Origin of the sequence: Williamsia muralis, from assembly GCF_051487485.1 — a bacterium.
Lineage (GTDB): Bacteria > Actinomycetota > Actinomycetes > Mycobacteriales > Mycobacteriaceae > Williamsia > Williamsia muralis_B.
Genome location: NZ_JAHVCV010000009.1, coordinates 1 through 112568 on the forward strand (window position 1 = coordinate 1; position 112568 = coordinate 112568).

Here is a 112568-nt window from a genome sequence, read left to right on the forward strand (position 1 = left end):
TCGCACAATGACAATTCATTGGCCGACCCCTCGAGTTTTGTTCACACCAATCTCGTCGGCACATTCTCGATACTCGAAGCGGTACGTGCGCATGACGTGCGCTACCACCACATCAGCACCGACGAGGTGTACGGCGATCTCGAACTCGACGATCCCGGACGCTTCACCGAGCAGACCCCCTACAACCCGTCGAGCCCCTACTCGTCGACCAAAGCAGGCAGCGACCTTCTGGTCCGGGCCTGGGTGCGCTCGTTCGGAGTGCAGGCCACCATCTCCAACTGTTCCAACAACTATGGCCCGTATCAGCACATCGAGAAGTTCATTCCCCGTCAGATCACCAACGTGCTCAGCGGGATTCGTCCCAAGCTCTACGGGCAGGGCGCCAACGTGCGGGACTGGATCCACGTCAACGACCACAACGACGCGGTGTGGACCATCATCGACAAGGGGCAGATCGGCGAGACCTACCTCATCGGCGCCGACGGTGAAGCCGACAACCGCACGGTCATCGAGACGATCCTCGAACTGCTCGACCAGCCCAAGGACGCATTCGACTTCGTGACCGACCGGCCCGGCCACGACATGCGTTACGCCATCGACTCCACCCGTCTGCGCACCGAACTGGGCTGGCAGCCCAGGTTCACCGACTTCCGGTCCGGGCTCGCCGACACCGTGGCGTGGTACCGCGACAACACCGATTGGTGGCAGCCCCTCAAAGAGGCCACCGAGAGCAAGTACGCCACCACCGAACGCGTGGTGGGTTGACCTCGCCCACCGGCGACCCAGGGGACCGACCGGGGAGCTAGACGGCGCGGAAGTACTCGACGGTGCGCCGAACTCCTTCGGCCAGCGACACTTGCGGGTACCAGCCGAGTACGGCGCCGGCGAGTGAACCGTCGATGGATGAGTCCCTGACGTCACCGAGCCGGGCCGGTTCGTACACCGGTTCGTCGGGAGCGTGCGCGGCCTCGGCGACCAGGGTGTGTAGTGCCCGGTCGGATGTGGCCTCCCCCGTGCCGACGTTGAAGCGCTGTCCGCCACCGAGTTCGCCGCCGGCCAGCACAAAGGCCTGCACGACGTCGTCGACGAAGACGTAGTCGCGGGTATTGCCACCGTCACCGAACAGTTTGGTGGTGCTGCCCGACAACAGGTTCCGCGCGAAGATGGCCACCACGCCGGCTTCGCCGTGTGGATCCTGCCGCGGCCCGTACACGTTGGCGGGCGCGATGTGGGTGCAGTCCAAGCCGTACAGCGAGCGGTACATGTTCAGGTACACCTCACCGCTCACCTTGGCGGCCGCATAGGGACTCATCGGCGCAACCGGTGCTGATTCCGCCACCGGTAGGTGCTCCGGCGACCCGTAGATGGATCCTCCGGACGAGGTGAACACGATCTTGCGAACTCCCGCTCGTCGGGCGGCCTCGGCGAGCCGTACGGTCCCGACGACATTGACCTGGGCATCGGCAACCGGATCGCTCACCGAGGCGCGCACGTCGATCTGGGCAGCGAGATGAAAGATCACCTCGGGCTGCGCCTGCGCCACAACCGTTTCCAGGTCCGCAACGGTGAGATCGCCCTCGACGATCCGACATCCGCGTTCGACGGCGCCGGTCAGGTTGGACCGGGTACCCCGCGAGAAGTCGTCCAGAGCGACAACATCGTGGCCGTCGGCCAACAGCCGATCCACGAGTGTCGAACCGATAAACCCGGCGCCGCCGGTGACCAAGGTGCGCATCACTTCTCGCCTTTCCGTATCGCGTCCGCGACCTCATAGATCGTCACGTTGCCCTGCCGATAGACCTCGCGCAGACCGGGCGCACCGTTCTCGCGCAACGGAAGGAAGGGGTCACCGAACCGGCCTTCCGCGAGGTTGGGTGCGCCGTTCTGGAACCACCAATAGCTCGGTGGTGCATCGATCACGTACCTGATGTCCAGGTCCCGGACTATCTGGTCGATACGCGGATCCGCGCCGATCCGGGCGACGTTCCAGTACACATCCGACTGACGCTGGCTGAAGTCGTTTGCCCGGTAGAACGGGAACAGCGGGGTCAGATCCGCCACCGGGTACATCCATCCACTGCCCTGATCAAGGTTGTTGAGGATGACGGTGCTGCGCGCCTCCGGCTGCTGCGCCAGCCACCTGTAGGCCTCGACGTCCTCGACACCCACATACGCGCCGCTTCGGTACTGGACGGCGATCTTCCCGTTGTCGGCGTATCGTACGGCGCCCGCGCCGGCGACGATGAGCAGGCCGACCACTGTCAGTGCAGGCAGCGCTAGCCGGTTTCGCTGCCAGACCGATTTCTGGGCCAGCAACCGCGCGACACCGAGAACCAGTACTCCGAGCCCGATTCCCGCAGCGACCGCGGTGAACATCGACACCACAAAGGTCAGTCGATGTGGCGAGTTGTAGAAGTATCCACCCAAGGCGCCGAACAACTTCGACGGCAACCCGCCGAGGTCGTAGACCGCGTTCGCCGTGGTGACGATGAACGCCAACCAGGCGGCGACCACAGCCCAGTTGCGTGACCACACAAGCCAGCCCAGCCCGATGGCGGCCGGGATCAGCAGGTACAGCAACGGGTATTGATGGCCGAGCAGATCGGTCCCGTTGAACGCGGCGCGCACAAACGCCTTTGCGACGCCGGCATTTTCATCGCGGAAGTCGTAGCCGGAGAGTTCGTTGTTCTCCGAGATCTTCAGGGTGCCGATGATCACGGGGCTGATCAGCACCAGTGCGCCCGCACCGATCGCTGCGAGCGTCGCGACATCACCGCCCCGACCACGTACCGGCTTCCACAATGCCTGCAGCAGCCACCAGGATCCGACGATCACCGCCATCACCACCAGCCCCGACGGATGGGTGGCTGCGGTACCGGCGATCGCGAGCACAGCCGCGAGCACCCGGCGACGATCGCCGACCGCACTGATCACGAGCACCGCGGTGACCGGCGCCAAGGAGACGCCGACCGCGTTGGGGACTGCCGTGAACGCGAGTTCCACGTAGGGCAACGATGGGAAAACGGCCGTGACCGCGGCGGCAAGAGCTGCAAAGACCGCGCTGCGGTCGGGATCGAATCGCTTGCGGCCCAGCCAATATGCAAGCGACCCGATACTGATCGGCAAGGTGAACGCCAGCGATGCCGGGGAGTAGATGTTGTACAGCTCCACGGTGTTGGCACCGGTCAACGGGTAGAGCAGAGCGCCCAGGTCGTGCCATGTGTTCGGGTAGTAATTGAATCCGTGCGTGTCGTAATTCATCAGCTCGCCCATGTGGAGCGACGACCCGTCGCCGGTCTCACGGATCCACTGCAGAGCATCGGCATGCCACAGGGCGTCCCACACCTGCGAGATGTTGTTCAGGCCGAAGAACGTGGTGCCGATCAGTCGCCGGATCGACGTCAGGACGATGATCAGGGCACCCAGCAACACACCGGCGGCAACGGTCAACAGAGCCGGGCGGCTGATCGGGGGCACCTCGGCGGCAACCTCCGGGGCCGGTGACCCGAATCGGCGGGTTGCGAGGTCCCACCCCCACGCCACCAGCCAGGACACCCCCACCATCACGGCAGCCGTCCCGACGTTCCAGGGGATGGACAGCGCCCCGTAGAGCACGGTGAAGATGCCGATCATGCCGAACGTGAGCGGCGCACCCGCGGCGACCGCCACCGGCCACGGCAATGACATCCGCCGTCCGACCAGGGCCCCGGGCACGATCAGGATCACCGCGGTGACGACCGTGATCCACGCGGCCAAAAGCATGCATTCCCTTTTCGTTGGCTGGGGCGGCCGGCAAGGCGGCCGGGGACGTTGCTTCTGCACCTTAGTGGAGGTGTGTGAGACGCCGCGCCTCCGCCACTCGCCACTACCGTGGAACACATGGACTGGCCTCGGCACATCCCCACACTGACCGATCAGGTGATCACCCTCCGACCCTTCGTGCACGACGACATCGGTGCCGTACTCGCGGCCAGTCAGGACCACGCGACCGCCGAGTTCACCGTGGTTCCGAGTCCGTACACCGAGGCCGACGCCCGCGACTTCGTCGAGGATCGGTCGGTCAAGGTGTGGCCGGGGTTCGACGTCGCGATCGTCGATCCCGACGACGCGTTCCTCGGGGTGTGCGGTCTGCGTGCCAAGGACGACGACGCGGTGACCGAGATCGGGTACGCAGTGGCTCCCTGGGCACGCGGCGCCGGTGTCGCCACCCGGGCGACCCGGCTGCTCATCGAGTTCTCCTGGCAGCTCGGTGCCGTTCGGGTGGAACTGGACGCCTACACGGAGAACAAGGCGTCACGCGCCGTTGCCCGCAAGTGCGGGTTCACCCAGGAGGGTGTGCTCCGATCGGCAGCACCCGGCAAGAACGGTCGCAGGCACGACCTCGTCGTCTTCGGTCTCCTGAAGACCGACGAGGTGCCCTGAACCCCGGAACCCCGGGCTCGATACTCGAACTCACAAGCAGGCGGACTAGACGCTTGCGTGCTCGCGATCGGCGAGGATCTCCAGGATCTGCCGCACCAATTCGTCGGCATCGGCGCCCGTCGTATCGATCACCAGGTCCGGGTTCTCCGGCGCCTCGTAAGGCGTGTCGATCCCGGTGAGTCCCTTGAGTTCGCCTGCGCGTGCCTTCGCATAGAGCCCCTTCGGGTCGCGACGCTCGCACTCGGCCAGCGGCGTGGCCACATGGACTTCGATGAACGGAAGGTCGGCGGCGGCGGTCAGTGCCCGGGGAATCTCCCGGTCACTGCGCAGCGGCGACACCAGCGATGCGATCGCCACCACCCCGGCATCGGCGAAGAGCCTGGTCAGATGCCCGACACGGCGAATGTTCTCGGCCCTGTCCCCGGCCGAGAACCCGAGGTCGTCCGACAGCCCGTGGCGCACGTTGTCGCCGTCGAGCAGATAGGCCACCCGGCCCGACTCGACCAGAGCACGCTCGAGTGCCACCGCGACGGTCGACTTGCCCGACGCCGGGAGGCCGGTGAGCCAGATGACCGCTCCCCGCTGACCGACCGCACTCCACCGATGGGTGCGTTCGAGGGAGGATGGATGCCACTTGATGTCGCTGCGTGTCCGGGCGCCCGGCTTGACCTCTCGAGGCTCGGTGATGGTACCGGCGCCCACCGTGTCGTTGGAGTTCTCGTCGATGAGGATGAACGCGCCGACATCGCGGTTGTCCGCGTACGGATCGGCCACCACGATGGAGCTGGTGCGCAACGTCACCGTGCCGACGTCGTTCAGCGCGAGTTCCACGGGATGCGGATCCTCGCCGAGTGTCTCGGGATCCAGTCGACTGTGCAGCTCCTGGACCGTGGCGCGCACCGTGCGCGTCGCCTGCTTGAGCGCGATCCGGTCCCCCGCACGAAGCGGCGTCTCCGAGAACCAGCAGACCGTGACGTCGAGTTCACGGGCGGCGACCGGTAGGTGCGCATCCGGTGTCCCACTGACGATCATGTCGCCGCGGCCCACGTCGATCTCGTCGGCCAGTTCCACCGACACCGACAACGGAGCGACGGCTACGCTGCGGTCATCGTCGAGGGTGTCGAGCGCGGTGACGCGACTCTTGGAACCCGACGGCAGCACCACGATCGGATCACCGACCTGCAGGGTTCCCGCAGACAACCGGCCCGTGTAGCGACGACGCTCGCCGGCGGCCGGCCGCGACACCCACTGCACCGCAAGACGTACCTCGGTCGGTTCGGCGGCGGGCGCCTTCAACTCGACGGCCTCGAGGAACTCCAGCAACGTCGGACCGGTGTACCAGGGGGTGTTGGTCGAACGGCTCACGACGTTGTCGCCGATCTTGGCGGCCAACGGAACAACGGTGAGGTTCTGGACACCCAAACGTTGTGCGAGCACGTGCAATTCGGCTTCGACCTCGGCGAAACGCTCTTCGCTGTAGCCGACAAGGTCGATCTTGTTGACCGCCGCGACCAGGTGGGGCACCCGGAGCAACGTGGCGATCCGGGCGTGGCGGCGGGTCTGGCGTACCACGCCCGCACGGGCGTCCACCAGTAGCACCGCCACGTGTGCGTTGGACGCACCGGTGAACATGTTGCGGGTGTACGCCTCGTGACCGGGGGTGTCGGCGAGGATGAAATTGCGTGTGGCCGTAGAGAAAAAGCGGTAGGCCACGTCGATGGTGATGCCCTGCTCGCGTTCGGCCCGCAGACCGTCGGACAAGGCGGCGAGGTCGGCAATACCTTCGGTGTCGGTGACCGATTCGAGGTGATCGAGCGGCAGACTGTCGGTGTCGTGGAGCAACCGGCCGATCAATGTGCTCTTACCGTCGTCCACCGAACCGGCGGTGGCGAGCCGGAGCAGTTGGCGTGTCATCAGAAGTACCCCTCCCGTTTGCGGTCTTCCATGGCCGCGGCGGACGTGCGGTCGTCTGCGCGGGTCTCGCCACGCTCGGACACGGTGGATGCGGAGATCTCGGTGACCACGTCGGCGATCGTGGTGGCCCGTGACCGGACCGCTCCGGTGATGGTCAGATCGCCGACAGTGCGATAGCGCACCCATTCGACAGAGGCCGACTCCCCCTCGGCCGGACTGGTGAATTCCGAAGTGGCCAGCAGGATTCCGTCACGCTCGAACACCTCGCGCTCATGGGCGAAGTAGATCGGCGGCAACTCGAGGCCTTCGAGCTCGATGTACCGCCAGATGTCGAGTTCGGTCCAGTTGCTCAGCGGGAAGACGCGGACCTGTTCGCCCCTTCGGATGCGCCCGTTGTAGAGCGACCACGGTTCGGGTCGCTGCGCTCGTGGGTCCCATTGACCGAACTCGTCGCGGAAGCTGAGCACCCGCTCCTTCGCCCGAGCGCGTTCTTCGTCGCGCCGCGCGCCGCCGAACGCCGCATCGAACTTCCCGGCCTCCAGTGCGTCGAGCAGGGTCCTCGTCTGCAGACGATTGCGCGAGCCTGCCGGTCCGCCGACCTCCTGCACCCGTCCGGAATCGATCGAGTCCTGCACCGAACCGACGATCAGCTTGTGCCCGCCCTCGGCGAGGCGCCGGTCGCGGAAGTCGATGACCTCGGGGAAATTGTGCCCGGTGTCGACGTGCAGCACCGGAAATGGCAGAGGCGACGGCCGAAAGGCCTTCTCTGCCAACCGGAGAAGCACGATCGAGTCCTTACCCGCAGAGAAGAGCAAGACCGGTCGCTCAAGTTCGGCCACCACCTCACGGATGATGTGCACCGCCTCGGCTTCGAGAACTCGCAGCTCATCGACGTGGGTCACGTCGGCCGTGATCTGCGTTGTCATACTGGCAACCCCCTCTGTTGGGCCTCGGCTCGGTATCGCTCTACCCATTCACCGGACCGGTTGTTCGCTTGACGTTCCAGCACCGGCGGCGGCGCTGCGGCAGGGTCGAGATCGAGGGCGGCGAGGATCCGCGATGTGACTCCGGTGGAGTCCTCCGCCAGCTCGCCGTAGTCGACCTCGAACGGCGCGATCGACTCCTGCTCGAACCAGGTGCGCCACCCGCGCTCCTGCTCGCGGAGGATCGTGACCAGGTGCGCGATACCGTCTGCGTTGTACTGCGCCGCCGCATCGACCTCTGGTTCTGCGTGTCCCCGCCACACCTGCGTCTGCACCGCACGCCAGAACGACACTGCCTGCGCCACGACGTCTGGCCGGTTCACCTTGATGTACAGCGGTTCCTCGCCGATCACGTCGGCGATGGCGGACCGGAGGTCGCCACCGGATCGGCCCGTGAGGCCCTCGGCCCGGTCGATCACCAGCGGAACCTGATTCCACATCAGCTTGCCGCCCCATACTCCGTTGGGGGTGCGCGCCTCGCGCGCGATGCGCTCACGCCATTGGTCGCTTGTCTCGGTGCTCGGCGTCCCCGTCCGCAGCGGGGCCAGCAGGGCGAGCACGGCAGGATCGGTGACGTCGGCGAACCACTGGCGCGGTTGCGGCGGCAGTGACGTCGATGGCAGGTATTGGAAGAATTCTTCGGGTTCTCCGGCAATCTTGCTGGCCCGCAACGATTCGACGAGGAGGGTGCTACCGCTGCGTTGCGATGCGCATACGAGGTAGGAGCTCGGAGCGGAAGCCATGGATTCGAATATAGAGATCACACCGTGTGGGTTCCCCAGCCGCGGCGGCTGATATTCACCACGATTCCAACCGTTGACAGCTTTCGGCGATTGTGTCGGTCAGAATCGGTCCCGGTGGCGTTCCTGTTCGAGGACGGCGTCGAGATCGGAAAGTCGTTCCATCGACGCCACGGCCCGCCGCGTTCGCATGTTCTTGGCGAGCCGATCACGGTGACGATGGGTGAAAGCCCAGTAGCCGGCGGTGAACGGGCAGGCGTCCGCGCCTATCCGCTTGCGCGGATCGAACTCGCAGTCCTTGCAGAAGTCCGACATCTTGTTGATGTAGGCGCCGCCCGAGCTGTACGGCTTGGTCGCCATCTTGCCGCCGTCGGCGTGCTGACTCATGCCCACCACGTTGACCGGCATCACCCATTCGTATCCGTCCACGAAGTTGGCGGTGTACCAGCGGGTGAGCTCGTCCGGGTCGTAACCCTGTTGCAGCGCATGGTTTCCCAGCACCATCAACCGCGGGATGTGGTGGACCCATCCTCGGTCGTGGACGCCGCCCAGAGCGTCGGAGAGGCACTTGGCCGTCACCGCGCCGGCGTCGAGATCGCGGAACCAGTCGGGCAGCGGCCGATGCGCGTTCAATTCGTTGTTCCCGGTGCGATAGTCGCGACCGAAATGCCAGTACAGATGCCAGACGAACTCACGCCACCCCAGGATCTGCCGGATGAACCCCTCGGCGGAGGCCAACGGGACCGATCCTTCACGTGCGGCGGCTTCGGCGGCATGAACCGCGTCCAGCGGGTGCAGCAGCGACAGATTCAGCGGCACCGACAACAGCGAGTGGGACATCGACCAGTCCCCGCCCATCATCGCGTCCTCATATGGTCCGAAGTCTGCGAGTCGATGATCGATGAAGGTCTCGAGGGCAGACTGTGCCTCCGTCGCCGTCACCGCGAACAGCCGCGGCCCGTCGACACCCGACCACGGTGCGTCGAGTGCGTCGAGGTCGGCGCGCACCTGCTCGTCGATCCCGTCCTCTTCGGGCCACCAGGGATCGGGCACTCCCAGCGTCGGCGTCTTGGGCGGCGACTTCCGGTTGTCGTGGTCGTAGTTCCACGCCCCACCCGTCGGTTGATCGCCGTCCATCAGGATGTCGAAACGCGTGCGCTGATCGCGGTAGAACATCTCGAGGCGAAACCGTGAACTGTTCCCCGCCCACTGTTCGAAGTCACTTCTGGGCAGCGCGAACGACGGGTTGGGCAGTACCTCTTCGACGAGTCCCTCCGCCTGGAGGCGATGCACGAAGTCGTGAGCGGCCCACGAGGTCGGCTCGTGCACCACCACCGGCCGGCCGAACTCGATGAGGGCGTCGCGGTACCCGTTTGCTTTCAGATAATGCGCTCGATCGCCGAGGTCGTCGGCCAGGTGCCGCATCCCCGACAACAACAGATGCGCCTTCTGCCGATGGCCTGCCCGTCTCCGCAAGGCCGCGGTGGACTCGATGAGGACCACCTCACGACCGAGATGACCCTCGGCGGAGTGGATATGGGAACCGAGTTGGTCGGCAAACAACCACAGCGGCGCCGAAGAATCGCTCATTTCGTCCAGCGTACGGTTTGCTCAGCGGCGGGCCACGGAATCGACGATCTGGTCGATGAAACCGGGCGTCACGTCAAGACGCTGCATCGCGGTTCGATAGATGATCGGCCCCAGTGTTCTTGCCACCACGTCCGTCCGATCGAGTTGTCGATCCAGTTCGCCACGCTCGACGGCCTGGTCGATCATCCCTTCCATCACCCGGTACGTCCGCTCGATGAGTTCGGCACCGAGGTCTGCGATCACCGTGTGGTTGTCGGCCTCGGCGATCATCAAGGCGATGAATTGCCGACTGGTCGGCAGAGCCAATTCCGCAGCGGCGTGCGTGAGCTGATTCCGCAGCCACTCGTCGAATGGTTCGTCGCCGGGCTGCATGATCGTCTGATCGATGTCGCGCAGGGTGTCGACGAGCAGGTCCAGTGTGGTCGGCCAGTGCCGGTAGATCGTCGCCCGCCCCACCCCCGCCTTGAGCGCGACACGCTGATGCGTGAGCCCCGAGGCGCCTTCTTCCTCGAAGATGCGGTGCATCGCCTCGATGACCACTTGTCGCGTGCGGGTGATCCGCGCATCGACGGCCGGTTGTTCAGTCACGTATCGAGCATATGCGAGTGGCTGTGTCCGATCCTTACGCAAACGAATGTTCGTGAAGCCGGCAACTATATTTCACTTTCTTTTTGTCGGCCCCATCGAGAAATGTTTGCGGACTCCCCGTACTCTCATCTAAACGCGTTCGACCAGCGACAACAAAGAACGCCCTGCCGAAAAGAAGAGAATTGTGCGAGACGATCAACACGAACGGAATGTGATTGCAACCGTTCTCACATATGCATTTGTTCTCTTGATACTGGGCGGCGGAACCGCCGTTACTCTTGCACTCATTCAGGTGACACCGGAGAACCGTTCGCCCACGGTCGCCGACAGCAAGTCAATTGCATCGCTCATCGCCGGGGCGCCACAGACCCACCAACTGGGTGACGCCGTGGTGGTCGACACCGGCGGCGCCGAACTCCGGATCACACTGGACAACGTGCGCGCGGGCGCCGAGGGGGCAGACTGCTCGGGCGGCTCGCTCCACGTTGTCGATGCCACGGTCCAGTTGGTGCGCGGCACCGCACTTCTCGAGCCCGCAGAGCTCACTGCGCGCACGTCGGGCGGAAGCCAATTGACAACCGTCGCAACAGCACTCGAGCACCCACTGGAAGCGACAACCCTCACCCGGAACGACGTGGCCACGGGTTCAGTCGCGTTTGTGCTGCCCGCCGGCGAGACAATCGTCGCCCTGTCGTTCGCGGGCGGTTCAGAAGTGGCGACCTGGACGGTGCCCGATGACACCTCCGGTCCGCTCGAGCCCTGAGGTCAACTCGAAAGACACTCTGGTCTGCCGGACTACAACGGCAGAGACAGCTCTTTCGCGCCACCCGGTTGTGAGCCGACCCGCCGGAACCACTCGGTTCCGAACGCAGCTTTCAATTCCTCGTCCGCCATTTTCAGCACGGGGCCGAAGTCGCCGATCTGGGTCTCGTGCACCTGCATCGCCGCGCGCTTGGCCGCAATGGCCGCAGCTACGTCCACCCTTGTGGTGATCTCCGCTTCCGGGGTGCCGAACGATTCGAAATCGATCGGCGAGTCGTCGTTGTTCCATTCCGGGTTCGACATCATCATCTCGCGCATCTGATCTCGATTGATCACGCTCTCGTACACGTTCTCCACGCCGGCGATTTCCGCGGCGCGCATTCCGACGCGGTGTACCTGGATGTGGTCGGGGTGCCCGTAACCGCCATTGCTGTCGTACAGCGTGATGACATCCGCCTTCTCCTCGCTGAGCACAGCGGCCAGGCGTTCGGCCGCCTGCTCGACGGGGACGTTGGCGAAGGCGTCCGGGCTGTTGTTCTCCGGCGTGCCGGCCATCCCAGAATCGGCGTAGCCCAGCATGACCAGGCGGTGCGCGCCCAGGATGCGGGCAGACTTCTCGAGTTCGGTTCGCCGGCGTTCGGCAAGCGATTCGCCCGGGCCCAGCAGTCCGTCGGGGACCTCACCCGCGGCACCGTCGGTGGCCGTGACGAGGACCACCCGGTGGCCGGCATCGGCGGAGAGGCGGATGATCCCGCCGGTTCCGAACACCTCGTCGTCGGGATGAGCGTGGAAGCAGACGAGGACACCCATGAATCAACCGCCACCTAGTGTTTGCCGAATGCACCAACCGGCACCGATCGGTGCCGGTTCTGACGTGGAGCCGCCTGCGAGAATCGAACTCGCGACCTTTTCATTACGAGTGAAGCGCTCTACCGACTGAGCTAAGGCGGCGTGCTGCCAAGGCAGCGCAGACGAGTCTATCGACCGGAGCCGACAGCAACCAAACCGGCTCAGTCAGTGGACTCTCGAAGCGGCAAAAGGCCCAGCTCCACGGCTTTGTCGATGAGATACCGCGTGGTCGCGATCCGGTCCGGCAAATCGTCTCCGGGCGTGAGGACATCGAAGCCGTTGCGGATCAGCGCCGACCCGACAAACCCCGTCCACACATCCGCGGCGGCCGTCGGCAGGCCACCATCGGCCAGCCCTTGGACGAACTGGTCCACAACGTCCTCGATGAAGCGTTTGCCCATCACGATCGCCGGACTGCCCCGGCCGAACAGGAGTTGCCCGAGGTCGTACCCGACCGCATGACGGGGAAATTGCGCGGTGTCGATCAGGACAATCGTGTGAGGATCACACGGATCCAGCCGCAGGTTCTCCGGCGCGGCGTCTCCGTGTACGGGCGTCTGGGGCAATGCGTGGACCACGCCGAGTACATCCTCAAGATGTCCACCGACCCAGAGCAGGTCGCTGACGAGTTCTTCGGAGACAAGGCCACGTGCGGCATCCCCCATCGGTCCTGCGAGAAGCGGGAGCAGACCGGACATGACGCGGCCCCTCGCGATCATCGTGAGGGCGAAGCCGTCGTCGAAAGCCTCGGACATCGCCGATCCGGCCAAGGTGCGACGGCCGGCAAGTTCACCGAGCAAGCGCGCCGTGCCTGCGATCTGTTCGGCGGTGAACGGCGCAGATGCCTCGCCCAGGTCCTCCATCCACATCGTCCGGAGGTGGTCGCCGTGCCACTGCGACTCCAGGAGACCGACCGCGCGCATGCCCTCCGGGCACACCGCCGTGAGTTCGGTCAGCACCTCGGGCTCACCCGACCACGGGAACGTCGCAAGAAACATCTGCCGGTCTGCTTCGGAGAGCTGAGCAAGCATCGGCCAGCCGCTCGGATGCCGCAGCGCCTTGACCACCGAGGTCGACGAACCGTTGGACCCGGCGATACGCACACGCCAGAGGCCACCTGTGCCTGGCGCGGCGACCTCGAAGTCGAGCGGCCGGGCCGAGTAGGTGAAGGGCGCGGTCACGCCGAGTGCACAAGCGACGGTGGACAACGTGTTGCCGGAAGGAAGCGGCATCTCGATCATGGTGGACACCCGCCAGAGTAGTAAACTAGCTTGATCAACTCGCTTTATACTAAAGGAACTTTACTAAATGGCGCAACGGTCTCCTACGAACCATCTGGCGGCCCTGATGGACGACGCGTTCACCCGATTCCGCCACGACCTGCTCACACAGCTCGGCGATGCGGGGCCGCTGCGCCCGTCGCATCTGCGGATCCTCGACTCCATCGACAAGGACGGAACCCGGCCCAGCACTCTCGCCGAGCGCACCGCGATCACGAGGCAAGGCATCTCGCAATTGATCGGTCACCTCGAAGAGCACGGCTACGTCGAATCCATAGGCGACCCGACCGATCGCCGCGCCACGATGATCACGCCGACTCCCCGTGGGATGGCCGCGGTGAAGCGAACGCGCGAAGCGATCGGTGAGGTCGAACGAGTCTGGGCCCATCGACTCGGCGCAGATCGTTTTGAGGTCTTCCGCACCTGCCTCGAGGAACTCGGAACCGCAGAATCGTCGGCGACATGAACGCCCGCCGCATTCAGTGGCGCAGAGCCAAGCCGATCTTGGCGACCATCGAATCGACCGCGAACTTCGGTTTGACGTTGAAGCTCAACGACTCCCGGCACTCTAGAACCGCCTCGACACAGGCCAGCAGCTCCTCGCGGCGGGCGTAGCCGGCCATCGCGACGGTCTGCTCGGACATGTCGGGGTGCATCGCGGTCACCGACGATCCGTACGACGCGGCCAGCGCATCACGAAACAGGGCAGCCAGGTCGACGAGAGCCCGGTCGAGGAGGTCGCGCCCGGTGCGCGTCTCCCGGGACTTCTGCCGACGTTCGAGGTCCTTGAGGATTCCGGCCGAACCCCGCATGGCCCCGACCGCACCTTTACCCGTGCCGCCGGCGCCGAGCGCCGTACGCATCTCTTCGGTCTCGGCCTCGTCGAGTCTGGCGCTGATGGCCTTGGCCGCGGCGTCGGCCGACTTCACAAGAGCCTCGGCCGCCGAGTACGCCGTCGCGTCCCTGGTGGCCGCCCGTGCGACTGCCAGTGCCTGCTTGCGCTGCTCACGAGCTTCGTCATCGGTGGCCAGCCGTCGCGCCCGGCCGACATGGCCGCCACACACCGACGCGGCCCACTTCGCCATCTCCGGATCGATGCCGTCGGACTCGATGAGCACCTCGGCGATCGAGGCCACCGACGGCATGGTCAGCGCCACGTGTCGGCACCGCGACCGGAGTGTCACCGAGATGTCCTCGGGATCGATGCTGGGGGCGCACAGCAAGAACACCGTGCGAGGTGGCGGCTCCTCGACCGCTTTCAGCAGCGCGTTGGCCGCTCCTTCGGTGAGCCGGTCGGCATCCTCGATCACCACAACCTGCCAGCGACCCACGCTGGGACGGCGCGCAGCGGTCTGAACGATGGCTCGCATGTCCTTCACCGGAATCGACAGTCCCTGCGGGACTATCCTCCGAACATCCGAATGTGTGCCCGCCATCACAGTTGTGCACGCGTGACATCGCCCACATCCGGGCGAATCGGTCACCTCACATTGCAGCGAAGCTGCAAAACACTGAGCCGCCACAGACCGCCCCGAACCGGGCGGGCCGGTGAACAGCCACGCGTGTGTCATCGCCGATGAGCCGGAGTCCGGGTCCCCGGCAAGCAGTGGTAACGGGTCATTTCCGTGCGCTTGAAGGTCGCGCGAGGCGGCGAGCCGAACTGCGGCAACCGCCGCCGATGTGAGTTCACCCACCACCGCGTGCTGGCCGACAAGTCGATCGAACACAGTTGTCACAGGTCAAGCCTATCGGGCGGCTCCGACTGTCGTGTTTAACTCTTGCAAGCAGCCAGCTACCGTGGTCACGTGGTCGAGAGACAGTCACGCGTACAACGGGGATGGCACCTGTTGCGCTGGCTGGTGCGCACACCGTGGCCGGTGCTGGCTCTGGACATGCTCCGGGCCAATGTCGTCGGTGCCCTTTTCACTTTCGCATTCCTCCGGTTCGGTCTCCCTCAGCAGACGTCGGTCCAGTTGTCCGAGATCAGCGGCCTGAGCCAGCTGGTGTTCGTTGTCTACCTCTTCATCGCCGGCCTGGTGAGTGCGTACGCCACCATCGCCCTGTCACTTCCGGTTCTCGTCTGGACCCGCCGACGATCGCGACTCGACAACGAGAGCGCACGCCGACGCGCCCTCCGCCTCCCGGTACTGCTGGTGCAGGTGCATGGCGCCCTGTGGTTGCTCGGCGGCGCGATCTTCGCCCTGCTCAGTCTGTCGCAGTCAGCGAAGACGGCCATCGTCGTGGCACTCGGTTCGTTCGTCGGCGCCCTCATCACCTGCGTGCTCGGCTACATGCAGTCGGAGAAGGTACTCCGGCCCATCACCGTTGCCGCGATGGCCAACAACCCCGAGAGCGCCACGGCCCCCAGCGTCACCCAGCGCATCATCCTGTTCTGGATCATCAGCGTGGCCGCTCCCCTCTGCGTGATCATCGCGCTGGTGATCGGTCAGCAGATCGGCGTGATCGACACCGACGCCGCCGGTCTGCAACGCCCTGTCCTGTGGATGGCGATCGCCGCACTCGCGTTCGGTTCGATCGGTCTCGTGCGCGTGGTGTCCGCCATCGCCGACCCCATCAAACAACTCCGGTTCGCGCAGGCCGAGGTGCGTGAAGGAAACCTCGACACCTCCGTGCGCATCTACGACGGCAGCGACCTCGGCCTCCTGCAAGCGGGGTTCAACGAGATGGTCGCCGATGTGCGCGAGCGCCAACAGCTCCGCAACCTGTTCGGCCGCTACGTCGGCGAGGACGTCGCGCGCCGCGCCATCGAGATCGGCACCGAACTCGGTGGCGAAGAACGCTACGTCGGCGTGCTGTTCGTCGACATCGTCGGATCGACCCGACTGGCCGTGAACCGGCCGCCCCGCGACGTCGTCAACCTGCTCAACGAGTTCTTCCGGGTGATCGTCGACGTCGTCGGGCGCCACGGGGGCTTCGTCAACAAGTTCCAGGGCGACGCCGCCCTCGCGATCTTCGGCGCACCGTTGGATCAAGAAGACTTCGCCGGCCACGCGCTGGCCGCGGCCAGGACGCTGCGTCAGGAACTGGACACCGCGCTGGGCGACACCGATGTGGGCATCGGCGTATCAGCGGGTAAGGCGATCGCCGGACACATCGGCTCGCAACAACGACTCGAGTACACCGTCATCGGCGACCCGGTCAACGAGGCGGCCCGGCTGACCGATCTGGCCAAGTTCGAGCCGAGTCGCGTACTCGGTTCGGCCCGCGCCGTCTACCTGGCGTCGTCAGAGGAAGCCGAGCACTGGGACATCGGCGAAGGTGTCGAACTACGTGGTCGGGGCATTGAGACACGTTTGGCGAGGCCGAAATACGAGGTCGAGGTCTAGTTTCACCAATATCGTCCCCGTCGGCCGGGGCGGAGGGACATATGCCCTCAGCCGTTGCTGACGGGGACGATCGTGGTGGCTAGTCCGCCTTCTTCTTGGCAGCAGCCTTCTTAGCCGGAGCTTTCTTCGCAGCTGTTTTCTTGGCTGTTGTCTTCTTGGCAGCGGCCTTCTTTGCCGGAGCCTTCTTTGCCGGAGCCTTCTTGGACGCCTTCTTGGCCGACTTCTTCGCCGGTCCGCGAGCACGCCTGTCCGCCAACAACTCCGACGCACGCTCGTCGGTGATCGACGCGACGTCATCGTCTTTTCGCAGGCTCGCGTTGGTCTCGCCATCGGTGACGTATGGACCGAAACGGCCGTCCTTGATCACCATCGGCTGCTCGGACACCGGGTCCTTGCCCAGCTCACGCAGCGGAGGAGCAGCTGCTGCCCGACCGCGGCGCTTGGGTTCGGAGTAGATCTTCAACGCCTCATCCAAGGTGATGTCGAAGATCTGGTCCTCAGACGTCAACGAACGAGAATCGGTGCCGCGCTTCAGATATGGCCCATAGCGACCGTTCTGTGCGGTGATCTCCTGGCCTTCGGCATCCTGCCCGACAACCCGTGGCAACGACAGCAACTTCAACGCGTCGTCGAGTGTGACCGAGCCGATCTCCATCGACTTGAACAGCGATCCGGTGCGCGGTTTGGGGCCGGCCTTCTTGGCTGCCTTCTTCGCGGTCTTCTTGGCGGTCGCCTTCTTCGTGGCGGTTGCTGTGCCACCGCCACCCGTCGGGGCGTCGAGTGGGGTTGCGCCGTCGTCGAGCGGGGTCGGAGCCGGGGGTGGAGTCAACGCCGGGACCGAACTGCCGTCGTCGCCTTCGTCTTCCGGATCCGGGAGGATCTCGGTCACGTACGGACCGAAACGTCCTTCCTTGGCGACGATCTCGTGCCCGGTGAGCGGATCGACACCGAGGGTGCGGCCCTCTTGCGGTGTGCTGAAAAGCTTTTCGGCCAATTCCAGCGTGAGCTCGTCGGGTGTGATGTCGTCGGGCAGGTTGGCGCGCTGCGACTCCGGTTCGCCACCACCTTCTGGGGTGACGGTGCGCTCGAGGTACGGACCGAACCGGCCGACCCGCACGTACACCGGGCGACCTTGTTCGTCGTCGAACAACCTGATCGAGTTGACCTCACGGGCATCGATCTCTTCTAGGTTCACGCCGACGAGTTTCTTGAGCCCGGTGCCGGCCTGTCCTTCTGCTCCCTCTTGCCCGTAATAGAAGCGGGTCAGCCAGGCGGTGCGATTCTCTGCGCCTTGCGCGATCTGGTCGAGATCGTCTTCGAGGGTGGCCGTGAAGTCGTAGTCGACAAGGCGTTTGAAATACGCCTCGAGCAAACCCACCACCGCGAACGCGATCCAGGACGGCACAAGAGCCGAACCCTTCTTGTGCACGTACCCGCGGTCCTGGATGGTGCCGATGATCGACGCGTACGTCGACGGGCGTCCGATCCCCAACTCCTCCAACGTCTTCACCAAAGAGGCTTCGGTGTATCGGGCGGGTGGGTTGGTGGTGTGCCCGTCGGGACGCAGCTCGGTTGCGGTCAGAGACTGACCTTCGACGAGATTCGGGAGGCGACTCTCGGCGTCGTCGGCGGTGCCGCCGGCCTGCTCGTCCACCGTCTCCACATAGGCCGACAAGAAGCCCGGGAAGGTGATGGTGCGACCGGACGCGGCGAACGTGCAGGTCTCGCCGGTTTGAGCCTTACCGCTGATCCGCAGACTCATCGTGGTGCCGCGCGCGTCGGCCATCTGCGAAGCGACCGTGCGCTGCCAGATCAGCTCGTACAACCGGAACTCGTCGGTCTGCAGCGCCGAAGCGACCTGACCAGGCGTCCGGAAGGACTCACCCGCCGGCCGGATGGCCTCGTGCGCCTCCTGCGCGTTCTTCACCTTGCGGGTGTACTGCCGCGGCGTCGGATGGACGAAGTTGGCCCCATAGAGATCACGGGCCTGGTTACGGGCGGCCGTGATGGCCGACTCGGACAGCGTGGTCGAGTCGGTACGCATGTAGGTGATGTAGCCGTTCTCGTACAGCCGTTGTGCCACGCGCATGGTGCGGTCGGAGGTGAACCGGAGTTTGCGGCCGGCCTCCTGCTGCAGCGTCGAGGTCATGAACGGCGCATACGGGCGGCGCGTGTAGGGCTTCTCCTCGACCGAGGAGACCGTCATCGCGGCGCCTTGGAGCCCTGACGCGAGCGACACGGCACGCGACTCGTCGAGCACCGTCACGCCGTCGGACTTCTTCAGCGCACCGGCGGAGTCGAAGTCGCGGCCACTGGCCACGCGGTCGCCGTCGACACTGACCAGCCTGGCGCCGAAGCTGCGCGGTGTCGCTTCCGCGCCGGCGTCGAGCGTGGCAGCGATGTCCCAGTAGGTTGCCGACCGGAACGCCATCCGCTCGCGTTCACGCTCGACGATGATGCGGGTGGCCACCGACTGCACACGGCCTGCCGAGAGCTTCGGCATGACCTTCTTCCACAGCACCGGCGACACCTCGTAGCCGTACAGGCGGTCGAGGATGCGTCGGGTCTCCTGGGCGTCGACCAGGTCTTCGTCGAGGTCACGGGGGTTCTCGGCGGCAGCCCTGATGGCCGATTCGGTGATCTCGTGGAAGACCATCCGCTTGACCGGGACCTTGGGCTTGAGGGTCTCCAGGAGGTGCCAGGCGATGGCCTCACCCTCCCGGTCACCGTCTGTCGCGAGATAGAGCTCGTCGACGTCCTTGAGCAGCGACTTGAGCTCGGTGACGGTGGACTTCTTGTCCGGCGAGACCACGTAGAGCGGCTCGAAGTCGTGCTCGACGTCGACACCGAGTCGCGCCCAGGGCTGGCCCTTGTACTTGGCGGGCACGTCCGCAGCGCCGCGTGGGAGGTCCCGGATGTGTCCGCGGGATGACTCCACCACGTAGTTGTTGCCGAGATAAGAAGAGATCTTGCGGGCCTTGGTCGGAGACTCGACGATCACGAGCCGGCGCACGACACCGCCAGTCCCGCGGGCTGTTGTACCTGAATCCGCCACCGTCTTTGCCTGCACCTTTCCCTGGGCCTTCTGGCCCGTTTGTACCTTATGTATAGCGCTACTGACACACCTCTACCTGATCTGCCACCCGCGAAACCGGTCGGGGCCCGGTGTTCGGACCCCCCTCGGACAGGGTGTCGTCGCAGCTCAGCGATCGATCGACGCGCCCGTCAAATGAATGGCCAGCATGCGGCCGCCCCGGGGATGTCCGGAGCCTCACCCACTGATTCGATCAGACGCGTCAAGCGGCGTTTGCCCGCGATCCGCAGGGCGGGGGCGGCGCCCCGCGTGCCCACCAGCGTCGGCGCCACCCCTGCGCGCATCACAGCGGTGGCCAGAGCCCCATGAGACTCAGGGGTGTGCGGGTCGAGTCCCAACAGGTAGCGGTCGACGTCACGCTGCCCGGCAGCGATCACCCACAGACGCAACGCCCGGGGGCTCGGCACCCACGTCGCGGGCATGGTCTTGATCGCGCCCTTTGTCCAAGCGCGATGGAGCGGCTCGAGAGCCCAGGTGGTGGCCGTACCCACGAGCGGCGAACCCTCCGACGACACCGAGACCTCAGGAGTCAGTCCGCACCGTTCCATCTCGTCTGCCAGCGCTTGGGCCCGCCAGTCGTCGGCCACGACCACCGAGACGCGTGCGCCGCGAGATCCGATCGTGGTTTGTCCTGCCGACGCCAACAGACCGGCGAGATCGTCCACAGACGGTTCGTCGGTCTCCGCGGAGAACATGGACAGCTGACCCACGATAGAACCGTACGGTATGCGAGCCGGAAAACGGCTCACCCCCGGACACCGGAATGCGGCGACCGGGGGTGAGATCGTCGAGCACCGAAAGAATGCCCGAATCAAACGGAGGTTCCTCGCGTGGTGCGAAGGTCCTCGGGGAGTGACCTACAGCGCGCGAACGCCGGTGGCCTGTGGGCCCTTGGTGCCCTGACCGACCTCGAACTCGACCCGCTGGTTCTCCTCGAGGGTGCGGAATCCGTTCCCCTGGATCTCGGAGTAGTGGACAAACACGTCGTCCGGTCCATCATCAGGCGCGATGAAGCCGAAGCCCTTCTCCGCGTTGAACCACTTCACAGTCCCCTGTGCCATCTTGCTTTCCTTTTCTTTCACCCGGGTGCGGCGGGGAGTTACCCCGCCGGGCCGGTTCCGACCGCCATACCTACTGGCGCCGCTCGCGAGACGAACCCGCGCACCAACCTTCAGTACCACGCTCGCAACACGATCCCGAGAGATCGGCCAAATGCTTGAACCGCCCCCCAGAAGCTGCGACCGAGATCAGTGAATCATGTTCCGGGCGTGCACAACAGTCGAGAGTTCAATCTGATTCCAAACGTGGCCACAACCGTGATTGTCGGCAGCACTCGGTACGATTACGACGTGGTGAACTGGCTTTATGAGTAGTGATGATTTCGGCTCCGCGCTACTGGCGCGGACTTTGGCCGGAATCTCCCCTGATGAATCGCCACTCACGCACAAGTCGGTAATTCCGAGCCGGACAGCATCTTTCGCCGAGTGGCCGAACTGGGTCGCTGGTCCGGTTAGGGATGCGCTTGTGGAGGCGGGTGTTCGCAGGCCGTGGTCGCACCAGGTGGCGGCCGCCGAACACGCCTGGGCCGGTCGGCATGTGGTGCTTTCCACGGGCACCGCGTCCGGTAAATCGCTCGCCTACCAAGTGCCCATCTTGAGCAGGATGCTCGCCGACCCGCGGGCCACTGCGCTCTACCTCGCGCCCACCAAAGCCCTCGGCGCAGACCAGCTCCGCTCCGTCAGCTCGCTCCTGGCCGGGCGAAAGGAGTTCCTGCACCTCCAACCCTGCGCGTACGACGGAGACACCGAACCCGCGGTCCGGCAATGGGCGCGCGAACATTCGAGGTGGATCTTCACCAACCCTGACATGCTCCACATCGGAATACTCGGCTCCCACGGGCGATGGCGGCATTTCTTGCGCGGCCTGCAATTCATCGTCGTCGACGAATGTCACCACTATCGCGGCGTATTCGGGTCACATACCGCCCTGGTGTTGCGGCGCTTGCTGCGATTGGCACGCGCAGTCGGTGCAGATCCGGTCGTGATCGGGGCCAGCGCCACCTCGGGAACGCCGGGTGCGGCTCTGAGCAGACTCGTCGGCGCCCCCTGCGAGGAGATCACCGACGACGGGTCGCCCCACGGTGCTCGCACCGTCGCCTTGTGGGAACCCGGTTTTGTACCCGAGATGACCGGCGAGAACGGTGCGCCGGTGCGTAAGCAGGCCGGCGCCGAAGCCGCCCGCATCCTCGCCGACCTGGTACTCGAAGGCGCCCGGACGCTCTGTTTTGTACGCAGCCGCCGAGGAGTGGAGCTGGCCGCACTCTCGGCCAAACGCATTCTCGACGAGGTCGACCCCGAGTTGTCGTCGCGGGTCGCCGCTTACCGCGCCGGTTACCTCGCCGACGACCGCAGAGTGCTCGAACGCGACCTCGCCGACGGTCGACTACTGGGAGTCGCGACCACCAACGCGCTGGAACTCGGCGTCGACATCAGTGGTCTCGATGCCATTGTGGTGGCGGGTTTTCCGGGTACTGTCGCCTCGTTCTGGCAGCAGGCCGGCCGCGCCGGCCGCCGCGGTGAGGGTTCCCTGGTGGTGCTCGTCGCCCGCGACGACCCACTCGACACCTACCTCGTGAACCATCCGGAAGCGTTGCTGGACAAGCCCGTCGAGGCGACGGTCACCGACCCCACCAACCCGTACGTGCTCGGCCCCCAATTGCTCTGCGCGGCAGCGGAGATGCCGTTGAAAGAGGCCGAGGTCGACGCGTTCGGCGCGCGGGAGCTGCTCGAGGACCTCGCTCGGCAGGGGCTCATCCGTCACCGGAAGGCAGGCTGGTACGTCGCGGCGGGCGTCGATCCTCATGGCGCCGTGGACATCCGGGGCGGTATCGGCGGCCAGGTGATGATCGTCGACGAGACCAGCGCCCAACTGCTGGGCACCGTGGACACCGGCCGGGCCATGTCCACCGTCCACCCCGGTGCAGTCCACATCCATCAGGGTGAGAGCTACGTCGTCGACGAACTCGACCTCGAGGACGGGCTTGCTCTGGTGCACCCAGAAGAACCGGACTGGACCACCAGCGCCCGCGAGACGACAGTCGTGGAGATCACCGAGGTGATGCAGGAACAGCGGCACGGGCCGTTGAAGGTCTCCCTGGTCCGCGTCGACGTCACCCACCAGGTGATCGGTTACCTGCGTAAGTTGCTCACCGGCGAGGTCCTGGACTCGGTGGAATTGGACATGCCGCCGCAGACGCTGTCGACGCGGGCGGTGATGTACACGATCGAGCCCGAGGCACTCGAGGCGATCGGGATCGACGAGGTCGACTTCCCCGGCGCGTTACACGCCGCCGAGCATGCAGCGATCGGCCTTCTCCCACTGGTGGCCACCTGCGATCGATGGGACATAGGCGGGCTGTCGACCAACCTGCACCCCGACACGGGATTGCCCACCGTGTTCGTCTACGACGGATATCCCGGCGGCGCCGGGTTCGCCGACCGCGGACATGAGGCGTTCGGGATCTGGATCAAGGCGACCCGGGATGCGGTGTCGGGCTGCGGTTGCGAGGCGGGCTGCCCCTCATGTGTCCAGTCACCCAAGTGCGGAAACGGCAACGACCCGCTCGACAAGGCGGCCTCCATTCGCGTTCTCGATCTGATCCTGCGTGAGTTGCCGGACAGCTGAGGCCTCGTTTGGCGGTTCCGCGTTGTCGGTGTCGCGGTGTCGGTGTCGCGGACCTCGCGGCTCCCCCGCCAGGCTGTGTCGACCATCTGACTGAAATAGCTTTGATTTGCCGGGGTGAGACAGGAATTCGGGTTCTTTACGCCTTGTTTGGGCTTACCGTTGGATAACCAAACTCGTTGAAGGATTCGGCAGAAGGATTGACGATGTCTCAGAGCCCCGGGCAGCCCGACCCGTACGAACAGACGCGGTTCAGTCCGACGTCCACACCACCGCCCAGTGGTCCACCGCAGGGGTATTCGCAGCCGGGCGGCCAGCAGAGTGGTCAGCCGGGTGGCCAGTCCCAGGGACAGTATGGCCAGCAGCCGCAGTACGGACAACCGCAATACGGGCAGCCACAGGGCCAGCAGCCGCAGTACGGGCAGCAGCCCCCGCAGCAGTACGGGCAGCAACCGCAATACCCGCAGGCTGGGCAGACCCCGTACCAGGCCGGCCAGAATCCCTATGGCGGTAGCCCTTACGGCGCGGGACCGTACGACGCGGCGGCCACCGGACCGACCACGCTGTCGAAAGCGGTCAAGATCATCGGCGGCGTGATCGCGGCACTCGGCTTGCTGACCGTGATCGCGGCGTTCTTGCCCTGGGTCACCGGCATCGTGGAGGTCAATGGCCTCGGCGACTCCGACTACGGTGTCAAAGACGGCATGATCACACTGGTCCTGGGACTGGTCGCGGCCATCTTCGGCGTGGTCTCCGCGCTGATCGCCAAGCGATCACCGCTGCATCTGGTCGCAGGCATCATCGCGCTGATCGCCGGTCTGCTGATCGTGCTCACCTCGACGATCGACATCGCCGACATCAGCGACTACAGCCCGCTGCTCGAAGTCGGTTTCGGGTTGTGGCTCACTCTCATCGCTGGCATCGGTCTGGTGATCGCCGGGATCGCGGGCATCGTCAAACGCAAGTAACCACCCCTATTCGGCCGGGCCCGCGCGGGCAACCGCGCGGGCCTGCCGCTGTCCGAAGACACCCACCTCCACCCCCACGGTCACCGTCAGCACCACATCACTGCCGTCGACCGTGCACGACACCACACCCGCCGACATTCGACGAGTGATCACCTCAGCCCGGCCACATGGGTCGGCACCACCGAGCACCAATGCCTGCGCCGCGGCGAGCGCGCCGAGATCAGCAGCCGATTGCGCCTGATGCCGGGCCGAAACCGCCGCCCCCACATACACAACCAACACGACCAATCCCGCCAGCGCCGCCACCACACACGCCCCGACCACCGTCGCCGACCCACGCTCATCGGCAACAACCCTCACGGGTCCGCACCCTCCGGCTCCACCGCCGCGACCGCATCAGCACCCACATCGAGCATCGGGAACAGCGGCACAGACGCACTCACCCGCGCCACCACCACATCACCTTCAGTGCGAATCCGGACCTCAGCACCCCGCGGACCGACCTGCGCGGCAACCTCTTCGGCCCGACCCGAATCACCCTGCGCCGCAATCCGCGCCGCCTCACGTGCGGCATCGATACACCGCACGTGAGCCGCCACCGCAACGATCCCCACCACCCCCATCACCACCGCAGCAACAATCGAGGCGATCGCAATAGCCGCCTCCACCGTCACCATCCCCCGCTCGTCAGACACCAGACGAGCCCGACCACGACGAATCATCCGACCGACGTCTGCAACGCCTTGTCGATGATCCCCGTCAACGCCGACACGATGTTGTCGCCAGTGACAACGGTGTACAGAATGGCCCCGAACGCCGCGGCAGCGATCGTCCCGATGGCATACTCGGCGGTCGACATCCCGTCCTCGTCTGTCATGAGCAGCGCCGCGCGTGCCTGCGCTTCTCGAAACACTTTGTTCATCATGGTTTCTCCCCTTTTTCGTGCCGCGGTGATTCCGCGGCAAGTCTTCACAGCAGTCCCCCGCCGAACACCGGTCCGGCCAATCCGATGACCACCGGCACGATGCCCAGACAGACAAAGGCCGGCAGGAAACACAGGCCCAACGGACCGCTGATGGCGACGCCGGCGCGCTCGGCTGCCGCGGCCGCGCGGTCTTGCGCTTCGGCCCGCTGACCCTCGGCCAACTCCCCGAGGCCACGCACCGGTGACGATCCGGCACGGGCCGAACGTCTCGCCATGGCGGCCAGAGCGTGGGCGGCCGGGTCGGCGTCGTCGGGAACCGCCCACGCACGCAACGGGTCCGCGCCCAGCGAGAGGAGATCGGCGGCCTCGGCGAGGGTTCTCCCCAGGGCCGGTGGCGCCGAGTCCGCCACCACGCGGGCCGCCGTACCAACCGGGAGTCCCGACCGCAGGCACACCGCAAACAGTTCATAACTCGCCGCCGCAGCGAAGGGCTCATCGCCGCCCATCGGCTTTCCCAGCCAACGCGGCTCCCGACTACGGGGTGTGCGAGCAGGCGGACCGACAACACGGTAGGTGTGCCACACCGGACCTGGCACCAGCCACAATCCACCCGCCCCGGCCACGGCGGCGATCACCCACGGGGTCACAGTGCGGTCACCTTGCCCACGATCCTGCGCGACCACAGCAGGCCGCAACACACCAGAGCCACCCCCACCACCAGCAGCACGCCACCGAGGCCACCGCCGAGCAGCACCGACAGCGGGGCCGCCCCGATGGCCTGCCCCAGCACGATCCCGAGGACCGGAAGCAATGCGAGTACCAGTGCGGTGGCCTTCGCGCCGGCGAGCGCCGCTCGGGTTCGCTCCCGAAACCGGTTGCGGGCCATCAGGTCCGATCGCACGGACGTCAGCAGTTCGGCCATCGGCAGTCCATACTGTTCCGCGGTGCGCCACGCCACCGCGACCCTGCGCCACGACTCGCGCTGATTGCTCTCGACCTGCTCGATGCCATCGGCTACGTCACCCCCGAGAGCGGCCCGACCGGCCATCATCTGCAACATCTCGAAGGTCGCCGCACGATCGACACAGTCTTGTGCGGCCTGCCGGCACGCATGAGCGGGGTGAGCACCGACCCGAAGCTCGGCGATCATGACCTCGAGCGCTGCCAAAGGCCGGGCCATCTCGGCCGCCGCGTCGTCCTCTCGTCGTCGCGCCACCACGGCCAGGTAGGTCATCGCCGACGCCATGGCGGCTGCGAGTGCGGCTGCCGGGCCGAAGACCGCCAACGCGACCACCGGTGCCGCACCGGTGAAACACGCTGCAGGATCACCGATTCGCCGACGGGGAGGGCGGGCCGTACCGGCCAGCCCGGCTGCGCGCAGATGCTGCGGCGTTCGAGGCCACATCAGCAGTGCGACCGCAACAGCGGCGACGACGGCGCTCACCACCGCAGCCTCGAGCTCAAAAGGTCGGCGAGATCCGTTGCCGCTTCGGAGAATCCGCCATCTCGATCCCAGACCGGCTCGATCTTGACGAGGCCGTCGTCGCCGCGGCGGACCATGCCGATCTCGGCGACGCCCCGGGCTCCCGAGGCGTCGCGGAAGACGCCGATCACGACGGAGATGGCTGCGGCCAGCTGACTGTGCAAGGCCGGGCGGTCCATGCCACCGAGCGCGGCAAGCGCCTCCATCCGTGCGGGTACCTCCGCCGTGGAGTTCGCGTGCAGCGTTCCCGCGCCACCGTCGTGTCCTGTGTTCATCGCCGTGAGGAGGTCGACCACCTCGGCGCCGCGGACCTCACCGACAACAATGCGATCGGGGCGCATGCGCAGCGCCTGGCGAACCAGCGCGCGGACCGGAACCTCCCCCGCGCCTTCGACATTGGGCGTGCGGGCCACCAGCCGCACCACATGAGGATGGCGGGGGGCGAGTTCGACCGCGTCCTCGACACACAGAATGCGTTCGGCCGGATCAACGCGGCCGAGCAGGGCCGACAACAAGGTTGTCTTTCCCGCACCGGTCCCCCCGACAACCAGGAAGGCCAACCGGGCGTCGATGATCGCCTCCAGAAGGGTCGCCGCCTCCGCGACGATCGCACCCGACGCGTCGAGGTTCTGCGTGGCCGGCCGGAGAACTCGCAGCGACAGACACGTGCCGTCGACGGCGATGGGCGGGATGACCGCGTGCAGGCGCACGTTGTAACCCCGCCTGCCGACATCGGTGAGTTGACCGTCCACCCAAGGCTGCGCGTCGTCGAGCCGTTTGCCCGCGGCGAGTGCCAGCCGCATGGCCAGTCGCCTGACGGCATCGTCATCCTCGAACTCGATCGTCGACGGCTGCAGCCCGTGGCCCTGGTCGACCCACACCTGCTTCGGGCCGACCACGAGGATGTCGTTGACCGTCGGTCCCGCCAGCAACGTCTCGAGCCTTCCGGCGCCCACCAATTCGGTTTGCAGGAACCGCAGCGCGTCGAGGAGATCGGTGTCGCCGAGGACACCACCGGCTTCTTCCCGGACCACCGCGGCCATCACCTCGGGGGTCGGGTCTTGTGCGGTCGCGGCCAGCCGTTCCCGAACACGGGTCAGCAGGGCCGCCCGACTGGTGCCGGCGACATCGGTCCGAGTGGTCATCTCCGCCCCCTGCGTGAGTCGACGCCACGCTGAAGCACGGCTTCCGCGGTCCGCCGCAGCGGGGATCGTCGGCCGAGTACAAGGCCGCCGGACTCGAGCTGCCAGGGAGCCTTTGGGTCCGACCGCGTCGCACCGAGCAACGGGAGACCGATCACCTCGGCCACCTGCCGGGCCCGCAGACCCCCTGGGGCAGGACCACGGACCACCACCTCCAGCCGCCCGCTGCGTGAGCCCATCCGTCGCGCCACCTCCCGGGTGGCCGCGCACGACCGGATGGTCGCCGAGCAGACGACCACCACGACGTCGGCCGCCTCCACCACGGCCGCCGCCAGCTCGTCGTCTCGCCGGGGCAGGTCGGCGACCACCACATCACCGTGTGCACGGCAGGCGTCCATCGCGGCGAGCGCCGTCTCGGGCCGCACAGGCTGCGCGGATCCTCGGCGGCTGGTCAGGACGGCCAGGCCACCGCGCGCGTGGGGCAGGGCGGCGTGGAGTGAGTCGGCTGCCACCTGACCGCTCTCCAGAATCAGTTCCTGCCAGCGAAGGCCGGGTTGGTCCTCGATGCCGAGCATCAGGTCCTGACCTCCCCCCAGATCGTCCAGATCCAGGAGTAGTGCGTCGGCGCCCTGTTCGGTCGCCAGCAACCCGACGGCAGCCGCCAAGGTCGATGCTCCAGCGCCGCCGTGCCCAGCCAGCAGAGCGACCGCGACACCGGATGGGCCGGTCGGTGTGCGGATGCGCGACAGGGCGGAGACGACGGCGTGCTCGTCGTCGGGGAGGACAAATCCGTCCTCGGCCCCGAGAGCCAGCGCCGTGCGCCACATGTCCGGTCCACTGCCTGTCAGCCCGATCACCATGACGCCGGGCCGGCGGGGCAGACCGGCCGACAAAGTGGCGTCCACGGTGGTCGCGTCGACGAGCACCGCGGTGGCCTCGGACCACTCGCGACGACAACGGTCAGGTGCCGCACGCCACACCTGATAACCGGAGGCTGCTGCGACACGCGCAACGTCATCGGCGACCTCGGGCGAGACCATGACGAGCACGGTGGGTGATTCGGGCATGGACCCAGCATCGGGTACGCCACCGACCGGGGAACCTGACCAAACCCTGCATCTGTGGATGGCTGACGGTCTGTGGACAACTCGATCCAGAGGACAATCGAGCAGACACCACGCGCCATACAGAACAGCAGGTCAGGAGGGTGAAATGCGGGGAATGATCGTGTGGGTCAGATGACCGACATACCCCGGAAATGGGGACGACCCCGGCCAGGGGGGGAGGAGGCCAGGGTCGTCGCGTTCAGCCCCGGGGGGTCGGGCTGAAAGCCCCGGATCAGGTCCGGGTAATTACGACTATACACAAAAACTCCGGATTGATTGCAACTTCAACCATTTGTTTTTCCTCATGCCGATCCGACATCGTTAACGGCCTCCGCTGTAGTCCGAACCGATGAATCTGCGCTCGGAATGGACGGCCGACGTACCCTCGACACGTGACTTATTCCTGGCCCGCGGACGGTGGTCCGGGATCCACCTCCGGCCCGCGGATCGCCGCCTTCTTCGACCTCGACAAGACCATCATCGCGAAGTCGAGTTCGCTGGCGTTCTCTCGCCCGTTCTTCGACCAGGGGCTCATCAACCGCCGCTCGGTACTCAAGTCGTCGTACGCCCAATTCATGTTCTTGCTGTCGGCCGCCGACCACGATCAGGTGGAGCGGATGCGCAAACACGTCACCGAGATGTGCACGGGGTGGGACGTGGATCAGGTGTCGTCGATCGTTCGCGAGACGCTGCACGACATCGTCAATCCTCTGGTGTTCGCCGAAGCCGCGGACCTCATCGCCGGCCACAAGGCCCGGGGTCACGACGTCGTGATCGTGTCCGCCTCGGGGGCCGAGATCGTCGAACCGATCGGCGAGATGCTGGGCGCCGACTATTCGATGGCCAGCCGGATGAAGGTGATCGACGGAAAGTATGCGGGCGAGGTCGAGTTCTACTGCTACGGCGAGGAGAAGGCCGCGGCGATGAACGAGATCGCCGAATCCGTCGGGTACGACCTCTCGCAGTGTTTCGCCTACTCGGACTCGATCACCGATCTGCCGATGTTGCAGGCGGTCGGCCATCCCACCGTCATCAACCCGGACCGCGCGCTGCGCAAGCAGGCCACCGCGCTCGGCTGGCCGATGTTGTCGTTCACCAAGCCCATCTCCATCCGCGATCGCCTGCCCAACACACCGTCTCCCACCGTGACCGCTTCGGCGGCAGTCGGTTTGGGCGCCGTGGTCGCCGGCGCCCTCACCTATTCGATCCTGGCCCGCAAGCGCCACTGACGCGCGACGCGCCGGAGCCCATCGGGAAACACGAAAAACGTTTCCGCCCAACGGGAAATGTCAATTTCGAATTGATGGGCCCGAGGTCTTGATGTGACCGCGGTCACGGTGTAGAAAGTAGTTACGGAAAGCGCGGAAAGCCAAGTTCGGGCCGGAAGAGAAGGATCGGACTCCTGACCGCGCACTCCCAGCACGGATACCGAGCACCCACGCGCAGCACGCCGCGGGAGGCACCAGGTTGCGGGCCTGCGAGATCCGGCGTCGAGTTCGAGTGAGTTCCTTTGGGTGGGAACGACATCGAAGCGGCGGCGGAACACTACGCCTAGGTCATCCCACACAACCACCAAAGCACGCTTGGTAACTCGGGTCCGTGCTAGCGGGCGGCGATCGGAACGCGGAGGCGAACCGGTACGCCGCCCGCAGCGCGTTCGGGGCAGGTCAGTGCGTTCAGATCAGGTCGACGACGCTCATCGCGCCGCTTCGGCGATCGAGTTCGCCTCTGCGGCACCGGCTTCGAGAGCATCACAGCACAGCAGCACCCATTCCCGGATACGGTCGGGGTCTCCGGAACCGAAGGCGGTCGAACTGTCGCGGTACTCGCGCACGCGCTGGAACCACGTCACCTCGGGCACGCCCAGGTTGTGTGGATCGAGTCCGCTGCTGGTGCAGACGAGCCGCGACGCCGCGCGAGCGACGATCCCGTTCGCGTAGGTGAAGGGTTCGAGCGACAGCAGTTCTGCATGCACCACCGCCGCCAGGATGGGGGCAGGTGCTTTTGTCGCGCCGGTGATGAGCTGGGCGAGCAAGGCCAGACGCTGACCGAGGTCACGGTCGGCGCGGGGACGGCCCAGCAGTTGCGGATCGTCGGTGAGGTCGTTCGCAGCGAGAACGTGCAGTCGCGCCAACGTCTGCAACGGAGCACGCGTCCAGGTCGACACGAACTGCGGAAGGGATTCGCCGTCGAGCGCCTGGGCCACCCGCATGGCACCCGAGAGCACGGGATCATCGAAGTCGCCGTCACGCACCAGATCGACACTTCCACCGTCGATGGCAGCGGACGACCGTCCGGCCCGCCACGACGCCTCCGTTGCCGTTTTCTCCCACCCGCGCAGGTTCACCGGATGCCGGTGGGCCGCGGCCAGGGCATCACGCGCTCGGTCTGCTGCCTCGATCACGCCGGGCAGTTCGAGTATCGGGGCCAAGGGGTCGGTCACGAGAGGCCAGCGTACTGGGCCGAGATGGCGGGCCCGGCCGGGATGCGGCGGCGAGAGCAGCCGGCCGCGGAGTCAGATCAATTCCAGGACGTGCCCGGCGGCACGTGCCTTCACCACGGCTTCGTGGCGGGTGCGGGCACCGAGACGAACCATGGCGGCCCGCAGGTAGGTCTTGACGGTGTCGACGGTGAGGCCGAGACGATCGGCGACCACCCTGTTGCCGAAACCCATCGCCACCAGCGACAGCACTTGTAGCTGGCGCGGCGTGAGTGCGATCGTCGGCTCGACCCCGGACCGGTCGACACTGGTGATCTGATCGACGAGTCGGCCGATCCGGCGGCGGGTCTGCTCATCCTCGGCACCTGTCGCGATGTCGCGGAGTTCGTGGATCCAGTCGGGGACCGGCCGCTGAGCCTGCTCGCGCGCTGCGATCGCGGCGACCCGGCGGTCCACCTCGTCGCGGATGCGCAGTTCGGTGCCGATCCGGCCTGCCTCGAGCGAGAGCGCATCCATCGCGTGCTCGCCGAGAAGCCCTCCGCCACCACGCCAGCCGCCGTACAACAGCCCTCTGACCGCGCCGTCGACGACGATGGGGGCCGCAGCCAGGTCGGTGATGCCCTCACCGAGGATCTGGTCGTCGAAGTCATGGGTGATCTCGCTGGCCGACCCGTAATCCCTGACCATCTTGGCCCGCTTGTTGAGCCACGTCAGCCCACCGAGACCACGCTCGGGGGTGACCGTGATGGTTCGCAGCGCAGCAGTCTGGTGACCCACCGACTCGGTGACCTGGATGACGTCCCGATCGCGCAGACCTGCGAAGACCACCGGGATCCCAGCTGTCTTGCGCAGACGCGCACTCGTGGCACGCACCAGTTCACGATCACTGGGACGGAGCACGCTGTTGTCTGGACTCATCTGCACTATCCACTTTCGGGGCTATTGCCTCCGATGATGCCGCAACCATCATGTGGTGTACAACACAGCGACCGCGTGTCTGTGACGGCACCGAGCACATCGGCACGTGAATCGGTGTCTGGATCGGACTCGCCCCATGCGGGTCGGGCAGCCAGTACGAAAGGGCAGAAAATGAGTGAAGGAACCGCGCAAGCGGCGTATCCCCCACCCCCGGCGTTTGTCGAGCAGGCCAACGCCGGACCTGAATTGGCCGAAGCAGCAGAGGCCGACAGGCTCGCGTTCTGGGCCGAGCAGGCTCGCCGCCTGCACTGGGACACCGACTTCACCGACGTCCTCGACTGGTCCGGCGCACCGTTCGCCAAGTGGTTTGTCGGCGGCAAACTCAACGTCGCATACAACTGCGTCGACCGGCATGTCCTGGAGGGCAACGGCGACAGGGTGGCGATCCACTGGGTCGGCGAGCCGGGCGACTCCCGCGACCTCACCTACAGCCAGTTGCTCGCCGAGGTGAGCCAGGCCGCGAACTACTTCGTCGAGATCGGCCTGGTCGCCGGCGATCGCGTGGCCATCTACATGCCGATGGTGCCCGAGGCCATCGTCACGATGCTCGCCTGCGCGCGTCTGGGACTCACGCATTCTGTTGTCTTCGCCGGTTTCTCGGCCGGCGCGCTGCGGTCGCGGGTCGACGACGCCGAGGCGAAGTTGGTCGTCACCACCGACGGCCAGTACCGCCGCGGTAAGCCTGCGCCGCTCAAGGCCGCGGTCGACGAAGCACTCGGCAGCGGGGACGACGCAGCGAAGTCCGTCGAGCACGTCCTGGTGGTCAACCGCACCGACTCCGACATCGACTGGACCCCGGGCCGCGACGTCTGGTGGCACGAGACCGTCGCCAAGGCCGAGAACGTGCACACGGCAGTGGCGCACGACGCCGAGCACCCGCTCTTCCTTCTGTACACGTCCGGTACCACGGGCAAGCCCAAGGGCATCGTCCATTCCTCGGGCGGCTATCTCACGCAGGTGAGCTACACATTCCACAACGTCTTCGACCACAAGCCGGGCAAGGACGTGTTCTGGTGTGGCGCCGACATCGGCTGGGTCACCGGCCACAGTTACCTCGTCTACGGCCCGTTGTCGAACGGCGCCACCGAGGTGGTCTACGAGGGAACTCCCAACTCCCCCAACGAACATCGCCATTTCGAGGTGATCGAGCAGTACGGGGTGAGCATCTACTACATCGCCCCCACCCTGATCCGCACGTTCATGAAGTGGGGCAGGGAGATTCCCGATGCCCACGACCTGAGCTCTCTGCGGCTCCTGGGCAGTGTCGGTGAGCCGATCAACCCGGAGGCCTGGCGTTGGTACCACGAGGTGATCGGCGGCGAGCGGTGCCCGATCGTCGACACCTGGTGGCAGACCGAGACCGGCGCGATCATGATCTCTCCCCTGCCCGGGATCACCTCGACCAAGCCGGGTTCGGCGATGGCCCCGCTCCCCGGCATCAGCGCGAACATTGTCGACGACAACGGAGAACCGGTCGGCGCGGGCGAACAGGGGTTCCTCGTGCTCGACAAGCCGTGGCCGTCGATGCTGCGCGGTATCTGGGGTGACGAGGAGCGTTTCCGCGACACCTACTGGTCGCGATTCGCCGAGCAGGGTTGGTATTTCGCGGGCGACGGCGCGCGTTACGACGACGACCACGCCCTCTGGGTCCTGGGCCGGATCGACGATGTCATGAACATCTCCGGACACCGGATCTCCACCGCCGAAGTCGAATCCGCGCTCGTCGGACACCACAGCATCGCCGAGGCCGCCGTCATCGGCGCCGCCGATGCCACCACCGGCCAGGGCATCGTCGCCTTCGTGATCTTGCGGCAGGGCCAGGAGGACACCGGCGACCAACTGGTCAAGGAACTCAAAGACCAGGTCTCCAAGGACATCTCCCCGATCGCCAAGCCACGGGAAATCTACGTGGTGCCCGAGCTGCCCAAGACACGCTCCGGCAAGATCATGCGACGGCTGCTCAAGGACGTCGCCGAGGGACGCGAACTCGGTGACACCTCGACGCTGGTCGACCCGTCGGTGTTCGACAACATCCGCCGCCGCAAGTCCGACTGAACCCCGAGGGGCACCGGGTGGTGGCTGCTGTCAGCTCAGCTTCGAGAAATGCTTGACGGTATCGGTTTCCAGGGTTGCGAACGTCTTCTGCGTGATGGGCAACGCGAACCTGGAGGTCTTTGCCATCACCCCACCCATCTCGATGGCGAACGACCATGTGAAGCGGCAGCCACCTCCCGACGGCTCCACTTCACTCAACTCACCGAAGCGACGAAGACTGGGCACATTGGACTGTTCCACGTAGAACGCGTTGCGGTAGGTGCCCGCCTCACGGTCTTCGTCCCAGCAGAAGAACCTCTCCGACAGTTGCGCGTACCCGGGCGCCAACTGCGCCCTACGGGTTGTCCCCACGCCGTAGGGCGCCGGGGAGGTGAACGTGATCGACTTGATCACCCGACACCAGTCGAGAGTGTTCTGCCTGGTCAGTTCGGCCCACGCCTGCTCAGGAGACACGGGGAGATTGACACTGAATCGATGGGTGATCGGGGCGGTCTGAAAAAAGTCCAGCTCGAACGGTTCCATGGGGTAAGTCGGCATGCCAGTCCTTCGTGATCGGGGTCGGTGGTGCCACCCGATCGACCGGACGGCCCCGGGTGCACCACCCGACAATTAACGCATCTGCGGCGCCTCGCGCCCGTAGAAAGGTCCGATGAACCTGCAATCGGGTCGGGCATGGCAACATAAGGCCTACTAACCCCGGCGATGCAGAGATGAACGTCCGGGATGGACTCGGGCGTGGTGTCCGAGGATGGAGGAGTTGCAGTGACGCTGGACGACCGCCCTTCGGGAGATGTTCCGCCGAACGTCTCGTCGATTCCGTTGTCCGACCCCAATGTGCGCCCCGGCGGCGACCCGAGTGTCGGTGGTCTGGTCAAGGACGCCACCACGCACTTGTCGACGCTGTTCCGCGCCGAGGTCGCGCTGGCCAAGGCCGAACTGACCGCCGAGGCCAAGAAGGCCGCAGTGGGTTCGGGCCTCATCCTGGTCGCGCTCACCGTGCTGCTCTACGCGAGCCTGTTCTTCTTCTGGTTCCTCGGGGAACTGCTGGACGAGTGGCTGCCTCGCTGGGCCGCGTTCGGCATCGTGTTCCTCATCCTGCTGGTCCTGGCGATCATCACCGGATTCATCGGTTATCGGGTGTTCAAACGGATAACCGGTCCGAGTAAGACGATCGCATCGGTTCAACGGGTGCCCGAAGTGCTGCCCACCTCCGGGCACGCCGGAGTCCACCCCGGTGCAGACCTGAGCAAGCCGTCCGGCTCGCGCAAGGTCCTCTAAGGCTGACATTTGGCGCCCCCGGACCCGTCGACCGTTCGATTCGCGGGACCGTGGCATCACCATGATGTCCGCGCGAACGGCGTGCGCCTGCACGTCGTCGAATGTGCGGACGCACCCACCAACCGGCCCCTGGTGCTCCTCATGCACGGTTTCGGGGAGTTCTGGTGGAGCTGGCGTCACCAGATCACCGCACTCACCAACGCCGGGTTCCGGGCCGTGGCTGTTGATCTGCGCGGATACGGCGACAGCGACAAACCGCCTCGTGGCTACGACGGATGGACACTGGCCGGTGACACGGACGGCCTGATCCGCGCGCTCGGCCATTCCGACGCCACCATCGTCGGACACGCCGACGGTGGTCTCGTCGGATGGGCGACCGCGACCCTGCATCCCCGGTCGGTCCGCTCGATGGCGGTGATCTCCTCACCGCATCCGCAGGCGCTGAAGAACGCCAACATGCGGGAGTCGACCCAACGCAAGGCATTTCTGGGTGGGTTGCTTCGAGCCCAGATCCCACGAACCGCCGAGCGTGACCTCACCCGCGACGACGGCGCGATGGCCGAGGAGCTGATGCGACGTCGATCCGGGCCCGGGTGGCCTCGCACCGACGACTTCGCCGACGCCGCCAAGCGCAATCGATCGGCGGTACAGATACCCGGTGTCGCGCACTGCAGCCTGGAATACCGGCGCTGGGCTTTTCGATCCCAGTTCCGTCCGGACGGTTACAAGTTCCTGCAGCTGATGGACCGCCGACTCCAGATCCCGGTACTGGCCATGCACGGCGAGCTCGATCGCTACATTCTTCGGTCCACGGTGGCAGGCAGCGCCAAATGGGTCGACCGGCTCGACTTCACCGAGGTCACCGGTAGCGGCCACTACGCACATCAGGAAAATCCCGACGAGGTCAACGAACTGCTGATCGAGTTCGCCGGGCGCTGACGGCGGTTACCCCGAATGCACGCAGGACTGCGTGTCGACCGCGGTGCTCAACCGTTCCGATTCGGCGAGGCCCGGCTTGACCTGATCGGCTGTGAGCACAAATCCGGTTTCGCTGGCCGGGTCCTCGGCGGCCCCGAAGACCACGCCGAGGACGTCGCCGTCCGAGTTGATCAGCGGTCCACCGGAATTGCCCTGCCGGATCGAGCCGCGCACCGTGTAGACCTCCCGGGTCACAGCAGACCCCGGGTAGATTCCCGGGCCGCGAAGCTGGATGACCTCCCGGACGCGTTCAGCGCTGGCGTTGAAGGGCCCCGCCTCGGGGAAGCCGAGGGCGATCGCGTCCTCGCCGGTCTTCGCGAGTTCGTCGGCGAAACGCAGCGCCGGCGCCTGCAGGCCCGGCACGTCGAGCACCGCGATGTCGGTGTTCGGGTCGAAGTAGACGACGGTGGCGTCGAACTGGTCGCCTGAGGCCACGACGTGCAGGGTGGTCGTTCCCGCCACGACGTGCGCGTTGGTCATCACCCGCTCCGGAGAGACCACGAATCCACTGCCCTCCAGGGCCTGATTGCAGCTGGGGGCGACGCCCTCGATCTTCACCACACTGGGACGGACCCGACCGATCACCGGCTGCTCGAGCAGCCCCTGGTCGGGGGCTTCGACACTTGTGATGGGCGTACGGCCGAACGGGCCGATGGCCTCCTTGAGCCCGGAACCTTCGAACATGTCCCAGAACTCGCGCGGCAATCGCTGCATCCACTGTGGCGCAAGCGAATTGACCTCGTCGATGACTTTTGATTCGCTCACCGCGCCGGCTATCTCGGGCTGGGCCGACGTGCTGATCGGGGTGGCAAGCACCCATGCGGCGAGCAGGACCGCGACCGCCTGCAGCAACGACCCGATCACCGAGTCGATGCGGCGCACCGAGAGGGTGCGGATGCTGCTCCGCGCGGCCCGTCCCAACACCATGCCGGAGATCTCCCCGACGATGACCAGCGCGACGAGCAGGAGCACGCCGGCGACGAGCCGCCAGCGCTGATCCTCGATGTTCCGGATGAGGTGTGGCGCCAGGAGAACCCCCGCGGCAGCTCCCAGGAGCACCCCGACAAACGCCATCGCCGACGAGACCGCACCTTGGCGGTACCCGGAGGCTGCGGCGAGCAGCGCGATGCAGATCACCAGGACGTCAACCCACGCGGCTCCGCTCACTCCTGCCCCACCTTGGCCAGCTCATCCGCGAGATCGCGGACATCCGTCTTGTCCCAAGCGATCTCCCAGCCGGCCGCCTCCACGATGGCCGCGAGCAATCCCCCGGTGAATCCCCACACCAGCATCTTCTCGACACCGAAGGCAGGCCCCCGGTAGGGACGTCCCGGGATGCCGGTGGGGCGTTGCACTTGAAAGCGGTTGCGGGGGTTGACCACATCGCGCAAGGGCACCCGGACCACCCGCGCGGTCTCTGCGAGGTCCACCACCCCCACCTCCGACGGGTCGTGCCAGTAACCGATCACCGGCGACACCTCGAATCCGGAGGGTGGCACGGGAAATGTGTCGAGGGTGGCAAGCAGGTCGACACCGGCAGGGTTCAGCCCGGTCTCCTCGACGGCCTCGCGCATGGCCGTGCCGACCGGGAACTCGTCACCGTCGTCGCGGACGCCGCCGGGAAAGGCGATCTGCCCACTGTGATTCCGCAACGTCGCAGCACGTTGGGTCAGCAGGACATCGGCGTCGGCAGGGATGCCGCCGTGGTGGGTGGGGTCGCCGCTCCAGTCGCCACTGAACAGGACCAGTACCGCTGCCGATCTGGGGTTCCGCATCATCGATCGCAGCAGCCGCTCGGTCACCCCGCCGCGGTCCTCGACCGACCGGGTCACCCCGTCGAGGTTCGCGGTGAGCCCACGAAGCCATGGCGGCACCTTCTCGTCCGGCACCAGAAGTCGGGTCATGCGTCGACGCCCAGATGTTCGCGCACCACGTCGGCCACCTCGTCGGGCGACTCGAACACCCGCGGCAGCACCGCTGCCACCGTGCCGTCTGCCCGCACGAGCACGGTCGACGGGTAGGCGCGCGGCACTCCCAGTGCCGCAGCGATTTTGGCGTCTGTGTCCACCACCGTCGGCAGGTGTACGCCGATCTCGGCGAGCAAGGTCAGCGACAGAAACGGATTCTCGGCGCCCTCTTTGCCTTGCACGGTGAGCACCCGCACCCGATCCCCCGCCCTCTTGGCGTATTCGTCGATGACCGGCAGCTCGGCCCGGCACGGGCCGCACCAGTGGGCCCACACGTTGACGAGCATCGGGGTACCGGCCGTTGCGCTGCCCAGGTCGACCGTCGATCCGTCGGCCAGACACGGCACGGTCACACCCGCCAGCTTCGACCCGGAGGGTGTCGGGCCCGTGGCCACCGGGCAGGGCAGCAACGCGGCCTTCTCGCGGCCCTTCGCCATGTCGTCCTCGGTGACGGCGGCCTCCAGCCCAGGGAGCGCAGAGCTTCCCGTCGTCGGCATCCCACTCGGGGACGGACTCGGATCGGATGAGTCACGCGGCCAGATGGCGACGATCAGCGCCAGGACCACGACCAGCGCGGCGACGGTCCACCGGGCGGACGTCGAGAGATGGAACCGCGCGCGTGGGCGCTCGGGTTGGGTGTCCACGGGCATCGACTACAGACCTGCCAGCTTCAGGAGATGGTCGGTCTCGGGGCCCTTGACGAGCTTGGCCGCTTCCGCTTTCTCCGTGGGCCCGAGGCCGTAGGACGGGCAGTCCGCAGCCAGCACGCACACCCCACAGGCGGGCTTGCGCGAGTGACACACGCGCCGACCGTGAAAGATCACCCGGTGCGAGAGGTCGGTCCAGTTCTTGCGCTCGATGAGCTCACCCACGGCCTGCTCGATCTTCACCGGATCGGTTTCGGCCGTCCATTTCCAGCGCTGCACCAGCCTGCCGAAGTGCGTGTCCACGGTGATTCCCGGCACACCGAAAGCGTTACCGAGAACCACGTTCGCCGTCTTGCGACCGAAGCCGGGCAGCGACACCAACTCGGGCAATGTCCGTGGGACCTCACCGTCGAATCGCTCGACGAGCGCCTGCCCGAGACCGATCAGCGAGTTGGCCTTGTTCCGGTAGAAACCGGTGGGCCGGATCATCTCCTCCAGTTCGGCGCGGTCGGCGCCGGCATAGTCGGCGGCCGTCCGATAACGCCGGAACAACGCAGGCGTGGTCAAGTTCACTCGCACGTCAGTGCACTGCGCCGACAGGATCGTCGCCACCGACAACTCCAGCGGGTTGGTGAAATCGAGTTCGCAGTAGACGTGCGGGAACGCCGTCTGCAGCGTTCGGTCCATCCGCCGCGCCCGCCGGACCAGACCGGTGCGGGTCTCGGTACCGCGCTGCGCTGCGGTCTTGCCACGCCTGGCCGGGGCCGCCCCGTTCTCGCGCACACTCACCAAATCAGGGTACGGCGGACTTCTGTGAACGGCTCTATCCGGTGGTCGACCGACGGACCTTGCGCGGCGACGCATGGCCCGCGTCGCATCAACGACGTCCATTCAGATGCAGATCGTGTCTCTTCTGAGACCTGCGTTGTGTTAACTACTCCCCATGCACGGACTCGCCGTACTTTTGTTCCCCGCGGTTCTCATGCTCTTCGCGTTGGCGATGGAGCGTCTGGAGAACCAGCTCGAACGACTCAACGTGCGACCGAACGATGTCGAGGAGTTCCTCGAGTCGGCTCAGCCCGAGCAGATGGACACGCTGGCCCGGTCGGGCTTTCCCGCGGCGCTCGACGAGTTCCGCGATCGGAGGATCCCCACCACGGTCGAGACCGAGCACTCGATCCGCGCCAGCTGACCAACGAAACCCGCGAGCGACAGGCGTGACCGCTCGATGAGGGGTAATTAACCTGTTTCGCACCCGATACCCGTAGACTGGATGACGGGTGACGAACACAACACATCGACCGTGTGACCGGCCCCAAGTTTTGAACGTGGTCTGGCTGGACCCTAGAAAGGGGCGTAAGTGGAGGAAGTACTGGCGCGGGCGGGCATCTTCCAGGGAGTGGAACCGACGGCCGTCGCGGCATTGACCAATCAGCTTCAGCCGGTTGATTTTCCACGGGGCCACGTGATCTTCAACGAAGGTGAGCCGGGTGACCGGCTCTACATCATCTTGTCCGGCAAGGTGAAGGTCGGACGTCGTTCCATCGACGGCCGTGAGAACCTGCTGACGATCATGGGTCCCTCCGACATGTTCGGCGAGCTCTCCATCTTCGACCCCGGACCGCGCACATCATCGGCGACCACGGTCACCGAGGTACGCGCCGTGTCGATGGACCGCGAGGCTCTGCGTTCGTGGATCGCTGATCGGCCCGAGATCGCCGAACAGTTGCTGCGCGTCCTGGCCCGCCGGTTGCGTCGCACCAACAACAACCTCGCCGACCTCATCTTCACCGACGTGCCCGGCCGTGTGGCCAAGCAGCTGCTGCAGCTGGCACAGCGTTTCGGTACCCAAGAGGCCGGTGCTCTGCGAGTCACCCACGACCTCACGCAGGAAGAGATCGCCCAGCTCGTGGGCGCCTCCCGCGAAACCGTCAACAAGGCGCTTGCCGACTTCGCCCAGCGCGGATGGCTGCGACTCGAAGGCAAGAGCGTCCTGATCGCAGACTCCGAGCGGCTGGCTCGCCGCGCGCGGTAGAACAATTCGCAAAAACCGCCCCGATCGCTGATGCGGTCGGGGCGGTTTTTGTTGCCTCTACTGTCCTACCGGCTACTGCTCGGCCAGGTAGGCCAGCTGCGTCTTGACCGACATCGTGGCCGCAGGCCATAGCTTCTTGTCGATGTCGGCGTACACCTTCTTGACCACTTTCTTCGGCTTGGCTTCTGCAGCACTCACCCCGAGTTCAGCCAACGCGGCACGAACCTGATCGATCCGCTCTTCCCGGTGCGCCTTGTAGTGGCGGGCCAGCGGGATCACCTCGGCATGATCGGGCCCGTGCCCAGGCAGCAACACGCAATCGTCACCCTCGACGATGATGCGGTTGAGCGAGTTCATGTAGTCGCGCAACGTGCCGTCTTTGGGATCGAGCACCGTTGTCCCGCCACCGAGGATGGTGTCTCCGGTGAGCATCGCCTTGCGTCCGTTGTGCTCGACGAGAAAACTCACCGAGTCGCCGGTGTGTCCGGGTGTGTGCAGCACGGTGATCTTCAGTCCGGCTGCCTCGATCACCTCCCGGTCTTGGAGTGGGCTGCCGTCGCGGGTGTACTTGTCGACCCGTGCCCGCACGGGTGCGCCGGTGAGTTCACGGAAGAACTTGATCGCGCCGGTGTGGTCGGGGTGGCGGTGGGTGATCAGCCCGAGAACCACATTGCCCTGCGCGACAACGTTTTTGACATGCTTTTTCTTACCCTTGGGGCCGGGGTCCACCACCACACAGTCTTTGTGACCGGGCGCCCGCAAGATCCAGGTGTTCGTGCCGTCGAGTGTCATCATCCCCGGGTTACGACACAGCACCACCGACGCGAAATCGGTCACCGGGCGAACGACACCGTACGCAGGATGCTGCGGTTCACTCATGACGATCAGGCTATATCCTGCACTTGGCGAAGGCAGGGCCGACTCTGTCGGGTCGCTGCGGGTACACGAACCGGCTGACGGTGCACGAACCCGGCTACAAAGGGGCGAGGCGCAGACGATGGGTAGGTTCCACCGCCACGACGAGGCACACACCCATGCCGACGGGACGACGCACAGCCACGAACACACCGAGCCAGGCAATTCCGAGCACGGCGACCACAGTGGCTACGACACCGGCGCCGAACGCATCGATGTGCTCGAGGCGATCTTCACCGAGAACGACATGCGCGCCGACCTCAACCGGGCCGCATTCGACGGCGCCGGCGTACCCGCTATCAATCTGATGAGCTCGCCGGGTTCGGGCAAGACCGCCATCTTGTCGGCCACTCTCGACGCCATGCGAACCGATGTACGCATCGGTGTCGTCGAAGGCGACATCGCCACCGACCTCGATGCCGCACGTCTCGCCGACAAGGGCGCGCAGGTCTCACTGATCAACACTGCCAACGGGTTCGGCGGCGAATGCCATCTCGATGCCCCGATGGTGAACCGCGCGTTGCAAGATCTCGACCTGCACACGCTTGATCTGGTGATCATCGAGAACGTCGGAAATCTGGTGTGTCCCGCCGAGTTCGATGTCGGCGAGCATGCCCGCGCAATGGTCTATTCGGTGACCGAGGGTGAGGACAAACCTCTCAAATATCCGCTGATGTTCAGTCGGGTGCACGTGATCCTGCTGAACAAGATCGACCTCCTGCCCCACCTCGACGTCGAGTTGGAGGCGTTCCTCGACACCATCGCCCAGACCAACCCTCGGGCCCGGGTCATCCCGGTCAGTGCACGCACCGGAGAAGGACTCCCGGAGTGGTTCAGTTGGGTCCGTGCACTGGTCGAGCGCCGCGCAGGCTGACAACGAGGGTCAGACCTCGACGATCAACTCGATCTCCACCGGCGCCCCGAGTGGCAGCTCGGCCACTCCAACCGCGGACCTGGCGTGCGCGCCGGCCTCTCCGAAGATCTCGCCCAGCAGGTTGGACGCACCGTTGATGACCTGGGGCTGACCGGTGAAGCCCGGGGCCGAGGCCACGAAGCCGACAACCTTGACGATCCGCTTCACCGAGTCGATTCCGACCAGACTGTTCACTGCCGCGAGCGCGTTCAGAGCGCAGACACGTGCGGCCTCGGTTGCCTCATCCGGCCGGACAACACCTTCGGCGCCCTCGGACACCTTGCCCTTCACCGTCAGTTCGCCACCGAGCAACGGCAACTGGCCCGCGGTGTAGACGAGGTTGCCTGTCTGGACTGCCGGCACGTACGCGGCCAGTGGCGCCACCACCTTGGGCAGCACGATGTTCAGTTCGGTCAATCGCTGCGACCACGTCATGACGGATCAGCCCTTGGCGCGCTTCAGGTAGGCGACGTGCTGCTCGCCGGTGGGTCCCGGCAGGACGCTGACCAGCTCCCAGCCGTCAGCACCCCACTGGTCGAGGATTTGTTTGGTGGCGTGGGTCAGAAGGGGAACGGTGACGTACTCCCAGGCAGTTGGCTCGCTCATGTTGCACACCCTATCTCTCCGGTATGTGTTCGGGCCGCGTACGTTCACCAACCCGGACATCCCCTGCTGACAGGGGTGAAATACGCGTACTGCACGGTATGGTCTTCGGCCATGACCAACGTCGATATGGTGAACCCGTGACAACAGAACAGCCCACGGGCTATCGCTGGTCAGAGGCCGCTGCGAAGGCGCGCCTGCACTTCGTCTCCGGTAAGGGCGGGACCGGAAAAACCACTGTCGCGGCCGCTCTCGCGCTGACACTGGCCGCCGAAGGCAAAAAGGTCCTCCTCGTCGAATGCGAGGGACGTCAGGGCATCGCGCAGATCTTCGATGTTCCGCCCCTGGCCCCCACCGAGACCAAGGTCGCCACCGCAGAAGGCGGCGGACAGGTGTGGGCACTGGCGATCGACATCGAACACGCGCTGCTCGAGTACCTCGACATGTTCTACAACCTCGGATTCGCCGGCCGCGCCATGCGCCGCATCGGTGCCATCGACTTTGTCACCACCGTCGCGCCGGGGCTTCGCGACGTCTTGGTGACGGGGAAGATCAAAGAGACCGTGGTCCGAACCGACAAGCGCGGCAACCGGATCTACGACGCCGTGGTGGTCGACGCACCTCCGACGGGCCGGATCGGCAACTTCCTCGACGTCACCAAGGCCATGGCCGATCTGACCAAGACCGGCCCCTTGCGCAACCAGAGCGACGGCGTGGTCAAGCTGCTGCACTCGGACCAGACCGTGGTGCATCTGGTGACGTTGCTCGAGGCGATGCCCATCCAGGAGACCATCGAGGCGGTCCGCGAGCTGGAGGGCAAGAACCTCACCATCGGGTCGGTGATCGTCAATCGGGTGTCGCCGCATCATCTGCCGCCCGAGTCGATCGGCGACATCGCCGACGGCGTCATCGATGCCGCCGAACTGCGCGCCCAGCTCGACAAGTCGGGCCTGAAGTACACCGAGGCCGACTTCGAGGGCCTGCTGACCGAGACCATCGAGCACGCCAGTCGGGTGCAGGCGCAGCTCGAGGCCGGTGCCGAACTCGACGCCTTGGAACTCGACAAGTTGCAGCTGCCCGCGTTCGACGATGGCGTCGACCTCGGCGGCCTCTACGAAATCTCCGAAATCCTCCAGAAGGCTGGTGCCTGATGCCGATCGACCTGAAAATGGGCGCAATTCTCACCGACCTCGGAACCAAGGTCGTGATCTGTTGCGGCGCAGGCGGAGTCGGCAAGACGACCACCGCCGCGGCAATGGCCGTGTACGCCGCCGAACGGGGACGCAAGGTGGTTGTCCTCACGATCGACCCTGCCAAGCGGCTCGCGCAGTCGCTGGGCATGAACGAACTGACCAACAGCCCACAACCGGTCAAAATCGACGGCGACGGCACGCTCGACGCCATGATGCTCGACATGCGCCGCACCTTCGACGAGATGGTGACGCAGTACTCGACGCCTGAACGCGCCGAAGCGATCATGAACAACAACTTCTATCAGACCGTTGCCAGCTCGTTCTCCGGCACGCAGGAGTACATGGCGATGGAGAAATTGGGACAGCTTCTGGCGCAGGATGATTGGGATCTGGTGGTGGTGGACACCCCACCCTCGCGCAATGCCCTCGACTTCCTCGACGCGCCGCAGCGTCTCGGGTCGTTCCTCGAAGGCCGGCTGATGAAGATGCTCGTGGGCGGCGGTCGCGGCGTGGGCCGGGTTGTCACCGGTGTTGTCGGACTGGCTATGAAGGGCATCTCGACCATCATCGGCGGCGAGACGCTGCGCGACGTCTCGGTCTTCGTGCAGTCACTCGACTCGATGTTCGGAAGTTTCCGGGAACGGGCGAACCGGACCTACAACCTCCTCAAACAACCGGGCACCCAATTCGCCGTGGTTGCGGCGGCCGAACCGGACGCCCTGCGTGAGGCCGCGTTCTTCGTCGACCGGCTCTCCGAAGAGAAGATGCCGCTCGCCGGCCTGATCCTCAACCGCACCCACCCCAACCTCACCGCGATCGGCGGGAGCGCCGCCGAGGCGGCGGCAAACAATGTCGACGACCCGCTGACCAAGGCCGTGCTCACGATTCATTCCGAGCGGGCGACCACCGGCAAACGCGAACTGCACCTGCTGCACAGCTTCACCACGTCGCATCCGGCAGTCCCGATCGTGGGTGTGCCGTCACTACCGTTCGAGGTCGCCGACATGACCGCCCTACGCGCTGTGGCCGAGGAAATCACCAGCAAAGGCTGACGCCGCCGCCCGGCAGGGCGACGGCGTCAGGATGCTGGGTGAGACTCAGCCGACGCTGGTGATCTGCCTGCGACGCTGCGTCTCGAAGAACGTGCTCCACGAGGTGACCTCGGGATGCTGGCGCAACAGCGCCCGGCGCTGACGTTCGGTCATGCCTCCCCAGACCCCGAACTCAACGCGATTGTCGAGTGCATCTGCACCACACTCGAGCTGGACTGGGCAATGACGGCAGATCGTCGCAGCCTTGCGCTGGGCGGCTCCACGGACAAACAGCTGGTCAGGATCGACCTCGCGGCACCGTGCCCTGGCCACCCAGGCCAATCTTGCTTCGTTCTCTACCGTCGCAGCTGCCGCTTTTGCCATTACGATCCCCTGTCTGAAGCACAATATTGACGTCCGCCGCCACATTTAAGACTGAATGTTACGTGTGTCACATTCAATTACGACCAATGTATGGACCACACTTACGCACCGTCAAGACCTGGAATGAAAAAAGTGGCACTTGCGTGCAAACCGAGTGCGACGATCTGGCTTTTGCGCCGCTCGGTGCCACCTGAGAAGGCAGACGCCACGTATCCTTGCTGGCGTGCCAAAGTCGAAGTCCCTGTCACTGCTCGCGGGATGCTGCGTCCTAGCCGGTGTTCTCGTCGCCGGACTGCTGTTTCCGGTGGCCGGTGGAATCGGTCTGGTGTCGAGCCGGGCCGCGGACACGGTCCAAAACGTGTCGTCGGAACTGCTCGAAGGCACGGTCCCCGAGGTCACCACGATGACGGACGTGACCGGTAAGCCGATCGCGTTCCTGTACGACCAGCGACGAACACAGGTCGGCTACAACGACATCTCACCAGAGATGATCCGCTCCATCATCTCCATCGAAGACCGGCGATTCCTCGACCACGACGGGGTGGACTGGAAAGGCACGATCCGCGCGTTCCTGAAGAACTCGTCGTCGGGCGAGGTGCAGCAGGGTGCTTCGACCATCGACCAGCAGTATGTGAAGAACTACCAGCTGCTGGTTCTCGCCCGCACCGACGCCGACCGTCGCGCCGCCACCGAGACCACGCCTGCGCGCAAGCTCAAAGAAGTCCGCATGGCACTCACGCTGGAGGAGAACCTCACCCAGCAGGCCAAGCGGGACAAGAACCTGAACGACGAGCAGGCCAAGCAGGAGGCGAAGAAGGAAATCGTCACCCGCTACCTGAACGTGGTGCCGTTCGGTAACGGCGCCTACGGCATCGAGGCGGCAGCTCGTACGTACTTCAACAAGTCCGCGAAGGATCTGACGATCCCCGAGTCGGCGATGCTCGCCGGCATGGTGCAGTCGAGTTCGGCACTCGACCCCTACAACAACCCCGATGGTGTGCTCGAACGCCGCAACCTGGTCCTCGACACGCTGATCTCCAACTTCCCGAATCGCGCCGCCGAATACCAGGCCGCCAAGGAGACCCCGCTCGGCGTGGTCCCCTCCCCGATCACCCTGCCGAACGGCTGCATCTCGGCCGCCGACGCCGGTTTCTTCTGCGACTACGCGTTGAAGTTCCTGGCCGAGAACGGCCTGAGCCGCGAGACTGTCGCCCGCGGCGGCTACACCATCCGCACCACGCTCGATCCCGCCGTCCAGCGGTCGACGCTGACCGGGGTGCAGAACATCACCGACCCCGACCTCAACGGTGTCGCGACTGTCATGAGCGTGATCCGGCCGGGCACCGAGAGCCACGACATCATGTCGATGGCGTCGAGTCGCCAGTACGGACTGGACCAGAATGCCAACCAGACCGTGCAGCCTCAGCCGTTCTCGATGGTCGGCGACGGTGCAGGGTCGGTGTTCAAGATCTTCACGGTCGCCGCGGCGATGGAGAAGGGCCTGGGTGCCGGGTCCTCCCTGCAGGTTCCTGCCACCTTCCAGGCGCAGGGCATGGGTAGCAGCGGCGGTGTCAACGGTTGCCCGGCGAACACCTACTGCGTGCGCAACGACGGCCGGTACCCGGCACAGTTGTCGGTGACCCAGGCATTGGCCCAGTCCCCCAACACCGCGTTCGTCAAGCTCCTCCAAGACGTCGGGGTGGGACCTGCGGTGGACATCGCCGTGCGTCTCGGACTGCGCTCGTACACCAATCCGGGCACCTCCGGCCAGGGCGAGCAGAGCTTGGCCGACTACTTCAAGCAGAACAATCTGGGGTCGTTCACCCTGGGACCCACCGCGATCAACGCACTCGAGCTCTCCAACGTTGCCGCCACGCTGTCTTCGCACGGTGTGTGGTGCCCGCCGAACCCGATTGCATCCATCACGCAGCCGAAGCGCGATCGCAACGGCAACCAGGTCCTGGGTACCGATGGACGGCCTGCGGTGCAAGAGGTCGCCTTCGAGCGTCCGAAGTGCGAGAAGGTCGTCGAACCCGGCCTGGCCGACACCCTCGCCAACGCCATGAGCCAGGACGACCGCGGATCGGGAACTGCGGCCGGCGCTGCCGGGTCCACCGGGTGGAACCTGCCGATGGCCGGCAAGACGGGCACCACGGAGGCCCACCGATCGTCGGCCTTCGTGGGATTCACCAACAACCTGGCGGCCGCGACCTACACGTACAACGACTCACCGACCCCGTCCGAGCTGTGCTCGAATCCGCTGCGGCAATGCGGGTACGGCACCCTCTACGGCGGTAGTGAACCGGCACGAACGTGGTTCACCGCGATGTTGCCGATTGCCAACAACTTCGGGCCCACAGCACTACCACCGAACGACCCGACCTACGTGGCCGGTGTTGGCGGTAAGGCCGTTCCGTCGGTTGCGGGGATGACCGCCGACGAGGCGACGAGGCGGATCGAGCAGGCGGGCTTCAAGGTCGCGCGGCTCAACACCGACAGTGCGCAAGCAGCGGGCACCGTGGTGTTCACCGCCCCGGAGGACACAGCGATCCCCGGGAGCACCGTCACCATCTACCTGAGCACCGGGCAGTCCCAGCTACCCACCCGACGGGCGTCACCGCCCACCACCATCACCGTCCCCGGGGTTGGCCCGATCGTCATCCCGGTACCGGGCGGCTGATTCGCCGGGCGGCCGGGCTACTGCAGGCGCGCGCGGATCGCCGATGACAGGCGCTTGCCGTCGGCGCGACCGGCGGCGAGCTTGGTGGCGTGTCCCATCACCTGGCCCATCTGCCTCATGGCCGGGGCCTCACCAGTTTCTTCGGTGACGGCCGCAACGGCTTGATCGACAATGCCCGTCAGTTCCTCGTCGGACAGTTGCGCGGGTAGGTACCGGGCGATGATCTCGCCTTCGGCGCGTTCTTTCTCGGCCAGCTCTTCGCGGTTGTTCTCCGCGAACACCGAGGCCGCCTCTGCACGCTTCTTGCTCTCGCGCGCAAGCACTTTCATCACGTCGTCATCAGTCAACTCGCGGGCCGCCTTGCCCGACACCTCTTCGGACTGAATGGCAGCCAGGACCATCCGCAGGGTCCCGGTGACCGTGGTGTTCTTGGCTTTCATGGCAGCGGTCAGATCGGTGCGGATCTGCTCTTTGATCGTGGACATGTGGTCAAACCTACGCCGCCGAGGTCGACGGTCCGCACCCGTTTTTCGCCTGCGGGCGTATTCTGGCCAGATGCCTCAGGGACGAAAAAGCATCACTCGTCGCACAGATCAACTCGCCGGACTGACCTCGGCGCACGCGATCGCGGGGGTCGCGGCCGCGGGTGCCGCCGGTCTCGCCTATGCGACCTTGATCGAGCGAAACGCGTTTGCGCTGCGACACGAGACCCTGTCGGTTCTCGAGCCCGGTTCCACATCGCTGCGGGTGCTGCACATCAGCGACCTCCACATGATGCCGGGACAGCGGCTCAAACAAGCATGGGTTCAGGAACTCGCCGCGCTGCAGCCCGACCTCGTCATCAACACCGGCGACAACTTGGCCCACCCCCAGTCGGTACCGGCCGTGGTCCAGGCGCTGGGCGATCTGTTGTCGCTTCCAGGGCTCTTTGTGTTCGGGTCCAACGACTACTTCGCGCCCATTCCGAAGAACCCGCTGAAGTACTTCAAGAAAGACCACAAGCGCACCCACGGGGAGCCGCTTCCGTGGCAGGATCTGCGCGCGGCGTTCACCGAGCGTGGCTGGCTCGACGCCACCCATTCGGTGCGTGAACTCGAGGTCGCCGGGGTGCGGGTGGCTGCTGCGGGTGTCGACGATCCGCACATCGGCCGCGACCGTTACGAGACCATCGAGGGCCGGCCCAACCCGCTGGCACATCTGCGCCTGGGTCTGACCCACTCTCCTGAGCCGCGTGTGCTCGACCGGTTTGCCGACGACGGCTACGACCTCGTGATGGCCGGACACACTCACGGAGGCCAGCTGTGCCTGCCCGGTGTCGGCGCGATCGTGACCAATTGCGACCTCGACCGGTCACGGGTCAAAGGCGTGTCGGCATGGGGTGCGGCGATGAAGCTTCACGTCAGTGCCGGTCTGGGCACCTCGCCGTATGTCCCGGCCCGCTTCTGCTGCCGGCCCGAGGCCACGTTGCTCACCCTCACCCCTGTCTCGGCCGGCGACGCCGACTACGAGCAGGAGGGGTCTTTGCCACCGGTGAATGCCGAGGCCAATTGACCGTCGTGACCAGGCGATTTAATCCGCTACCGCGGCTGAGGTAAGCTATCGCAGGCTGATTGATCACGGGGTGTGGCGCAGCTTGGTAGCGTGCTTCGTTCGGGACGAAGAGGTCGTGGGTTCGAATCCCGCCACCCCGACTGTGTTGGTTGAGACACATGAGAGACCCTGATCAGGGGAGACCTTGATCAGGGTCTCCTCGTTTTCAGCCGCCCTCCCCGATGATGTGTGGTTATTGCGACAGAAAGCCCAGGTCGACGCCGCCAGAACACCACACTTTCGGGCTATGAGCCGCTGTCGTCCAGAACTCCGACCGAGACGCCGTAGGGCAGGAACCGGACACGCCGCTGCGGGTCCACATTGTCTTTGTGCGCGCGCAGAGCATCGAGTTCAGAGGCGTACACCTGGTCGATGCGAGCCGAACCGTCGTCGGCGACGGTGTAGATGGCCCAGACACCGTCACCGGTGTCGCCCGTGGTCTCACGCGTAGGCGGCGCGGGCTTGGTGCGCTGCGACGCTGTGCTGAACATCGAATCGCGCAGTAGCGACGCCAGGGGGTTCTCGCCTCCGGATTGAGACATCCCCTTGGCGACCTGGCCCAGCATGTCGCGGAATCCCTCGCCGGCCTCTCTGGCAAAGCGGTCGAAATCCTCGGGCTCGAAGCCGAACGGTCCGTTGGTACTCATTGATCACTCCTGTTGTGCGGTGAGGACTCCAGTGTGCCTGCCCCGTCGGCTATCGGCAGAAATAATCGATGGGCCCCTCAGTCCTTCTCCGGTCCGGTGATCACCGTGTAGAGCGACGAGATCCGCCCGTCGGTCACCAGTGCCGCGTCGAAACCGGTCGCCACCGGATCCTGTCCGGGCGGGCCCAGCTCCCACGCGAGATGGCCGAAGTTCTGTGCCTTCTGCACCCGGCCGACCTTGCTGAACACCAGGCCCTGCATGCCGTCGAGCAGTTTCTGGGCCTTGGCCGCCAGAGCTTCTCGACCCACCGCGACACCCTCTTCGTCCGTCCAGACGACGTCCTCCGTGTAGGTCTCTGCGATGGCCTTGGCGCGTCGCTCGGGGTCGGGTTCACCGAACACCCCCAGCAGGTTCGCTTCCATCAGTGCGGTCACTTCGTCGGACATGGAGACTCCCCGCGTTGATCGCTCCGGGCGTTCCGAAGACATGACAACAAAATACGGGCTCCAGAGCCCAACTACTCGGTGTGGCGAACCCCCTCGCCGCCGTCCGACTTGACGATGTCAAACAGTTGACTTAAATTAAGTCAGTCAACTGACTTATGTTGTTGTTCTGATTCCGGAGATCTCATGTCACAGACTGTTGTCGACCCTGACCCCAACCCGGGCCCTACAACCAAGGCCCCCAAGACCGCGGCCGTCGTCGCCGTGCTCGCCTTCTCAGGGATTGTGGTCTCGCTCATGCAGACCCTCGTCATCCCGATCATCCCCCACCTGCCCGACTACCTCGACGCTCCCGCGTCCGACACAGCGTGGGCGGTGACCGCAACTCTGCTGGCCGCCGCCGTAGCGGTGCCGACGATGGGACGGCTCGGCGACATGTTCGGCAAACGCCGGCTGCTCCTGAGCAGCGTGGTCTTGCTGGTCGCCGGTTCCGTTGTCGCAGCGCTGAGTTCGAGCCTCGTGCCCCTCATCGTCGGACGCGTACTACAGGGCCTGGCTGCCGGCACGATCCCACTGGGGATCAGCATCATGCGTGACGTACTTCCCCCGAAGAAGCTGGCAGGCGCCGTGGCGATGATGAGCGCATCACTGGGAGTCGGTGGCGCCCTGGGCCTTCCGATCGCGGCCCTGATCGCCGAGTACGCCGACTGGCACGTCTTGTTCTGGACCTCCGCCGCTCTGGGAGTCCTCGCCGGCGCGCTGATCGTCATGCTGGTGCCGGAGTCACCGGTTCGCACCGGCGGCGCATTCGACTTCATGGGCGCCATCACCCTGTCCGTGGCGTTGATCGCGCTGTTGCTGGCCGTCTCCAAGGGTTCGGACTGGGGCTGGACCGGGTCGGAAACTTTTGTCCTGCTCATTGTTTCGGCTGCCGCATTCGCGGCGTGGATCTGGTGGGAATTACGGAGCAGCCGACCGCTGGTCGATCTGCGTGTCTCGATCCGCAGGCAGGTCCTGTTCACCAACCTCGCATCCATCGTCTTCGGGTTCGCGATGTTCGCCGCCACCATGGTGTTTCCGCAAGTGGTCCAACTTCCCGAGGCGACCGGTTTCGGGCTGGGCGGATCGATGCTCCTGTCCGGCTTGGTGATGGCGCCATTCGGCGTGGTCATGATGCTGATCTCACCCGTGTCATCGCGGATCACCAACGTTCACGGGCCGAAGATCACGCTGATGATCGGCGCCGTGGTGGTCGCCCTCGGTTATGGCATCGGTATCTTCTCGCTGCACTCGATCTGGCAGCTCGTCATGATCGCCATCATCATCGGCGCCGGAACAGGAATGGCGTACGGCGCCATGCCGGCACTCATCATGGCTGCGGTGCCACCCACGGAGACCGGCGCCGCCAACAGTTTCAACACCCTTATGCGTTCGCTGGGAACGTCATTCGCCAGCGCGATCGCAGGCGTGATCCTTGCTCAGATGACCATGTCCGTAGGGGCCGCGTCCGTACCGTCGGAGAGCGCCTTCCGGGTCATCATGGCCCTGGCTGCAGGATCCGCACTCGCCGCGCTCGTACTGGCGGCCTTCCTGCCACGGTTTCGTGCACCGGGCGCCGACGACGCGGCTACGGTGGACCGAACTCCCGTGAGCGCTGGGGCTCGCTAGCCGGCCTGCCGGATCGGGGCCCCGCTGCCCTGTGCGTGCACTCGGGCTGACGCAGGAGGGGATATGGCCACGCCATCGGGACGCAGCGAGCAGTTCGAGCCCCGCCGACAGGAGATCATCGACCGGGCCGCGGTCCTGTTCGCCGAGAACGGTTACGCGGCCACCGGAGTATCGGAGATCTGTAAGGCGACCGGTCTGGGCAAGGGCGCGCTCTACCACTACATCGGCTCCAAGGAGAGCTTGCTCGTTGCCATCCAGGATCGGGTGCTCGAGCCGTTGATGGCGCAAGCCAAGGAGATCGTCCGGTTCGACACCCACCCGGTGGTGAAGATACGACTGCTCTCTGAAGTCCTCTTGAACTCGATCATGTCCAGGGTCGACCACATCTGGGTGTACGAACACGACTACCGTCACCTGACCGGCGAGAACCTCGAACGAATGCTCGCACAGCGTGACGAGTTCGAGAGGTTGATCGAAGATGCGATCGCCGAGGCCATCGACAATGGCTTCCTCCGAGACATCAATCCGCGGCTTGCCACTCTCCAGTTCCTGAACCTGCACAACCACACCTACCGGTGGGCGAGCACGGCGAATCAGCTGTGGTCGGTTCAGGAACTGTCAGACGAGTACTGCCACACCTTGATCCGGGGCATGGCAGCGGCCGATGCACAACTCGAGGGCTTGGATGTCGAGGCCAACCGGTTGCGCAAAATTCTGGCAGCGGCATGAGGTCATCCGCCGAGGGATTGTTCGAGGGCTTTCCGTTCGTCAAATGACGCGCGACGCCCTACCGTGAAAGTCATCGTTCTTGTGTGTGCCTGAACCCACAGGCTTCGCACAGGCCGCATCGGGGTGGCCATTCCGGACACCTCGGTGGACTCGGAGTTGTAGGAGGCCGACATGCCGGACCCGGACGCGGACGAACAGCAGAACGAGCTGGATCTCGCACAGCTCGACATCGAGAAGCCGAAGTCTCATGCGGCGGGCGCCACTGCCGTCGCCGTCTCGATGAAACGCGCCCTCGGCCACATGGGGGCGGTCCGGACCGCCAAGACGCTGCTCAAATTGAATCAGGCCGAGGGCTTCGACTGCATGAGCTGCGCGTGGCCGGACCCCGACCCGGGCCACCGCCACGCCGCCGAGTTCTGTGAGAACGGCGCCAAGGCGGTGGCCGAGGAGGGAACCACCACCCGGGCGACTCCGGAGTTCTTTTCCGCACACAGCATCGATGATCTGTCCGGACGCACCGAGCACTGGCTGGGTCAGCAGGGGCGTATCACTCATCCGATGATCAAGCGTCCCGGCGGAACCCACTACGAACCCATCGACTGGGACGACGCTTTCGCGCTCATCGGCGACGAACTCAACGGTCTCGCCTCACCCGACGAAGCCGTCTTCTACACATCGGGTCGGGCCTCGAACGAGTCCGCCTTCGTCTACCAGCTGTTCGCGCGCGCTTACGGCACCAACAACATGCCTGACTGCTCGAACATGTGTCACGAGTCCACGTCCATCGCACTGCAGGAATCGATCGGGATCGGCAAGGCAAGCGTCACCCTGGATGACGTCTACAACGCCGAGCTGATCATCATCGCCGGCCAGAATCCGGGCACCAACCACCCGCGGATGCTTTCCGCCCTGGAGAAGGCGAAGCAGAACGGTGCGAAGATCCTGTCGATCAACCCGCTGCGCGAAGCCGGACTCGTCAACTTCAAGAATCCACAGACGCCCCGCGGCATGGTCGGGCCGGGCACCGACCTGACCGACATGTTCCTGCCGATCGCCCTGAACGGCGACCTCGCGCTCTTCCAGGCGTTCGGATCCCTACTCGTGGAGTGGGACGCGCTGGACCACGACTTCATCGACGCGCACACCACCGGATTCGACGCGTGGCGCGAGCATGTCAGTGCCGTCGACTGGGATGTCGTCACCTCCACCACCGGACTCTCGCGCGCACAGATCACCGAAGCTGCCGAGCTCCTGCGGGATTCGAAAGCCACGGTGTTCTGCTGGGCGATGGGACTGACGCAGCATCGTAATGCCGTCGCCACCATCAAAGAGGTCACCAACCTCGCTTTCGCACAGGGCAACATCGGCAAGCCGGGCGCGGGATTGTTCCCCGTGCGGGGGCATTCGAACGTGCAGGGCGACCGCACGATGGGCATCTGGGAACGGCCCCCGCAGCACTTCCTCGACGCCATCCAGAAGGAGTTCGGGTTCGATCCCCCGCGCGAGCACGGGCTCGACACCGTCGACTCCATCCGGGCGATGCGCGACGGCAAGGCGCACTTCTTCCTGGGTCTGGGCGGCAACTTCGCCCAGGCAACCCCGGACAGCGACGTCACCTTCGGCGCGCTGCGCAAGGTTCGGATGACCGTGCAGATCTCCACGAAGATCAACCGGGGCCACCTGGTGTGCGGCCAGACCGCTTTGATCCTGCCGACCCTCGGCCGCACGGAGAAGGACGTGCAAGCCAGTGGGCAGCAGTACATCTCGGTAGAGGATTCGACCTGCTCGGTGCACGCCTCGCGTGGACCGCTCCCTCCGGCGAGCCCACACCTCAAGTCCGAGGTCGCGATCATCACCTCGATAGCCGAAGCCACCATCGGCGACCGGCATGGCATCAATTGGAAAGCCATGCGCGACGACTACCGCAACATCCGAGCGCACATCGCGCAGGTGGTGCCCGGATGCGAAGGCTACGAGGTGAATGTCCGCAGGCCCGGCGGGTTCATCCTGCCCCACCCACCTCGGGACTCCCGGACCTTCGACACCGAGTCGGGTCTCGGCGAGTTCGCCGTCTCCCCGATCGATGTCCTCCAGGTCCCGCCGAATCACCTGATCCTGCAGACACTTCGGAGCCACGACCAGTTCAACACCACCATCTACGGTTTCAGCGACCGCTACCGCGGTATCGAGGGTGGTCGACGTGTTGTGTTCGTGCACCGCGAAGACATCTCCGCGCTGGGATTTCGGAACGGCGACATCGTCGACATCGTCACCAAATGGGATGACGACGACAACGTGCGGTGTGCGCCCTCGTTTCGGATCGTGGAGTACGCGACACCACGGGGTTCGGCTGCTGCCTACTATCCCGAGACCAATCCCCTTGTCCCACTGGACTCGACCGCGCTGCAGAGCAATTGCCCCACATCGAAGTCGATCATCGTCTCACTGGTTCCGGCCGGCCAGGGCAGAGCCACCGAGAACTCCGCCGATCAGGACTCGACCGGATCGGACTGGAGTCACAAGACCCAACCGCAGCCCGAGCATCTGAGCTGACCCGGGTACCTGGGGTTGTAAACCGTCGCGCGACGGGGTACACAACTAGAACACGTTCTATTTCGGAGCATGTTCATGTTGAATACCCGGCATTGCGAGGCACACCATGCACACCCCAATCTGTGATGATCTCGGCATCGAGTTCCCCATCTTCGCGTTCACCCACTGCCGCGACGTCGTGGTCGCCGTGAGCAAGGCCGGCGGATTCGGCGTGCTGGGTGCGGTCGGATTCACCCCGGAACAGTTGGAGATCGAACTCAACTGGATCGATGAGCACATCGGTGACCATCCTTATGGCGTCGACATCGTGATTCCCAACAAGTACGAGGGCATGGACTCCAACCTGTCTGCCGAGGAACTCACGTCCATGTTGCAGTCGATGGTCCCGGCCGAAACCCTGGACTTCGGCCGCAAAATCCTTCTCGACCACGGTGTTCCGCTGCCCGAGGACGAAGAGAACTCGCTCCAGCTCCTGGGGTGGACCGAGGCCACCGCGACCCCTCAGGTCGAGATCGCGCTCCAGCATCCCAAGGTCAGCCTCATCGCGAATGCCCTCGGCACACCGCCTGCGGAGATGATCGCCCACATCCACGAGGCCGGCCGCAAGGTGGCCGCGCTGTGCGGGTCACCCAAGCAGGCCCGCAAGCATGCCGACGCCGGCGTGGACATCATCATCGCCCAGGGCGGCGAGGGTGGCGGCCACTGCGGCGAGGTCGGATCCATCGTCTTGTGGCCGCAGGTGGTCAAAGAAGTTGCGCCGATTCCGGTTCTGGCCGCCGGTGGCATCGGCAGCGGCCAGCAGATCGCGGCCGCTCTCGCTCTCGGCACCCAGGGTGCCTGGACGGGTTCGCAGTGGCTGATGGTCGAGGAGTCGGAGAACACCGCCGTGCAACAGGCCGCCTATGTGTCGGCAAGCAGCCGTGACACCGTTCGCAGCCGTTCCTTCACCGGCAAGCCGTGCCGGATGTTGCGCAACGACTGGACCGAGGCCTGGGAAAAGCCGGAGAACCCCGAGCCGCTCGGAATGCCGTTGCAGTACATGGTGTCCGGGATGGCGGTCGCCGCAACACACCGCTACCCCGACCAGACCGTGGACGTCGCTTTCAATCCCGTCGGCCAGGTGGTCGGGCAGTTCACCAAAGTGGAGAAGTCCGCTGCGGTCATCGAACGGTGGGTTCAGGAATACCTCGACGCCACAACAACTCTGGACCAACTCAACGCACTGACCTGAGGCTCGGCGGACGTCGCCTACGGCTGGACGCCGGCCGTGGGCACGTCCGCGAAGTGGGCCTCGATGATCGCACGCACGGTGCGTCGACATCTGCCGCAGTCACGACCGGCACCGCAGGCGTTGGCGACCTCTTTGGAGGTACGCGCACCGTCGGCCACGGCCTGCTCGACGACGTGACTCGTAACTCCTTGGCACAGACACACATACATGACGAAGTCCGATACCTAGGCCTGCAACTGCAGTTCCAGTATCCGCTGCAACTTGCCCACGAACAGCGGCGGATACACACCGACTCCCGCACCGGACATCCATTCGGCAGCAGCGTCAGGCTGTTCCACCCAGGCGATCGCGTGCTCTTCGGTGTCGAGTTCCTGCAGGATCATGACCTCGTTCCGGTCATCGAACGCCCGGTAGATCCAGACACGCCGGACTCCTGCAGCGATGAACCTCCGCAGGCTGCCCCGAACCTTCGCGAGCAGAACATCCACGTTGTCGATCGGCGCGATTGCAGCGACGATGATGCCAGTGTGGTCAGTCGGCTCGTCCACCAGATCGATCTTCTCCACAACCTCGCCCGCGAACAGAGGAGGGATCTCCTCCACGCCGGCCGCGTCGAACCAATCCATGACCGCAGGATTGCGGAGCAGCTTGTCGATGGATCCGCGGTCATGCAAACCCAGCGTGGCGAATACGCGCCGCGGATCATGCAGCCCGCTGTAGACCACCATGTGATGGGCACCCAGCTTCGCGAGCGACTCGTTGTTTGCAGACAGAACATCAACGATTCCCTCGTCACTCGGCAGCGAGAAGTCCGAGGCCAGGATTCGAGAGTGCTGGGTCATTGATCCATCCTGCCGCCGAGGTCCGGTCGTTGTCACCAAAACAGCATCGTACCGAGATAAATTGATTCCGGACGCGTGTGTTGCACAGCCCCTCCGGGACCAGCCCTCCCGTTGGCGACACGACGTGCTCTTCGATGTGAGGAGATTTCATGCAAGGAGATCCAGAAGTTCTCAAACTGCTCAACGAGCAGCTGACCAGCGAACTCACCGCCATCAACCAGTACTTCCTGCATTCGAAGATGCAGGACAGCTGGGGGTACACGGAGATCGCCGCTCAGACCCGTGCCGAGTCGTTCGAGGAGATGAACCACGCCGAGGCACTCACCGACCGGATCCTGCTGCTGGACGGTCTGCCCAATTACCAGCGGCTGTTCTCGCTCAAGGTCGGACAGACGTTGCGTGAGCAGTTCGAGAGTGACCTGCAGATCGAACTCGACGTGGTCGCACGCCTCAAGCCCGGAATCGTGCTGTGCCGCGACAAGCAGGACTCGACCAGCGCGATCCTGCTCGAGAAGATCCTGGCCGACGAGGAAGGTCACGTCGACTACCTGCAGACGCAGCTCGAACTGATGAACACGTTGGGTGACCAGCTGTACCTGGCCCAGTGCGTGGCCCGTCCGCCCAAGTGATCTCCGGCGGGTGTGGGGACGTCGATCTCCGAGAACCCGACGGCTCTCACACCCGCTGATCGCACGCGGCTGCACAGTCGATGAGAGCCGGATTCGACTGTGCTCCCGCTCATTTCGCCACTCTGGACGCCCTGACAGACGCTCACGACGGACCGATCGGTACGGACCCGAGCCCCTGCGACGGTGCCAGTGATGCGCGACACGGCTGGTAGGTTCCTCATTGTCCCGGCAGATTTACCGTGAGGAATTGATGTTCAAGAAGGCCGCCACACTCATTGCAACTCTGTGCGCGTTGGTCGCACTGACAGCACTGGGGGTGTCCACCGCTTCAGCTGCGCCCGTAAAGGCCAACATCGGCGGTGGGACAGGAATCTTGGTGGACAAGGACAGGGGCACCGCGAGCGCCTGCACACTGACCGCGATCGGCCGCGACCAGAACAACATCTTGGTGGGTCTCACCGCAGGTCACTGTGGCCCCGCCGGCAAGGCAGTGTTCGTCGAAGCCGCCCAAGGACTCGGACCGGTCGGCCAGGTCACCTTCACGCACCGCGACCTCGACTACGGGATCATCCGCTTCGATTCAGCGAAGGTGAACCCCGTTCAGCGCGTCGGCGGCGTCACCATCCGTGGCATCCGCACGCAGGCCCCGACCTTCCCGGAGATCGGCTGCAAACAGGGACGCACCACCGCCAACACCTGTGGCATCACGTGGTTCTCGGACGGCTCAGCGCACACCAGCCAGATCTGCGTGGTCGAGGGAGACTCGGGTAGCCCCGTGGTGGTCGGCGACCGACTCGTCGGAATGGTCAACGCCTACTACTTCATCGGATGCATCGGGCCGGAGACCGGCACCAACATCAAACCGATCCTCGATGACCTGCCGGCGCGCGGCATCACCGCGTTCCACGTCGTCTGACCCTCCGGACTCTCCCGAGGGTCTTTCCGACGCGCTTCTAGCGGCGCGTCAAGGTTTCCAACTCGTCGCGCACCCGTGCGGAATCGGGGCCGTACTCGGCGTCCAATCCGAACGGGGCGCGCGGTAGATGTGCAGTCTTCTTGGCGTTCTCGTAGAACGCGATGAAGGCGATGATGAGGACTGGGATCAAGATGATTGCGATTTCCATGTCTGAAACTATGCGCCCGAACAGATAGTGCCACCACTGGCTGTTTTGCCAGTCTTCGCATATTTTCTGCCATACTGGTTGGCATGCTGCGCTCCGTTGCCGTAATCCTGCAAGAGCCCGTCGCCGCCTTCGAGTACGGCGTGGTCAGCGAGGTATTCGGTGTGGACCGCACCGACGAGGGTGTACCGAAGTTCGACTACCGCGTCTGCGGTATCGAACCGGGCAAGCCGCTGAACTTCACGACCGGTGCCCAGGTCATTCCGCAGTACGGGCTCGAGGCGTGCGCCGATGTGGACCTGGTGGCGATACCGGCCGGGCAAGTCCGGACCGACTTCCCCGAGGCGGTGCTCGATGTACTCCGTGCAGCCGACGCTCGAGGCGCATACATCCTGTCGGTCTGCACGGGCTCGTTTGTCGTCGCCGCGTCCGGCCTGCTCGGCGGTCGATCGGCGAGCACCCACTGGAAGTACGGCAAGCAGATGGCCGAGCTGTTCCCAGACGTCGACGTCAACACCGATGTGCTGTACGTCCAAGAGGGCAACATCATCACCAGCGCCGGTACAGCAGCCGGCATCGACGCCAGTCTGCACCTGGTCCGCACCGAGCATGGGCCGACGATCGCGAACAAGATCGCCCGCCGAATGGTGGTCCCTCCGCAACGCGAAGGCGGGCAGCGGCAGTTCGTGAAAGCGCCTGTGCCGGAATGTGATGAGGACGGATTCGGTCGCGTGCTCAACTGGATGCTGCGCAATCTGAAGGAGGACATCTCGATCGCGGACATGGCCACCAAAGCACACATGTCCCCGCGCACTTTTGCCCGCAGGTTCGCCGACGAGGTGGGCACCAGCCCGTTGCGCTGGCTCACCGAGCAGCGGGTTCTCGCCGCGCAGAGTCTGCTGGAAACCACCGATCTCGGCATCGAGGAAGTGGCCCGTCAGGTGGGTTTCAGTTCGGCGACCCTGCTGCGACACCATTTCTCGGCCATCGTCGGTATCACGCCCACTGCGTTTCGCGTCCGCTTCGGTTGCGCCAGCTGAACCACGAGCTGTCCGTGTCTACGATGTGTGCACCGGCAACACGGACATCGACAGCGGGGGTTTGCAGACATCATGACCAGCGATCCGGGCGACGCTTCCGGCTCACGTCCCGACCTGACCAAGGCTGACCGCCGGCCCGGCGACGGCGCGCAACCCACGCAGCACTTCGCCGCACCCGCTGACCCTCACCACCCCGGTCACGTCGACCAGAGTGGTTTCAATCCCTACCCGCCTGCCCAGCCCTTCGATCAGTTCGTGCCGTACCCACCGCCGTATCAGCCGAGCGCGCAGCAGTTTTCGCAACCCGCGCAGTACGGGACCCTTCAATATGGGGTCCCGCAGTTCGGGGTACCGCAGTTCGGGGGGTCGACGCCGGGCTTTGATACCAAGCCGGGTGCGGTCGGGCTCACGCGCGCCTTCGGTGCCGCAGCGCTAGTCGGGGCTCTGCTCATGGTTGCCTACGGCTGGCTGACCTGGGCGTCTTTCGAGCCGAAGACAAGCAGCGGCCCGCGAGCCTCGGTCAACGGTTGGGGGCAGGTGTTCGAAGCGGGCGAATCGGTTGATCTGGGATCGGGGGCGAGCGGAGCTCCCTATGCCGGGGTGTTCCTTCCGCTCTTTGTACTACCGGTCGCCATTCTGGGTCTGCTTGTTCTGTGCAACATCGGACGTTTCGGCAATTCGATCGCCATCTTTGTCCTGTCGGTTCTGCACCTGCTGCTGGCGATCATCTTCTTGGCAGCGCCGAGCATCTGCATTTTGTTCGAGTCGGACTTCGAGTCCGAGGTCTTCGAGGCGACCAACAACTTCTCGACGGGCCCGGGCGCCGTGCTCGCCACCCTGACCCTGTTGGTGGTCACCGGGACGAGCCTCGCCGGCATCGTGTTCGGCCGCAGAACGGCACCTGTGCAACCGCCGACGTACGGCTACCAACCCTACTGAGAGCTGCCGAACAGATCAGACCTCGCCGACAGTGGGTTCGCCTCAGTCGGTGGAGTTTTCGGGCTCGTCGGCATACGAGTCCGCAAACGAAATCCGCGGCATGCTGGTTGCCGCGTACAGCGTCAGCCCCAGAAACACCAAGAAGGTCAGAGCGAAACCGGCTGCCACAGCGGCCAATCCGTAGTGCACGACGTCAGTGATGACTCCACCTCCGTCGCGGACCCAGAGTGCACCGAACGCCGCGAGCACGGCACCCAACAGGGCCCATGCCGCGCCCCGCGCTCGTGGTCCGACCGTGGATGCGTAGAACAACCGCTCGTAGATAGCCGTCTCGAACTCGTCGACCGCCGCGGCCCGAACCGGGTCCTGGCCTGCGATCGTCCGCAGTTTCACCGCGAGATCGACGTCGTGGTCCAGCCGAGCTGCCTCGTTCTGCCTGTACCGGACATACAGGCCGATACCGAACACCACCGCGATGAGAAAAATCCCGACACCTACCGCACCCCACGACGCATCATTCACGCCGGTCACGTTACGGCAGGCGACCAGCGCTCACGTCCGTCTGGTCGAACCCATCGGGCATTCCGGCTGCGCTCGGCGGCGCAGCGTGACGAACCATGTGTGCGGACGTCAGTCGAACCGAGGATTCGGGCTGTTCACCGGGGTTGCTGGTGCCTACGATATGTCAGTCATCGCTCAGCACGCTTGAACTCAGAGGACGCACAACATGGCCGAGTTATTCGGATTGACCAAACGCGTGGTCGAGGCGCGGCTCAACAACACATCGATCAAGGCCGTCAGTGGGTCGATGGTCTCGTACCAGGGACAGGTCGAGTTCAAGGCAGCCGGATTCGGCGGCGGAGCGGGTGTGCTCGCCGGCCTCAAACAAAAGGCCACCGGTGAATCGCTCAAGCTGATGGAGTGCACGGGCAATGGCCTGGTTCACCTCGCGATCGGCGCTCAGTACACAACGGTGTTGCAGCTGAACAACGAGACGATTCAGGTGGAGTCGCGGCAGTTGCTGGCGATGGCCGGTAACCTCCAAACCAATGTCCAGTTCTCGGGACTCGGCGGAATGTCCAGCGGGCAAGGTCTTTTCACCACGACGGTGTCGGGCACGGGTCAGGTGGCCCTGCTGTCGGCCGGCGGTCCTCTGATTCATCTCGAGGTGAGCCCGAACATGCCTCTGGTGGTCGACCCTGATGCGTTTGTCTCTGCCAAAGGTCAACTGCAGCAATCGTTTGTCACCGACGTCAGCTGGCGGTCGATGATGGGCCAGGACGGTGGCGAGGCTTTCTCGCTGCGGTGGCAGGGTCAGGGTGTTGTGTCCATCCAGCCGGCGGAACGGTGAGTGCAATGGTCTTCGAAAAGGTGAACTCGAAAGTGGTCAAGGTCAACGTCGGTCACGCCGGTGGCGTGGTCGCGCGTAAGGGCGCGATGCTCTTCTACACCGGTCAGGTGCAGTTCTCGCCGCATCAGATCCCCGGCGCAGGAGGGGGTGGCATGCCGGGAATGGGCGGCATGGGTGCCGTCGCGGGCATGGCGGGCCGGATGATGCGCGGCGAGCACGAGGCCACGATGCTTGCGCAGGGAAATGGCGACGTGCACTACGGGTTTGCCGGTCTCGCAGTCCATGTCATAGACATGCCCCAGGGGGGAACGGTCACCGCCGACGCGTCGCGCACGCTTGGCTACACGTCCGGTCTGCAGGCCTCGATTGTCTCGATGACCTCGCAGGGCGGGGGCGGCGGCGGTCGAGGCGGCGGAATCATGGGCGCTCTACGCGGAGCTGCCACCGGCGCATTGACCGGCGACGGCATGTTCACCACTCAACTCCAGGGCATGGGCTCGGTCGTGTTGTTGGCTCACGGTGAGGTGTTGGAGATTCAGGTCGGCGGCCAATATCCGGTGATCGTGGATCCGCAGGCCTTCGTCGGCACGTTCGGCAACGTCCAGACGCAGCTCAAATCGACGATGGGCTGGCGCGATGCGGTCGGCCGTGGCGCCGGCGAGGCCATGCAGTTGCAGTGTCAGGGCCAAGGAACCGTTTTCGTCCAAGCATCCGAACAGAAGCTGTAGGGGAAAAGCCATGAGCGACATCTTGAATCCGTCGATGCTGCAGGGTGACGACAACATTCCGGGCAACACGTACGCGTACTACATGCAGCTGACCAAGCCGTGGATCATGTCCAAGGGCGCCATGATCGCCTACTACGGACAGATGCAGTTCCAGGCTCTGGTGCAAGGCATGCAGACAGCGATGATGCAGTCGCTGGCCGGCACCATCAGCGCGCCGTTGTACATGGGCGACTACGTGATCGCCCAGGGCCAGGGAACGCTGATCATCGGTGACCGCGGCTTCGACATCAATTCGTACGACCTCGAAGACGGCAACCTCACGGTTCGTGCGGCCAACCTGTTGGCATTCGAGCCCGGGTTGCAGCTGAACCAGTCAATCGTCCCGGGCTACTTGACACTCATCGGCACCGGCAAGTTCCTGGCGTCCTCGAACGGGCCGGTCATGTTCGCCGAACCGCCGTTGAGGGTCGACCCCGAGGCGCTGGTCGGCTGGGCCGATTGCCCCTCCCCCAGTCACCACTATGACCAGGGGTGGATCACGGGCTACATGGCCGCCGGAGCCGCGATGATGGGCGCCGCCAGTGGCGAGGAACAGCAGTTCGACTTCACCGGCGCCGGAACGGTTCTCATCCAGTCGAGCGAGAAGGTGATCAACGACCACAACCTCGTTCGCCAGCTGGAGAGCCAGATCCCCGGGTTGTCGACCATGGGACTGCAACGCCTGCAGCAACGTATCCAGACCCAGATGGCGGGCCAGCAGCAGTACTGACGGCTCGCAATCACGCCTCATGCAGGCCCGGGGATCCGCGCAACATCCGCGCGGAGCTCACACTATGGAGTTGTCAAGGGTCTTGCGCGGTCTCGACCACATCGAGGGCGCGGAGGGCAGCTGCTGGTCGACTTATGCTGCGAGGGTGAGGGTTCGGCGGTTGTAGGCGGGTAGTGGTTGTCGGGTGGGGTCGATGTCGGCGGGCGGGATGAGCCAGGGGTGTCCGTCGGTGCCCATGACGATGTCCCAGTCGGTGTGGTGCACGGCGCGGTGGCAGGTGCGGCAGAGGAGGCACCCATTCGCGAGGGTGGTGGGTCCTCCGTTAGCCCAGTGCACGATGTGATGGCAGTCTGACCAGGTCGCCGGTGCCCCGCATTTGATGCAGCAGGTATCTCGGATCAGGATCGCTTTACGCACCGGCCCGGCAAACAGGCGTTTGGGTGGGCTCAAATCGATCGGCACCTGCTGCCCGTCCAGGGTGATCGAGGTGATCACCGCATCACACGCAGCTGCTGCCGCGGTTGCTTCGGTGACCGGCCCCATCCACCGCAACACCGCCCGATCGGGATGATCAGCCGGAACCGCCACCGCCACTTCCGTTCTCGGCGCCGACACAAATCCCTGCCCACCGCCACCGCCACCGCAGTCGAGGAGTTGGTGCAGGGCATCAGCGCGTCGTTGCGTCGGTGTGCGAGCATCGGCGCTCCCGTCCGGTTCGGGACGGGGTCTGGACCACACATCGAGCACGGACATCATCTTCTCCCCGGTCACCGCATCCACATCAAACCTGCCCGACAACCGGCCATCACTGGTGACGACGTAGTCCAGGCTGTTCAACGAGGCGTGCTCAGCGGCCGGCACCCCACCGGACACCTCCGCAACCTCGTTACCCATTGCCCGGGCGATCTGGCCGATCTCGGCGGGTGGTGCACCAGAGATCGCATGCGCCAGGAGTTTTCGTTCGACCTCAGATCGGACGTCCTCACTCATCACACCCACCATCCGGCCGCGAACATGGCTGATACCCCGAACAACTGCGTCGACGGGCTCGGCGGAGAGGAACCCGTCCCGAAAGTATCCGGCTGTACGATCCAACCCCACCAAACCGGTCCCGATTCGTAGCCATCGTGCCGCCGCTGCTGGGGCGGCGCCGTTGGCCTGCAACACCTTCGACGTTGTCGACCCCAGAGATTTGGCCACACCAAGGCGGTCGATGATCGCCGCACCGGCCGCCAACCGCGCCTCAACAGCATTACGCAGCGTGATCAGGTCTTTCACCACCGCCACCACCCCGGTCGGATCATCAGGAAACCCCGCACCGATGACCTCATCAACCAGATCAACAACAGCCATCACCACACCCCCTCCAAGACAACAACATTGAGCACATCAACATTGGGCAGCCGATCACAATGGTGGCGTAATCACACGTATCTCAGAGTCAGGTCTAACGGACGATCAGCGTGCTATCAGTCTAGCCAATCGAACACACATTCGATAGTCATCTGTTCAGATGAACCGGTCGAGTCATGTCGGTGGCATAACGCTCCTAACAGGACCGTCCGCAGCTGTCGTCATCTACTCGACGGCGTCGAAAGAAGCCCGGTGAGAACTGTCGGCTTCCTGCCAATCATCCGGTCCGCTCGACGCATCGAGACTGCCGGCCGAATGAGCAATCGCGCCCACCATGCTCATTCCGAATGCACCTTGACAGTCCCACATGGTGGCCGCGCCCGCGGCAATGCCATCTGCAGACAGATGGTTGTCGGCTTCGATCCCCACGACGTTCCCGATCGGCATACGGGCCAGCAAGATGGTCGCATCGTGGTTGATGAATCCGACACCCCGATCACCCCAGCTCGTAAGCGTATTCGTCAGCTCGCCGAGCATGGCTGCGCGAATTAGCGGCGTGTTCTCCACGTCGTCAAACAAGGAGGGCTGGTCGAACCAGAGCCGTTTCCGACTGGCATTCTGATGCTCCGGCATCGGCACACTCCACCCATCAGGGTGTTCGTCACTGCCCCACAAAATGCCAGGTTGCGGCAACGCTTCTGCGATCCGCTCGTCCAGGGACATGGAGGGACTGACCGGACGCCACCGGGCACCCACTGGCTCCCGGGTCGGAGTGACCGACACCATCGAAGCCCGCGCCACTGTTCGGTTCCCTTGGTAAACGTGGATATCGACGATTCGAATGCTGCGCCCTTCGCGTACCACCGCGCCCCGGGTTTGAATCGGAGCGAACTCTGGTTGCCGGAAGATGTCCATGGTGAATCTCGCAGGTCGATAACTGCCTGCACCGCAGTCTTTCTCGAGCGCATGCGCGATCAGCCCGGCCAACGCCGAGCCGTTGATCGAGTTCGGTGCCCACTGACTCTGGGCGAATGGCAAGGGATGAAAACCCTCGTCGCCATGCTCGAAATACCCCACTGTCCATTCCCCCTCAGGATTGACTCGACCCGTTTCCCGGCCCCTGAGAACGACACTAGAACGTGTTCTAGTTTTGTCAAGGGAGCGAGAACCGCGCGGCGCACCACGAGACCCGTCCTACGTCCGGGATCTGGACTCACACCAGATAAACGAGCCAGAGCCCCAGCGCGCACGCACCCACCGAAAGCGCTAGCGGGGCAACCGCATTGCAAAGGGCCAGCCCGTGGCGCCCCTGTTGAACGAGGCGCACCGTCTCGACACTGGCCGTACTGAATGTTGTGTATCCGCCACAGAATCCGGTCCCGACAATGGTCTGCCAGGCGCTTGGCTGGCCGTGGAACAACGCCACTCCGGCCACCAGCCCGATCAGCAAGGAGCCCGATATGTTGATGAACACTGTCCCCCACGGGAACACTGAGGGACGGCGACGTTTGACCTCCGAGTCGACCAGAAAACGGGTCACCGCTCCGGCTGCGCCGGCCAACATCACCAGAACGATCATCGGCGAGGCGCCGATCGACTCACGCGTGCCTTTGTGGCAATAGCGATGCCCGCCCAGGCCATCACCACACCAAGGATCACAGAGGTTGCCAGATAGGCCACGGCGACAACAACATCGCCATCCCGGCCGAGCAGAGAAGCCTCGAGAGCAAAGGCACTGTAGGTGGTGAAAGACCCGCAGAATCCGGTACCGAAGAACAGGCGCAAACGCTGTCGGCCCCCGGTGTCATCCCCCATCCTGGCCAGCGCTTCCAAGGCAATTCCCAGTGCAAAAGCGCCGGCGAGATTGATCAGGAAGGTGGCCCACGGCCACTGCGGGGGGTGAAACGGGTAGGCGTCCTCAATCAGGTAGCGAGCACCGGTGCCCAGCAGGCCTCCCGCGAAGACCATCGCGAGCGAGGCCGCACGCAGGTGCAACGGTCGTGCAGCCCCGATGTCGGGATCCCCGGGCAGTTCGGGGTGGGAATCGGGCCGCGTCACCAGGTGAATGTACTTCGATACGGCGCCGACCGCATACGGCATGCGAAAGCCCCCACGGCCGAGGGGGCTGTGCCGTGGGGGCTCTCTTCTACGAGCGCGTCTGAGACGCGCTGGACTTGCCGGCCGATCTGGTCAGGCGACCTGCGCCTGCCACATCCAGTGCAGCTGCTCGAGCCGCGCTGCAAAGCTGATCAGGAGGTCTTGGGTGACCGGATCAGCTTCTTCGGTGGCCTTGATTCGCGTCCGCAGACCGTCGACCACGGTCTTGATGTTCGCGACGATCGCATCGACAACGTCGGAGTCCTTGGTCCAGCCTTCGCCGAATCCCTTGGTGCCCGCGGTCTTTGCAACGGTCTCGGACCGGCCGTCCGGGCTGACGCCGATGGCCGTTGCCCGCTCGGCGGCGGCGTCGGTGAAGTCGCGAGCGGCGGTGACCAGCTCGTCGAGCTCGAGATGCACCGACCGGAACTGCTTGCCGACAACGTTCCAGTGAGCCTGCTTGGCGATCAGCGACAGGTCGATCAGGTCAACCAAGGTCTCCTGCAGCGCCTTTCCGGCGATCGACTGCTGGTCGTCGTTCAGAGTGCTTGTGATGGGGTTGCTCATTGCACTTTCCTCTCTGTTGAAGTAATTGGTGCGGCCGGTATCCGGCAACACCATCTTGACCGATGGCGACGTGGTCCGTCACGGCCGGTCAGACATGTGAGCGCTGAGGTCAGCCTTGCCTGAGTGCATGTCCAACTTCAGATTCCGCCTCGAACACCTTCCTCGACCTTCTTGCCGAGTTCGGGATCGACGTTCTTCCAGTAGTCGAAAACGCGTGAAAGTACAGGCTCACGCACTCCATCCGAGACGTGTCCGACGATGTTGCTCACCAGACGGTCGCGCTCGTCGTCGTTCAGGACCTCGCGGTAGAGAATGCCCGCTTGAGTGAAGTCGCCGTCTTCCTCGTGCTCGATGTACCCGGCCCGCACCGCCTGGCCATCGAAGGCCCACAGGCCTTCGTCACCAGCTGCTGCAGGATCGGCGTGTGGACCGTCGAACGAGTTCGGTGCGTACACAGGAACCTGTGGCCCGCTGAAGTTGTACGCCATCGCACCCTCTTTCGAGTATGTGTTGACCTCTGCGGCCTTGGCCGAGTTCACCGGCAGCTGAGCGTAATTGGCGCCGATCCGGTAGCGGTGCGCGTCCGCATAGCTGAAGACCCGGCCCAGCAACATCTTGTCGGGCGAGAAGCCGATGCCCGGAACGACATTCGACGGCTCGAATGACGACAATTCGATCTCGGAGAAGAAGTTCTCCGGATTGCGATTGAGTGTCCACTTGCCCACCTCGATCAGCGGATAGTCCTTCTGCGACCACACCTTTGTCAGATCGAAGGGGTTGAACCGATATCCCTCCGCCTCGGCCACCGGCATCACCTGGACCTTGAGGGTCCAACTGGGGAAGTTCCCCTTCTCGATGGACTCGTACAGATCCTTACGGTGGTGGTCAGGGTCGGTGCCTGCGAGGGTGTCGGCCTCTGCCTGCGTGAGGAACTCGATGCCCTGATCGGTCTTGAAGTGGTACTTCACCCAGAAGCGCTCGCCCGCAGCATTCACCCACTGGTAGGTGTGCGAGCCGAATCCGTCCATGTGGCGCCACGTCTTCGGAATACCACGATCACCCATCAGCCATGTCACCTGATGCGCCGACTCCGGCCGCAGTGTCCAGAAGTCCCACTGCATGTTGTGGTCACGCAGGCCCGAGCCGGGCAGTCGCTTCTGGCTACGGATGAAATCCGGGAACTTGATCGGGTCCTTGATGAAGAAGACCGGGGTGTTGTTGCCGACGAGGTCGTAGTTCCCGTCCTCGGTGTAGAACTTCACGGCAAATCCGCGCGGGTCGCGCCAGGTGTCCGGGCTGCCCTGTTCGCCTGCGACAGTGGAGAATCGGACAAGCGACTCGGTGGTCTTGCCCGGCTGAAGGAACTTCGCCTTCGTGTAGCGGGAGACGTCGCCGGTGATTCGTAGCTCACCGAACGCTCCGCCACCTTTTGCGTGCACCACTCGCTCGGGAACGCGCTCGCGGTTGAACTGAGCGAGCTTCTCGATCAGGTAGTGATCGTGAAGCAGGATGGGTCCCTGCGTGCCGGCAGTGAGCGACTCGTTGTCACTCGATACCGGTATGCCCTGGTTGGTGGTTGTACGTGGGATCATCTGTTGCCTCCTGATACCCGCATCGGGAGCTGCCGATGCGGCCTGAAACGTTGTATTGCAGTCTTTTTCGTGACATTGAGCCCGTTGGCTCGCCGTCAGGTCACGGCCACCCGCGGAAGTCCGGTGATCGCAGGGCCATCAGTGGAATCGACCCGGCAGTCGGGGCACAGGCCCCAGTAGGTCACCTCGGCCTCGTCGATCACGAAGCCGTGTTTGTCGCTCGGTTCGAGACACGGGGCCTCACCCACCGCGCAGTCGACATCATGAATCGCTCCACATTGGCGGCAGACGAGATGATGGTGATTGTCACCGATCCGGTTCTCGTACCTGACGGACGAGCCCGCTGGTTCGATGTGCCGCAGTAGACCGCGTTCGGAGCAGACGCGAAGAACGTCGTACACCGTCTGGGTCGACACGCCGCCGAGTTGTTCGCGGACGCGAGCGGCGACGAAGTCCGCAGTGGAGTGAGGATGCCGCTCCAGCACCTCGAGGACCGCCACCCGTGGCGCGGTCACCCGAAGGCCCACTGCACGCAACTGCTCTCGCGTGTCCGGGGTTGGTTGCTGCGAACTCATGTCTCCGACCGTACGCCCTTTTCTGGAATCAGTCCAGATCTAATCTGGAATTAATCCAATCTGGTGGACAGCGCGACGAGTGCGCGACGAGATGATCAGGCCCGCACGGATCAGTAAGGCGGTACCACCCGGCACCGACGTGATTGAAGCGACAGAAATCGGGAATCCCCTGCACGTGACCACACCACCGAACGACCCCAGCGCGACACTTCCGGCGGAGACACACGACGGATCAGACCCGGACGCCATCACGTCGCTGACGGATGTGGTCCGGCCCGACGGCCCCCGCCCGGTCGCCCACGCCCTCGCCTCCGTCGAAGAACTCTCCGCGGTCGACGCGCCGGCGGGTCAACTCGCCGACCTGGTGAACAGCGCAATCCCGACCGCGGTCCTCGATGTTCTGCGTGGCCGGTGGCTCGGACATCCCCTCCATCCCGTACTGGTCACAGTGCCCATCGGCGCCTGGATGGCAGTGCCGGTACTGGACCTCACCGGCCAGCGCATCGCTGCTCAGCGGCTGGTCGCGTTCGGCATCGCCGCGGCAATCCCCGCTTCGATCACAGGTCTTGCCGAGTACACAACGCTCGACACGGCCCAGCGCCGTGTCGCAGTTGTGCACATGGCCGCGAACACCGTCAGCCTTGGTTGCCTGGCGCGATCCTGGTGGCACCGCCACAACGGGTTCGCGTTGCGCGGTGGAGGTTGGTCGCTCGCAGGCCTGGCGTTCAGTGGTGTTGCCGGCGCTCTCGGTGGCCATCTGTCCTACTCCCAGAGCGCCGGTGTGCTCCGCGAACGCTGACCTCAGGGGCGGTTCAGACCGAGGGCACCCAGGCACATCTGGTCGAGCGTGTCGAGGAGGGCCTTCTCGTCGGCGTCCTCCCCCTGCACAAGCCACAGATAGAGCGTGTGGTCCACCATCGCGGCCAGCGATCGGGCCGCCAGTTCCGGATCGAGCGTGGCCGACACCTCACCGTCGTCTTGCCACCGGGCGATTGCGCGGGCGCTGCGTTCGATGAGTTCGCGGCGATGCTCATGGCGCAGGCGTCGGAAGTCGGTGTTGAAGGTCGCGACCTGTTCGACGATCGCCATCAGTTTCGCGTTTCGCCGATAGGCCTGGTAATACGCATGATTGGACTTGATGAGTCGCTGCGCCGGTGAGGCGTTGTCTTCCACGCCGTTCCGGCGGTGGGTGTCCTCGAACAGTCGGGTGCTCAGTTCCCAGAACACGGCGTCTTTCGACTCGAAGTACCGATAGAAGGTGCCGTAGGAAACGTTCGCCGCCTGGGCGATGTGCTCAACCCTGGTGTCGAGAAACCCGACATCCTCGAACACCCCGCGAGCGGCGTCGAGCAACGCGTCCCGCGTCTTCCGGCCGCGAGGGGTCAAACTCTCGACCACCGGCAGCGCGGTCTTGACAGGTTGCGTGATCACGGTCACACTCTGTCCAAACATGACCTGACTGTCAAGTCATGTTTCGACACATCGGGGAGATGAACATGGGCGCAGCGAACGCCAAATACGAACTGGGCGGCATCAACCACTTGGCCTTGGTGTGCTCGGACATGAAGCGGACGATCGACTTCTACTCGGGCACCCTCGGCATGCCTCTGATCAAGACCATCGAGCTACCGGCCGATCTGGGTCAGCACTTCTTCTTCGACTGCGGCAACGGAAACACCATCGCGTTCTTCTGGCTGGCGGACTCGCCTGACGCCGCACCGGGCATCGCTGCGCCGAAGGGCCTCCCCGACGAGGGCGAGCTCGCCAGCGCGGTCGGCTCGATGAACCACGTGGCCTTTGCGGTGCCGCCCGAGAAGTTCGACGAATACTATGACCGGTTCACGTCCGAGGGCATCAAGGTCAGCCAGGTGCTGAACCACGATGACAGCGCTTTCGGGGTGTCACGCCACGTTCATCCCGGCACATTCGTGCGGTCGTTCTACTTCCAGGACCCGGACGGGGTACTGCTCGAGTTCGCCTGCTGGACTCGCGAATTCACCGATGCCGACGTCGCTCACGAGCCGAAGACCGCTGCCGACCGACGTGTTGCGACCTCTCCATAACCAGAGTCGCAACACCATCGACGAGAGGAACTCGTAGTGCCACGTCTTCGCCAAGTGCCCCGCGCCGAGGTCACCGACGACAAGATCCTGTTCTTCTACGACAGGCTCTTCGGCCCCGACAAAGACCCGGCCGTCGACGGGGGCACCGTTCACGGCACCCCGGGCGACTGGTGGACCGTCTTTGCGCAGTCACCCAACGTATTCGACCATGCAGTAAGGGGATTCGCTCTCTACCGCAACGCGACGCTCGACCCCATGCTGCGTGAACTCGGCCAGTGCCGGGCCGGTTATGCGCGGGGCAGCCAATTCGTCTTCTCCCAGCACTCCAAACAGATGCGGTCGCTGGGGATGCCCGAAGAGAAGATCGCCGCCATCGCGCACTGGCAGATCGCCGACTGCTACACAGAACTGGAACGGGCCGTACTCGCCTATACCGATGGTCTGGTGTTCGACGGTGGTCGGGTGCCCGACGCGGTCGTCGACATCCTCAAGGCCGAGCTCAGCGATCCCGAGATTCTCGAACTGACCTACATCACATGCCTTTACGACATGCATGCCACCATCTGTCGCGCCCTGCGCCTCGAGTTCGACGACCGCGAGGAGCCGGTCGTCGAGGTCGAGGTCCCCGCAGGCACCGGTGCTCGTGATCTGTCTGCGGACCTGTCCGGAGAGTGACGCCGGCATTACTTCCCGCGTCGCAGACCTGAGCCCCACTGCACACAGGTCAGCCCAATAAGTCACATCCGGCCGCCCGAGCACAGAAAGTGTGCAACGAGGCACCGCGTGAATGTTCCACCAAGCGAGGTGCCCCACGCAGAAACCGCCCACGCGCAGAGTCACCTTCCAAGGTGAATCGCGGGTGGGCGGTTTCTGTGATGTCTTGCCTCAGATCACCAGGCCCAGAAGCAGTACAACGATCAGGCCGGACACCGACAACACGGTCTCCATGATCGACCACGTCTTGATCGTCTGGCCGACGCTCATGCCGAAGTACTCCTTCACCAGCCAGAAGCCGGCGTCGTTGACGTGTGAGAAGAAGACCGAGCCGGCACCGATGGCCAGGACCACCAGCGACAGTTCGCCGCTGCTCAGCCCGTCGACAAGGCCCAGGATGAGCGAGGACGCAGTGATCGTGGCAATCGTGGCCGACCCTGTCGCCAGCCGGATCAGGGCGGCGAGCACCCAGGCGAGCAACAGCACGGAGATGTTCGCTTCTTTGGCCCAATCGGCGAGCAACGTGCCGATCCCGCTGTCGACGAGAACCTGCTTGAAGCCACCGCCCGCAGCGACGATGAGCAAGATGCCGGCGATCGCGGGCAACGCGGCACCGGTCGTCTTGGAGATGGTGTCGCGGTCCATCCCCGACCCACGGCCGAGGGTGAACATCGCGACCACCACTGCGATCAGCAAGGCGATGATCGGCGTTCCGAGCACATCGAGAACCTGCCGCACGATCTGGTCGTCGTCGCTGATGAAGATCTCGGCAATGGCCTTGCCCAGCATCAACACAACCGGCAGCAGGACGCTGAAGATCGTGATGCCGAACGACGGGCGCTTGGTCTTGACAAGCGTGTCTTCGGGATCGGCGTCGAAGGTGGTGGGAACCGGCAGCACCACCCAGCGGCCCGCGAGCTTTCCGAACAGAGGTCCGGCCACGATGATGGTCGGCACCGCAACCGCGACACCGAGCGCCAGCGTCGTTCCGAGGTCAGCACCGAGCACGTCGATGGCGACCAGCGGTCCCGGATGGGGCGGCACGAAGCCGTGCATCGCCGAAAGACCTGCGAGAGCGGGGATCCCGACGGTGATCAGCGACAGGCCCGACCGGCGTGCCACCAGGTAGATGACCGGCATCAACAGCACCAGGCCGATCTCGAAGAACATCGGCAGACCGATGATCGCGCCGACGAGGGCCATCGCCCACGGCAGCATGCGGGGGGAAGCGTGCCCGACGATGGTGTCGACGATCTCATCGGCGCCACCGGAGTCCGCGAGGAGCTTTGCGAACATCGAACCGAGCGCGATCAGGATCCCGACTCCGGCCGCGGTGCTGCCGAATCCGTCGGTGAACGACTCCAGTACGTCCGGAACCGGCTCGCCGGCAACGATTCCCACGGTGAGCCCGCCGGCCACGAGCGCCAGGAACGGGTGCACCTTGGCGATGGTGATCAACACGACGATGACGGCGATGCCGACGAGCGCAGCGAGGATCAACTGCCACCCGGCGGCGACCGGCTCGGGTAGTTCGGTGTCTGCCGCCAGCAGCACCGCCGATGGTGAGCTCATCAGTTCTCCTTGTGTTCTGTCCGGGTGATGTAGGACTCGACGATGTCGTCGATCGACTGATCGATGTCGATGACAATTCCTCGCTCATCGTCGGCGAGTGGTTCGAGAGTGTGGAACTGCGACGACAAGAGTGACGGCGGCATGAAATGCCCCGGCCGGCTTGCCTGACGTTTCGCGATCACTTCAGGCGTGCCGTCGAGGTGGACAAAACACACCTCGGGACAATGCCGCCGGAGCTGGTCGCGGTACTTGTGCTTGAGCGCCGAACAACTCATCACGCCGCCGTCGGCATGATCGGCCAGCCACTGGCCGATCACCTCCAGCCACGGGTGACGATCGTTGTCGTCGAGCGGCTGTCCACTGGACATCTTGGCGATGTTGGCCGGCGGGTGGAAATCATCTGCATCAGCGAATGGCACCCGGAGGCGCTGCGCCAGCGCGGCTCCGACGGTGGATTTGCCGGACCCCGACACCCCCATGACGACCAGCGGTGCTCGCATTGTTGACTCCTCGCTCTTGTGCTGCCGGTCACAAATATTGCCGCAATGATCATACTATTGCAAGCGCCTGAGCACTTAAAGCATTCTTTTGAAGGGACTTGGCAGCAATGAGAAGATAAATCGGTGGCAACAGAGGCGAGTGTGGGTGAACTTCATGGCAGCGTTCTCACCGGCGTGGGCACGCAGATCGTCTCCGGGCATCACCAGGAGGGCGAGGTTCTCACTCTCGACAGCATCGGCGTCCAGTACGGGGTGTCGCGTACCGTCGCCCGCGAAGCAATCCGGGTCTTGGAATCGATGGGCCTCGTGGCCTCACGCCGACGCGTCGGGATCACCATTCAGCCCCGCAGCCACTGGCATGTCTTCGACCCACGGCTGATCCGTTGGCGACTCGACGCCGGAGAGCGAACCGACTTCCTTCTGACCCTGTCAGAGCTGCGGCGCGGGTTCGAACCCGTCGCCGCGGCCCTCGCTGCAGAACGCGCGGACGAGCATCAGTGCCGCATCCTCGCTGCCGCGGTCTCGGACATGGTCATGCACGGCCGGTCGGGCGACCTCGACCAATATCTGTTGGCGGACAAGGTCTTCCATCGCACCCTGCTCGAGGCGAGCGGGAACGAGATGTTCCGCGCGCTGAGCGATGTGGTCGGTGAGGTGCTCGCCGGTCGTACACATCACGGCATGATGCCGACCAACCCCAACCCGGCTGCCATCGACCTCCACGACGCGGTCGCCCGGGCAATCCGCCTGCGCAACCCTGTGGAAGCGGAGCGGGCCATGCGCGAGATCATCATCGAAGCCGCAGACGCTGTCCGCGAACCCGAGCAGGACTAGCGGTTACCCGGCCGCATGATCTGGGTCGGTTTCATCCTCATCGAGGGCGGCAGCCATCGGTTGACGCCGCGCCGCAGAGTGAACAGCGCAGACAACAACAGCAACGTGAACTGCAGCCACCCCATGAACTTGATGACGCCGGAGATCGACGGGTAGTCGAAGAGAAGATCGATACCCATCGGGATGCACAGCAACATCACCAGTACAGCGGTCACGTAGACGTTCCTGGCACCCCGGCTGCGGTGCCGAGACGTCGCCACCAGCAGCGGATACTGCACGGCGAGCAGAACAAGCGTTGCGACGAGCATCGCCGGTGGGAAGAAGCTCGACAACGAGTCGATGCGGTCCACAGGCGCCGCCGCACCGGGATCACGGGCGACATCGGCCTGGAGGCGCTCGTTGAGCAGATCGCTGATGGACCCCGCGTTCACGAACCCGTAGACCACGCTGACCAGCGCAGCAGCGGCACCACCCAGCCACAGCAACCAGGCGTGGTACAGCGCGGCCGGAGGGGGTGCCGGCTCATCGAGCACCGCGTGGTCTTTGTCCTTGGACTGTCGCCCCGCCTCGATCGCCGCCAGATCCATCGCGTCGAGTTCGGCCAATGACGGCATGCCGGAGAGGTCGGACGGCACTTCTACCGGGCCGTCGGGGCCGATACTCGATTTCTCGAGGTCGGGGCCATCGCGGTCCGAGTCCTTCGGCTGCTTGTCTGGGTCCTGCGTCACACCGTCGATTGTCCCACTACTCCACCTGCGCCCTGACCAGAGTGCGCACCTTTCGTCTTTCCATCAGGTTGCCGTCCGACGCCGTCCGCGACAACGATGGTCAGATGAGCACACGTGTCGAGGTCTCCAGCGTCGAAGAACTGCGCGCCCTGGTCGGCGAACCAATCGATCGCGTCGCGAAGAAGGTGCGCCCCGAACTCCTGCCGGTGCATCTCGAGTGGTTGGCGCGGTCGCCCTTCGCCTTCGTCGCCACCACCGACGCCGACGGTCGCGTGGATGTCTCGCCGAAAGGCGATCCCCCTGGCTTTGTGCACGTCATCGATTCGCGAACGATCGCCATACCCGAGCGGCCGGGGAACAGGCGCGTCGACGGCTACCTGAACGTGCTGTCCAACCCACACGTCGGCACCAACTTCCTGGTCCCCGGCAGGGGTGACACCCTGAGGATCAACGGAACCGCGACTGTTCTGCGGGACGCGGACTACTTTGACGCACTGGCGATTCGCGGCCGACGGCCCATCCTCGCCCTCGAGGTCGCCGTCGAGGAGGTGTTCTTCCATTGCGCAAAAGCATTCATGCGCGCCGACCTCTGGCGTCCGGAAACATGGAAACCAGACGTGTTGCCCAGCCCCGCAGAGATCGCGCATGTGCTGAACAAAGGGTCGAATCTCGAAGAGCTGCAGAAGTATTACGGGGAGAGCTACGGCAAGAAGCTGTACTGACCCAGCTCCTCACGAGCTGATCTTCAACATCCGGCCCACCGTCGCCTGCCACATCGATCCGTCGGCACCGATGGTCCCGGTCAATTGCAAGGGTTCGTCGACGGGCGCTGCTCCGACCTGGGTGAAGGCTCGTCGCGTGCCCGTCGCGAAATCGACGGCCACGAAGTAGACCGGTCCGATCTGCTGAATCCCGTTGCCCGCGAGGGCTTCTGTCGAGGTCGCGTAGGCCAGCGCATAGATGAGGCCGTCGGATCGCGACAATTTCGGCAGGGTCGCCATGCGATCGTTGGTTTCCCAGACGCGACGGCATCCGGCGTCGGTGACGTCGATGCGGGTCATCCCTCCGGCGAACGTCGCGGCCGGTGGGTCACTGGGCCCGGACGTCGCGAACGGCGGGTAGCCGAACCCGTACGTGCTGGGGATGACAAGCGAATTGCCCCACGCCATCGGCGAATTCTCGGTGCCTTGGCCGGAGGTGCCGAAGGCGGGCGTTGCGCACACCACCGTTCCGTTGTCGCTGCGGTGGACGATCAGATTGGGCCGCTCGGCGTCGTCGACGATTGCCACGTACTCGTCGTCCACCCCGAAATATGTTGGCGTGGTGCCCGATCCAGGAGCCAGCTGCCCTGGTTTCCGGACACTGCCCGCGGTGTAGGTCTGCCGCCAGACGGTGGCGGGCGTGCCGGTGTCGTCGGCGTGCATCTCGTAAAGGGCACGATCGGTGAGGACAGAAGCACCCGCCCGCCGAACACTCAAACCGTTCGTGAGCCTCTCGCCCGGCGGCAGGTGCATCGAAGCGATGTGGCCGTCAGGGGAGATCGTGCCGACCAGTCCACCGGTGGTCGCGAACCAGATGCGCTGTTGATAGTCGGGCGCCAATCCGGTGATGGCATCTCCGGCGGGAATGTGAGCGCTCACGTCGATTCGCTCGGCGACATACAGGTTCCATTGCCCCGCAGCGGTTTTGCGATGCGCGATCTTGAGCACTGAACCCGATCCGTCAGCCATCACCACGCGGTCGCGGCTGTCGAGATATCCATAGACGCCGCCCAGGAGACCCCCTTTGGTGAGCTGGATGGACGCGACCGGCTGGGCGGTGACCGGGTCGAAGAGTTGCACTGTGGGCACCGCGACGCCTGGCGGATCGACACCCACGTATCCGGTGCACAGCGCCACGGGCATGCCATCGCTACCAATGAAGGTCGCCGCACATGCTCCACCGGGCAACGACGACGCGACCAAGCGCCCGGCCACTCCAGGGCCGGGATGGGGCGTGGTGTCCGTCGACGCCAAGTCCCCGTGGATCAACGACGTCCCCGGCGGCCCGACATCGGGAATACCCGGTGTGGCCTGGGCAGGCCCGGCGTTGAGTCCTATGACCAGCGTCGTGAGCAGAACCGCGAGTGTCCGGACGCGCAACATCCACATATGAAACCACGGCCACCCGGCCTCATCCTCCGACTCCAGTCAGAAACTCCGGTTGCAACCGGAGGAAGTGCTCGGAACCGGAGGATCTACCGACTAGACAAGCAGTTCGGCGATCTGAATCGTGTTGAGGGCAGCACCCTTACGGAGGTTGTCACCGGAGACGAACAGCGCCAGGCCGCGTCCCTCGGGTGCACCCGGATCCTGCCGGATACGGCCGACCAGCGAGTTGTCCTTGCCTGCAGCAGCCAGAGGGGTGGGCACATCGGTCAACGTGACGCCCGCGGCGTCAGCCAAGATCTTGGTGGCCTCTTCGACCGACAACGGGTTCGCGAACTCGGCGTTGATCGACAACGAGTGACCGGTGAAGACGGGAACCCGCACACACGTACCGCTCACCAACAGGTCGGGCAGGCCGAGGATCTTGCGGGACTCGTTGCGCAGCTTCTGGTCTTCGTCGGTCTCACCCGAACCGTCGTCGACAAGCGAACCGGCCAGCGGGAGCACGTTGAAGGCAATGGGCGCAACATATTTGACGGGATCGGGCAGCGACACCGCCGATCCGTCATGCACCAGCTTCTCCGCGTCATCGATGCCTGCCCGCAACTGGGTGGCGAGCTCTTCGACGCCGGCGAGACCACTACCGGAGACCGCCTGGTACGACGAAATGATCAGACGCTGCAGCCCGGCCGCGTCATGCAGCGGCTTGAGCACCGGCATCGCAGCCATCGTGGTGCAGTTCGGATTGGCGATGATGCCCTTGGTCGGGTTTTTCGCCTGCTCACCGTTGACCTCTGAGACAACCAGCGGCACATCGGGATCCTTGCGCCAGGCCGACGAGTTGTCGATCACGGTGACACCGGCGGCGGCGAACCGCGGCGCCTGCTCACGAGACATGGTCGCGCCGGCGGAGAACAGCGCGATGTCGAGGCCGGTGGGATCTGCGGTCGACGCGTCCTCGACCTCGATCTCGCCACCACGCCACGGCAGCTTCTTGCCCGCCGATCGTGACGACGCGAAGAAGCGGATCTCGTCGGCCGGAAAATTGCGCTCTTCCAACAGCTTTCGCATGACGGCGCCGACCTGGCCGGTCGCGCCGACGACTCCTACACGTACACCCATTGCTATCGCCCCGTTCCGGCGTAGACGGTGGCCTCTTCCTCGCCACCGAGATCAAATGCGTCATGCAGTACGCGCACAGCCTTGTCGAGCTCGGTGTCGCGGCACAGCACCGAGATCCGGATCTCCGACGTGGAGATCAGCTCGATGTTGACGCCGGCTTCCGAGAGAGCCTCACAGAATGTGGCCGTGACGCCGGGATGCGACTTCATGCCCGCACCGACCAGCGACACCTTGCCGATGTGATCGTCGTAGAGGATCGAGCTGAAGCCGATTTCTTCCTTCAGCGTGGACAACTTCTCGACGGCGATCGGACCGAGTTCCTTGGGGCACGTGAAGGTGATGTCGGTCTTGCCCGTCTCGACCTTGGAGACGTTCTGCAGCACCATGTCGATGTTGATCTCGGCATCGGCAACTGCACGGAAGACCTTGGCGGCGTAGCCCGGCTTGTCGTCCAGGCCGACAACCGTCACCTTGGCTTCGCTGCGGTCGTGGGCAACGCCGGTGAGGATGGCTTCTTCCACGGGAATGTCCTCCATCGATCCGGACACCATGGTGCCGGGTTTGGTTGAGTACGACGAGCGCACATGAACGGGAACGTTGTAACGGCGGGCATATTCCACGCAGCGCAGCATGAGCACCTTCGCGCCACATGCAGCCATCTCGAGCATCTCTTCGAACGAGACCGTCGCCAGATGGCGGGCGTTCGGGACGATGCGCGGATCAGCGGTGTAGATGCCGTCGACGTCGGTGTAGATCTCGCAGACATCGGCGTTGAGGGCCGCGGCGAGTGCCACGGCGGTGGTGTCGGACCCGCCACGCCCCAGCGTGGTGACGTCCTTGGTGTCCTGCGAGACACCCTGGAAGCCCGCGACGAGAACGATCTTGCCCTCGTCGAGCGCCGACCGGACGCGGCCGGGCGTGACGTCGATGATCTTGGCCTTGCCATGGCTGCTGGTGGTGATCACACCCGCCTGCGAACCGGTGAACGACTGGGCTTCCGCGCCGAGGGAGCTGATGGCCATCGCGACCAGCGCGTTGGAGATGCGCTCACCCGAGGTGAGCAGCATGTCCATCTCGCGAGGCGGCGGCGCCGGGCAGACCTGCTCGGCGAGGTCGAGCAGCTCGTCGGTGGTGTCGCCCATCGCCGACACCACGACCACCACGTCGTTGCCCGCCTTACGGGTCGCAACGATGCGTTCGGCCACTCTGCGGATCCGTTCGGCGTCGCCAACCGAGGAGCCGCCGTACTTCTGCACGACCAGAGCCACCGAGTTTCCCTTCTCTAGCTGCTGCGAACCTTCAAAATCAATGAGCGGGCAACAGTGCAAGACTGCCTCCCGCCTCGTGCAAGGATAGCCACCCGCAACTCCCCCACGTGCAAGCGTGTCGCTGCACCGTCGAGCCCGGAGACCGCCGCCCACCCGGGGCTCGGGCGGACACGCGGCAATTGCTTTAGCGTGCTTCGGAACTGGCGGATCGGCCGTGCAGCCGACAGCGTCCGCCCCGAGCGAGCGTTCGGCACTAGGATCGCTCAGGTGCTGACCCGAGCAAGATTCGAATCCGTCAGCGACCTCCTGTATCGACGGCGTGACTGGGTCGAGCCGATCGCCGCCTTCCTCCTGATCCGTCTGGTCGGCATGCTCGTGCTGGAGCGGTTCACCCAGCTGCGCGGCAGCAGTCTCGGCGCGGCGCTCTCGGCGTGGGACGGCAAATGGATGCTTGCCATCGCCGAGCACGGGTACGGGGGCGTGCCGCTGACCCAGACCGACGCGCAGGGTATGCGCGACTCCGACACGCCATACGCGTTCTTCCCCGGCTATCCGCTACTCGCCGGGGCGGTGGACAAGGTGCCCGGCTTCAGTCCACTGGGTGCGGCCCTCACCGTGAACGTGGTGCTCGGATGCCTGGCCGCGGTGGGCGTCGCCCGGATCGGAACGCTCTGCGCCACACAGATGCAGAACCGTGAACACAAGCCCCGGCTCGTGCCCACACGCTTCACCGCTTGGTTTGCCGAGGACATCCAGAGGGCCGACGACGGCCAGGTGGTGCGCGTCGAGGCCGATCCCCGTCGGGCTGGGCTGCTGCTCGCCGTTCTGTTCGCCGCAGCGCCGATGGGCATCGTCTTGTCGATGGCCTACACCGAGGCACTGTTCTGCGCACTTGCGGCGTGGGCGCTGATCGGCGTGCTGGAGCGACGATGGTTGCTGGCCGGGATCTGCACGATGCTGGCCGGACTGAGCCGTCCGACCGCGGTGGTCCTCATCGTCGTCGTCGTGGTGGCAGCGGCCCTGCGATTCCGCGACGGACCGAGAGCGTGGGCGGCCATCGTGCTCAGTCCACTGGGGTACCTGGGGTACCTGGCGGTGGTCTGGCACAAGACTGGCGAACCCCTCGGCTGGTTCAAGATCCAAACCGAGGGCTGGGACACGCGGGTGGACTACGGCCAGGCCGCCTACGAGTTCATCAACTACGCGCTTGTGAACTCCGGCGAGATCGCGCCGGTGGCCACGGCCTGGATCATGCTGATCACCATCGCCCTGGCGTTGTTGAGTTTCGCCGAGCGCGTGCCGTGGCCGGTGGCGGTGTACGGAGCTCTGGTGGTCGTATCCATCGGTGCCTCGAGCGGTCTGATGATGAGCCGCCCTCGACTGTTGCTCCCGGCGTTCGTCTTGCTGATCCCGATCGCGATCGGTCTGGCCAAACGTCGCGGGTCCACACAGATCCTGGTCTCGCTGGCGGTTGTCGCCTTCAGCTCATGGTTCGGCGCACACATGTTGACGGTCTATCCGCACGCCATGTGACCAGCCCGTCAGTGTCCGTCACGCAATCTGGCCGCCCTCAATTCGAACCCGTCGCACAGCGCGGCGACGCCCTGGGTGAGTAGATGACGGGGGTCGGTGAGTTCTGAATGATGCGTGCCGACCAGTGCTGCGAGATGGGGTGGCGGGTCGCTTTCGGGATTGCCTGCCAGAAGATGGGCCAGTCCACTCTGGCCTTGGTCTTCATCGGCGGCCCGGTCGAGCAGTAGTCGTTCGGCGACGGTGCTGAGCACCGTGCCCGCGATCAGGTTCCACAGGGTCAGCGCCATCTCGGTGGCGACCGCGGGAGTGACCTCGAGATCAAGGAAGGCGTCGACGAGCCAGTCGAGACAGTTCAGGCTCTGCGGGCCCATGCTGGTCCGCGGAGATGCAAAGGCCAGCAGTACCCAGGGGTGGCGCTGATACAGGGTCCAGTCGACCTCGGCCGCGATCCACGCCCGCTCACGCCACGTCGCATCGTCTGCGGGCGGGTACGGGAAGCGGATGCCGATCTCATTCGACATCTCGCGCAACAGCGCATCCTTGTCGGCGATGTGCCGGTACAGCGACATCGTGCCGACGCCGAGCCGATCGGCGATCTTTCGCATGGTGAGGGCGTTGAACCCGTCGGCATCCGCGAGTTCGATCGCGGCATTGACCACCGCGCCGCGGGTCAGTTTCGCGGACTCGGGTGCCGGGTCGAGGCCGCCGCTCACTGCGCCTTCCTGTGCTCTCATCACATCTCTCCTTCGCCGCGTTCATTGTCCGTGTTCACGGCCGGGACGGTGAACAAAGGCCGAACGATGGAATAAACGCTTTGCGTACAACGTACTCTTATGCGTACGTTGTACTCAGGTTGATCGAGCCGCCACGAGCGGACGATCGCCGTACGAACACATATAGCGCCCTCAACGCGGCCAACGCCGGCGTCCGCTCGTGTGTTCGCAGCGTGATTGGAGCACCCCCGTGAGCATCATCGACAAACAGACCGATCCGCGATCCGACGCGAGCACCAGCCGCCCGGACCGCCGGACCTGGCTGGGACTGGCAGTACTGACGCTGCCGGTCTTTCTGGTGTCCATGGACTTCTCCGTCTTGTACCTGGCGATCCCCACCCTGAGCGCCGAACTCGCCCCCTCTGCCACGCAGCAATTGTGGATCGTCGACATCTACGGATTCCTCATCGCCGGCCTGTTGATCACGATGGGCAATCTCGGTGACCGGTTCGGTCGACGCAAGCTGCTGCTCGTCGGTGCCAGCCTCTTCGGCGTCGCTTCGGCGATCGCAGCATTCGCCCCCGACGCGAGCTCGCTCATCGCTGCTCGCGCCATCATGGGCATCGGTGGCGCAACCCTCCTGCCCTCGAGCCTGTCGCTGATCAGCAACATGTTCCCCGACCCCGTTGCCCGGGCGAAGGCCATCGGCATGTGGACGGCGGCGTTCGCAGGCGGATCGGCCATCGGCCCGGTGATCGGCGGCGCCCTTCTCCACCAGTTCTGGTGGGGCTCCGTCTTCTTGATCAATGTGCCCGTACTGCTGATCCTCTTGGTCTTCGGTCCCCGCCTGGTCCCGGAGTACCGCTCACCCAGCTCAGCCCCCTTCGACGTCCTCGGCGTGCTGCTGTCGCTGATCGGCATCCTCCCGCTCGTCTACGCCATCAAGCACGGCGCAGCCGAAGGGATCGACACCACCACAGCCGCCTTCGCCGCCATCGGCATTGTCGGGATGGCGTTGTTCGCCGCCCACGAGCGTCGAACAGAAAATCCCTTGATCGACCTCAAGCTCTTCAAGAGCCGCGGGTTCTCCGTTGCGATCGGCAGCGCGCTGACGGGCATGATGACCCTTGCCGCGTTGAGCTACCTCAGCGGCATCTACCTGCAGTCGGTCCTCGGACGCGACGTGCTCCAGGCCGCAGTGCTCGGTATCCCGATGGCGATTGCCGTGGCGATCTTCTCGATGAGCGCTTCCCGCATCGCCGCGATCATGTCGGTGCGCTGGGCGTTTGTCTTCTCGCTGCTGGCCGCTGCGATCGGCAACGCAGGCATGCTCGGTCTCGGCGTCGACCAAGGCGTCCTGGTCTACCTGATCAGCTCCACGCTGGCCGGTGTCGGCTACGGCGTGATCTTCTCGCTGGTTTCCGATGTGGCCGTGTCGTCGGTGCCTGCTCAGCGCAGTGGGTCGGCGGCCGGTCTGTCCGAGACCAGCTTCGAGTTGGGAACGGCATTCGGACTCGCCGTTCTCGGTTCGGTGGCGACGATGGTGTTCCGCCGGTCCGGCGAGGGCAGCGGGGTCGAGGACACCCTCTCGCAGACACTCACCCAGGCGCAGACCCTGGACCCGGGCGCCGGAAGTGCTCTCGCCGACGCCGCACGCAGCGCATTCGTCGACGGCTTGCACATCACGTCGCTGGTGAGCGTGGCACTCTTGGCGGTGGTGGCCGCAGTGGTGGCAATCGTTCTCCGCGAACGCCGGCCGGTCACCGACTAGTCCCCGCCCGGCCCCAAGGAGCTGCTGCCCGTGCACCCGCTACTCGCAGACCGATGGAGTGCACGCGGCTACGACGCCGACGCAACCATGTCCGACGAGCATCTGCAGTCGATCCTCGAGGCGGGCCGGTGGGCGCCCACGGGTGGCGGTCGCCAGCCGGTCCGCTTTGTCGTCGGCCGCCGCGGTGATCCGACATTCGCCGGGATCACCGAGGCACTCAAACGCGGGAACCAATCGTGGGCACCAGCCGCCGCAGCACTGATCGTCCTGTGTACCGACGACCTCCCCGACGACCCGAAAATGCACGACTACGCCACGCTCGACGTGGGGCTCGCCGCCGGGCAGATGATCGTCCAAGCCCAGGCCGACGGATGGAACGCACATCCCATGGGCGGGTTCCGCGCGCCAGACCTGGTGCAGCAGTTCGGCATTCCCCACTCGATTCGACCACTGCTGATCCTGGCCATCGGCCGACTCGCTGATCCCGCTGCGCTGCCCGCCGACATTCGAGAGCGTGATGGGCGCGAACGCACCCGCCTGCCGTTGCCGGAGATCGCGTTCGCCGAGACGTGGGGACGGCCATTGGTTCCGGAGAACCGGTGAACCACCTTTGGACTTCCGCGCCTTCGGGAGTACAGTCACAAAAATGCAGCGCGTGCTCCTTCTCGGTTGCCGCGGCGGGGTCTGATCCAGACCGGCTTCCCGTCGCGGGATCTTTGACGCGCCGGTCTCATTCCCCCAACCCCGGAGATTGACCCTCATGCCTGCCGCCGATGCATTCACTTCCAGTTCCAGCCGGATCAGCGAACCCGCCGGACCCATTCCTTCCGGACAACCGTCGTGGAACCCCCAACGCAATTCCGCGATGCCCGCACATCGTTATCGCGCCTTTGCCGATGAGGTCGAGAACGTCGCGGTCCCCGACCGCACCTGGCCCGACAAGGTGATCGACCGCGCCCCCATGTGGTGCGCCGTCGACCTCCGTGACGGGAATCAGGCTCTGATCGACCCGATGAGCCCGGCACGTAAGCGCCGCATGTTCGACCTGCTGGTGCGGATGGGTTACAAGGAGATCGAGGTCGGGTTCCCCTCGGCCAGCCAGACCGACTACGACTTCGTCCGCGAGATCATCGAAGACGATGCGATCCCGTCGGACGTGACCATCCAGGTCCTCACGCAATGCCGGAACGAACTGATCGAACGCACCTTCGACGCATGTCGCGGCGCCGCGAATGTGATTGTGCACTTCTACAATTCGACGTCGGTGCTCCAGCGCCGGGTAGTCTTCCGCGCCGACAAGGCAGCCATCAAGAAGATCGCCACCGACGCTGCCCACAAGGTCCGCGCCGAAGAGGTCAAGTACCCCGACACCAATTGGCGTTACGAATACTCCCCGGAGTCGTACACGGGCACCGAACTGTCCTACGCCAAAGAGGTGTGTGACGCGGTCACCGAGATCATCGACCCCACACCGGAAAAGCCGATCATCCTGAACCTCCCGGCAACCGTGGAGATGGCCACACCCAACGTGTACGCCGACTCGATCGAGTGGATGCACCGTAACCTGGCCCGCCGCGACTCGGTGATCCTGAGCCTGCATCCGCACAACGATCGCGGAACTGCCGTCGCCGCTGCCGAACTCGGCTATCAGGCCGGCGCCGACCGCATCGAGGGTTGCCTGTTCGGCAACGGCGAACGCACCGGCAACGTCTGTCTGGTGACGCTCGGCATGAACCTGTTCAGTCGCGGGGTCGATCCGCAGATCAACTTCTCCGACATCGACGAGATCCGCCGCACGGTCGAATACTGCAACCAACTCGGTGTGCACGAGCGCCATCCGTACGGCGGCGATCTGGTGTACACCGCGTTCTCCGGTAGCCATCAGGACGCCATCAACAAGGGCCTCGACCAGATGAAGATCTCTGCGGACGAGGCCGACTCGGACATCGACGACATCCTGTGGCAGGTTCCGTACCTGCCGATCGACCCCAAGGACGTCGGCCGCAATTACGAGGCCGTGATCCGAGTCAACAGCCAGTCGGGCAAGGGCGGCGTCGCCTACATCATGAAGGCGGACCACGGACTGTCACTGCCGCGCCGTCTGCAGATCGAGTTCAGCCGCGAGATCCAGAAGATCACCGACGGTGAAGGCGGCGAGGTCTCTCCCAAGGAGATGTGGGACGTCTTCGCTCAGGAGTACCTGCAGCCGCTCAAGCCGCTCGAACGGATCCGCCAGCGCGTCGACGCCGCCGAGGAAGACGGTGGCGAAGACCGCATCACGGCGACCGTGAAGGTCGACGGCAAAGAGAAAGAGATCACCGGCTCCGGCAACGGACCGCTGGCCGCCTTTGTCGACGCGCTGTCAACCGTCGGGTACGACGTGCAGGTGCTCGACTACGCCGAGCACGCGCTGACCGCCGGCGACGACGCGAATGCCGCTGCCTACGTTGAGGTTCAGGTTCGCGGCGAAACCGTATGGGGCTGCGGAATTGCACCGTCGATCACCACGGCATCGCTGCGCGCGGTGGTCTCGGCGGTGAACCGGGCCGTGCGGGTGGCCGACGGCAGCGGGAACGCCGATTCCGGCGAGCAGGCCCCACGCACGTGGGCCCCGTAGTCGGTTCCGAGGGAACTCGACCCACCTGGTCGGCCCCGGTACGTTACGCCGAGGCCGACCAGCAGGGCGTGGTCTTCAACGCGCACTATCTGCTGTACTGCGACGAGGCCAGCGCGGAGTTCTGCCGGCAACGGGGAATCCTCGATTTCGGCGAAATGCTGCGCGTCAAGAAGTCGACGCTCACCTGGACCGCGTCGGCGGTCTGGGGTGAGGTGGTCGACGTCTACGTCACCTGCCCACGCGTCGGACGCACCAGTTTCACGATGTGCTTCGACGTCAAGGTCGCAGATCGGGAGTGCTGCACCGTCGAGACCGTGTATGTCCACGCCGACGAATCCGGTGCGCCACAACCCTTTCCCGATGACGTGGCACAGATCCTGACCTCCGGCGTACCAATAGCGTAGTCGGGCGGCGGTTCTGCCGAGCGATCATGCCCCGGCCGAATCACCCTCGGCGACAAGTGCTGCAAGAAGTTGCCTCACCGCACCTCGCTGATCACCCATCGGGCGGCTCAACGCCTCGTATACCCGCGCGGCGCGCACGCCGGTGAGAACAAGGCGGCTGCAGTCCGGATCCCGGATGGAGAACCGGGGCATGAGCGCCACTCCGTGATCACGTGCCACCATCGACTCGATGACACGGAAGTCGTTGATGCGGTGGGTGACTCGCGGCGCCACCCCGGTCGCCGCCGCAAGGGAGAGCAGCACGTCATCAACCGGGAATCCGCCGCGGACGCTGATCCAGTCCTCGTCTTCGAGTTCAGCCAGCGTCACCTCGCTGCGACCGGCCAAACGATGACCACCCCCGACCACCAGGTCGATGGGCTCACGCATCACGGTTGTCACCGACACCCTCGCCTCGACAACCTGTGGCGCCCGCTCGTCCCGATGGGTCAGGACAACATCAAAATCGGCCAGCAAGGCAGGCGCGTCAACGTATTTGACGTCTTCGTCGCCGGCGATCAACCGGATCCGACGATCGCTCATCCGGTTGAGGACACCCGGTAACAGCAGAGCAGCCCCCGAGGGGAACATCGCCAAGCGCACTTCGCCGACGGCGTCATCTCGGTACGACGCCATCTCCGCCTCGGCCCGTTGCACCGCGGCGATGACCTCGTCGGCACGTAGTACCAATGCGCGACCGGCGTCGGTGAGACGAACCCGACGACCATCCTGTTCGAGCAGGGCGATCCCGGCTTCGCGGCCCAGGACCTTCAACTGCTGCGACACCGCCGACGGTGTCATGTTCATCGCCTGCGCCACGGCTCCCACGGTGCCGCGGTCCGCGAGCTGCCTCAGGATTCGTAGTCGCTGCAGGTCCATGTGGTCACGCTACACAGTTGGCGGTCCTTCCTTCAGGTCTGCCACATCATTTTCCACTGCGGCGACGCACAGCAATCTGCCCTTTTCGGCGGGGCGCATAAGCGACGCCGCGACTGTGCCATCGCTCAGCGGGTTTTGTCGTCGGGAGCAGTTCGAACTTCTCCAGCACGGTCCGCAGGGTGACATCCATTTCCATGTTCGCGAAGGCCGCACCGATGCACCGGCGCGTTCCACCGCCGAACGGGAGCCATGCGGCGGACGGCTTGTGATCCAGGAACCGGCTGGGGTCGAATCGTTCTGGATCCTCGAACTGCTCACTGTCGTCGTGCAGCAGAGAGATGCTGACAAGCACTGTGTGCCCCTGCGGGATGCGCCACTCACCCAGCTCCAGCACAGGAGCCACCACTGTTCGCCCGGCGAGATCGATCACGGGCCGGCTGCGCTGCACCTCCAGGATCGTCGCCTGCCGGAACACGGTGTCCCCCTCGTCGACCTCAGCGGTCAAGCGGGCCAACGCATCCGGGTTACGGCGTAATCGCTCGAACGCCCACGCCAGCGTGGTGGCGGTGGTCTCGTGGCCCGCAGCGAGCAGCGTCGCAAGTTCGTCGGCGATCTCGGTGTTCGACATCGGCGACCCGTCGTCGTAGGTACTTCGCAGCATCAGCGAGACGATGTCGGTCCGTTCGGCGAAGTCGGGGTCGCTGCGCACCGTGGAGATCAGGTCGTCGATGATCGAGTCGTATTCACGACGGCGAGCCAGGAATCGATCCCAGGGGTCGAACCGGCCGAGGTTGATCGTCGTGTTCGGCAATGTCGCGAGGCGCGAGCCCAATTCGACCATCGGCGGAATGATGCGCCGTAGTGAGTCGAGCTGCTCCCCATCGGCGCCGAACACCGCACGAAGAATCGCATTGAGCGTTATTCGCATCATCGGAGCCAGACTCTCGAACTCGCGATCTTCCGGCCAGGTCGCGGTCTCGCGGAGGACCTCTTCCTCGATGATCTGCTCGTAGCCCTTCACGCTCTTGCCGTGTAGCGGAGGCGTGAGCAGCTTTCGTCTGCGGCGATGGTCGTCACCTTCGAGCGAGAACATCGAGTGGTCGCCGAGGATCCGGCCGAGGTTGGGCTGCACGTTGCTCAGCACTCCGGCCGGTGTGGTGAACAGCTGCTTGGCCAAGTGTGGGTCCGACACCACCACGGTGTTCCCGAAAACCGGGATGTTCAGCGTGAACGCCGGCCCGTAGCGTCGGGCAAGCACCTGCATCGTCTGCCGACGTGCGGCGACGAACGCGAGTCCCTGCACGTGCCGAGGCAGTCGCGGGCCAGGCGGGAGGTGCACCGGCACCTCTGCCTGCGGACCGTCTTTCGTTTCTGTATGAGCTGGCCCCATGTTCGAACGCTCCCCTCTCGGCACCGCCTGGTACTGCGCCGTACCACTGCGACGGTACGCTTCCGTACCAGGGGAGAACAAGGGGTCGTATCGTTGGATCGATGGCAACCAACCCGGAGTCAGTCGACCAACTGCAGCCTGCCGACGCCGACGGGTCAGCATTCCGGGTTCGACTGCTCGATGCGCTGGCCACTTCGATCGAGGTCCGCGGGTACCGGGCGAGCACCATCGCCGACATCGTCGGCATCGCCCGGACCTCGCGGCGAACCTTCTACCAAGAGTTCTCCGGCAAAGAAGACTGCTTCATCGAGCTGCTGCGGCGTGCGAACGCCTCGATGATCGATGAGATCGTGGCGGCTGTGGATCCGGACGCCGGGTGGATCATGCAGATCAGGCAGGCGATCGGCGCATACGTGAAGTCGATCGAGATGGATCCGGCCATCACTTTGAGCTGGATTCGCGAGCTCCCCGCCCTGGGAACCAGTGCCCGACCGATTCAGCGGCACGCGATGGAGGAACTGATCCGCACCCTGGTCATGCTGACGAGCACACCTCAGATGCGGACTGTAGGAGTTAAAACGGTGTCGCGGCCGATGGCCACCCTGCTTCTGGGAGGCCTACGCGAACTGACAGCGGTCGCAGTCGAGGACGGCAGGCCGATCGACTCGATGACCGAGACCATGGTCGAGGCATGCATCGCCCTTCTGGGCCCGCGACCGGACGTTCCCCGAACTCAGTTGCCGAAACAGCAAGAATAGTTGTCGAAACATGCGGTTCGCGGCCATTGTGGAGGCATGAGCCAAGAATTCTGGGACGAGCACTACAGCAGCGCCGAACAACTCTTCAGCAACAACCCCAATCCCGTCCTCGTCGACGAGGTGGCCGACCTGCCACCCGGGCGGGCGCTCGACCTCGGATCCGGTGAGGGCGCCGATGCCCGCTGGCTCGCTGAGCGCGGATGGCAGGTGACGGCCGTCGACATCTCGCAGGTCGCCATCGACCGCGCCGTGAAATTGGGTGACTCGGACGCCATCACCTGGGTACGTGGTGATCCGATCTCCGACCCGCCGTCGCCGACCTCCTACGACCTCGTGTCGATGCAATACCTCCACAGCGTTCCCCGGGCCGACGGCGGCAAGACCGCCCGCGCGATCGCAGACGCCGTCGCGCCAGGCGGAACGCTGCTCATCGTGGGCCACGAGATTCGAGAAGGCCACAACTGGAAGGGAATCGACCCGAGGGACTTCTTCGACCCGCACGACTTCGCCGAGCTCCTCGGCGACGAGTGGACGGTGCTGGTCGACCGCACCCAGCCCCGGACGACCGCCCCTCCCGGAAACTCACACCACACACACGACACCGTACTGAAAGCTGTTCGCTCACAGTAGAACCACGACATCAGGTTCGCCGGCCCCCGGTCAGCCCGACCCATCCGTGCGCACGGGGTAGGCCTCCAGCATCATGCCGGCGACTGCTCCGAGTGCCTCAGACCACGCATCCGTCATGGCGTCCGTCCACTGGGCACCTCCACGTTCGGCCATGGTGGCGATCATCGTGGACGCGACCCAGGTGTACATCTCAGGCGTGACGCCCCACGATGCGTGCCTCTGGCCCAGCGCCCCCAGCGAGTCTCGAAGCCACGTCGGGTCCTCGAGGTGGTCGAGCACGGCGACGATCGCATCCTGGAGCATTCGCGCTTGCGGGCGGATGTCGCTGCTGAAAAGTGCTCTTGCCGACGGATACTCGGTAAACAAGCGGTCATAGAACTCGGTGGTGAGCCCCACGTCGTCGTCGGCGACCAGCATGAGGCTCCGCTCGAGCAGCACTTTGTCCACGTTCACACTCTCCGAAACTCCGGCGGACTATCTGCGCCGTGGCATCACTTGTAGTTCGGGTTGTTGATCACCGGAATCTCGATGTTGATCGGCATCCGGAGTTCCGAGGTGTAGAACAACACGAACTGGCGCAAGAACTCGTCGAACAACCAGTACGCCTCTTCCGGGACGCCCACATCGAGAAGTCCCTCACGCACAGCCACGAACGGACCCCATGCGGTTTCGAGCAACGGCGTCCAGACGGGCTCTCGCGGGATGCGCAACCAATCGGCCACCTGGTCGCCGAGCATGAACCGGGTCAACGCGCCCAGGATGGGCCGGGTGAGCAACGTCAGATCCAGATTCATTCCCAGACCCAGGAGAATGTCGGCGAGTTTGATGCCTTCGGGTGTGGGCGCGAGGATCGGGTCGAGCACCTGTTTGGCCTGCGAGTCGGCCTGATCCCATGACGCCGGGATGTACTCGTCTTTCACACCGAGCAGATGTGCGGCCAGTTGCCAGGAATGCAGGAAGCCCTCCGATTCGGCGGCCGGGATCTGCACGTTCCACTTCTTCAGGTTCCGCATCACGGTGGTGGGCAAGCTGTGCCAGGTGACCATGATGTCGGCCTGACTGATCGGGATGTCTTCTGGCGCAGATCCCGTCCAGTGCGGCGACTGCGGGAGCAGGTGCCGAACCGCCGCGTGCGCGAGCCGCGTCTTGACGCAGGTGATCACCATTTCACCGTCGGGCTGGTAGGCATTGAGCGAACCGATGTCGTAACCGAGTTTCGCGGTCTTGGTGATGCGGTCCTTCATGTCCGCGCCGCCTTTGGAGTAGTACACGGCACGCGCCTCTTTGGGGATGACGGTGCTCATCATGCCGCTGGCGAAGCCGTACAGCACACCCAGATAGGTCCCGCGCTTCTGGTTGAACTCGACCGCCGTGGCCAACTTGCCCTGATCCGCCCAGGACGGCATCTCCCGCGCGTACTCGATGAAGTCCCGCAGGTCATTCGGCAGGCCGGCAGGCAATGCCTGACCGTTCTTGGTCCAGTGCTTCAACAACTCGTTCACGCGCGGCACCTCGCCGCGGTCGATCAACGATGCGACCACCGGATCGGCCTCTTTGTCCCACACGCCCCGGGGGTCGGCCCCGCTACCGGTACCCGGCACCGAACCGGCAGGCGACCACGTCCATGGGGTCGCCGGAACGATGACCGCCGCAGCGCCGGCAGCACCCAACACCCCGCCCGCTTTCAAAGCATTGCGCCTACTGAAGTTGTCCACGCTATTCACTCCCCGTCCGACCAAACGATTCATTCGCTGATGCAATGAAACAATCAGCGTTTCTTAGTAACATGGTTAGCACAAAAGTGTTGCCGGTCACAAGCGGTGCAGTTTCCTTGTGCGACTCACACCTGTTCGAACGAACTGAGCCCCGAGAACCGGTACCGTCTTCGTCTATGGCGACGTCGAGCACCCGAGCGATGCTCGAACGCGCGTACAAAGACGCGATCAGGCGGACCGACGCCGGCGACGACACCACCCGCACCCGGTTGCTGGACGCCGCCTATGAACAGTTCTGCCGCACCGGCGTCCAGCGCACGTCGATGGAAGATGTCGCAAGGCGCGCGAACATGTCCCGCATCACGGTCTATCGCCGGTTCGCCACCAAGGACGCCTTGATCGAGCAGGTCATCTTCCGGGAGTTCCGCCGCTACTTCGAGCGGTTCCTCACCGACATCCGATCCGCCGATACCGCGGCCGAGCGAGTTGTTCTCGGATTCGTGAGCTCCCTGCGTGCCATCCGTGGCAATCCGATGATCGGCGGGCTGATCGACGCAGAACCCGGTCTGGTCGCAGGGTCGATGATCGGTGACGACGGCCGCATGGTTGCGGCGGTCCGCGAGTTCGTCGCGGGTCAGCTCCGTCGCGAGCAACAAGTGGGCAACGTCGACAAACAGCTGAACATCGACCTCATCGCGGAAATGATGGTGCGTATCTCCGCATCGTTCCTGACGATCCGAAGCGATGTCGTCGACCTCGATGACGACAAGCAACTCGCAGCGATCGCATGGCAATTCCTCGTACCCATGCTCGATGTCGGTCGATTGCCGAAATAATCTGTCCGACAGGCTTTTTGTAGGTCTTGTACTCTGCCGCGCGTCGTCGGCGGCGCCTAGTATTGCTGCCCATGGACAAACACGTGGCCGGCAGGCTCGCAGACACACACTTGGCCGAATGGGGCCGGAGTGTGGACTACACCCAACTCGCATGGGCGGACGACAACGAATCGACAACCAGCCGGGAAGTGGTCGAGGACGGCGTCCATTACACGGTCCAGTCAACCGTGTGGCGTGAACAGGGAGCAAATGTCTACACCCTCGGGGTCCGTGTCACCGAGACCGGTCGGCGCTCGCTGTTCGGAAAGGCCGTGTCGCGGTTCGGTCGCAAGTTCCCCGACGGGAGGTTTGTGGAGGGGGCCTAGCTCTCACGCCGCCCGGCAGGTACCTTCCCTCCATGACTTCCACTAAGGGTGCCCTCACAAAACTCATGGGTGCACTCGCGATCGCTTCGGTGGCCGCACTCATCGGCTCCGCCACCGCATCGGCGGGGTCGGCGCCGGGTCAGCCCCAACGCATCGTGCTGCTGGTACCCGGCCAGCAACCGGCTCCGGGAACCTCGAGCATGGACCTCTTCCACGACATGGCCGCCGAGTTGGCTGCCCAGGGGTACACCGTCGACACGGTCGACGTGAAAGGCCTCGACCTCTATGCGGACTCGCGAACCATTCAGAAGTCGGTCGAACGTGCGGCGGCCGGAGTCGACGTGGAGAGCCTGTCACTCGTGGCTCACAGTTACGGGGGATTGTCGGCGCGTCACTACCTGAAAGCGCTGGGCGGCTCCGAGCGCATCGACGACTACGTTGCGATCGGCACCCCTCAGTACGGCTCGCCCGGCGGCTGCGTCCAATTGCCCGGATTCGGTTTCGACGGCTGCCCGGTGACCCCGTTCATCGCCGAACTCAACAACGGCGACGACACACCCGGCGACGTCGAGTACTACTCGATTCGAAGCAATGAAGAGCTGGCCGACGGCCGGCTCGATGGCGGCCAGTGCAGGCTCGCCCCGATTCCGAAGCTCGAGCATGCCGTTGAGCCCGCCGACGACCGCGTGATCGCTGCCGTCTCGAGCGCGTTGCGTGGCGGGTGTCCCGGAGAGTTCGTCAACGAACGGGACGGCCAGATCACCCTGGCGTCAACACTTTTCCCCTCACCACGCTGAGTTCCACAGCACACCCGTAGCCCCGACACCGGACAGACCCCGGCGTCCATCGTTGCGGTTGATCTATTGACTTTCGATAGATTTACCGTGATAGTCGATGCATGTTCAACGAACGCTGGGTTGTCACCGCACTGCGAGTTTTCCTCCTATCACTCTTCGCGATACTGGTCTTGTTCCAAACCATGTCCCTGCCAGGACAATTCGCGCACATGGCCGAGGAGTCACCCGACCAGGCATACCTGCGTTGGCCGGCGACAGCCGTCACCGTGTTCTGGGTGCTCTGCGCCCAGGTGGTCATCGTCTGCACCTGGAAATTGCTCAATCTGGTGCGCAGCGACCGCATCTTCACCCACGCCTCACTCGTCTGGGTCACGGCAATCGTCTGGGCGATCGGCGCGGGTTGGCTCACACTTCTCGGCGTTTTCCTCTACGTCGGTTTCAATGCGAATGACCCAGGGTTGCCGCTTCTCCTCTTCCTGATGCTGATGGGCGGGGCCGTCCTGGGCCTGTTGATGGTCGTGATGCGCGCACTGCTGCGCCAGGCCACCACGCTGCGGTCGGACATGGACGCGGTGATCTGATGTCGATCGTCGTGCGTATCGACGTGGAATTGGCAAAGCGGAAGATGAGTGTCGGTGAGTTCGCCGAGCGGGTGGGGCTCACTCCCGCGAACGTCGCGGTGCTGAAGAACGGCCGTGCCAAGGCAGTTCGGTTCAGCACCCTGGAAGCCATGTGCCGGGTGCTCGAATGTCAGCCCGGGGATCTGCTGGAATGGATCGACGACTGACGGTGTCGCCGATGTGACACACGGTCCCGCCGATCCCGATGGTCAGCGCGTCGCGTCATCGAGATCGGAATCAATCGAAACACCATTGCCGCCAAGCTTTTTCGCCTTGTACATGGCGATGTCCGCCGACCTCATCAGCGCCCTCAGGGTTGCCGTGCTCGGCTGCCGCTTGTTCGCCCGCAGCTGCTGGTGCGTGGCCACCGCGACCCCGACGCTCACCGTGATCGGATGTCGATCGTCCGTGTTGTGCAGCGTCGAACGCACCCGATGCGCCACAGCGATCGCCTGCTCTGGGGTACCGACGAGCGTGATCGCGAACTCTTCGCCGCCCACGCGGGCGATCAGCGCGTGACCACCGGCGACATCCACCAGCCGGGCTGCGACTAGTTCGAGCACGGCGTCTCCACCGCTGTGCCCGTGCTGGTCGTTGATCTGCTTGAAGCCGTCGATGTCGAGCATCAGCACGGCCAGCCCCACCGGGATCCCGCTGTACTGGAGCTGATGAAACCCCGCCTCGAGTCCACGACGATTACGGAGCTGGGTCAGGTGGTCCCGAAATGCGTCGTTGGCATCCTCGCGCAGATCCAGCAGGCCCGACTGCATGATGATCGGCGCTGCCAGCAGAACCGGCAGCAACACCATCAGCAGTGCCGTCGCGATGCCCTTGTCCGCGTCCGAGCCCAACACCACGCACGCATAGAGCCCCAGCGTCACCGCAGTTGCGAAAGCGAGGTGCCCGAGCAGCCACCGCGGACTGTGGAAGGCGGTCACGTGCGCACCGGTCACCGAGAACAGCGAGCAACCCATCATCGCGATGAACAGATCCGCGAAGGTGAACAGCACCACCGCGACGCCGACATCGGTGTAGACGACGAACAGCCGGGTCATCCACTGACGGGGCCAGCGCCCGGCAAGCCAGACGACCCCGATGACAGCGCAGGCGACAGCGAGTACGCCGACGAGGATGTCGATCGCGATGCCACCCCGGGGTCCGGCAGGCGACGTCAGCGCGCAGAAGGCTCCGACGCTGAAGCAGCAGCACCACAGCCCCACGGATATGCGATTGACTGCCAGCGTTCCACGCACTCGGTGATAGTTGACCGTCCACTCGTAGTCGAACGGCTGCCGCCACCACGAACGAAGAAACTCCACGGTGATGGACTCCCCCAGGTCACTACTGCATCGACGTACTGGCCGCCCCCCGACAGCCGTGATGTGTAGCGACGCTCCGCGCCCGCACCACCGAAAAATCACCTGACTGTACCAACGCGGAACCGTGGAGACCGGGCCTTCCCCGATCGCAGACTCGGCGGCACAGATCGGTTACGTGAGTGATCCGGGCCACTCATTCGGGGGCTCTCCACCGCATTCGTGCATAGTTCGCCGGCGACTGGGTAGGCAAAGACCATGTCCCTACAACCGGTAGCAGACTCATATGACGACACCGCGTTCAGCCGCCTGGACGTTCCGGCGACCGCTGCGGGAGCCAGCCACCTGCGTCAGGAGTTCGGACGATGGCTGGGCGAGAACTTCGCGATCTCGGACGAGCACCTGTACGCCATCGTCCTGGCGGCATATGAGGCCCTCGCCAACGCCGCCGAACACGCCTACGTCGGAGACCAGCACCCGGGGACCATGTCGATCGAGGCACGCCACTCCCCCTCGGGTGCCCGCCTCTCGGTGACCGTGTCCGATCGAGGTCGGTGGCGGCCCCCCGCGCACAACCGCTTCCGGGGTCGAGGGATTCCACTCATCCGAGCCCTGTGTGACCGGCCCGTGTTCGTCAAGGAAGCATCAGGCACCACTTTGACTCTTGAATGGGTCCAGGTGCGGGCATATTCGTTATCGTCAGCAGGGTGACGCTTCATCTCAAAACGTTCGGTCGCCGGCTCGGGTATTTCGTCAGGACGTTCTGGGCGCCGATCGCCGCGGGAGTGGTGGCGCTGGCCATCGGAGTCGGCAACATCTATGTGACCTCGGATTCGGAAGCCGATGACAAGGCAACCAATTGCGCGCCGGCGGTCGCGGAATCCGTGTCACCGTCCACCGGGGTCTGGTATGGCGCCAGTTTCGACTGGGATAAGACAACGATCGCGGACTACTCGGAGAGCCTCGGTAGCCATCCTGCGGTCACGGTGTTCTTCACCGAGATCCCCTACGACGATGCCGCGCGAGCCGACCTGAGACAGACCGTCGACACCGTCCGCGAAGACGGAAGAATCCTGTTGCTGACAGTGCAGCCGTCGGGTGGCCTGCGCACCGTCACCCCCGAGGTCGCCAACGCCTTTGCCGCCGATCTCGCAGAGTTCAATGAATCCGGAGTCCCGGTTGTCGTCCGCTTCGCCCATGAGATGAACGGTTCCTGGTATCCGTGGGGTCAGCAACCAGCGCTCTACAAGGAGACATTCGCTCGCGTCGCGACAGCCGTGCACGCCGCCGCTCCCGGCTCGGCGATGATGTGGGCGCCCAGTTATGCCGGCGGATATCCCTTCGCTGACGGTGAATACTCGCCGGCACCCGGCACGGCCGAGTTCACAGACCTGGACAGTGATCGCGACGGACAGCTGACCCGGAACGACGATCCCTACGCCGCCTTCTACCCCGGCGATGAATCGGTTGACTGGGTCGGGATGTCGCTCTACCACTGGGGCAACCGCTTCCCCTGGAGCGAGAACGAACTCGCCGAGCCGAACAAGTTCGCACAGCAACTGACGGGGAGCTATGTCGGCGCGAATGGTGACGACACCGTGCTGCCCGACTTCTACGACGAGTACGGCACCCAGCGCAACAAGCCTGTGGCGATCCCGGAGACCGCAGCCCTGTTCAATCCCGGCGAACCCGAAGGCCCTGGAGCCCTCGCGATCAAGAAGTCGTGGTGGACCCAGATCTTCGCGCCTACGGTGCCCGAGCAGTTCCCCCTGCTGAAGATGGTCAACTGGGTCGAATGGGACAGGTACGAACCCGAGGCGGACACGCAGGTCGACTGGAGGACCATGGCCGATCCGGCCATCCGTGCGGAGTTCACCGCGGCACTGCCCGAGTGGCTGGCATTCGGGCCGAATGAACCGTGCGGCGCGATCACCACCAAGAGTTAAGTTCAGCTACACTTCCGATGCAGTTTAATTCGATTGAACTGAACCTTCAATGGACCCGAGAATTGTCCCCATGACACTCCGCGATCGCCTGCTGGCACTGACCGTCGTGGTGTTCTGGGGCCTGAACTTCCTCGCGATCCATGCCGGGCTCGAACACTTCCCGCCTCTGTTCTTCGCGGCGTTACGTTTTGCCGTGATGGCCATTCCGGTGATCCTTTTCGTACCGCGACCTGACGTTCCCCTGCGCTGGTTCCTGCTCTACGGATTCGGTTTCGGCACGTTGCAATTCGCTTTCCTGTTCCTCGCGATGGACCAGGGCATGCCGACCGGATTGGCGTCCCTGGTGCTGCAGTCGTCGGCCCCGTTCACGGTCATCTTGTGTGTCCTCCTGCTCGGGGAGAAGATGTCGCTGCGACAGACGGTCGGGATCACCGTGGCCGTCGGCGGCATGGTGGTGATCGGCGTGGACCGCGCCGCACACGGGGCATCTGCGGGATTGATCCCGGTCCTGCTCACACTTCTCGCCGGGCTCGGCTGGGCCTTCGGCAACATCGGGTCACGGCTTGCCCACCCCCGCAACGCGCTCTTCATGGCGCTGTGGATGTCCGTGATCCCACCGATCCCGCTCTATGCCCTCAGCTTGGCCGTCGAGGGACCGTTCGCCGGGTTCGAGTCGATCGCCACCGTGGGAACGCACACAGGCTTGGTGGCTCTCGGCGGCCTGGCCTACATCGTGGTTCTCGGCACCATCGGTGGCGCAGGGCTCTGGGCATACCTGATGACACGGCATCCGGCATCCAAGGTCGCACCGTTCTCGTTGCTCGTCCCGATCGTCGGCATCAGCGCGGCCTGGGCGATTCTCGGGGAGACACCGACAGTCTGGGAGCTGGTCGGCGGAGCAGTGGTGATCATCGGTTGCTTCGCGGGAGTGACCGGCGGCAAGTCGAAACGCGCCAAAGAGAAAACGCTCAAACCCTCGTCCACCGACGAACCGATGGCGGTCCCCTGACTTGCACATACGGCGGACGCCGGGCGGCATATGACAAACTCGCAGCCATGCGTGACGAGGACCGAAAGAGTTCCACAGGCTTGCCGATGCGGGCACGACTCGCCCTGAGAGCCGCTGCCACGGCGCGATGGGCGTCGCAGAAAACCGGCCGCGGGAAGGGCTCGATGATCGGCGGCCTGGTGGCGCTCAAGATCGACCCCACCCTGATGGCTGCGCTTGCGCGCGGGAAGCGATCGGTGGTCGTCACCGGAACGAACGGAAAATCGACCACCACGCGCATGACGGCGGCAGCGCTGGCCGATCTCGGCGAGGTGGCTTCGCAGGCCGACGGCGCCAACATGGACGCAGGCATCGTCGCCGCCCTGTCGTTGAACCGGCCCGCCGAGTGGGCTGCGTTGGAGGTCGACGAACTGCACGTTCCCCACGTGAGCGACGCCGTGAACCCCGAAGCGCTGATCCTGCTGAACCTCTCACGAGACCAGCTCGATCGGGTCGGCGAGATCAACATGATCGAGCGCCGCCTGCGTGACGGGATCGCGCGGCACCCGGAGACCACCGTGATCGCCAACTGCGACGACGTACTGGTGACCTCCGCCGCCTACGACGCACCGAAGGTGGTGTGGGTCGCTGCGGGCGCCGGATGGGCCGGCGATTCGGTGAGCTGTCCCCGGTCGGGTGAGCCGATTCTGCGTGACGGTCCCCACTGGTATTCCACCGGAACCGATTTCGAGCGGCCGGCCCCCGACTGGTGGTTCGACGACAAGAACCTCTACGGACCGGACGGTTTCGAGCACCCGATGACGCTGGCAGTGCCCGGCAACGCCAACCGCGGCAATGCGGCGCAGGCCGTTGCCGCGGCAGTGGCATTGGGCGCCGACCCCGTGAAAGCCATTGCCGCCGTGGGCACCGTCGGCGAGGTCGCGGGCCGATACTCGGTACAGCAGATCGGCCGGCATCGCGTCCGCATGCTGCTGGCGAAAAACCCTGCGGGATGGCAAGAAGCGATGGCGATGATCGACCAGGACGCCGACGGCCTGGTCATCGCCGTCAACGGTCAGGTGCCGGACGGCGAGGACCTCTCGTGGCTGTGGGACGTCCGTTTCGAAGCATTCGAGAACATGCAGGTGGTCGCTTCCGGCGAACGCGCCACCGACCTCGGTGTCCGGTTGATCTATGCAGGCGCTGAGCACACCACCATCGGTGATCCGATGGCCGCCATCGAGTCCTGCCCGCCCGGCCGGGTCGAGGTCCTCGCCAACTACACCGCTTTTCGCGACCTCAACAACGCATTGGCTCGCGCGCAGAAGGGAATTCGCTGATGTCCGACTCCACATTGCGCATCGGACTGGTCCTCCCCGATGTGATGGGCACTTACGGCGACGGCGGTAACGCCCTGGTGTTGCGCCAGCGCGCACGCATGCGAGGCATCGAGGCGGAGATCATCCAGATCAACCTCACCGATCCCGTGCCCGAATCGCTCGACGTCTATACCCTCGGCGGCGCCGAGGACTACGCACAGCGGCTGGCCACGCGGCACCTCACCAAGTACCCGGGCCTGCAGCGCGCGGCAGAAGCATGCCGGCCCGTTCTGGCCATCTGTGCCGCCATCCAGGTACTCGGGCACTGGTACGAGACATCGTCCGGGGAGCGCGTCGAGGGGATCTCGATGCTCGACGTGACCACCACCCCGCAGGACAAACGCAGCATCGGCGAGCTGATCACAGAACCGTCGCCGGCCTCAGGGCTCACCACCCCGCTGACGGGTTTCGAAAACCACCGCGGTGGAACCACTCTCGGACCGGACGCCCACGCTTTGGGCAAGGTGAAGCACGGCGTCGGCAACGGCGCGGGCGAGAAGGTGGAAGGCGTGGTGCAGGGTTCGGTGATCGGAACCTATATGCACGGCCCTGCCCTGGCCCGCAATCCCGAGCTGGCCGACATGCTGCTCGCCCGCGCACTGGGCGTCGAACAACTCGATCCGCTGCCGTTGGCCGAGGTCGATCTGCTGCGCCGTGAGCGCCTTGCCGCGGGCCGTCGAGGGTGAACAACTCCAGACCCCGGCACCCATGACATCTCCTCGGTCGACGCCCACATCACCACCTCCGGGCGGCCAACGCCGCGCCGCTCCCGCGCTGTTCGCCGTCGCCCTGGTGGTGGTCGCGGTGGTGGTAACCGCAACGTGGATGATCACGTGGTCGGTTGTGGGCGAAGATGATTCGCCCACCAGCGCTCCTGCCACGTCTGCCGCCGTGTCGAACGAAGACACCATCCTCGACACGGTGCGTGCCACCACGGAATCGATCTACAACTTCACCCCCGACACCATCAGGTCGACGATGAAGTCCGCGCAGGCGCTGCTCTGTGGAACGGCCCTTCAGGAGTGGAACGACACCGCCGATTCGCTGCTGCAGACGGTCACCACCACCGGCCGCAGCCTGGTGACCAGTAACGCGCACTACGGCATCGCCCGGCAAGACGCAGAGTCGGTGACCGTGCTGGCGGTCTTCGAGGTGACCGCGAGTCAGGACAACGCCGAACCGGCCCCCATCGAACCCGCTGCCATCGAGTTCACCGTGAGCCGTTCCGCAATCCCCCTGTGCGTCAACATGATGAAGGTGCTGTGATGACGGACCTACATGTGCGCCCGACCCGTCCGCCCGGGTCACACCGCCGCCTCCGACTGCTACTGGTCCTCGCAGGCGTACTGATCGCGCTCGTGGCCCTCACCGCCGTCTTCGCGACACTGACCGCTCCCGACAACGGTGACGACGAGACACGGTCACCGACGACGCCGGCCGGCCCGACGATCACCGATCAGCAGGCCCGCGACGTCGCGACCGCGGTGACGCGCAGCATGTACGACGTGGGCCCGGCGACCGCGGACGAGCAGGTTGCGGTGTTCAAGGCGAACAGCTGTGGCGAGTTCGCCAAGAAGACGTTGCCTGACCTGATCACGTCCACCGACCAGCTCAAGACGCGCAATTCGTCGAGCACCTTGACCATCGATTCGATGGCGGTGGTGCCGCGCCCGGCACCCTCTGCCCAAGTCGAGGTGATCGTGGCATTCTCGTGGGAGCAAGGTGATATCTCGGAGAAGACGCGGGCGGTGTATCAGGTGGCCGACGAAGCCGGCCGGCCATGCATCACCACCGCCCAGTTCTTCTAGCAACGCCGCGCCGGCGGAGATGTCGGCCGAGACCGAGCGTGAACGGGAGCAGGTGGACAGGCAGATGCGACTGCGACACAGCCGTGATGAAGCACGCGAGTTCTTGGATCGCCGTGCGGCCGGCCGCGCTCTCGGCGATCAGCTCAAGTTCGGCGAGCTCGAGTTGGCCGACCGCAGCGACGTTCTCGTGCTGGGCCTCGCTCGCGGGGGCGTGCCGGTCGCCTGGGAGATCGCCTATGCGCTCAACGCCCCACTCGATGCGATGGTGGTCCGAAAACTGGGGGTACCCGGACGCGAGGAGCTCGCGATGGGCGCGGTGGCCTCAGGCGGGGAACCGGTGCTCAATCATCGGATGATCCGCGAATTCGGTATCAGCCGCGACGAGGTCCAGCGCGTTCTCGAGGCCGAGACCCGGGAGCTGATGCGCCGCGAGAAGGTGTACCGGGAGGGGCGCCCACCCGCCGAGGTGACGGGCAAGGTTGTCATCCTCGTCGACGACGGGCTGGCGACGGGGGCAAGCATGCGTGTGGCGGTCGATGCGGTGCGGAGCCGCCGGCCCGCGCAGGTGATCGTCGCTGCCGGCACCGCACCGGAGTCGACCTGCTCGCTGCTCACCGGGGCCGCCGACGAAATCGTCTGCGGCGCATTACCTGACGACTTCACGGCAGTCGGGCGGTCATACCGCGACTTCACTCAGGTGTCCGACGACGAGGTGCAGGAACTGCTGCGCACCCCGACGACCGAACGGGACTGAGGGGTCAGACCGATTCCGGCGCGAACTCGGGCACCACTTCACAGTGCTCGCGGGTGCGGTCGACGGCGAACCAGCCACGCTCGAAGTTCTGCCAACGGATCAGGTGCCGGCGCTCATCCTCACCGTCGCGGGCGACCGCACGTTCCAGACGTTCCGATTCGTCACCGCCATCGAGCCAGAGCGCCCTGGTGAGCTGTCTCCGAACCGGCGCACGAGCACTGGACACGCCCTCGATCACCAGCAACGGCTCCCATCTCACCCAGACGCGAGGACCGTGTTCGGGACGGCCGTCCCGCCACACCCGCGGGTGGTAGCGGAAGTCGTGTCCACGCCAGTACGACCGGATCACCTCTTCGTCGAGCTCGGGCCACCAACCGACCGGGTCGTCCCATGTCGCGAAGTCGTCGGTACGTACCAGCACCGCCGGGGTCCCGACGTCGTGGAGCACGGCCATCAATCGGTCCGCGAACGTTGACTTGCCCGCGCCGGACGGGCCGTCGATGGCAACGATGCCCGACTTGAGTTGCCGGGCGAAATGTTCGATCCACGCGTCGTCGACCATCAGAGCTACGTCAGGATCCGGCGACCGGACAGTGCCCGGCCGAGCGTCAATTCGTCGGCGAACTCGAGGTCGCCGCCCATCGGCAGACCCGACGCCAGCCGGGTGACCGACAGACCGGGGAAGTCCCGCAACATCCGTTGCAGGTAGGTCGCCGTCGCCTCGCCCTCCGTGTTGGGGTCGGTGGCGACGATCACCTCGCTGACGTCCACGCCGTCTTCCTGATTGCCCAAGCGGCGCAACAATTCTCGGATCCGCAGTTGGTCCGGGCCGACCCCGCCGAGCGGGTCCAGGGCCCCACCGAGAACGTGGTAGCGGCCGGTGAACTCCTTGGTTCGCTCGATGGCCTGCACGTCCTTGGGCTCTTCGACCACACATATCTTGCTGGCATCACGCCGGGCATCACGGCAGATCCGGCAACGCACCTGCGCCGAGACGTTGCCGCACACCTCGCAGAAGACCACGTCGTCTCGGACGTGCACCAATGCCGCGGTCAACCGGTCGATGTCGCCTGCCGGAACGGCCAGTAGATGGAACGCGATCCTCTGGGCACCCTTGGGACCGAGCCCTGGCAGCTTCGCCAGCTCGTCGATCAGATCCTGGATCGGTCCTTCATACACGGGTCAGCTATCCACCCAGACCGGGGAACCCGCCGCCCAGGCCGCCGAGTCCGCCGGCGAGCGGACCCATCTTCTGCTGGGTGAGCTCGTCGCGTTTGCTGTTCAGATCGGCAAGAGCACCGACGATGAGGTCTTGCAGGGTCTCGACGTCGTCGGCGTCCACGACCTTGGGGTCGATGGTCACCGCGGTGACCTCGCCGGTGCCGCTACCGGTGACCGTGACGAGCCCACCACCGGCGGTTCCGGTGACCTCGGCGGCGGCGATCTGTTCCTGCGCGGCCAGCAACTGCTGCTGCATCTGCTGAGCCTGCTGCAGGAGTCCGGCCATCGGGTTATCTGGTTCCACTGCTGTCCTCTGTCTCATAGGGCTGATCGGGGTCATCGGGCTCGATCGGGCCGTCGGGCGGGTTGTCTTGCGGGCGCATCATGCGTTCGAGATGAGCAGCAATGCTGTCGATGGTATCGCCGCCCGCCGACTCGGCCTCGAACCGCAGTCGCGCGTTGCCACCGAACATCATCGACGCCTTGGGTGTCAGCGCGAACTGGAACTCGTTGCCGACCCGTTGCCACGCGGCGATACCCCCTCGTACCGGCGGCCCGACACCGGCGCTGATCTCGTAGCCGTTGTCGCCGGCCGGGAGGTCGCGTTGGACCTGGAAACAATCCCCACTCTCGTCGTCGAGGAAGAGCACCACCTCGCAACGCAGGTCCGGGTAGTGGTCGTAGGAGACGATGATGGCCACTCGGGCCCTCCTCTCAGAGCAGTTCGCGGGTACTGACGAAGCGTCGCGACTCGCCGCTGAACGGGTCGGTGAACTCGACAGAGTAGGCAAGGAGGCGAAGCGGGTCGGAGAAATCCCCGCGGTCCGGGGCTGCGGCCACGTCGGGTCGAACCTCCGGGTACAGCGGGTCTCCGTCGATCGGGACACCCAAACCCGCCATGTGCAGTCGGAGCTGATGTGTGCGACCGGTCTGCGGCCTCAGCCGGTAGACCCCCCGATCGTGCGAAGCGCTCAGGAGATCGATGGTCGAGACAGCGTTGACCTCCCCCGGTTCCACCCGGGCTCGCAGGTCGCCGGCATCTTTGAGGATGCGGTTGCGAACGGTCACCGGCAGCTGCAGGCCGGGGTCGAGCGGTGCGCGGGCGCGGTATTCCTTGCTCACTGCACGGTCGGCGAAGAGCTGTTGGTAGGGGGCGCGCGCCTGCGGGCGCACGGTGAACATGAGCACTCCGGCCGTGAGCCGATCCAGCCGGTGGACCGGGCTGATCGATGGGTTGTCGAGTTCCCGGCGCAAGCGGACCAGCGCGGTCTGCACCACGTGCGTTCCCCGAGGCATCGTCGCCAGATAGTGCGGCTTGTCCACGACCACCAGATCGTTGTCCTGATGGATGATCGGCAGGTCGAACGGTATCTCCGTCTCCACGGGCAGATCGCGGTAGAAGTAGACCGGCCGTCCGATCTGGGCCGGTGCAGCCAGATCGACGGGTTCACCACCGATGCCGAGCACCTCACCGCGCTCGGCCCGGATCAGCAGATCGTCGAGCGTCAGGCCCTCACACGCCGGTGCGGCCAGCATCGCCTCGCCGATCGTGCGATCGGCGGACCGCAGAACGACCCGAGTGGGGTCCACACCGTCGCGCAATGGAAGCGGCGCTGGTTTGCGGTGTCGCACTCGGGTCGTTTTCTGGAAGTTGTTCTCGGCGTGATCCGGCTTAGACGCGTTCGACGTGCGACTTGAGGTTGCCGAGCAGTTCGGCCTGGATCTTCGCCAGTCCCTTGGGCGCAAACGTCTTCTCGAAGAATCCGCCGATACCGCCCGCTCCCTGCCACGTGGTGGTGGTGGTGACCTTCGAGCTGGCCCCGGAGGCATCGACCTGATACGTGGTCACCATCGACGAATTGACGTCGGTCTCGGTGACGGTGGAGCCGACCACGCCGACGCGGGCCTGGACGTTACGCGAGCGCTTCTTTGTTGCCTGGAGGGTCCAGGAGGCCACGGTGCCTGCGCCGACGCCACCCTCGACGACCTTGTAGTCGCGGTATTGGCCGGGAAGGATGCTGGGACGCACCGTCTGGTAGTCGGATAGTGCCGCGAGCACCTTCTCCGGCGCGGCATTGATGACGATCAACTCGGATGCGGTTACCTGTGCCACGAGATATCACCTTTCGGTAGTTGGTAGGTGTCACGTCGAGCCTGCCAGAACGCCATCGGATGACTTCGCGCGGCGCAGCCGGCCCGTGCGGAACCGAACAACGGCAAATCGGTCATGTGGTGGGTGAGCTGGCAACTACTGGACGAGGGTCCTAGGCTCTTAGGCGTGTCGCGGGTAATGGGTTCCGAAACAGGGCGAGAGGTTTTCGACGAAGGCGTCGAGAGGTTGCTGGCCAGCTACCGGGCCATCCCGACCTCTGGCCGTGTCCGGCTGGCCAAGAAGACGTCGAACCTGTTCCGCAAGAGGGCGAAGAATCCTTATCCCGGATTGGACGTTTCGGGGCTGGACCGGGTGATCTCGGTTGACCGACAGGCCCGTACGGCCGACGTGGCCGGAATGTGTACGTACGAAGAACTTGTGGCGACGACGCTCAAATATGGTCTGGCGCCCAAGGTCGTTCCCCAACTCAAGACGATCACCCTGGGCGGCGCGGTCACCGGCCTCGGCATCGAGTCGACTTCTTTCCGCAACGGACTCCCCCACGAATCGGTACTCGAGATCGACATCTTGACCGGTGCAGGCGAGATCGTCACCACCTCGGCCACCAGCGAAAACTCAGATCTCTTCTTCGGATTCGCCAATTCCTATGGAACGCTTGGCTATTCGACGCGCCTGCGCATCGAGCTCGAGGAGGTCGCGCCCTACGTCGAGTTGCGCCACGTACGGTTCACCGACGTCGACACCCTGCAGTCCACGATGAACGACATCGTCGAGCAGGGCACCTACGCCGGCGAACGCGTCGACTACCTCGACGGTGTCGTGTTCTCCGCCACCGAGAGCTATCTCGTACTGGGCGCGCAGACGAGCGTTCCGGGCCCGGTCAGTGACTACACCGGCGATCAGATCTACTACCGGTCCATCCAGCACAGCGCCGATTCCACTCCCGTCCGCGACCGGCTCACCATCGCCGACTACCTGTGGCGCTGGGACACCGACTGGTTCTGGTGCTCGCGGGCATTCGGCGCTCAGAACCCCCGCATCCGCCATCTGTGGCCAAAGCCACTGCTGCGCAGCAGTTTCTATTGGAAGTTGATCGCGCTCGACCACCGTTTCGACATCGGCGACAAGCTCAATGCCCGCAAAGGTCAGCCGCCCGGCGAACGGGTGGTCCAGGACATCGAAGTTCCAATCGAGCGCACCTCCGAGTTCGTCCACTGGTTCTTGGAGAACATCCCGATCGAGCCGATCTGGTTGTGCCCGCTCCGACTTCGCGACCCCTCCCCCGCAGGCGCGGACGCCCACCGGCCGTGGCCGCTGTATCCCCTCGAGCCCCACCGCACCTACGTCAACGTGGGATTCTGGTCTGCGGTGCCCAAACGCGAGGACAAGCCGGAGGGTTACGCCAACCGGCAGATCGAGATCAAGGTCTCCGAACTCGACGGACACAAGTCGCTGTATTCCGAGTCGTTCTACGGCGAAGAGGAATTCGATCAGCTCTATGGCGGTGAGCCCTACCGCCTGCTCAAGAAGCGTTACGATCCCGGGTCGCGGTTACTCGACCTGTACTCAAAGGCGGTGAAGCGGCAATGACAACTGTGAAGAACAACGAGGTGCCCGGGTCGGTGGTCGGGCCGAAACTCAGCCTGGCCGAGGTGGTGGAGGCCGTCGCGGGTGGCGATCTCCAGATCAGCGTCACCGCCTACGACGGCAGTTCCGCCGGCCCGGCCGATGCCGAGTACGGGCTCGAACTGCTCACCCCGCGGGGCACCCGCTATCTGGCCACCGCGCCCAGCGACCTCGGGTTGGCCCGCGCCTACATCGCGGGCGACCTCTCGCTGAAGGGGTGCCACGAGGGCGACCCCTACCCCGCACTGCAAGCGATCTCCGAGGACGTGCAGTTCTCCAGGCCGTCGGCCCGCACGCTGGCCCAGATCACCCGGTCACTGGGACTCGAGCATTTCAAGCCCATCACACCCCCACCCCAGGAGCAGCTCCCCCGGTGGCGCCGAATCGCGGAGGGCCTGCGGCACAGCAAGACTCGTGATGCCGAAGCGATTCACTATCACTACGACGTCTCGAACACCTTCTACGAATGGGTGCTCGGGCCGTCGATGACCTACACGTGCGCCTGCTATCCGAATCATGAGGCGAGCCTGGAAGAGGCGCAGGACAACAAGTATCGCCTCGTGTTCGAGAAGCTGAAGCTCAAGGCCGGCGATCGACTGCTCGACATCGGCTGTGGCTGGGGCTCGATGGTGCGGTACGCGGCACGCCGCGGTGTACACGTCATCGGCGTGACCTTGTCGGCCGAGCAGGCCCAGTGGGCACAGCAGGCCATCATCGACGAGGGTCTGAGCGAGTTCGCCGAAGTGCGGCACAGCGATTACCGCGACGTCACCGAAGACGAGTTCGATGCGGTCTCGTCCATCGGATTGACCGAGCACATCGGTATCCAGAACTACCCGTCGTACTTCAAGTTCATCCGCAGCAAACTGCGTGATGGCGGAATCCTGCTCAACCACTGCATCACCCGGTCGAACAACGTGAGCCGAGGCAAGGCCGGGCCGTTCATCGACCGCTACGTGTTCCCCGACGGGGAGCTGACCGGCTCGGGCACCATCATCTCGGCCATCCAGAACATCGGTGCGATGGAGGTGGTGCACGAGGAGAACCTGCGCGAGCACTACGCGCTGACCCTTCGCGACTGGAACAAGAACCTGGTCGACCACTGGGACGAGGCAGTCGAAGAAGTGGGTATCGGCACCGCGCGGCTCTGGGGTCTGTACATGGCCGGATGCCGGATCGGATTCGAGCGCAACATCATTCAGCTGCACCAGGTTCTCGCGGTGAAGCTGGACGACAAGGGTGGCAACGGCGATCTGCCGCTGCGCCCGTGGTGGAACGCCTGATCTGACCTGACGGTCCGGGTCCGTGCCGCCGCCGCCGCCGCCGCCGCCAGCTTTCGCGCCGGCTGCCGACGTACGCGCCAGGTGTACCCGGCGCGTCCGCCGGTAAGTGGCGCGAATTTCCGGAACGCGGTCGGTGTCTCGCGTCCCGCGGCAGCGAAGGTCAGGTGATCGGGCGGGCGCCCAGCTCGGTGGCAAGGAGTTCGATTGCCACCTGTTCGGGGTCCTGCCGCGGGTCCGGCGTGGAATCTCGCGCCGTGGCGATCATCTCGTCGCGTTCGGCATCGGTGAGGTCTTCGTCGTCAACGGGATCGGGTGGTGCTTGTACCGGTTCAGGTTCGGGTTCGGGCTCCGGTTCAGGCGCGTCACCCGACGCGCTCGCGGCTCCCGCGCCGCGGCTCGGTCGGACATAGGGCGCCTTCGCCTCGGGCTTGCGGGTGCTCCCAGGCGCGGAGGAGGCCTGGGGCTTGGCGGTGTCTGCGGGCAGCGACGACGCCGCGTGCACCGAGATCTCCCAGCTACCGCCGAAGACTTTTGTCATCGCTCCGGTGAGCACTTCGACCGCATGCGGAGAGCTGAGCCGCTGCACGAGCGGCGCGGAGTCGTGACTGAGCACAAGCGTGGTGCCGTTGACGCCGCGAACCGTGGCGCCGGACAGCATCACCTCGGTGACCTTGTTGGCGGTAC

General features: G+C 64.9%; 121 protein-coding genes and 2 tRNA genes (1 of these 123 running past the window's edge). 57 read left to right on the forward strand and 66 right to left on the reverse strand.

Going from position 1 to position 112568, the window contains the following annotated elements:
• Positions 1-765, forward strand: a 765-nt coding sequence (locus KXR83_RS21695; RefSeq protein WP_437426616.1) for a dTDP-glucose 4,6-dehydratase, incomplete at its 5' end; no start/stop codon positions are given.
• Between the two features lie 37 nt (positions 766-802).
• Here the strand turns inward: KXR83_RS21695 and KXR83_RS21700 are convergent.
• Together KXR83_RS21700 and KXR83_RS21705 are read right to left on the reverse strand one after the other, a co-directional pair.
• Complete coding sequence (locus KXR83_RS21700) at positions 803-1735, reverse strand: NAD-dependent epimerase/dehydratase family protein (RefSeq protein ID WP_437426617.1); 933 nt, start codon at positions 1733-1735, stop codon at positions 803-805.
• Positions 1735-3762: a DUF6541 family protein gene (locus KXR83_RS21705; RefSeq protein ID WP_437426618.1), complete on the reverse strand. Its 2028-nt coding sequence runs from the start codon at positions 3760-3762 to the stop codon at positions 1735-1737. The genes KXR83_RS21700 and KXR83_RS21705 overlap by 1 nt, the downstream gene beginning before the upstream one ends.
• A 117-nt stretch (positions 3763-3879) precedes the next feature.
• On the opposite strand from KXR83_RS21705, the gene KXR83_RS21710 reads away from it, so the two are divergent.
• Positions 3880-4422 (forward strand): GNAT family N-acetyltransferase, encoded by a 543-nt coding sequence (locus KXR83_RS21710; protein ID WP_437426619.1) that lies wholly within the window; start codon positions 3880-3882, stop codon positions 4420-4422.
• A 45-nt stretch (positions 4423-4467) separates the two neighbouring features.
• On the opposite strand, the gene cysC is transcribed toward KXR83_RS21710, so the two are convergent.
• The 5 genes from cysC to KXR83_RS21735 form a co-directional block, all read right to left on the reverse strand.
• Positions 4468-6336 carry an adenylyl-sulfate kinase gene (gene cysC, locus KXR83_RS21715; protein ID WP_437426620.1) on the reverse strand — a complete coding sequence of 623 codons (1869 nt, stop codon included), beginning with the start codon at positions 6334-6336 and terminating at the stop codon, positions 4468-4470.
• Complete coding sequence (gene cysD, locus KXR83_RS21720; RefSeq protein ID WP_437426621.1) at positions 6336-7262, reverse strand: sulfate adenylyltransferase subunit CysD; 927 nt, start codon at positions 7260-7262, stop codon at positions 6336-6338. The genes cysC and cysD overlap by 1 nt, the downstream gene beginning before the upstream one ends.
• Entirely contained in the window at positions 7259-8062 is an 804-nt protein-coding gene (gene stf0, locus KXR83_RS21725; protein WP_437426622.1) for a trehalose 2-sulfotransferase, read from the reverse strand. The genes cysD and stf0 overlap by 4 nt, the downstream gene beginning before the upstream one ends.
• Before the next feature lie 99 nt (positions 8063-8161).
• On the reverse strand, positions 8162-9649 hold the full coding sequence (locus tag KXR83_RS21730; protein ID WP_437426623.1) for a cryptochrome/photolyase family protein: 1488 nt from the start codon (positions 9647-9649) through the stop codon (positions 8162-8164).
• A 21-nt stretch (positions 9650-9670) separates the two neighbouring features.
• Complete coding sequence (locus KXR83_RS21735) at positions 9671-10237, reverse strand: TetR/AcrR family transcriptional regulator (RefSeq protein WP_437426624.1); 567 nt, start codon at positions 10235-10237, stop codon at positions 9671-9673.
• A gap of 292 nt (positions 10238-10529) precedes the next feature.
• Here KXR83_RS21735 and KXR83_RS21740 point away from each other — a divergent pair, with 292 nt between their 5' ends.
• A complete protein-coding gene (locus KXR83_RS21740) occupies positions 10530-11000 on the forward strand; it encodes a hypothetical protein (RefSeq protein ID WP_437426625.1) in 471 nt (156 codons plus the stop codon).
• A gap of 32 nt (positions 11001-11032) precedes the next feature.
• Here the strand turns inward: KXR83_RS21740 and KXR83_RS21745 are convergent, their stop codons facing one another.
• The 3 genes from KXR83_RS21745 to KXR83_RS21755 form a co-directional block, all read right to left on the reverse strand.
• On the reverse strand, positions 11033-11809 hold the full coding sequence (locus KXR83_RS21745; protein ID WP_437426626.1) for a PIG-L family deacetylase: 777 nt from the start codon (positions 11807-11809) through the stop codon (positions 11033-11035).
• A gap of 65 nt (positions 11810-11874) precedes the next feature.
• A tRNA-Thr gene (locus KXR83_RS21750) sits at positions 11875-11950 on the reverse strand.
• Positions 11951-12009: 59 nt separating this feature from the next.
• Positions 12010-13080: a hypothetical protein gene (locus tag KXR83_RS21755; protein WP_437426627.1), complete on the reverse strand. Its 1071-nt coding sequence runs from the start codon at positions 13078-13080 to the stop codon at positions 12010-12012.
• A gap of 76 nt (positions 13081-13156) precedes the next feature.
• Here KXR83_RS21755 and KXR83_RS21760 point away from each other — a divergent pair, with 76 nt between their 5' ends.
• Entirely contained in the window at positions 13157-13594 is a 438-nt protein-coding gene (locus KXR83_RS21760; protein ID WP_437426628.1) for a MarR family winged helix-turn-helix transcriptional regulator, read from the forward strand.
• A 13-nt stretch (positions 13595-13607) separates the two neighbouring features.
• Here the strand turns inward: KXR83_RS21760 and KXR83_RS21765 are convergent, their stop codons facing one another.
• Complete coding sequence (locus KXR83_RS21765; RefSeq protein WP_437426629.1) at positions 13608-14864, reverse strand: DNA polymerase III subunit delta'; 1257 nt, start codon at positions 14862-14864, stop codon at positions 13608-13610.
• A gap of 69 nt (positions 14865-14933) precedes the next feature.
• Here KXR83_RS21765 and KXR83_RS21770 point away from each other — a divergent pair, with 69 nt between their 5' ends.
• On the forward strand, positions 14934-16475 hold the full coding sequence (locus KXR83_RS21770) for an adenylate/guanylate cyclase domain-containing protein (RefSeq protein WP_437426630.1): 1542 nt from the start codon (positions 14934-14936) through the stop codon (positions 16473-16475).
• A gap of 79 nt (positions 16476-16554) precedes the next feature.
• Here KXR83_RS21770 and topA read toward each other — a convergent pair whose 3' ends face one another.
• From topA to KXR83_RS21785, 3 genes are all read right to left on the reverse strand, one after another.
• A complete protein-coding gene (gene topA / locus KXR83_RS21775; protein WP_437426631.1) occupies positions 16555-19530 on the reverse strand; it encodes a type I DNA topoisomerase in 2976 nt (991 codons plus the stop codon).
• Positions 19531-19700: 170 nt separating this feature from the next.
• A complete protein-coding gene (locus KXR83_RS21780; RefSeq protein WP_030169088.1) occupies positions 19701-20279 on the reverse strand; it encodes a hypothetical protein in 579 nt (192 codons plus the stop codon).
• A gap of 147 nt (positions 20280-20426) precedes the next feature.
• Entirely contained in the window at positions 20427-20630 is a 204-nt protein-coding gene (locus KXR83_RS21785; protein WP_023956397.1) for a cold-shock protein, read from the reverse strand.
• A gap of 304 nt (positions 20631-20934) precedes the next feature.
• On the opposite strand from KXR83_RS21785, the gene KXR83_RS21790 reads away from it, so the two are divergent.
• Together KXR83_RS21790 and KXR83_RS21795 are read left to right on the forward strand one after the other, a co-directional pair.
• A complete protein-coding gene (locus KXR83_RS21790) occupies positions 20935-23253 on the forward strand; it encodes a DEAD/DEAH box helicase (protein WP_437426632.1) in 2319 nt (772 codons plus the stop codon).
• 203 nt (positions 23254-23456) lie between these two features.
• The gene (locus KXR83_RS21795; RefSeq protein WP_437426633.1) at positions 23457-24218 is read left to right on the forward strand and encodes a hypothetical protein; all 762 of its coding nucleotides are present in this window, start codon (positions 23457-23459) and stop codon (positions 24216-24218) included.
• A 6-nt stretch (positions 24219-24224) separates the two neighbouring features.
• Here KXR83_RS21795 and KXR83_RS21800 read toward each other — a convergent pair whose 3' ends face one another.
• From KXR83_RS21800 to ssd, 7 genes are read right to left on the reverse strand one after another with little or no spacing between them, the layout of a single operon-like run.
• Complete coding sequence (locus KXR83_RS21800; RefSeq protein WP_437426634.1) at positions 24225-24578, reverse strand: Rv3654c family TadE-like protein; 354 nt, start codon at positions 24576-24578, stop codon at positions 24225-24227.
• Entirely contained in the window at positions 24575-24895 is a 321-nt protein-coding gene (locus tag KXR83_RS21805; protein WP_437426780.1) for a TadE family type IV pilus minor pilin, read from the reverse strand. Before KXR83_RS21805 ends, KXR83_RS21800 begins: the two co-directional genes overlap by 4 nt.
• A 41-nt stretch (positions 24896-24936) precedes the next feature.
• Entirely contained in the window at positions 24937-25143 is a 207-nt protein-coding gene (locus tag KXR83_RS21810; RefSeq protein WP_437426635.1) for a DUF4244 domain-containing protein, read from the reverse strand.
• A gap of 44 nt (positions 25144-25187) precedes the next feature.
• Positions 25188-25790, reverse strand: coding sequence for a type II secretion system F family protein (locus tag KXR83_RS21815; RefSeq protein WP_437426636.1), 603 nt, complete (start codon positions 25788-25790; stop codon positions 25188-25190).
• The gene (locus KXR83_RS21820) at positions 25787-26587 is read right to left on the reverse strand and encodes a type II secretion system F family protein (protein ID WP_437426637.1); all 801 of its coding nucleotides are present in this window, start codon (positions 26585-26587) and stop codon (positions 25787-25789) included. Before KXR83_RS21820 ends, KXR83_RS21815 begins: the two co-directional genes overlap by 4 nt.
• Positions 26584-27771, reverse strand: a complete 1188-nt coding sequence (locus tag KXR83_RS21825) for a TadA family conjugal transfer-associated ATPase (protein WP_437426638.1) — start codon at positions 27769-27771, stop codon at positions 26584-26586. Before KXR83_RS21825 ends, KXR83_RS21820 begins: the two co-directional genes overlap by 4 nt.
• Positions 27768-28835 carry a septum site-determining protein Ssd gene (gene ssd, locus KXR83_RS21830; RefSeq protein WP_437426639.1) on the reverse strand — a complete coding sequence of 356 codons (1068 nt, stop codon included), beginning with the start codon at positions 28833-28835 and terminating at the stop codon, positions 27768-27770. Before ssd ends, KXR83_RS21825 begins: the two co-directional genes overlap by 4 nt.
• Before the next feature lie 431 nt (positions 28836-29266).
• Between ssd and KXR83_RS21835 the strand changes: the two genes are divergently transcribed.
• A complete protein-coding gene (locus tag KXR83_RS21835) occupies positions 29267-30103 on the forward strand; it encodes an HAD family hydrolase (protein WP_437426640.1) in 837 nt (278 codons plus the stop codon).
• Positions 30104-30570: 467 nt separating this feature from the next.
• Here KXR83_RS21835 and KXR83_RS21840 read toward each other — a convergent pair whose 3' ends face one another.
• Positions 30571-31317 carry an oxidoreductase gene (locus KXR83_RS21840; RefSeq protein ID WP_437426641.1) on the reverse strand — a complete coding sequence of 249 codons (747 nt, stop codon included), beginning with the start codon at positions 31315-31317 and terminating at the stop codon, positions 30571-30573.
• Positions 31318-31389: 72 nt separating this feature from the next.
• Positions 31390-32232 (reverse strand): response regulator transcription factor, encoded by an 843-nt coding sequence (locus tag KXR83_RS21845; protein ID WP_437426642.1) that lies wholly within the window; start codon positions 32230-32232, stop codon positions 31390-31392.
• Between the two features lie 171 nt (positions 32233-32403).
• On the opposite strand from KXR83_RS21845, the gene acs reads away from it, so the two are divergent.
• Positions 32404-34347, forward strand: a complete 1944-nt coding sequence (gene acs / locus KXR83_RS21850) for an acetate--CoA ligase (RefSeq protein ID WP_437426643.1) — start codon at positions 32404-32406, stop codon at positions 34345-34347.
• A gap of 30 nt (positions 34348-34377) precedes the next feature.
• Here acs and KXR83_RS21855 read toward each other — a convergent pair whose 3' ends face one another.
• Positions 34378-34884: an SRPBCC family protein gene (locus KXR83_RS21855; protein WP_437426644.1), complete on the reverse strand. Its 507-nt coding sequence runs from the start codon at positions 34882-34884 to the stop codon at positions 34378-34380.
• A 225-nt stretch (positions 34885-35109) separates the two neighbouring features.
• Here KXR83_RS21855 and KXR83_RS21860 point away from each other — a divergent pair, with 225 nt between their 5' ends.
• Entirely contained in the window at positions 35110-35625 is a 516-nt protein-coding gene (locus tag KXR83_RS21860) for a phage holin family protein (RefSeq protein ID WP_437426645.1), read from the forward strand.
• Positions 35626-35634: 9 nt separating this feature from the next.
• Positions 35635-36564, forward strand: coding sequence for an alpha/beta fold hydrolase (locus tag KXR83_RS21865; RefSeq protein ID WP_437426646.1), 930 nt, complete (start codon positions 35635-35637; stop codon positions 36562-36564).
• A 6-nt stretch (positions 36565-36570) separates the two neighbouring features.
• Here the strand turns inward: KXR83_RS21865 and KXR83_RS21870 are convergent, their stop codons facing one another.
• The 4 genes from KXR83_RS21870 to nth are packed head-to-tail and all read right to left on the reverse strand — an operon-like array spanning position 36571 to position 39904.
• On the reverse strand, positions 36571-37770 hold the full coding sequence (locus KXR83_RS21870) for a MarP family serine protease (protein WP_437426647.1): 1200 nt from the start codon (positions 37768-37770) through the stop codon (positions 36571-36573).
• Positions 37767-38507 carry an NUDIX hydrolase gene (locus KXR83_RS21875; RefSeq protein WP_247207240.1) on the reverse strand — a complete coding sequence of 247 codons (741 nt, stop codon included), beginning with the start codon at positions 38505-38507 and terminating at the stop codon, positions 37767-37769. Before KXR83_RS21875 ends, KXR83_RS21870 begins: the two co-directional genes overlap by 4 nt.
• Positions 38504-39220, reverse strand: coding sequence for a TlpA family protein disulfide reductase (locus KXR83_RS21880; RefSeq protein WP_437426648.1), 717 nt, complete (start codon positions 39218-39220; stop codon positions 38504-38506). The genes KXR83_RS21875 and KXR83_RS21880 overlap by 4 nt, the downstream gene beginning before the upstream one ends.
• A 3-nt stretch (positions 39221-39223) precedes the next feature.
• A complete protein-coding gene (gene nth / locus KXR83_RS21885) occupies positions 39224-39904 on the reverse strand; it encodes an endonuclease III (protein WP_243404514.1) in 681 nt (226 codons plus the stop codon).
• Between the two features lie 256 nt (positions 39905-40160).
• Between nth and KXR83_RS21890 the strand changes: the two genes are divergently transcribed.
• A complete protein-coding gene (locus KXR83_RS21890) occupies positions 40161-40409 on the forward strand; it encodes a hypothetical protein (protein WP_437426649.1) in 249 nt (82 codons plus the stop codon).
• Between the two features lie 168 nt (positions 40410-40577).
• Positions 40578-41252, forward strand: a complete 675-nt coding sequence (locus KXR83_RS21895; RefSeq protein ID WP_023956441.1) for a Crp/Fnr family transcriptional regulator — start codon at positions 40578-40580, stop codon at positions 41250-41252.
• Positions 41253-41324: 72 nt separating this feature from the next.
• Here KXR83_RS21895 and KXR83_RS21900 read toward each other — a convergent pair whose 3' ends face one another.
• The gene (locus KXR83_RS21900; RefSeq protein ID WP_437426650.1) at positions 41325-42131 is read right to left on the reverse strand and encodes an MBL fold metallo-hydrolase; all 807 of its coding nucleotides are present in this window, start codon (positions 42129-42131) and stop codon (positions 41325-41327) included.
• 118 nt (positions 42132-42249) lie between these two features.
• Here KXR83_RS21900 and hypB point away from each other — a divergent pair, with 118 nt between their 5' ends.
• Positions 42250-43041, forward strand: a complete 792-nt coding sequence (gene hypB, locus KXR83_RS21905; RefSeq protein ID WP_437426651.1) for a hydrogenase nickel incorporation protein HypB — start codon at positions 42250-42252, stop codon at positions 43039-43041.
• A gap of 9 nt (positions 43042-43050) precedes the next feature.
• Here the strand turns inward: hypB and KXR83_RS21910 are convergent, their stop codons facing one another.
• Both KXR83_RS21910 and KXR83_RS21915 read right to left on the reverse strand, forming a co-directional pair.
• Complete coding sequence (locus tag KXR83_RS21910; RefSeq protein WP_437426652.1) at positions 43051-43515, reverse strand: RidA family protein; 465 nt, start codon at positions 43513-43515, stop codon at positions 43051-43053.
• Between the two features lie 6 nt (positions 43516-43521).
• A complete protein-coding gene (locus KXR83_RS21915; protein ID WP_023956445.1) occupies positions 43522-43686 on the reverse strand; it encodes a DUF4177 domain-containing protein in 165 nt (54 codons plus the stop codon).
• A gap of 98 nt (positions 43687-43784) precedes the next feature.
• On the opposite strand from KXR83_RS21915, the gene KXR83_RS21920 reads away from it, so the two are divergent.
• Both KXR83_RS21920 and KXR83_RS21925 read left to right on the forward strand, forming a co-directional pair.
• Complete coding sequence (locus tag KXR83_RS21920; protein WP_437426653.1) at positions 43785-44834, forward strand: ArsA-related P-loop ATPase; 1050 nt, start codon at positions 43785-43787, stop codon at positions 44832-44834.
• Entirely contained in the window at positions 44834-45928 is a 1095-nt protein-coding gene (locus KXR83_RS21925; RefSeq protein WP_437426654.1) for an ArsA family ATPase, read from the forward strand. The genes KXR83_RS21920 and KXR83_RS21925 overlap by 1 nt, the downstream gene beginning before the upstream one ends.
• Positions 45929-45973: 45 nt before the next feature.
• On the opposite strand, the gene KXR83_RS21930 is transcribed toward KXR83_RS21925, so the two are convergent.
• Complete coding sequence (locus KXR83_RS21930) at positions 45974-46291, reverse strand: WhiB family transcriptional regulator (RefSeq protein ID WP_030169006.1); 318 nt, start codon at positions 46289-46291, stop codon at positions 45974-45976.
• A 223-nt stretch (positions 46292-46514) separates the two neighbouring features.
• On the opposite strand from KXR83_RS21930, the gene KXR83_RS21935 reads away from it, so the two are divergent.
• Positions 46515-48971, forward strand: a complete 2457-nt coding sequence (locus tag KXR83_RS21935) for a penicillin-binding protein (RefSeq protein WP_437426655.1) — start codon at positions 46515-46517, stop codon at positions 48969-48971.
• A 17-nt stretch (positions 48972-48988) separates the two neighbouring features.
• Here the strand turns inward: KXR83_RS21935 and KXR83_RS21940 are convergent, their stop codons facing one another.
• A complete protein-coding gene (locus KXR83_RS21940; RefSeq protein ID WP_437426656.1) occupies positions 48989-49456 on the reverse strand; it encodes a GatB/YqeY domain-containing protein in 468 nt (155 codons plus the stop codon).
• Between the two features lie 70 nt (positions 49457-49526).
• Between KXR83_RS21940 and KXR83_RS21945 the strand changes: the two genes are divergently transcribed.
• Both KXR83_RS21945 and KXR83_RS21950 read left to right on the forward strand, forming a co-directional pair.
• Positions 49527-50522, forward strand: a complete 996-nt coding sequence (locus tag KXR83_RS21945) for a metallophosphoesterase (RefSeq protein WP_437426657.1) — start codon at positions 49527-49529, stop codon at positions 50520-50522.
• Positions 50523-50588: 66 nt separating this feature from the next.
• Positions 50589-50662 (forward strand) — tRNA-Pro (locus KXR83_RS21950).
• Between the two features lie 144 nt (positions 50663-50806).
• Here KXR83_RS21950 and KXR83_RS21955 read toward each other — a convergent pair.
• Positions 50807-51208 (reverse strand): hypothetical protein, encoded by a 402-nt coding sequence (locus tag KXR83_RS21955; RefSeq protein ID WP_437426658.1) that lies wholly within the window; start codon positions 51206-51208, stop codon positions 50807-50809.
• Positions 51209-51285: 77 nt separating this feature from the next.
• Complete coding sequence (locus KXR83_RS21960) at positions 51286-51654, reverse strand: nuclear transport factor 2 family protein (RefSeq protein ID WP_437426659.1); 369 nt, start codon at positions 51652-51654, stop codon at positions 51286-51288.
• Between the two features lie 183 nt (positions 51655-51837).
• Here KXR83_RS21960 and KXR83_RS21965 point away from each other — a divergent pair, with 183 nt between their 5' ends.
• The 4 genes from KXR83_RS21965 to KXR83_RS21980 all read left to right on the forward strand — a co-directional run bounded on the left by KXR83_RS21965 (position 51838) and on the right by KXR83_RS21980 (position 57832).
• Positions 51838-53319: an MFS transporter gene (locus tag KXR83_RS21965; protein WP_437426660.1), complete on the forward strand. Its 1482-nt coding sequence runs from the start codon at positions 51838-51840 to the stop codon at positions 53317-53319.
• 63 nt (positions 53320-53382) lie between these two features.
• Positions 53383-54048: a TetR/AcrR family transcriptional regulator gene (locus KXR83_RS21970; protein ID WP_437426661.1), complete on the forward strand. Its 666-nt coding sequence runs from the start codon at positions 53383-53385 to the stop codon at positions 54046-54048.
• Between the two features lie 171 nt (positions 54049-54219).
• Positions 54220-56601 carry an FdhF/YdeP family oxidoreductase gene (locus KXR83_RS21975; protein ID WP_437426662.1) on the forward strand — a complete coding sequence of 794 codons (2382 nt, stop codon included), beginning with the start codon at positions 54220-54222 and terminating at the stop codon, positions 56599-56601.
• Between the two features lie 106 nt (positions 56602-56707).
• Positions 56708-57832: a nitronate monooxygenase gene (locus KXR83_RS21980; RefSeq protein ID WP_437426663.1), complete on the forward strand. Its 1125-nt coding sequence runs from the start codon at positions 56708-56710 to the stop codon at positions 57830-57832.
• A gap of 17 nt (positions 57833-57849) precedes the next feature.
• On the opposite strand, the gene KXR83_RS21985 is transcribed toward KXR83_RS21980, so the two are convergent.
• Both KXR83_RS21985 and KXR83_RS21990 read right to left on the reverse strand, forming a co-directional pair.
• Positions 57850-58041, reverse strand: a complete 192-nt coding sequence (locus KXR83_RS21985; RefSeq protein WP_030168973.1) for a (2Fe-2S)-binding protein — start codon at positions 58039-58041, stop codon at positions 57850-57852.
• Positions 58042-58056: 15 nt separating this feature from the next.
• Positions 58057-58674: a fatty-acid--CoA ligase gene (locus tag KXR83_RS21990; RefSeq protein ID WP_437426664.1), complete on the reverse strand. Its 618-nt coding sequence runs from the start codon at positions 58672-58674 to the stop codon at positions 58057-58059.
• 149 nt (positions 58675-58823) lie between these two features.
• On the opposite strand from KXR83_RS21990, the gene bfr reads away from it, so the two are divergent.
• Together bfr and KXR83_RS22000 are read left to right on the forward strand one after the other, a co-directional pair.
• Positions 58824-59303, forward strand: a complete 480-nt coding sequence (gene bfr, locus KXR83_RS21995) for a bacterioferritin (RefSeq protein WP_437426665.1) — start codon at positions 58824-58826, stop codon at positions 59301-59303.
• Between the two features lie 250 nt (positions 59304-59553).
• Complete coding sequence (locus KXR83_RS22000; RefSeq protein ID WP_437426781.1) at positions 59554-60219, forward strand: serine protease; 666 nt, start codon at positions 59554-59556, stop codon at positions 60217-60219.
• A gap of 37 nt (positions 60220-60256) precedes the next feature.
• Here KXR83_RS22000 and KXR83_RS22005 read toward each other — a convergent pair whose 3' ends face one another.
• Positions 60257-60427 (reverse strand): hypothetical protein, encoded by a 171-nt coding sequence (locus tag KXR83_RS22005; RefSeq protein ID WP_023956478.1) that lies wholly within the window; start codon positions 60425-60427, stop codon positions 60257-60259.
• 83 nt (positions 60428-60510) lie between these two features.
• Here KXR83_RS22005 and KXR83_RS22010 point away from each other — a divergent pair, with 83 nt between their 5' ends.
• Both KXR83_RS22010 and KXR83_RS22015 read left to right on the forward strand, forming a co-directional pair.
• The gene (locus KXR83_RS22010) at positions 60511-61464 is read left to right on the forward strand and encodes a GlxA family transcriptional regulator (protein ID WP_437426666.1); all 954 of its coding nucleotides are present in this window, start codon (positions 60511-60513) and stop codon (positions 61462-61464) included.
• A gap of 72 nt (positions 61465-61536) precedes the next feature.
• The gene (locus KXR83_RS22015) at positions 61537-62403 is read left to right on the forward strand and encodes a hypothetical protein (RefSeq protein ID WP_437426667.1); all 867 of its coding nucleotides are present in this window, start codon (positions 61537-61539) and stop codon (positions 62401-62403) included.
• 42 nt (positions 62404-62445) lie between these two features.
• Here KXR83_RS22015 and KXR83_RS22020 read toward each other — a convergent pair whose 3' ends face one another.
• Positions 62446-62925 (reverse strand): hypothetical protein, encoded by a 480-nt coding sequence (locus KXR83_RS22020; RefSeq protein WP_437426668.1) that lies wholly within the window; start codon positions 62923-62925, stop codon positions 62446-62448.
• A 205-nt stretch (positions 62926-63130) separates the two neighbouring features.
• On the opposite strand from KXR83_RS22020, the gene KXR83_RS22025 reads away from it, so the two are divergent.
• The 3 genes from KXR83_RS22025 to KXR83_RS22035 are packed head-to-tail and all read left to right on the forward strand — an operon-like array spanning position 63131 to position 65251.
• Entirely contained in the window at positions 63131-63754 is a 624-nt protein-coding gene (locus KXR83_RS22025) for an AIM24 family protein (protein WP_437426669.1), read from the forward strand.
• A gap of 5 nt (positions 63755-63759) precedes the next feature.
• On the forward strand, positions 63760-64482 hold the full coding sequence (locus KXR83_RS22030) for an AIM24 family protein (protein ID WP_437426670.1): 723 nt from the start codon (positions 63760-63762) through the stop codon (positions 64480-64482).
• Positions 64483-64492: 10 nt separating this feature from the next.
• Positions 64493-65251, forward strand: a complete 759-nt coding sequence (locus tag KXR83_RS22035; RefSeq protein ID WP_030168954.1) for an AIM24 family protein — start codon at positions 64493-64495, stop codon at positions 65249-65251.
• Between the two features lie 132 nt (positions 65252-65383).
• Here KXR83_RS22035 and KXR83_RS22040 read toward each other — a convergent pair whose 3' ends face one another.
• The 7 genes from KXR83_RS22040 to KXR83_RS22070 all read right to left on the reverse strand — a co-directional run bounded on the left by KXR83_RS22040 (position 65384) and on the right by KXR83_RS22070 (position 71435).
• On the reverse strand, positions 65384-66604 hold the full coding sequence (locus tag KXR83_RS22040) for an HNH endonuclease (RefSeq protein WP_437426671.1): 1221 nt from the start codon (positions 66602-66604) through the stop codon (positions 65384-65386).
• Positions 66605-66829: 225 nt separating this feature from the next.
• Positions 66830-67681, reverse strand: coding sequence for an acyl-CoA thioesterase domain-containing protein (locus tag KXR83_RS22045; protein WP_437426672.1), 852 nt, complete (start codon positions 67679-67681; stop codon positions 66830-66832).
• A 136-nt stretch (positions 67682-67817) separates the two neighbouring features.
• A complete protein-coding gene (gene crcB, locus KXR83_RS22050; RefSeq protein ID WP_437426673.1) occupies positions 67818-68183 on the reverse strand; it encodes a fluoride efflux transporter CrcB in 366 nt (121 codons plus the stop codon).
• Complete coding sequence (locus KXR83_RS22055; RefSeq protein WP_437426674.1) at positions 68180-68662, reverse strand: fluoride efflux transporter FluC; 483 nt, start codon at positions 68660-68662, stop codon at positions 68180-68182. The genes crcB and KXR83_RS22055 overlap by 4 nt, the downstream gene beginning before the upstream one ends.
• A gap of 132 nt (positions 68663-68794) precedes the next feature.
• Positions 68795-69268 (reverse strand): Dps family protein, encoded by a 474-nt coding sequence (locus KXR83_RS22060; protein ID WP_437426675.1) that lies wholly within the window; start codon positions 69266-69268, stop codon positions 68795-68797.
• A gap of 137 nt (positions 69269-69405) precedes the next feature.
• Positions 69406-70860 carry a catalase gene (locus KXR83_RS22065; RefSeq protein ID WP_437426676.1) on the reverse strand — a complete coding sequence of 485 codons (1455 nt, stop codon included), beginning with the start codon at positions 70858-70860 and terminating at the stop codon, positions 69406-69408.
• A gap of 95 nt (positions 70861-70955) precedes the next feature.
• On the reverse strand, positions 70956-71435 hold the full coding sequence (locus KXR83_RS22070) for a Fur family transcriptional regulator (protein WP_437426677.1): 480 nt from the start codon (positions 71433-71435) through the stop codon (positions 70956-70958).
• 175 nt (positions 71436-71610) lie between these two features.
• On the opposite strand from KXR83_RS22070, the gene KXR83_RS22075 reads away from it, so the two are divergent.
• The gene (locus tag KXR83_RS22075; protein WP_437426678.1) at positions 71611-72234 is read left to right on the forward strand and encodes a DUF2231 domain-containing protein; all 624 of its coding nucleotides are present in this window, start codon (positions 71611-71613) and stop codon (positions 72232-72234) included.
• A 2-nt stretch (positions 72235-72236) separates the two neighbouring features.
• On the opposite strand, the gene KXR83_RS22080 is transcribed toward KXR83_RS22075, so the two are convergent.
• Positions 72237-72866 carry a TetR/AcrR family transcriptional regulator gene (locus KXR83_RS22080; protein WP_437426679.1) on the reverse strand — a complete coding sequence of 210 codons (630 nt, stop codon included), beginning with the start codon at positions 72864-72866 and terminating at the stop codon, positions 72237-72239.
• A 65-nt stretch (positions 72867-72931) separates the two neighbouring features.
• Here KXR83_RS22080 and KXR83_RS22085 point away from each other — a divergent pair, with 65 nt between their 5' ends.
• Both KXR83_RS22085 and KXR83_RS22090 read left to right on the forward strand, forming a co-directional pair.
• A complete protein-coding gene (locus tag KXR83_RS22085; RefSeq protein WP_437426782.1) occupies positions 72932-73498 on the forward strand; it encodes a VOC family protein in 567 nt (188 codons plus the stop codon).
• A 36-nt stretch (positions 73499-73534) separates the two neighbouring features.
• Entirely contained in the window at positions 73535-74173 is a 639-nt protein-coding gene (locus tag KXR83_RS22090) for a carboxymuconolactone decarboxylase family protein (protein WP_437426680.1), read from the forward strand.
• 210 nt (positions 74174-74383) lie between these two features.
• Here the strand turns inward: KXR83_RS22090 and KXR83_RS22095 are convergent, their stop codons facing one another.
• Both KXR83_RS22095 and KXR83_RS22100 read right to left on the reverse strand, forming a co-directional pair.
• Positions 74384-75784 (reverse strand): GntT/GntP/DsdX family permease, encoded by a 1401-nt coding sequence (locus tag KXR83_RS22095; protein ID WP_437426681.1) that lies wholly within the window; start codon positions 75782-75784, stop codon positions 74384-74386.
• Positions 75784-76284, reverse strand: coding sequence for a gluconokinase (locus KXR83_RS22100; protein WP_437426682.1), 501 nt, complete (start codon positions 76282-76284; stop codon positions 75784-75786). Before KXR83_RS22100 ends, KXR83_RS22095 begins: the two co-directional genes overlap by 1 nt.
• A 123-nt stretch (positions 76285-76407) precedes the next feature.
• Between KXR83_RS22100 and KXR83_RS22105 the strand changes: the two genes are divergently transcribed.
• Positions 76408-77118, forward strand: a complete 711-nt coding sequence (locus KXR83_RS22105) for a FadR/GntR family transcriptional regulator (RefSeq protein WP_437426683.1) — start codon at positions 76408-76410, stop codon at positions 77116-77118.
• Here KXR83_RS22105 and KXR83_RS22110 read toward each other — a convergent pair.
• Positions 77115-77846 carry a hypothetical protein gene (locus KXR83_RS22110; protein ID WP_437426684.1) on the reverse strand — a complete coding sequence of 244 codons (732 nt, stop codon included), beginning with the start codon at positions 77844-77846 and terminating at the stop codon, positions 77115-77117. The genes KXR83_RS22105 and KXR83_RS22110 overlap by 4 nt on opposite strands.
• A gap of 104 nt (positions 77847-77950) precedes the next feature.
• On the opposite strand from KXR83_RS22110, the gene KXR83_RS22115 reads away from it, so the two are divergent.
• Positions 77951-78568, forward strand: a complete 618-nt coding sequence (locus KXR83_RS22115) for a pyridoxamine 5'-phosphate oxidase family protein (protein ID WP_437426685.1) — start codon at positions 77951-77953, stop codon at positions 78566-78568.
• Positions 78569-78577: 9 nt separating this feature from the next.
• Here KXR83_RS22115 and KXR83_RS22120 read toward each other — a convergent pair whose 3' ends face one another.
• The 3 genes from KXR83_RS22120 to KXR83_RS22130 all read right to left on the reverse strand — a co-directional run bounded on the left by KXR83_RS22120 (position 78578) and on the right by KXR83_RS22130 (position 82383).
• Positions 78578-79990, reverse strand: coding sequence for a hypothetical protein (locus tag KXR83_RS22120; protein ID WP_437426686.1), 1413 nt, complete (start codon positions 79988-79990; stop codon positions 78578-78580).
• A 99-nt stretch (positions 79991-80089) separates the two neighbouring features.
• Positions 80090-81115 (reverse strand): aspartate-semialdehyde dehydrogenase, encoded by a 1026-nt coding sequence (locus KXR83_RS22125; protein ID WP_437426687.1) that lies wholly within the window; start codon positions 81113-81115, stop codon positions 80090-80092.
• Between the two features lie 2 nt (positions 81116-81117).
• A complete protein-coding gene (locus KXR83_RS22130; protein ID WP_023956524.1) occupies positions 81118-82383 on the reverse strand; it encodes an aspartate kinase in 1266 nt (421 codons plus the stop codon).
• A 369-nt stretch (positions 82384-82752) separates the two neighbouring features.
• On the opposite strand from KXR83_RS22130, the gene KXR83_RS22135 reads away from it, so the two are divergent.
• On the forward strand, positions 82753-83916 hold the full coding sequence (locus tag KXR83_RS22135; RefSeq protein WP_437426783.1) for a hypothetical protein: 1164 nt from the start codon (positions 82753-82755) through the stop codon (positions 83914-83916).
• A gap of 8 nt (positions 83917-83924) precedes the next feature.
• On the opposite strand, the gene KXR83_RS22140 is transcribed toward KXR83_RS22135, so the two are convergent.
• A complete protein-coding gene (locus KXR83_RS22140) occupies positions 83925-84650 on the reverse strand; it encodes a TetR/AcrR family transcriptional regulator (protein WP_437426688.1) in 726 nt (241 codons plus the stop codon).
• A 229-nt stretch (positions 84651-84879) separates the two neighbouring features.
• Between KXR83_RS22140 and KXR83_RS22145 the strand changes: the two genes are divergently transcribed.
• The 4 genes from KXR83_RS22145 (at position 84880) to KXR83_RS22160 (ending at position 89421) form a co-directional block, all read left to right on the forward strand.
• Positions 84880-86400, forward strand: a complete 1521-nt coding sequence (locus KXR83_RS22145) for an MFS transporter (protein ID WP_437426689.1) — start codon at positions 84880-84882, stop codon at positions 86398-86400.
• A gap of 30 nt (positions 86401-86430) precedes the next feature.
• On the forward strand, positions 86431-87003 hold the full coding sequence (locus tag KXR83_RS22150) for a nitroreductase family protein (protein WP_437426690.1): 573 nt from the start codon (positions 86431-86433) through the stop codon (positions 87001-87003).
• 157 nt (positions 87004-87160) lie between these two features.
• Positions 87161-89017, forward strand: a complete 1857-nt coding sequence (gene leuA / locus KXR83_RS22155) for a 2-isopropylmalate synthase (RefSeq protein ID WP_437426691.1) — start codon at positions 87161-87163, stop codon at positions 89015-89017.
• Positions 89005-89421, forward strand: a complete 417-nt coding sequence (locus tag KXR83_RS22160) for an acyl-CoA thioesterase (RefSeq protein WP_437426692.1) — start codon at positions 89005-89007, stop codon at positions 89419-89421. Before leuA ends, KXR83_RS22160 begins: the two co-directional genes overlap by 13 nt.
• Before the next feature lie 24 nt (positions 89422-89445).
• Here KXR83_RS22160 and KXR83_RS22165 read toward each other — a convergent pair whose 3' ends face one another.
• Both KXR83_RS22165 and KXR83_RS22170 read right to left on the reverse strand, forming a co-directional pair.
• Positions 89446-90339, reverse strand: coding sequence for a LysR family transcriptional regulator (locus KXR83_RS22165; RefSeq protein ID WP_437426693.1), 894 nt, complete (start codon positions 90337-90339; stop codon positions 89446-89448).
• Between the two features lie 46 nt (positions 90340-90385).
• The gene (locus KXR83_RS22170) at positions 90386-91729 is read right to left on the reverse strand and encodes a cytochrome P450 (RefSeq protein ID WP_437426694.1); all 1344 of its coding nucleotides are present in this window, start codon (positions 91727-91729) and stop codon (positions 90386-90388) included.
• Positions 91730-91830: 101 nt separating this feature from the next.
• Here KXR83_RS22170 and KXR83_RS22175 point away from each other — a divergent pair, with 101 nt between their 5' ends.
• Both KXR83_RS22175 and KXR83_RS22180 read left to right on the forward strand, forming a co-directional pair.
• A complete protein-coding gene (locus KXR83_RS22175; RefSeq protein WP_437426695.1) occupies positions 91831-92487 on the forward strand; it encodes a TetR/AcrR family transcriptional regulator in 657 nt (218 codons plus the stop codon).
• A 36-nt stretch (positions 92488-92523) separates the two neighbouring features.
• Positions 92524-93117 carry a class I SAM-dependent methyltransferase gene (locus KXR83_RS22180; protein WP_437426696.1) on the forward strand — a complete coding sequence of 198 codons (594 nt, stop codon included), beginning with the start codon at positions 92524-92526 and terminating at the stop codon, positions 93115-93117.
• A gap of 30 nt (positions 93118-93147) precedes the next feature.
• Here KXR83_RS22180 and KXR83_RS22185 read toward each other — a convergent pair whose 3' ends face one another.
• Together KXR83_RS22185 and KXR83_RS22190 are read right to left on the reverse strand one after the other, a co-directional pair.
• Positions 93148-93564: a globin domain-containing protein gene (locus KXR83_RS22185; RefSeq protein WP_437426697.1), complete on the reverse strand. Its 417-nt coding sequence runs from the start codon at positions 93562-93564 to the stop codon at positions 93148-93150.
• Between the two features lie 44 nt (positions 93565-93608).
• Positions 93609-94832: an oxygenase MpaB family protein gene (locus KXR83_RS22190; RefSeq protein WP_437426698.1), complete on the reverse strand. Its 1224-nt coding sequence runs from the start codon at positions 94830-94832 to the stop codon at positions 93609-93611.
• Positions 94833-95008: 176 nt separating this feature from the next.
• Here KXR83_RS22190 and KXR83_RS22195 point away from each other — a divergent pair, with 176 nt between their 5' ends.
• From KXR83_RS22195 to KXR83_RS22215, 5 genes are all read left to right on the forward strand, one after another.
• On the forward strand, positions 95009-95668 hold the full coding sequence (locus KXR83_RS22195; RefSeq protein WP_437426699.1) for a TetR/AcrR family transcriptional regulator: 660 nt from the start codon (positions 95009-95011) through the stop codon (positions 95666-95668).
• 71 nt (positions 95669-95739) lie between these two features.
• Entirely contained in the window at positions 95740-96033 is a 294-nt protein-coding gene (locus tag KXR83_RS22200) for a hypothetical protein (RefSeq protein ID WP_437426700.1), read from the forward strand.
• A gap of 32 nt (positions 96034-96065) precedes the next feature.
• Complete coding sequence (locus tag KXR83_RS22205) at positions 96066-96830, forward strand: esterase/lipase family protein (protein ID WP_437426701.1); 765 nt, start codon at positions 96066-96068, stop codon at positions 96828-96830.
• 101 nt (positions 96831-96931) lie between these two features.
• Positions 96932-97411 (forward strand): DUF2975 domain-containing protein, encoded by a 480-nt coding sequence (locus KXR83_RS22210; protein WP_437426702.1) that lies wholly within the window; start codon positions 96932-96934, stop codon positions 97409-97411.
• The gene (locus tag KXR83_RS22215) at positions 97411-97617 is read left to right on the forward strand and encodes a helix-turn-helix domain-containing protein (RefSeq protein WP_023956557.1); all 207 of its coding nucleotides are present in this window, start codon (positions 97411-97413) and stop codon (positions 97615-97617) included. The genes KXR83_RS22210 and KXR83_RS22215 overlap by 1 nt, the downstream gene beginning before the upstream one ends.
• A gap of 42 nt (positions 97618-97659) precedes the next feature.
• Here KXR83_RS22215 and KXR83_RS22220 read toward each other — a convergent pair whose 3' ends face one another.
• Entirely contained in the window at positions 97660-98769 is a 1110-nt protein-coding gene (locus KXR83_RS22220; protein WP_437426703.1) for a GGDEF domain-containing protein, read from the reverse strand.
• A gap of 255 nt (positions 98770-99024) precedes the next feature.
• On the opposite strand from KXR83_RS22220, the gene KXR83_RS22225 reads away from it, so the two are divergent.
• The 8 genes from KXR83_RS22225 to KXR83_RS22260 all read left to right on the forward strand — a co-directional run bounded on the left by KXR83_RS22225 (position 99025) and on the right by KXR83_RS22260 (position 105641).
• Complete coding sequence (locus KXR83_RS22225) at positions 99025-99477, forward strand: ATP-binding protein (RefSeq protein WP_437426704.1); 453 nt, start codon at positions 99025-99027, stop codon at positions 99475-99477.
• On the forward strand, positions 99474-100712 hold the full coding sequence (locus KXR83_RS22230) for a glycoside hydrolase family 26 protein (protein ID WP_437426705.1): 1239 nt from the start codon (positions 99474-99476) through the stop codon (positions 100710-100712). The genes KXR83_RS22225 and KXR83_RS22230 overlap by 4 nt, the downstream gene beginning before the upstream one ends.
• Positions 100713-100782: 70 nt before the next feature.
• A complete protein-coding gene (locus KXR83_RS22235; RefSeq protein WP_437426706.1) occupies positions 100783-101721 on the forward strand; it encodes an EamA family transporter in 939 nt (312 codons plus the stop codon).
• A 47-nt stretch (positions 101722-101768) separates the two neighbouring features.
• Positions 101769-103040 (forward strand): MurT ligase domain-containing protein, encoded by a 1272-nt coding sequence (locus KXR83_RS22240; RefSeq protein WP_437426707.1) that lies wholly within the window; start codon positions 101769-101771, stop codon positions 103038-103040.
• Complete coding sequence (locus KXR83_RS22245) at positions 103040-103765, forward strand: type 1 glutamine amidotransferase (RefSeq protein ID WP_437426708.1); 726 nt, start codon at positions 103040-103042, stop codon at positions 103763-103765. Before KXR83_RS22240 ends, KXR83_RS22245 begins: the two co-directional genes overlap by 1 nt.
• A gap of 22 nt (positions 103766-103787) precedes the next feature.
• A complete protein-coding gene (locus tag KXR83_RS22250) occupies positions 103788-104345 on the forward strand; it encodes a hypothetical protein (protein ID WP_437426709.1) in 558 nt (185 codons plus the stop codon).
• Complete coding sequence (locus tag KXR83_RS22255) at positions 104345-104887, forward strand: hypothetical protein (RefSeq protein WP_437426710.1); 543 nt, start codon at positions 104345-104347, stop codon at positions 104885-104887. The genes KXR83_RS22250 and KXR83_RS22255 overlap by 1 nt, the downstream gene beginning before the upstream one ends.
• 19 nt (positions 104888-104906) lie before the next feature.
• Positions 104907-105641 carry a phosphoribosyltransferase gene (locus tag KXR83_RS22260; RefSeq protein WP_437426711.1) on the forward strand — a complete coding sequence of 245 codons (735 nt, stop codon included), beginning with the start codon at positions 104907-104909 and terminating at the stop codon, positions 105639-105641.
• A 4-nt stretch (positions 105642-105645) separates the two neighbouring features.
• Here KXR83_RS22260 and KXR83_RS22265 read toward each other — a convergent pair whose 3' ends face one another.
• The 6 genes from KXR83_RS22265 to KXR83_RS22290 form a co-directional block, all read right to left on the reverse strand.
• Positions 105646-106203, reverse strand: a complete 558-nt coding sequence (locus KXR83_RS22265; RefSeq protein WP_116916605.1) for a uridine kinase family protein — start codon at positions 106201-106203, stop codon at positions 105646-105648.
• Positions 106204-106208: 5 nt separating this feature from the next.
• A complete protein-coding gene (recR, locus tag KXR83_RS22270) occupies positions 106209-106820 on the reverse strand; it encodes a recombination mediator RecR (protein WP_023956577.1) in 612 nt (203 codons plus the stop codon).
• 7 nt (positions 106821-106827) lie between these two features.
• Complete coding sequence (locus KXR83_RS22275) at positions 106828-107148, reverse strand: YbaB/EbfC family nucleoid-associated protein (RefSeq protein ID WP_174548705.1); 321 nt, start codon at positions 107146-107148, stop codon at positions 106828-106830.
• A 4-nt stretch (positions 107149-107152) separates the two neighbouring features.
• The gene (locus KXR83_RS22280) at positions 107153-107563 is read right to left on the reverse strand and encodes a hypothetical protein (RefSeq protein ID WP_437426712.1); all 411 of its coding nucleotides are present in this window, start codon (positions 107561-107563) and stop codon (positions 107153-107155) included.
• A 13-nt stretch (positions 107564-107576) separates the two neighbouring features.
• The gene (locus KXR83_RS22285; protein ID WP_437426713.1) at positions 107577-108452 is read right to left on the reverse strand and encodes a pseudouridine synthase; all 876 of its coding nucleotides are present in this window, start codon (positions 108450-108452) and stop codon (positions 107577-107579) included.
• 82 nt (positions 108453-108534) lie between these two features.
• Positions 108535-108975, reverse strand: coding sequence for an SRPBCC family protein (locus tag KXR83_RS22290; RefSeq protein WP_437426714.1), 441 nt, complete (start codon positions 108973-108975; stop codon positions 108535-108537).
• 177 nt (positions 108976-109152) lie between these two features.
• Here KXR83_RS22290 and KXR83_RS22295 point away from each other — a divergent pair, with 177 nt between their 5' ends.
• Both KXR83_RS22295 and KXR83_RS22300 read left to right on the forward strand, forming a co-directional pair.
• On the forward strand, positions 109153-110565 hold the full coding sequence (locus KXR83_RS22295) for an FAD-binding protein (protein WP_437426715.1): 1413 nt from the start codon (positions 109153-109155) through the stop codon (positions 110563-110565).
• The gene (locus tag KXR83_RS22300; RefSeq protein ID WP_437426716.1) at positions 110562-111884 is read left to right on the forward strand and encodes a class I SAM-dependent methyltransferase; all 1323 of its coding nucleotides are present in this window, start codon (positions 110562-110564) and stop codon (positions 111882-111884) included. The genes KXR83_RS22295 and KXR83_RS22300 overlap by 4 nt, the downstream gene beginning before the upstream one ends.
• Before the next feature lie 160 nt (positions 111885-112044).
• Here KXR83_RS22300 and KXR83_RS22305 read toward each other — a convergent pair whose 3' ends face one another.
• On the reverse strand, positions 112045-112568 hold the 3' end of the coding sequence (locus KXR83_RS22305; RefSeq protein ID WP_437426717.1) for a DNA polymerase III subunit gamma and tau. The gene runs 1756 nt beyond the window's last position; only the last 524 of its 2280 coding nucleotides appear in the window; the start codon falls outside the window, past its right edge — the gene reads right to left on this strand; its stop codon occupies positions 112045-112047.

Coding starts and splice junctions, on each gene's coding strand:
- KXR83_RS22135 (WP_437426783.1), top strand. CDS start 82,753: ATGCTCGTGCTGGAGCGGTTCACCCAGCTGCGCGGCAGCAGTCTCGGC.
- KXR83_RS21795 (WP_437426633.1), top strand. CDS start 23,457: ATGTCTCAGAGCCCCGGGCAGCCCGACCCGTACGAACAGACGCGGTTC.
- KXR83_RS21960 (WP_437426659.1), bottom strand. CDS start 51,654: ATGTCCGACGAAGTGACCGCACTGATGGAAGCGAACCTGCTGGGGGTG.
- KXR83_RS21810 (WP_437426635.1), bottom strand. CDS start 25,143: ATGATGAACAAAGTGTTTCGAGAAGCGCAGGCACGCGCGGCGCTGCTC.
- KXR83_RS22065 (WP_437426676.1), bottom strand. CDS start 70,860: ATGATCCCACGTACAACCACCAACCAGGGCATACCGGTATCGAGTGAC.
- KXR83_RS21700 (WP_437426617.1), bottom strand. CDS start 1,735: ATGCGCACCTTGGTCACCGGCGGCGCCGGGTTTATCGGTTCGACACTC.
- KXR83_RS21980 (WP_437426663.1), top strand. CDS start 56,708: ATGCACACCCCAATCTGTGATGATCTCGGCATCGAGTTCCCCATCTTC.
- KXR83_RS22025 (WP_437426669.1), top strand. CDS start 63,131: ATGGCCGAGTTATTCGGATTGACCAAACGCGTGGTCGAGGCGCGGCTC.
- KXR83_RS22060 (WP_437426675.1), bottom strand. CDS start 69,268: ATGAGCAACCCCATCACAAGCACTCTGAACGACGACCAGCAGTCGATC.
- KXR83_RS21930 (WP_030169006.1), bottom strand. CDS start 46,291: ATGGCAAAAGCGGCAGCTGCGACGGTAGAGAACGAAGCAAGATTGGCC.
- KXR83_RS22250 (WP_437426709.1), top strand. CDS start 103,788: ATGACATCTCCTCGGTCGACGCCCACATCACCACCTCCGGGCGGCCAA.
- KXR83_RS22165 (WP_437426693.1), bottom strand. CDS start 90,339: ATGGACCTGCAGCGACTACGAATCCTGAGGCAGCTCGCGGACCGCGGC.
- KXR83_RS21790 (WP_437426632.1), top strand. CDS start 20,935: ATGAGTAGTGATGATTTCGGCTCCGCGCTACTGGCGCGGACTTTGGCC.
- stf0 (WP_437426622.1), bottom strand. CDS start 8,062: ATGGCTTCCGCTCCGAGCTCCTACCTCGTATGCGCATCGCAACGCAGC.
- KXR83_RS22100 (WP_437426682.1), bottom strand. CDS start 76,284: ATGCGAGCACCGCTGGTCGTCATGGGGGTGTCGGGGTCCGGCAAATCC.
- KXR83_RS21915 (WP_023956445.1), bottom strand. CDS start 43,686: ATGAGCGAGCCAACTGCCTGGGAGTACGTCACCGTTCCCCTTCTGACC.
- KXR83_RS21975 (WP_437426662.1), top strand. CDS start 54,220: ATGCCGGACCCGGACGCGGACGAACAGCAGAACGAGCTGGATCTCGCA.
- KXR83_RS21940 (WP_437426656.1), bottom strand. CDS start 49,456: ATGTCCACGATCAAAGAGCAGATCCGCACCGATCTGACCGCTGCCATG.
- nth (WP_243404514.1), bottom strand. CDS start 39,904: ATGGACCGAACGCTGCAGACGGCGTTCCCGCACGTCTACTGCGAACTC.
- KXR83_RS22170 (WP_437426694.1), bottom strand. CDS start 91,729: ATGGGGCCAGCTCATACAGAAACGAAAGACGGTCCGCAGGCAGAGGTG.
- KXR83_RS21760 (WP_437426628.1), top strand. CDS start 13,157: ATGGCGCAACGGTCTCCTACGAACCATCTGGCGGCCCTGATGGACGAC.
- KXR83_RS21845 (WP_437426642.1), bottom strand. CDS start 32,232: ATGAGTCCAGACAACAGCGTGCTCCGTCCCAGTGATCGTGAACTGGTG.
- leuA (WP_437426691.1), top strand. CDS start 87,161: ATGCCTGCCGCCGATGCATTCACTTCCAGTTCCAGCCGGATCAGCGAA.
- KXR83_RS22245 (WP_437426708.1), top strand. CDS start 103,040: ATGTCCGACTCCACATTGCGCATCGGACTGGTCCTCCCCGATGTGATG.
- KXR83_RS21990 (WP_437426664.1), bottom strand. CDS start 58,674: ATGACCCAGCACTCTCGAATCCTGGCCTCGGACTTCTCGCTGCCGAGT.
- KXR83_RS22120 (WP_437426686.1), bottom strand. CDS start 79,990: ATGTTGCGCGTCCGGACACTCGCGGTTCTGCTCACGACGCTGGTCATA.
- KXR83_RS22000 (WP_437426781.1), top strand. CDS start 59,554: ATGTTCAAGAAGGCCGCCACACTCATTGCAACTCTGTGCGCGTTGGTC.
- KXR83_RS21710 (WP_437426619.1), top strand. CDS start 3,880: ATGGACTGGCCTCGGCACATCCCCACACTGACCGATCAGGTGATCACC.
- KXR83_RS22070 (WP_437426677.1), bottom strand. CDS start 71,435: ATGAGTTCGCAGCAACCAACCCCGGACACGCGAGAGCAGTTGCGTGCA.
- KXR83_RS22210 (WP_437426702.1), top strand. CDS start 96,932: ATGTTCAACGAACGCTGGGTTGTCACCGCACTGCGAGTTTTCCTCCTA.
- KXR83_RS22040 (WP_437426671.1), bottom strand. CDS start 66,604: ATGGCTGTTGTTGATCTGGTTGATGAGGTCATCGGTGCGGGGTTTCCT.
- KXR83_RS22115 (WP_437426685.1), top strand. CDS start 77,951: ATGAGCACACGTGTCGAGGTCTCCAGCGTCGAAGAACTGCGCGCCCTG.
- KXR83_RS21825 (WP_437426638.1), bottom strand. CDS start 27,771: ATGACCACTCGGACCGATGTCGCCGGCACCAGTCGGGCGGCCCTGCTG.
- KXR83_RS22085 (WP_437426782.1), top strand. CDS start 72,932: ATGGGCGCAGCGAACGCCAAATACGAACTGGGCGGCATCAACCACTTG.
- bfr (WP_437426665.1), top strand. CDS start 58,824: ATGCAAGGAGATCCAGAAGTTCTCAAACTGCTCAACGAGCAGCTGACC.
- KXR83_RS21755 (WP_437426627.1), bottom strand. CDS start 13,080: ATGCCGCTTCCTTCCGGCAACACGTTGTCCACCGTCGCTTGTGCACTC.
- hypB (WP_437426651.1), top strand. CDS start 42,250: ATGGGTAGGTTCCACCGCCACGACGAGGCACACACCCATGCCGACGGG.
- KXR83_RS22095 (WP_437426681.1), bottom strand. CDS start 75,784: ATGAGCTCACCATCGGCGGTGCTGCTGGCGGCAGACACCGAACTACCC.
- ssd (WP_437426639.1), bottom strand. CDS start 28,835: ATGCCCGAATCACCCACCGTGCTCGTCATGGTCTCGCCCGAGGTCGCC.
- KXR83_RS22300 (WP_437426716.1), top strand. CDS start 110,562: ATGACAACTGTGAAGAACAACGAGGTGCCCGGGTCGGTGGTCGGGCCG.
- KXR83_RS21730 (WP_437426623.1), bottom strand. CDS start 9,649: ATGAGCGATTCTTCGGCGCCGCTGTGGTTGTTTGCCGACCAACTCGGT.
- KXR83_RS21745 (WP_437426626.1), bottom strand. CDS start 11,809: ATGGGTGTCCTCGTCTGCTTCCACGCTCATCCCGACGACGAGGTGTTC.
- acs (WP_437426643.1), top strand. CDS start 32,404: ATGAGTGAAGGAACCGCGCAAGCGGCGTATCCCCCACCCCCGGCGTTT.
- KXR83_RS21970 (WP_437426661.1), top strand. CDS start 53,383: ATGGCCACGCCATCGGGACGCAGCGAGCAGTTCGAGCCCCGCCGACAG.
- cysC (WP_437426620.1), bottom strand. CDS start 6,336: ATGACACGCCAACTGCTCCGGCTCGCCACCGCCGGTTCGGTGGACGAC.
- KXR83_RS21965 (WP_437426660.1), top strand. CDS start 51,838: ATGTCACAGACTGTTGTCGACCCTGACCCCAACCCGGGCCCTACAACC.
- KXR83_RS22005 (WP_023956478.1), bottom strand. CDS start 60,427: ATGGAAATCGCAATCATCTTGATCCCAGTCCTCATCATCGCCTTCATC.
- cysD (WP_437426621.1), bottom strand. CDS start 7,262: ATGACAACGCAGATCACGGCCGACGTGACCCACGTCGATGAGCTGCGA.
- KXR83_RS21900 (WP_437426650.1), bottom strand. CDS start 42,131: ATGAGTGAACCGCAGCATCCTGCGTACGGTGTCGTTCGCCCGGTGACC.
- KXR83_RS21875 (WP_247207240.1), bottom strand. CDS start 38,507: ATGACCCGACTTCTGGTGCCGGACGAGAAGGTGCCGCCATGGCTTCGT.
- KXR83_RS22180 (WP_437426696.1), top strand. CDS start 92,524: ATGAGCCAAGAATTCTGGGACGAGCACTACAGCAGCGCCGAACAACTC.
- KXR83_RS22125 (WP_437426687.1), bottom strand. CDS start 81,115: ATGGGTGTACGTGTAGGAGTCGTCGGCGCGACCGGCCAGGTCGGCGCC.
- KXR83_RS21855 (WP_437426644.1), bottom strand. CDS start 34,884: ATGCCGACTTACCCCATGGAACCGTTCGAGCTGGACTTTTTTCAGACC.
- KXR83_RS22030 (WP_437426670.1), top strand. CDS start 63,760: ATGGTCTTCGAAAAGGTGAACTCGAAAGTGGTCAAGGTCAACGTCGGT.
- KXR83_RS21985 (WP_030168973.1), bottom strand. CDS start 58,041: ATGTATGTGTGTCTGTGCCAAGGAGTTACGAGTCACGTCGTCGAGCAG.
- KXR83_RS22195 (WP_437426699.1), top strand. CDS start 95,009: ATGGCGACGTCGAGCACCCGAGCGATGCTCGAACGCGCGTACAAAGAC.
- KXR83_RS22215 (WP_023956557.1), top strand. CDS start 97,411: ATGTCGATCGTCGTGCGTATCGACGTGGAATTGGCAAAGCGGAAGATG.
- KXR83_RS21910 (WP_437426652.1), bottom strand. CDS start 43,515: ATGACGTGGTCGCAGCGATTGACCGAACTGAACATCGTGCTGCCCAAG.
- KXR83_RS21705 (WP_437426618.1), bottom strand. CDS start 3,762: ATGCTTTTGGCCGCGTGGATCACGGTCGTCACCGCGGTGATCCTGATC.
- KXR83_RS22225 (WP_437426704.1), top strand. CDS start 99,025: ATGTCCCTACAACCGGTAGCAGACTCATATGACGACACCGCGTTCAGC.
- KXR83_RS22240 (WP_437426707.1), top strand. CDS start 101,769: ATGCGTGACGAGGACCGAAAGAGTTCCACAGGCTTGCCGATGCGGGCA.
- KXR83_RS21785 (WP_023956397.1), bottom strand. CDS start 20,630: ATGGCACAGGGGACTGTGAAGTGGTTCAACGCGGAGAAGGGCTTCGGC.
- KXR83_RS22175 (WP_437426695.1), top strand. CDS start 91,831: ATGGCAACCAACCCGGAGTCAGTCGACCAACTGCAGCCTGCCGACGCC.
- KXR83_RS21890 (WP_437426649.1), top strand. CDS start 40,161: ATGCACGGACTCGCCGTACTTTTGTTCCCCGCGGTTCTCATGCTCTTC.
- crcB (WP_437426673.1), bottom strand. CDS start 68,183: ATGATCGTTCTGGTGATGTTGGCCGGCGCAGCCGGAGCGGTGACCCGT.
- KXR83_RS21955 (WP_437426658.1), bottom strand. CDS start 51,208: ATGAGTACCAACGGACCGTTCGGCTTCGAGCCCGAGGATTTCGACCGC.
- KXR83_RS21880 (WP_437426648.1), bottom strand. CDS start 39,220: ATGCCCGTGGACACCCAACCCGAGCGCCCACGCGCGCGGTTCCATCTC.
- KXR83_RS21805 (WP_437426780.1), bottom strand. CDS start 24,895: ATGGTGACGGTGGAGGCGGCTATTGCGATCGCCTCGATTGTTGCTGCG.
- KXR83_RS21925 (WP_437426654.1), top strand. CDS start 44,834: ATGCCGATCGACCTGAAAATGGGCGCAATTCTCACCGACCTCGGAACC.
- KXR83_RS21945 (WP_437426657.1), top strand. CDS start 49,527: ATGCCTCAGGGACGAAAAAGCATCACTCGTCGCACAGATCAACTCGCC.
- KXR83_RS22260 (WP_437426711.1), top strand. CDS start 104,907: ATGTCGGCCGAGACCGAGCGTGAACGGGAGCAGGTGGACAGGCAGATG.
- KXR83_RS22200 (WP_437426700.1), top strand. CDS start 95,740: ATGGACAAACACGTGGCCGGCAGGCTCGCAGACACACACTTGGCCGAA.
- KXR83_RS22010 (WP_437426666.1), top strand. CDS start 60,511: ATGCTGCGCTCCGTTGCCGTAATCCTGCAAGAGCCCGTCGCCGCCTTC.
- KXR83_RS22015 (WP_437426667.1), top strand. CDS start 61,537: ATGACCAGCGATCCGGGCGACGCTTCCGGCTCACGTCCCGACCTGACC.
- KXR83_RS22295 (WP_437426715.1), top strand. CDS start 109,153: ATGGGTTCCGAAACAGGGCGAGAGGTTTTCGACGAAGGCGTCGAGAGG.
- KXR83_RS22035 (WP_030168954.1), top strand. CDS start 64,493: ATGAGCGACATCTTGAATCCGTCGATGCTGCAGGGTGACGACAACATT.
- KXR83_RS22205 (WP_437426701.1), top strand. CDS start 96,066: ATGACTTCCACTAAGGGTGCCCTCACAAAACTCATGGGTGCACTCGCG.
- KXR83_RS22235 (WP_437426706.1), top strand. CDS start 100,783: ATGACACTCCGCGATCGCCTGCTGGCACTGACCGTCGTGGTGTTCTGG.
- KXR83_RS22265 (WP_116916605.1), bottom strand. CDS start 106,203: ATGGTCGACGACGCGTGGATCGAACATTTCGCCCGGCAACTCAAGTCG.
- KXR83_RS21920 (WP_437426653.1), top strand. CDS start 43,785: ATGGTCTTCGGCCATGACCAACGTCGATATGGTGAACCCGTGACAACA.
- KXR83_RS22140 (WP_437426688.1), bottom strand. CDS start 84,650: ATGAGAGCACAGGAAGGCGCAGTGAGCGGCGGCCTCGACCCGGCACCC.
- KXR83_RS22275 (WP_174548705.1), bottom strand. CDS start 107,148: ATGGCCGGACTCCTGCAGCAGGCTCAGCAGATGCAGCAGCAGTTGCTG.
- KXR83_RS22255 (WP_437426710.1), top strand. CDS start 104,345: ATGACGGACCTACATGTGCGCCCGACCCGTCCGCCCGGGTCACACCGC.